This window comes from Tessaracoccus yangjingae (assembly GCF_055326235.1).
This window is the reverse complement of the sequence record NZ_JBUZNN010000002.1, coordinates 250193-361283: the sequence shown is the minus strand read 5'-3', so window position 1 is coordinate 361283 and position 111091 is coordinate 250193. Positions and strand designations below refer to the sequence as shown.

General features: G+C 71.0%; 112 protein-coding genes (2 of these 112 cut by a window edge). 37 read left to right on the top strand and 75 right to left on the bottom strand.

The annotated features are described in order from the left end of the window. The 3 genes from purH to ACZK5D_RS04545 form a co-directional block, all read right to left on the bottom strand. Nucleotides 1-1420, bottom strand: the 5' portion of a protein-coding gene (purH, locus tag ACZK5D_RS04555) for a bifunctional phosphoribosylaminoimidazolecarboxamide formyltransferase/IMP cyclohydrolase (protein WP_458996348.1). Its footprint begins 140 nt before the window's first position; the window shows 1420 of its 1560 coding nt (coding positions 1-1420); its start codon is at nt 1418-1420; its stop codon lies off the left edge, out of view. Further along, nucleotides 1417-1992 (bottom strand): phosphoribosylglycinamide formyltransferase, encoded by a 576-nt coding sequence (purN, locus tag ACZK5D_RS04550; RefSeq protein WP_463664425.1) that lies wholly within the window; start codon nt 1990-1992, stop codon nt 1417-1419. Before purN ends, purH begins: the two co-directional genes overlap by 4 nt. A gap of 163 nt (nt 1993-2155) precedes the next feature. Beyond that, complete coding sequence (locus tag ACZK5D_RS04545; RefSeq protein ID WP_463664424.1) at nt 2156-3418, bottom strand: cell division protein PerM; 1263 nt, start codon at nt 3416-3418, stop codon at nt 2156-2158. Between the two features lie 100 nt (nt 3419-3518). Between ACZK5D_RS04545 and ACZK5D_RS04540 the strand changes: the two genes are divergently transcribed. Further along, nucleotides 3519-5123 carry a hypothetical protein gene (locus ACZK5D_RS04540; RefSeq protein WP_463664423.1) on the top strand — a complete coding sequence of 535 codons (1605 nt, stop codon included), beginning with the start codon at nt 3519-3521 and terminating at the stop codon, nt 5121-5123. 174 nt (nt 5124-5297) lie between these two features. Here ACZK5D_RS04540 and sucD read toward each other — a convergent pair whose 3' ends face one another. Together sucD and sucC are read right to left on the bottom strand one after the other, a co-directional pair. Next, nucleotides 5298-6200 carry a succinate--CoA ligase subunit alpha gene (sucD, locus tag ACZK5D_RS04535; RefSeq protein ID WP_463664422.1) on the bottom strand — a complete coding sequence of 301 codons (903 nt, stop codon included), beginning with the start codon at nt 6198-6200 and terminating at the stop codon, nt 5298-5300. Between the two features lie 7 nt (nt 6201-6207). Beyond that, nucleotides 6208-7383 carry an ADP-forming succinate--CoA ligase subunit beta gene (gene sucC / locus ACZK5D_RS04530; protein WP_463664421.1) on the bottom strand — a complete coding sequence of 392 codons (1176 nt, stop codon included), beginning with the start codon at nt 7381-7383 and terminating at the stop codon, nt 6208-6210. A gap of 244 nt (nt 7384-7627) precedes the next feature. Between sucC and ACZK5D_RS04525 the strand changes: the two genes are divergently transcribed. Further along, entirely contained in the window at nt 7628-8632 is a 1005-nt protein-coding gene (locus tag ACZK5D_RS04525) for a M23 family metallopeptidase (protein ID WP_458996342.1), read from the top strand. Between the two features lie 16 nt (nt 8633-8648). On the opposite strand, the gene pcrA is transcribed toward ACZK5D_RS04525, so the two are convergent. Then, complete coding sequence (gene pcrA, locus ACZK5D_RS04520) at nt 8649-11069, bottom strand: DNA helicase PcrA (RefSeq protein ID WP_458996341.1); 2421 nt, start codon at nt 11067-11069, stop codon at nt 8649-8651. Nucleotides 11070-11127: 58 nt separating this feature from the next. On the opposite strand from pcrA, the gene ACZK5D_RS04515 reads away from it, so the two are divergent. Then, nucleotides 11128-12360: a phospholipase D-like domain-containing protein gene (locus ACZK5D_RS04515; protein ID WP_463664420.1), complete on the top strand. Its 1233-nt coding sequence runs from the start codon at nt 11128-11130 to the stop codon at nt 12358-12360. A 4-nt stretch (nt 12361-12364) separates the two neighbouring features. Here the strand turns inward: ACZK5D_RS04515 and ACZK5D_RS04510 are convergent, their stop codons facing one another. Beyond that, nucleotides 12365-12706 carry a hypothetical protein gene (locus tag ACZK5D_RS04510; protein WP_463664419.1) on the bottom strand — a complete coding sequence of 114 codons (342 nt, stop codon included), beginning with the start codon at nt 12704-12706 and terminating at the stop codon, nt 12365-12367. A 107-nt stretch (nt 12707-12813) separates the two neighbouring features. Here ACZK5D_RS04510 and ACZK5D_RS04505 point away from each other — a divergent pair, with 107 nt between their 5' ends. Continuing rightward, nucleotides 12814-13077, top strand: coding sequence for a GlsB/YeaQ/YmgE family stress response membrane protein (locus tag ACZK5D_RS04505; protein ID WP_463664418.1), 264 nt, complete (start codon nt 12814-12816; stop codon nt 13075-13077). Nucleotides 13078-13167: 90 nt separating this feature from the next. Here the strand turns inward: ACZK5D_RS04505 and ACZK5D_RS04500 are convergent, their stop codons facing one another. Beyond that, the gene (locus ACZK5D_RS04500) at nt 13168-13827 is read right to left on the bottom strand and encodes a LuxR C-terminal-related transcriptional regulator (protein WP_463664417.1); all 660 of its coding nucleotides are present in this window, start codon (nt 13825-13827) and stop codon (nt 13168-13170) included. Further along, nucleotides 13824-15074, bottom strand: a complete 1251-nt coding sequence (locus ACZK5D_RS04495) for an ATP-binding protein (protein ID WP_463664416.1) — start codon at nt 15072-15074, stop codon at nt 13824-13826. The genes ACZK5D_RS04500 and ACZK5D_RS04495 overlap by 4 nt, the downstream gene beginning before the upstream one ends. Before the next feature lie 136 nt (nt 15075-15210). On the opposite strand from ACZK5D_RS04495, the gene ACZK5D_RS04490 reads away from it, so the two are divergent. From ACZK5D_RS04490 to ACZK5D_RS04480, 3 genes are read left to right on the top strand one after another with little or no spacing between them, the layout of a single operon-like run. After that, nucleotides 15211-16335, top strand: coding sequence for a PspC domain-containing protein (locus ACZK5D_RS04490; RefSeq protein ID WP_463664415.1), 1125 nt, complete (start codon nt 15211-15213; stop codon nt 16333-16335). Beyond that, nucleotides 16332-16529 carry a hypothetical protein gene (locus ACZK5D_RS04485; RefSeq protein WP_458996334.1) on the top strand — a complete coding sequence of 66 codons (198 nt, stop codon included), beginning with the start codon at nt 16332-16334 and terminating at the stop codon, nt 16527-16529. Before ACZK5D_RS04490 ends, ACZK5D_RS04485 begins: the two co-directional genes overlap by 4 nt. Further along, nucleotides 16526-16798: a PspC domain-containing protein gene (locus tag ACZK5D_RS04480; protein WP_463664414.1), complete on the top strand. Its 273-nt coding sequence runs from the start codon at nt 16526-16528 to the stop codon at nt 16796-16798. The genes ACZK5D_RS04485 and ACZK5D_RS04480 overlap by 4 nt, the downstream gene beginning before the upstream one ends. Before the next feature lie 9 nt (nt 16799-16807). On the opposite strand, the gene guaA is transcribed toward ACZK5D_RS04480, so the two are convergent. Then, complete coding sequence (guaA, locus tag ACZK5D_RS04475; RefSeq protein WP_463664413.1) at nt 16808-18361, bottom strand: glutamine-hydrolyzing GMP synthase; 1554 nt, start codon at nt 18359-18361, stop codon at nt 16808-16810. An 86-nt stretch (nt 18362-18447) separates the two neighbouring features. Here guaA and cysK point away from each other — a divergent pair, with 86 nt between their 5' ends. Next, entirely contained in the window at nt 18448-19377 is a 930-nt protein-coding gene (gene cysK, locus ACZK5D_RS04470; protein WP_463664412.1) for a cysteine synthase A, read from the top strand. A 72-nt stretch (nt 19378-19449) separates the two neighbouring features. Next, the gene (locus tag ACZK5D_RS04465) at nt 19450-20283 is read left to right on the top strand and encodes an NAD-dependent epimerase/dehydratase family protein (RefSeq protein ID WP_463664411.1); all 834 of its coding nucleotides are present in this window, start codon (nt 19450-19452) and stop codon (nt 20281-20283) included. Here the strand turns inward: ACZK5D_RS04465 and ACZK5D_RS04460 are convergent. The 17 genes from ACZK5D_RS04460 to ACZK5D_RS04380 all read right to left on the bottom strand — a co-directional run bounded on the left by ACZK5D_RS04460 (nt 20276) and on the right by ACZK5D_RS04380 (nt 39843). After that, nucleotides 20276-21451 (bottom strand): FAD-dependent oxidoreductase, encoded by a 1176-nt coding sequence (locus ACZK5D_RS04460; RefSeq protein ID WP_463664410.1) that lies wholly within the window; start codon nt 21449-21451, stop codon nt 20276-20278. The genes ACZK5D_RS04465 and ACZK5D_RS04460 overlap by 8 nt on opposite strands. A gap of 4 nt (nt 21452-21455) precedes the next feature. Then, a complete protein-coding gene (locus ACZK5D_RS04455) occupies nt 21456-21749 on the bottom strand; it encodes a chorismate mutase (RefSeq protein ID WP_458996328.1) in 294 nt (97 codons plus the stop codon). 15 nt (nt 21750-21764) lie between these two features. Next, nucleotides 21765-22865 (bottom strand): GuaB3 family IMP dehydrogenase-related protein, encoded by a 1101-nt coding sequence (locus ACZK5D_RS04450; protein ID WP_463664409.1) that lies wholly within the window; start codon nt 22863-22865, stop codon nt 21765-21767. A gap of 19 nt (nt 22866-22884) precedes the next feature. Further along, entirely contained in the window at nt 22885-24390 is a 1506-nt protein-coding gene (guaB, locus tag ACZK5D_RS04445) for an IMP dehydrogenase (protein ID WP_463664538.1), read from the bottom strand. A gap of 137 nt (nt 24391-24527) precedes the next feature. Next, on the bottom strand, nt 24528-26111 hold the full coding sequence (gene groL / locus ACZK5D_RS04440; protein ID WP_463664408.1) for a chaperonin GroEL: 1584 nt from the start codon (nt 26109-26111) through the stop codon (nt 24528-24530). 10 nt (nt 26112-26121) lie between these two features. Beyond that, a complete protein-coding gene (gene groES / locus ACZK5D_RS04435) occupies nt 26122-26418 on the bottom strand; it encodes a co-chaperone GroES (protein ID WP_068750747.1) in 297 nt (98 codons plus the stop codon). A 170-nt stretch (nt 26419-26588) separates the two neighbouring features. Further along, nucleotides 26589-27716, bottom strand: coding sequence for a THUMP-like domain-containing protein (locus ACZK5D_RS04430; protein ID WP_463664407.1), 1128 nt, complete (start codon nt 27714-27716; stop codon nt 26589-26591). Further along, nucleotides 27713-28192 (bottom strand): NUDIX hydrolase, encoded by a 480-nt coding sequence (locus ACZK5D_RS04425; RefSeq protein WP_463664406.1) that lies wholly within the window; start codon nt 28190-28192, stop codon nt 27713-27715. The genes ACZK5D_RS04430 and ACZK5D_RS04425 overlap by 4 nt, the downstream gene beginning before the upstream one ends. 1 nt (nt 28193) lies before the next feature. After that, nucleotides 28194-29948 carry an ABC transporter ATP-binding protein gene (locus ACZK5D_RS04420; protein ID WP_463664405.1) on the bottom strand — a complete coding sequence of 585 codons (1755 nt, stop codon included), beginning with the start codon at nt 29946-29948 and terminating at the stop codon, nt 28194-28196. Nucleotides 29949-29959: 11 nt separating this feature from the next. Further along, entirely contained in the window at nt 29960-30952 is a 993-nt protein-coding gene (locus tag ACZK5D_RS04415; RefSeq protein WP_458996322.1) for an ABC transporter permease, read from the bottom strand. Between the two features lie 17 nt (nt 30953-30969). Beyond that, the gene (locus ACZK5D_RS04410) at nt 30970-32490 is read right to left on the bottom strand and encodes an ABC transporter permease (RefSeq protein WP_458996321.1); all 1521 of its coding nucleotides are present in this window, start codon (nt 32488-32490) and stop codon (nt 30970-30972) included. Nucleotides 32491-32659: 169 nt separating this feature from the next. Continuing rightward, entirely contained in the window at nt 32660-34519 is a 1860-nt protein-coding gene (locus ACZK5D_RS04405; RefSeq protein ID WP_458996320.1) for an ABC transporter substrate-binding protein, read from the bottom strand. A 145-nt stretch (nt 34520-34664) separates the two neighbouring features. Further along, nucleotides 34665-35708 (bottom strand): tRNA (adenosine(37)-N6)-threonylcarbamoyltransferase complex transferase subunit TsaD, encoded by a 1044-nt coding sequence (tsaD, locus tag ACZK5D_RS04400; protein ID WP_463664404.1) that lies wholly within the window; start codon nt 35706-35708, stop codon nt 34665-34667. Further along, complete coding sequence (locus ACZK5D_RS04395; protein WP_463664403.1) at nt 35701-36186, bottom strand: GNAT family N-acetyltransferase; 486 nt, start codon at nt 36184-36186, stop codon at nt 35701-35703. Before ACZK5D_RS04395 ends, tsaD begins: the two co-directional genes overlap by 8 nt. After that, the gene (gene tsaB / locus ACZK5D_RS04390; protein WP_463664402.1) at nt 36183-36830 is read right to left on the bottom strand and encodes a tRNA (adenosine(37)-N6)-threonylcarbamoyltransferase complex dimerization subunit type 1 TsaB; all 648 of its coding nucleotides are present in this window, start codon (nt 36828-36830) and stop codon (nt 36183-36185) included. Before tsaB ends, ACZK5D_RS04395 begins: the two co-directional genes overlap by 4 nt. Beyond that, nucleotides 36827-37747 carry a tRNA (adenosine(37)-N6)-threonylcarbamoyltransferase complex ATPase subunit type 1 TsaE gene (tsaE, locus tag ACZK5D_RS04385; protein WP_463664401.1) on the bottom strand — a complete coding sequence of 307 codons (921 nt, stop codon included), beginning with the start codon at nt 37745-37747 and terminating at the stop codon, nt 36827-36829. The genes tsaB and tsaE overlap by 4 nt, the downstream gene beginning before the upstream one ends. Nucleotides 37748-37767: 20 nt before the next feature. Continuing rightward, nucleotides 37768-39843 carry a DEAD/DEAH box helicase gene (locus ACZK5D_RS04380; RefSeq protein WP_463664400.1) on the bottom strand — a complete coding sequence of 692 codons (2076 nt, stop codon included), beginning with the start codon at nt 39841-39843 and terminating at the stop codon, nt 37768-37770. Between the two features lie 251 nt (nt 39844-40094). On the opposite strand from ACZK5D_RS04380, the gene ACZK5D_RS04375 reads away from it, so the two are divergent. Beyond that, the gene (locus ACZK5D_RS04375; protein WP_463664399.1) at nt 40095-41228 is read left to right on the top strand and encodes a glycosyltransferase family 4 protein; all 1134 of its coding nucleotides are present in this window, start codon (nt 40095-40097) and stop codon (nt 41226-41228) included. 6 nt (nt 41229-41234) lie between these two features. Here the strand turns inward: ACZK5D_RS04375 and ACZK5D_RS04370 are convergent, their stop codons facing one another. Then, the gene (locus ACZK5D_RS04370) at nt 41235-43658 is read right to left on the bottom strand and encodes a glycoside hydrolase family 31 protein (protein WP_463664398.1); all 2424 of its coding nucleotides are present in this window, start codon (nt 43656-43658) and stop codon (nt 41235-41237) included. A gap of 32 nt (nt 43659-43690) precedes the next feature. Next, on the bottom strand, nt 43691-44191 hold the full coding sequence (locus ACZK5D_RS04365; RefSeq protein ID WP_458996312.1) for a copper chaperone PCu(A)C: 501 nt from the start codon (nt 44189-44191) through the stop codon (nt 43691-43693). A 74-nt stretch (nt 44192-44265) separates the two neighbouring features. On the opposite strand from ACZK5D_RS04365, the gene ACZK5D_RS04360 reads away from it, so the two are divergent. Both ACZK5D_RS04360 and ACZK5D_RS04355 read left to right on the top strand, forming a co-directional pair. Beyond that, on the top strand, nt 44266-45465 hold the full coding sequence (locus ACZK5D_RS04360) for a Dyp-type peroxidase (RefSeq protein ID WP_463664397.1): 1200 nt from the start codon (nt 44266-44268) through the stop codon (nt 45463-45465). After that, nucleotides 45462-46037 carry a GNAT family N-acetyltransferase gene (locus tag ACZK5D_RS04355; protein WP_463664396.1) on the top strand — a complete coding sequence of 192 codons (576 nt, stop codon included), beginning with the start codon at nt 45462-45464 and terminating at the stop codon, nt 46035-46037. Before ACZK5D_RS04360 ends, ACZK5D_RS04355 begins: the two co-directional genes overlap by 4 nt. Here the strand turns inward: ACZK5D_RS04355 and ACZK5D_RS04350 are convergent. From ACZK5D_RS04350 to glmS, 3 genes are read right to left on the bottom strand one after another with little or no spacing between them, the layout of a single operon-like run. Next, the gene (locus tag ACZK5D_RS04350; protein WP_463664395.1) at nt 46034-47419 is read right to left on the bottom strand and encodes an NAD(P)H-hydrate epimerase; all 1386 of its coding nucleotides are present in this window, start codon (nt 47417-47419) and stop codon (nt 46034-46036) included. The two genes, ACZK5D_RS04355 and ACZK5D_RS04350, sit on opposite strands and share 4 nt — an antisense overlap. Further along, nucleotides 47416-47766 (bottom strand): holo-ACP synthase, encoded by a 351-nt coding sequence (locus ACZK5D_RS04345; RefSeq protein ID WP_458996308.1) that lies wholly within the window; start codon nt 47764-47766, stop codon nt 47416-47418. Before ACZK5D_RS04345 ends, ACZK5D_RS04350 begins: the two co-directional genes overlap by 4 nt. Before the next feature lie 24 nt (nt 47767-47790). After that, on the bottom strand, nt 47791-49623 hold the full coding sequence (gene glmS / locus ACZK5D_RS04340) for a glutamine--fructose-6-phosphate transaminase (isomerizing) (protein WP_463664394.1): 1833 nt from the start codon (nt 49621-49623) through the stop codon (nt 47791-47793). Nucleotides 49624-49707: 84 nt separating this feature from the next. On the opposite strand from glmS, the gene coaA reads away from it, so the two are divergent. Next, the gene (gene coaA / locus ACZK5D_RS04335; RefSeq protein ID WP_458996497.1) at nt 49708-50682 is read left to right on the top strand and encodes a type I pantothenate kinase; all 975 of its coding nucleotides are present in this window, start codon (nt 49708-49710) and stop codon (nt 50680-50682) included. A 23-nt stretch (nt 50683-50705) separates the two neighbouring features. Next, on the top strand, nt 50706-52145 hold the full coding sequence (locus tag ACZK5D_RS04330; protein ID WP_463664393.1) for an aminopeptidase P family protein: 1440 nt from the start codon (nt 50706-50708) through the stop codon (nt 52143-52145). Between the two features lie 3 nt (nt 52146-52148). Here ACZK5D_RS04330 and ACZK5D_RS04325 read toward each other — a convergent pair whose 3' ends face one another. From ACZK5D_RS04325 to ACZK5D_RS04310, 4 genes are read right to left on the bottom strand one after another with little or no spacing between them, the layout of a single operon-like run. Next, entirely contained in the window at nt 52149-52973 is an 825-nt protein-coding gene (locus ACZK5D_RS04325; protein ID WP_463664392.1) for an alpha/beta fold hydrolase, read from the bottom strand. A 47-nt stretch (nt 52974-53020) separates the two neighbouring features. Beyond that, the gene (locus ACZK5D_RS04320; RefSeq protein WP_463664391.1) at nt 53021-53641 is read right to left on the bottom strand and encodes an SAM-dependent methyltransferase; all 621 of its coding nucleotides are present in this window, start codon (nt 53639-53641) and stop codon (nt 53021-53023) included. Beyond that, nucleotides 53638-54132: a YflT domain-containing protein gene (locus ACZK5D_RS04315; RefSeq protein ID WP_458996303.1), complete on the bottom strand. Its 495-nt coding sequence runs from the start codon at nt 54130-54132 to the stop codon at nt 53638-53640. The genes ACZK5D_RS04320 and ACZK5D_RS04315 overlap by 4 nt, the downstream gene beginning before the upstream one ends. Beyond that, complete coding sequence (locus tag ACZK5D_RS04310) at nt 54129-55043, bottom strand: HpcH/HpaI aldolase/citrate lyase family protein (protein ID WP_463664390.1); 915 nt, start codon at nt 55041-55043, stop codon at nt 54129-54131. Before ACZK5D_RS04310 ends, ACZK5D_RS04315 begins: the two co-directional genes overlap by 4 nt. Before the next feature lie 30 nt (nt 55044-55073). Here ACZK5D_RS04310 and ACZK5D_RS04305 point away from each other — a divergent pair, with 30 nt between their 5' ends. Genes ACZK5D_RS04305 through ACZK5D_RS04290 form a run of 4 tightly spaced genes read left to right on the top strand, consistent with a single transcriptional unit; the run spans nt 55074 to nt 58432 of the window. Further along, nucleotides 55074-56360, top strand: a complete 1287-nt coding sequence (locus ACZK5D_RS04305; RefSeq protein WP_463664389.1) for a magnesium transporter MgtE N-terminal domain-containing protein — start codon at nt 55074-55076, stop codon at nt 56358-56360. Beyond that, nucleotides 56353-56871: a DUF1003 domain-containing protein gene (locus ACZK5D_RS04300; protein ID WP_463664388.1), complete on the top strand. Its 519-nt coding sequence runs from the start codon at nt 56353-56355 to the stop codon at nt 56869-56871. The genes ACZK5D_RS04305 and ACZK5D_RS04300 overlap by 8 nt, the downstream gene beginning before the upstream one ends. Then, nucleotides 56868-57221, top strand: a complete 354-nt coding sequence (locus ACZK5D_RS04295) for a hypothetical protein (RefSeq protein ID WP_463664387.1) — start codon at nt 56868-56870, stop codon at nt 57219-57221. The genes ACZK5D_RS04300 and ACZK5D_RS04295 overlap by 4 nt, the downstream gene beginning before the upstream one ends. 56 nt (nt 57222-57277) lie before the next feature. Then, nucleotides 57278-58432, top strand: a complete 1155-nt coding sequence (locus tag ACZK5D_RS04290) for an Mrp/NBP35 family ATP-binding protein (protein WP_463664537.1) — start codon at nt 57278-57280, stop codon at nt 58430-58432. 4 nt (nt 58433-58436) lie between these two features. Here ACZK5D_RS04290 and ACZK5D_RS04285 read toward each other — a convergent pair whose 3' ends face one another. From ACZK5D_RS04285 to ACZK5D_RS04265, 5 genes are all read right to left on the bottom strand, one after another. Continuing rightward, entirely contained in the window at nt 58437-58844 is a 408-nt protein-coding gene (locus ACZK5D_RS04285) for a sec-independent translocase (RefSeq protein WP_463664386.1), read from the bottom strand. A 30-nt stretch (nt 58845-58874) separates the two neighbouring features. Continuing rightward, nucleotides 58875-60293: a zf-HC2 domain-containing protein gene (locus tag ACZK5D_RS04280; protein ID WP_463664385.1), complete on the bottom strand. Its 1419-nt coding sequence runs from the start codon at nt 60291-60293 to the stop codon at nt 58875-58877. A gap of 5 nt (nt 60294-60298) precedes the next feature. Further along, nucleotides 60299-60880, bottom strand: a complete 582-nt coding sequence (gene sigE, locus ACZK5D_RS04275; RefSeq protein WP_463664384.1) for an RNA polymerase sigma factor SigE — start codon at nt 60878-60880, stop codon at nt 60299-60301. A gap of 124 nt (nt 60881-61004) precedes the next feature. Further along, nucleotides 61005-61907, bottom strand: coding sequence for a 4-hydroxy-tetrahydrodipicolinate synthase (dapA, locus tag ACZK5D_RS04270; protein ID WP_463664383.1), 903 nt, complete (start codon nt 61905-61907; stop codon nt 61005-61007). Further along, complete coding sequence (locus tag ACZK5D_RS04265; RefSeq protein WP_458996294.1) at nt 61907-62128, bottom strand: acyl-CoA carboxylase biotin carboxyl carrier protein subunit; 222 nt, start codon at nt 62126-62128, stop codon at nt 61907-61909. The genes dapA and ACZK5D_RS04265 overlap by 1 nt, the downstream gene beginning before the upstream one ends. 33 nt (nt 62129-62161) lie before the next feature. On the opposite strand from ACZK5D_RS04265, the gene ACZK5D_RS04260 reads away from it, so the two are divergent. Further along, entirely contained in the window at nt 62162-62815 is a 654-nt protein-coding gene (locus tag ACZK5D_RS04260) for an O-methyltransferase (RefSeq protein ID WP_458996293.1), read from the top strand. An 18-nt stretch (nt 62816-62833) separates the two neighbouring features. Here the strand turns inward: ACZK5D_RS04260 and glgC are convergent, their stop codons facing one another. Continuing rightward, nucleotides 62834-64060 (bottom strand): glucose-1-phosphate adenylyltransferase, encoded by a 1227-nt coding sequence (gene glgC, locus ACZK5D_RS04255; protein WP_458996292.1) that lies wholly within the window; start codon nt 64058-64060, stop codon nt 62834-62836. Between the two features lie 97 nt (nt 64061-64157). Between glgC and glgA the strand changes: the two genes are divergently transcribed. Next, nucleotides 64158-65339 carry a glycogen synthase gene (gene glgA, locus ACZK5D_RS04250; RefSeq protein WP_458996495.1) on the top strand — a complete coding sequence of 394 codons (1182 nt, stop codon included), beginning with the start codon at nt 64158-64160 and terminating at the stop codon, nt 65337-65339. A gap of 68 nt (nt 65340-65407) precedes the next feature. Here the strand turns inward: glgA and ACZK5D_RS04245 are convergent, their stop codons facing one another. From ACZK5D_RS04245 to ACZK5D_RS04215, 7 genes are all read right to left on the bottom strand, one after another. Then, nucleotides 65408-65575, bottom strand: a complete 168-nt coding sequence (locus ACZK5D_RS04245; RefSeq protein WP_077342854.1) for a DUF3117 domain-containing protein — start codon at nt 65573-65575, stop codon at nt 65408-65410. Between the two features lie 95 nt (nt 65576-65670). Then, nucleotides 65671-66048: a hypothetical protein gene (locus ACZK5D_RS04240; RefSeq protein WP_458996291.1), complete on the bottom strand. Its 378-nt coding sequence runs from the start codon at nt 66046-66048 to the stop codon at nt 65671-65673. A gap of 3 nt (nt 66049-66051) precedes the next feature. Next, nucleotides 66052-66786 (bottom strand): LOG family protein, encoded by a 735-nt coding sequence (locus tag ACZK5D_RS04235; RefSeq protein WP_463664382.1) that lies wholly within the window; start codon nt 66784-66786, stop codon nt 66052-66054. Beyond that, nucleotides 66783-67853, bottom strand: coding sequence for a succinyl-diaminopimelate desuccinylase (gene dapE / locus ACZK5D_RS04230; protein ID WP_463664381.1), 1071 nt, complete (start codon nt 67851-67853; stop codon nt 66783-66785). Before dapE ends, ACZK5D_RS04235 begins: the two co-directional genes overlap by 4 nt. 35 nt (nt 67854-67888) lie before the next feature. Beyond that, nucleotides 67889-68731: a transglutaminase family protein gene (locus tag ACZK5D_RS04225; RefSeq protein WP_458996288.1), complete on the bottom strand. Its 843-nt coding sequence runs from the start codon at nt 68729-68731 to the stop codon at nt 67889-67891. Between the two features lie 25 nt (nt 68732-68756). Beyond that, complete coding sequence (locus ACZK5D_RS04220; protein WP_463664380.1) at nt 68757-69677, bottom strand: alpha-E domain-containing protein; 921 nt, start codon at nt 69675-69677, stop codon at nt 68757-68759. Then, entirely contained in the window at nt 69671-71242 is a 1572-nt protein-coding gene (locus ACZK5D_RS04215) for a circularly permuted type 2 ATP-grasp protein (protein ID WP_463664379.1), read from the bottom strand. Before ACZK5D_RS04215 ends, ACZK5D_RS04220 begins: the two co-directional genes overlap by 7 nt. A 92-nt stretch (nt 71243-71334) precedes the next feature. Here ACZK5D_RS04215 and dapD point away from each other — a divergent pair, with 92 nt between their 5' ends. Continuing rightward, nucleotides 71335-72267 (top strand): 2,3,4,5-tetrahydropyridine-2,6-dicarboxylate N-succinyltransferase, encoded by a 933-nt coding sequence (gene dapD / locus ACZK5D_RS04210; protein ID WP_458996285.1) that lies wholly within the window; start codon nt 71335-71337, stop codon nt 72265-72267. Next, on the top strand, nt 72267-73091 hold the full coding sequence (locus ACZK5D_RS04205; RefSeq protein WP_463664378.1) for a hypothetical protein: 825 nt from the start codon (nt 72267-72269) through the stop codon (nt 73089-73091). Before dapD ends, ACZK5D_RS04205 begins: the two co-directional genes overlap by 1 nt. 18 nt (nt 73092-73109) lie before the next feature. Here the strand turns inward: ACZK5D_RS04205 and ACZK5D_RS04200 are convergent, their stop codons facing one another. The 9 genes from ACZK5D_RS04200 to ACZK5D_RS04160 all read right to left on the bottom strand — a co-directional run bounded on the left by ACZK5D_RS04200 (nt 73110) and on the right by ACZK5D_RS04160 (nt 85630). Then, nucleotides 73110-75041, bottom strand: coding sequence for an ABC transporter ATP-binding protein (locus tag ACZK5D_RS04200; protein WP_463664377.1), 1932 nt, complete (start codon nt 75039-75041; stop codon nt 73110-73112). Beyond that, nucleotides 75034-76890 (bottom strand): ABC transporter transmembrane domain-containing protein, encoded by a 1857-nt coding sequence (locus ACZK5D_RS04195; protein ID WP_463664376.1) that lies wholly within the window; start codon nt 76888-76890, stop codon nt 75034-75036. Before ACZK5D_RS04195 ends, ACZK5D_RS04200 begins: the two co-directional genes overlap by 8 nt. 456 nt (nt 76891-77346) lie before the next feature. Beyond that, on the bottom strand, nt 77347-78444 hold the full coding sequence (gene dapC / locus ACZK5D_RS04190) for a succinyldiaminopimelate transaminase (protein ID WP_463664375.1): 1098 nt from the start codon (nt 78442-78444) through the stop codon (nt 77347-77349). Then, nucleotides 78444-78764: a ferredoxin gene (gene fdxA, locus ACZK5D_RS04185; protein ID WP_458996280.1), complete on the bottom strand. Its 321-nt coding sequence runs from the start codon at nt 78762-78764 to the stop codon at nt 78444-78446. The genes dapC and fdxA overlap by 1 nt, the downstream gene beginning before the upstream one ends. A gap of 103 nt (nt 78765-78867) precedes the next feature. Then, entirely contained in the window at nt 78868-80574 is a 1707-nt protein-coding gene (locus ACZK5D_RS04180) for a VanW family protein (RefSeq protein ID WP_463664374.1), read from the bottom strand. A gap of 77 nt (nt 80575-80651) precedes the next feature. Beyond that, nucleotides 80652-82328, bottom strand: coding sequence for a S49 family peptidase (locus tag ACZK5D_RS04175; protein WP_463664373.1), 1677 nt, complete (start codon nt 82326-82328; stop codon nt 80652-80654). A gap of 75 nt (nt 82329-82403) precedes the next feature. After that, complete coding sequence (tkt, locus tag ACZK5D_RS04170) at nt 82404-84497, bottom strand: transketolase (protein ID WP_463664536.1); 2094 nt, start codon at nt 84495-84497, stop codon at nt 82404-82406. A gap of 103 nt (nt 84498-84600) precedes the next feature. Next, complete coding sequence (locus ACZK5D_RS04165; RefSeq protein ID WP_458996277.1) at nt 84601-85107, bottom strand: phosphoribosyltransferase; 507 nt, start codon at nt 85105-85107, stop codon at nt 84601-84603. A gap of 31 nt (nt 85108-85138) precedes the next feature. Continuing rightward, nucleotides 85139-85630, bottom strand: a complete 492-nt coding sequence (locus ACZK5D_RS04160; protein WP_458996276.1) for a GNAT family N-acetyltransferase — start codon at nt 85628-85630, stop codon at nt 85139-85141. A 52-nt stretch (nt 85631-85682) separates the two neighbouring features. Here ACZK5D_RS04160 and ACZK5D_RS04155 point away from each other — a divergent pair, with 52 nt between their 5' ends. Then, the gene (locus ACZK5D_RS04155; RefSeq protein WP_463664372.1) at nt 85683-86492 is read left to right on the top strand and encodes an aldose epimerase family protein; all 810 of its coding nucleotides are present in this window, start codon (nt 85683-85685) and stop codon (nt 86490-86492) included. Nucleotides 86493-86539: 47 nt separating this feature from the next. Here ACZK5D_RS04155 and ACZK5D_RS04150 read toward each other — a convergent pair whose 3' ends face one another. Continuing rightward, nucleotides 86540-86944, bottom strand: a complete 405-nt coding sequence (locus tag ACZK5D_RS04150) for an NUDIX hydrolase (RefSeq protein WP_463664371.1) — start codon at nt 86942-86944, stop codon at nt 86540-86542. A 52-nt stretch (nt 86945-86996) separates the two neighbouring features. On the opposite strand from ACZK5D_RS04150, the gene ACZK5D_RS04145 reads away from it, so the two are divergent. Next, complete coding sequence (locus tag ACZK5D_RS04145) at nt 86997-87575, top strand: isochorismatase family protein (RefSeq protein WP_463664370.1); 579 nt, start codon at nt 86997-86999, stop codon at nt 87573-87575. A 7-nt stretch (nt 87576-87582) separates the two neighbouring features. Here the strand turns inward: ACZK5D_RS04145 and ACZK5D_RS04140 are convergent, their stop codons facing one another. The 5 genes from ACZK5D_RS04140 to serC form a co-directional block, all read right to left on the bottom strand. After that, nucleotides 87583-88011 carry a CBS domain-containing protein gene (locus ACZK5D_RS04140; protein WP_463664369.1) on the bottom strand — a complete coding sequence of 143 codons (429 nt, stop codon included), beginning with the start codon at nt 88009-88011 and terminating at the stop codon, nt 87583-87585. A gap of 62 nt (nt 88012-88073) precedes the next feature. Beyond that, nucleotides 88074-88910 carry a serine O-acetyltransferase gene (cysE, locus tag ACZK5D_RS04135; protein WP_458996271.1) on the bottom strand — a complete coding sequence of 279 codons (837 nt, stop codon included), beginning with the start codon at nt 88908-88910 and terminating at the stop codon, nt 88074-88076. Nucleotides 88911-88974: 64 nt separating this feature from the next. Then, a complete protein-coding gene (locus ACZK5D_RS04130; protein WP_463664368.1) occupies nt 88975-89157 on the bottom strand; it encodes a DUF6191 domain-containing protein in 183 nt (60 codons plus the stop codon). 44 nt (nt 89158-89201) lie between these two features. After that, nucleotides 89202-90371, bottom strand: coding sequence for a phosphoglycerate dehydrogenase (locus ACZK5D_RS04125; RefSeq protein WP_463664367.1), 1170 nt, complete (start codon nt 90369-90371; stop codon nt 89202-89204). 1 nt (nt 90372) lies between these two features. After that, complete coding sequence (serC, locus tag ACZK5D_RS04120) at nt 90373-91455, bottom strand: 3-phosphoserine/phosphohydroxythreonine transaminase (RefSeq protein ID WP_463664366.1); 1083 nt, start codon at nt 91453-91455, stop codon at nt 90373-90375. A gap of 94 nt (nt 91456-91549) precedes the next feature. Here serC and trpB point away from each other — a divergent pair, with 94 nt between their 5' ends. Further along, on the top strand, nt 91550-92749 hold the full coding sequence (gene trpB / locus ACZK5D_RS04115; RefSeq protein WP_463664365.1) for a tryptophan synthase subunit beta: 1200 nt from the start codon (nt 91550-91552) through the stop codon (nt 92747-92749). Between the two features lie 39 nt (nt 92750-92788). On the opposite strand, the gene ACZK5D_RS04110 is transcribed toward trpB, so the two are convergent. Continuing rightward, the gene (locus tag ACZK5D_RS04110; RefSeq protein WP_463664364.1) at nt 92789-93313 is read right to left on the bottom strand and encodes a hypothetical protein; all 525 of its coding nucleotides are present in this window, start codon (nt 93311-93313) and stop codon (nt 92789-92791) included. A gap of 168 nt (nt 93314-93481) precedes the next feature. Between ACZK5D_RS04110 and ACZK5D_RS04105 the strand changes: the two genes are divergently transcribed. Beyond that, entirely contained in the window at nt 93482-93925 is a 444-nt protein-coding gene (locus ACZK5D_RS04105) for a YdeI/OmpD-associated family protein (protein ID WP_463664363.1), read from the top strand. A 33-nt stretch (nt 93926-93958) separates the two neighbouring features. Then, a complete protein-coding gene (locus tag ACZK5D_RS04100; RefSeq protein ID WP_463664535.1) occupies nt 93959-94573 on the top strand; it encodes an NAD(P)-dependent oxidoreductase in 615 nt (204 codons plus the stop codon). On the opposite strand, the gene ACZK5D_RS04095 is transcribed toward ACZK5D_RS04100, so the two are convergent. The 5 genes from ACZK5D_RS04095 to ACZK5D_RS04075 all read right to left on the bottom strand — a co-directional run bounded on the left by ACZK5D_RS04095 (nt 94548) and on the right by ACZK5D_RS04075 (nt 97846). Next, nucleotides 94548-94694 carry a hypothetical protein gene (locus tag ACZK5D_RS04095; protein ID WP_463664362.1) on the bottom strand — a complete coding sequence of 49 codons (147 nt, stop codon included), beginning with the start codon at nt 94692-94694 and terminating at the stop codon, nt 94548-94550. The two genes, ACZK5D_RS04100 and ACZK5D_RS04095, sit on opposite strands and share 26 nt — an antisense overlap. Before the next feature lie 120 nt (nt 94695-94814). Continuing rightward, the gene (locus ACZK5D_RS04090; protein WP_458996262.1) at nt 94815-95138 is read right to left on the bottom strand and encodes a HigA family addiction module antitoxin; all 324 of its coding nucleotides are present in this window, start codon (nt 95136-95138) and stop codon (nt 94815-94817) included. Next, the gene (locus tag ACZK5D_RS04085; RefSeq protein ID WP_463664361.1) at nt 95113-95394 is read right to left on the bottom strand and encodes a type II toxin-antitoxin system RelE/ParE family toxin; all 282 of its coding nucleotides are present in this window, start codon (nt 95392-95394) and stop codon (nt 95113-95115) included. The genes ACZK5D_RS04090 and ACZK5D_RS04085 overlap by 26 nt, the downstream gene beginning before the upstream one ends. Nucleotides 95395-95427: 33 nt before the next feature. Next, nucleotides 95428-96501 (bottom strand): redox-regulated ATPase YchF, encoded by a 1074-nt coding sequence (gene ychF, locus ACZK5D_RS04080; protein WP_458996260.1) that lies wholly within the window; start codon nt 96499-96501, stop codon nt 95428-95430. A 79-nt stretch (nt 96502-96580) separates the two neighbouring features. Then, nucleotides 96581-97846, bottom strand: coding sequence for a M18 family aminopeptidase (locus tag ACZK5D_RS04075; RefSeq protein WP_463664360.1), 1266 nt, complete (start codon nt 97844-97846; stop codon nt 96581-96583). A gap of 109 nt (nt 97847-97955) precedes the next feature. Between ACZK5D_RS04075 and ACZK5D_RS04070 the strand changes: the two genes are divergently transcribed. Continuing rightward, nucleotides 97956-99479, top strand: coding sequence for a DNA recombination protein RmuC (locus ACZK5D_RS04070; RefSeq protein ID WP_463664359.1), 1524 nt, complete (start codon nt 97956-97958; stop codon nt 99477-99479). A gap of 29 nt (nt 99480-99508) precedes the next feature. On the opposite strand, the gene ACZK5D_RS04065 is transcribed toward ACZK5D_RS04070, so the two are convergent. Next, entirely contained in the window at nt 99509-99916 is a 408-nt protein-coding gene (locus tag ACZK5D_RS04065; RefSeq protein WP_463664358.1) for a hypothetical protein, read from the bottom strand. Nucleotides 99917-100006: 90 nt separating this feature from the next. Here ACZK5D_RS04065 and ilvA point away from each other — a divergent pair, with 90 nt between their 5' ends. Continuing rightward, entirely contained in the window at nt 100007-101272 is a 1266-nt protein-coding gene (gene ilvA, locus ACZK5D_RS04060) for a threonine ammonia-lyase IlvA (protein WP_463664357.1), read from the top strand. A gap of 4 nt (nt 101273-101276) precedes the next feature. Here the strand turns inward: ilvA and ACZK5D_RS04055 are convergent, their stop codons facing one another. Next, on the bottom strand, nt 101277-102251 hold the full coding sequence (locus tag ACZK5D_RS04055; protein ID WP_463664356.1) for a 4-hydroxy-3-methylbut-2-enyl diphosphate reductase: 975 nt from the start codon (nt 102249-102251) through the stop codon (nt 101277-101279). Between the two features lie 41 nt (nt 102252-102292). On the opposite strand from ACZK5D_RS04055, the gene ACZK5D_RS04050 reads away from it, so the two are divergent. The 3 genes from ACZK5D_RS04050 to ACZK5D_RS04040 are packed head-to-tail and all read left to right on the top strand — an operon-like array spanning nt 102293 to nt 104476. After that, a complete protein-coding gene (locus tag ACZK5D_RS04050) occupies nt 102293-103045 on the top strand; it encodes a hypothetical protein (protein WP_463664355.1) in 753 nt (250 codons plus the stop codon). Between the two features lie 10 nt (nt 103046-103055). Continuing rightward, the gene (gene xseA, locus ACZK5D_RS04045; protein ID WP_463664354.1) at nt 103056-104282 is read left to right on the top strand and encodes an exodeoxyribonuclease VII large subunit; all 1227 of its coding nucleotides are present in this window, start codon (nt 103056-103058) and stop codon (nt 104280-104282) included. Beyond that, nucleotides 104279-104476, top strand: a complete 198-nt coding sequence (locus ACZK5D_RS04040; RefSeq protein WP_458996252.1) for an exodeoxyribonuclease VII small subunit — start codon at nt 104279-104281, stop codon at nt 104474-104476. Before xseA ends, ACZK5D_RS04040 begins: the two co-directional genes overlap by 4 nt. A gap of 19 nt (nt 104477-104495) precedes the next feature. On the opposite strand, the gene ACZK5D_RS04035 is transcribed toward ACZK5D_RS04040, so the two are convergent. Both ACZK5D_RS04035 and ACZK5D_RS04030 read right to left on the bottom strand, forming a co-directional pair. Further along, complete coding sequence (locus ACZK5D_RS04035; RefSeq protein WP_463664353.1) at nt 104496-105047, bottom strand: DUF4245 domain-containing protein; 552 nt, start codon at nt 105045-105047, stop codon at nt 104496-104498. A gap of 44 nt (nt 105048-105091) precedes the next feature. Then, on the bottom strand, nt 105092-105892 hold the full coding sequence (locus ACZK5D_RS04030; protein WP_463664352.1) for an isoprenyl transferase: 801 nt from the start codon (nt 105890-105892) through the stop codon (nt 105092-105094). Between the two features lie 85 nt (nt 105893-105977). On the opposite strand from ACZK5D_RS04030, the gene trhA reads away from it, so the two are divergent. From trhA to ACZK5D_RS04005, 5 genes are all read left to right on the top strand, one after another. After that, entirely contained in the window at nt 105978-106652 is a 675-nt protein-coding gene (gene trhA, locus ACZK5D_RS04025) for a PAQR family membrane homeostasis protein TrhA (RefSeq protein WP_458996249.1), read from the top strand. A gap of 179 nt (nt 106653-106831) precedes the next feature. Then, nucleotides 106832-108178 (top strand): RNA 5'-3' helicase PhoH2, encoded by a 1347-nt coding sequence (gene phoH2 / locus ACZK5D_RS04020; RefSeq protein WP_463664351.1) that lies wholly within the window; start codon nt 106832-106834, stop codon nt 108176-108178. Nucleotides 108179-108296: 118 nt separating this feature from the next. Beyond that, nucleotides 108297-109100, top strand: coding sequence for a DUF4397 domain-containing protein (locus ACZK5D_RS04015; protein ID WP_463664350.1), 804 nt, complete (start codon nt 108297-108299; stop codon nt 109098-109100). Between the two features lie 100 nt (nt 109101-109200). Then, nucleotides 109201-109770 carry an RNA polymerase sigma factor gene (locus ACZK5D_RS04010; RefSeq protein ID WP_458996246.1) on the top strand — a complete coding sequence of 190 codons (570 nt, stop codon included), beginning with the start codon at nt 109201-109203 and terminating at the stop codon, nt 109768-109770. Continuing rightward, on the top strand, nt 109767-110399 hold the full coding sequence (locus ACZK5D_RS04005) for a hypothetical protein (protein WP_463664349.1): 633 nt from the start codon (nt 109767-109769) through the stop codon (nt 110397-110399). The genes ACZK5D_RS04010 and ACZK5D_RS04005 overlap by 4 nt, the downstream gene beginning before the upstream one ends. A gap of 4 nt (nt 110400-110403) precedes the next feature. Here the strand turns inward: ACZK5D_RS04005 and ACZK5D_RS04000 are convergent, their stop codons facing one another. Beyond that, on the bottom strand, nt 110404-111091 hold the 3' portion of the coding sequence (locus tag ACZK5D_RS04000) for a thioredoxin domain-containing protein (RefSeq protein WP_458996244.1). It continues 1322 nt past the right edge of the window; the window shows 688 of its 2010 coding nt (coding positions 1323-2010); the start codon falls outside the window, past its right edge; the stop codon is at nt 110404-110406.

Below are 111091 nucleotides of genomic sequence, written 5' to 3'. Positions count from 1 at the left end.
CATCGGCGAACGGGAAGAACGCGTCCGAGGCGGCAACCGACCCTGCGGCCCGCTCCCCCGCGCGGTCCACCGCGAGGTGGCAGGAGTCCACCCGGTTGACCTGCCCCATCCCGACGCCGACGGAGGCGCCGCCGGAGGCCAGCAGGATGGCGTTGGACTTGACGGAGCGCACGGCCCGCCAGGCGAACGCCAGGTCCGCGAGCGTGGCCTCGTCCGCGGGCTCGCCGGCCGCCAGGGTCCAGGCCGACGGGTCGTCGCCGGGGGCGTCGATGGCGTCGGACTGCTGCAGCAGCAGCCCGCCGTCGATCTGGCGCAGCGAGATGCCGGAGTTGTCGGCGTCCTGGGCCAGGAGGATGCGCAGGTTCTTCTTGGCGGAGAGCACCTCGACGGCGCCCTCCTCGTACCCGGGGGCCACGATCACCTCGGTGAACACCTCCGAGACCTGGCGCGCCATGTCCACGCTCACCGGCCGGTTGGCCGCGATCACGCCACCGAACGCGGAGACCGGATCGCAGGCATGGGCCAGACGGTGGGCCTCGGCCACGTCCGCGCCCACCGCGATGCCGCAGGGGTTGGCGTGCTTGATGATGGCCACCGCCGGAGCGGAGAAGTCGTACGCGGCGCGGCGCGCGGCGTCGGCGTCGACGTAGTTGTTGTAGCTCATCTCCTTGCCGTGGAGCTGCGTGGCGTCCGCGAGGCCGTCGGTCCCGTCGCCGTTGCGGTACACCGCGGCCGACTGGTGCGAGTTCTCCCCGTAGCGCAGGCTCGCGACCTTGTGCCAGGTGGCACCCACCCAGGCGGGGAAGCCCGAGCCGCCCGAGGTGTCGGTGACCACGTTGCCCATCCAGGAGGCGACCGCCACGTCGTAGGTGGCGGTGTGCACGAAGGCGGCGGCGGCGAGCTGCTTGCGCTCGGCGAGGGTGAATCCCCCGGCGGCCAGGGCGGACCGCAGCATGGGGTACTGCTCGGCGGAGGTGATCACGGCGACGGAGGCGTGGTTCTTGGCCGCCGCGCGCACCATCGTGGGGCCGCCGATGTCGATCTGCTCGACGCACTCGTCCTCCGAGGCGCCGGAGGCGACGGTGGCCGCGAACGGGTAGAGGTTGGTGATCACCAGGTCGAAGGGGGCCACGCCGAGCTCCTCCAGCTGGGCGCGGTGCGAGTCGAGGCGCCGGTCGGCCAGGATGCCGGCGTGCACGCGGGGGTGCAGCGTCTTGACCCGGCCGTCGAGGCACTCGGGGAAGCCTGTGAGCTCCTCGACGGGGGTCACCGCCACACCCGCGTCGGCGAGGGTGCGGGCCGTCGACCCTGTGGACACGATCTCGACTCCGGCGCCCTGCAGCTCGCGCCCGAGGTCCACCAGCCCCGTCTTGTCGTAGACGGAGACCAACGCTCGGCGCAGCGGGATCTGATCGGTCACGGATTCTCCTTCGTCCAAGCGGCCACGGCCTCCACCAGGAGGCGCCGCTCAACCACCTTGATGCGTTCGTGCAGGGACTCGACGTCATCCCCGGGCAGCACGTCCACGGCGCCCTGCGACAGGATCCTACCGGTGTCCACACCGGCGTCGACCAGGAAGACGGTGGCCCCGGAGATCTTCACTCCGGCCCTCAGCGCGTCGCGCGGGCCGTGGATGCCCGGGAAGCTGGGCAGGAGGGCCGGATGGGTGTTGATGGTGCGCCCGCCGAATCGCTCGAGGAAAACGGGTCCCAGCAGCTTCATGAAGCCGGCGGAGGCCACCAGGTCCGGGTGGAAGGAGTCCACGATGTCGCGCAGCGCCGCGTCCCACACCGCGCGGTCCGAGCCCTTGGCCAGGGGGTGCGCCACCGCCGGGATGCCGCGCAGCCGCGCCCGCTCCAGCCCGTGGGCGTGCTCCTGATCGGAGACCACCGCCACCACGCGGGCGTCCACGCCGCCTGCGTCGATGGCATCGAACAGCGCCTGGCACAGGGTGCCGGAGCCGGACAGCAGGACGACGACGCGGGTGGTCACCCGCACATCCTAAGGGAGCACTGATCAATGCTGTTCTCGGCGAGGACGTACCGGGCGGGATGAGATGGCGCCACTACATCTGGTGCGTGTACTTGACGTACATATCCAGATGAAGGGGCGTCAGGTCGCCCGTTCCGGTGCGCCGCAGCGAGGACATGATTGATCAGGGTTCCCTAAGGGTGGGCGTCTCCGGGTCCGTCGGGGCCGGAGGGCGGCGGACGAGGCCCAGGATCAGGCCCGCCGCCATGCCCGCGAGCCCCAGCAGCGTCGGGGCGAACACGGCGAGCGCCCCGACCCGCGCCCCCACGTGGGCCAACCGGTCGGAGCCGAGCCCGCCCGAGCCCAGTGCGGCGGCCACCGTGACCGCAAGCCCGGCCGCCACCCCGGCCAGCCCACCCACCAGGGCCGTCTGGTCGAAGCGCGCCCTCGGCCGCGCCCAGGCGACCGCGAGGCCCGCCACCGCCCCGGCGGCTACGCCCACCAGCAGCCACCAGTAGGACGCCGGCGAGGTCTCCGCGCCGACGCTCACCAGGCCGAACGCGGGGATCGCGGGGAGGAGACCGACGTCGCTGGTGGACATGCTGACCAGCGACCCGTCGCCGAGGGTGACGCCCGCGCCCAGCATCCAGGACGCACAGGCCAGCAGCAGGTTGGGCAGGTAGATCAGGTGCAGGGCCACGAGCAGCACGAGCCCCACGACGCCGCCGTCGAGACCCTCCACGATCGCGGTGACGGTGTCGCGGCCGTTCACCAGGGCCACGACGAGTACCGCGGAGGACCCGGCGAGCACCGTCAGCAGCGCCGCACCGAGAGCCCGTGGTACCGCCCGGAGCCAGTCGGGCCAGTCCGTCGTCGGGTCGTGGGCCACCCCACGGGAGGCTCCCCAGAAGCCGGCCACCACGCCGACGGCGAGGCCGCCCATCGCCGCCCGGGGGGACGCGACCCCGATCGACGCGGACAGCAGGAACACGGCCGCCGCGTACACCCCGGCGAAGGTCCCGCCCACGCGAAGCACGATCGCCCCCGTGTCGGCCCAGATCCCGCCGGTCACGTCCGGGTCGCCCCATTGACGTGCCGCCCGCCTGGCCGCCTGGGCGGCGACGGGAAGTGCCAGGAAGACGAGCGCACCGGTCAGGCCCAGGGGCGCCATCGAGACCCGGATCCCGCCGATCTCCGAGGGCGCCCCGTGCGCGGCCAGCAGGACGCGGGTCGACGCCTGAAGCGCGCTGGAGAGCTGCGCATCGGGCGAGGCCAGCCATCCCACCGCGGCGAAGGCGCCGAGCACGATCCACCCGGCCAGGAGCACGGCGACGGGCCCACCCACCGCGACGAGATACCAGGGCCACGGCCACTCGCGGGGGGCTGAAGGGGCGGGCGAATCGATGTCGACCGCGACCGTGCGATGCCCCGGGGTGCCTGTCGCCATCACTGTCGTTTCCCCCTCTAGATCCACGCGTGCTTTGTCGGCGGCGGTAGGGTGGCCCCACGAAAGCCGCAGTGGCACACCGATGGGAGGTGACCCGGGAATGCCTGATGATCAGCCGCGTCGGCCCCGGAGGGCCTGGCAGCCCGACGAGGACACCTCCTCCCCGACGGTCATGGACGATACCTCAGGCGACGACATCTTCCGCCCGCGACGCGGCTCCGCCGCTGATCCGGCGGCCTTCGCACTCGGGGATGAGCCCGCCGCTCCGCTGGGCGAGACGCCCATCCCTGCCCCGGTCTTCCCCCACTCCGCCGGCGAGTACGCCGACAGCCCCAGCCCCGCTCCCCGGCGCTCCGCGCTGTCCTCGCTCACACCCGTCGGAGCCGAGGAGGACATCCCCGCGGCCCGGCCCCAGGCTCTACGCCCAGGGCTCGCGCGCTGGATCGTCGGAGGGGTCGTGGGCGCGCTCGTGGTGGGGCTCATCGCCTTCGCGGTCTCGCGCGGCGGGCAGCCCACGGACCCGGCCAGCCCGTCTCCGAACGTGACTGCCAGCGCCTCGGGCAGCGCCACGGCCGTCCCGGCCGCCACCGTCGACGATCTGCTCACAGGCGAGGACCTGGCTGGTGTCGCGCCGGCCGCCTCCTGGGCGGTCACCAGCACCACCACGGAGGCCTCGGAGCACGAGGGGCGGGTGGCCTGCCTGAGCACCGAGGACGCCGAGCAGAATCCCACCGCCTCCCTCCAGCGCACCCTGGCCACCTCGGACGAGGACCAGCTGGCGGCGCTGCACCGGATCGAGACCTACGCCTCCCCGGCCGCCGCCCAGCAGGTCGTCGCCAACCGGACCGCCGCGCTCTCGAGCTGCGACGAGATCCCGGCACGGATCGTGCGTTCCACCGCGGTCGAGGGTCTGGGGGACGAGTCGTTCCAGATCTCCGTGGTGTTCGAGGACATTCCCGCGCAGTTCCACACGCTGCTCCTGACCCGCGTGGGCAGCTCCGTCCAGATCCTCGATCTGACGCGTGCGAGCGGCCCGCTCGAGGCTGAGCTGGTGGCCGCGTCGCTGGCGCGGCCCCAGGCCGCTCTGTGCACCGTCGAAGGCGCCACGTGCGCAGAGACCGTCACCACCACACCCGCCGTCGTGCCCCCCGTCGAGCCCTACGGCTGGTTGATCCCCTCAGACCTGGCCAGGGTCCGGGGAGGCGCCGGGCGGTGGACCGCCTCGGAGCCCACGGACCTGACGAGCGGAGGCATGGGCTGCGAGAACATGACGCTGGCCAGCGAGCCGGGCCCCACCGAAAGGCAGCAGGCCACCTACCTGCTGACGCAGGATGATCAGGCCCCCAGCACGTTCGGCCTGGACTCGCTGCGGTTCGTCTTCGCCGACGCCGCGGCCGCCACCGCCTTCTCCACCAAGCTGGGCAACGCCATCGCCACCTGCAAGGACCGCGTCAACACCGCCACGGTCGCGGAGCTGCCTGCGGTCGCGGGCACCGGAGAGGGGGGCGTGGCCACCTCGACGCGCATCTTCAGCGTCACGCAGGCCACCGCCGACAACGCGGCGATCCCCTACCAGCTGCTGGTCAGCACCGCCGGCACCCGGGTGGCCTACACCATCGTGACCGTCACGGACGCGTTCAAGTACACGGACGCCCAGCTCGCCGAGCTCGCCGCCCGCATCCCGGTGCGCGCCAGCCAGGGCTGACGCGCACCGGCGGGGTCACACCAGGAGGGTGCTGAACAATGCTTCCTCCGGCGAGGACGCATCAGGCGGGATGAGATACGGCCCCCAGATCTTGTGAGCGTATTGGACATACTCGTCAAGATATGGGGGTGGTAGATCGCCCGATCTGGTGCGCCGCAGCCGAGGAATGATTGTTCAGCGGTCTCCCAGAGCGTGCCGGAGGTGCGCGATGGCGTCGCGGGCCAGGGCGGCGGTCAGTGAGGGGGTCTCCCCCACCAGTACGCCGGCGGCCTCGAGCGCCTCCTTCTTCGCCGCCGCCGTGCCGGAGGACCCGGTGATGATGGCGCCGGCGTGGCCCATCGTCTTTCCGGGCGGCGCGGTGAACCCGGCCACATAGCCGACGACGGGCTTGGTGATGTGATCTGCGATGTAGGCCGCGGCCCGCTCCTCGGCGTCGCCGCCGATCTCGCCGATCATGACGATGATGTCGGTGTCAGGGTCCTCCTCGAACTCCTGCAGCACGTCGATGTGGCGGGTGCCCACCACCGGGTCCCCACCGATCCCGACGGCCGTGGAGAATCCGTGGTCCCGCAGCTCATACATCATCTGATAGGTCAGGGTGCCGGACTTGGAGACCAGGCCGATGCGCCCCGGGCCGGAGATGTGGGCGGGGATGATGCCCACGTTGGACTTGCCGGGGGAGATCAGGCCCGGGCAGTTGGGCCCGATGATCCTGGTCGCCGAGCCGCGAGCGGCGTGGTGGAACTCCACCGAGTCGTGCACCGGGATCCCCTCGGTGATCACCACGCACAGCCCGATCTCGGCCTCGATCGCCTCGAGGACCGCCGCCTTGGCGAACTTCGGGGGCACGAACACCACCGACACGTCCGCGTGCGTCGCGGCAACGGCCTCGACCATGGATCCGAACACCGGCACGGGGTCCTCCTCGAACAGGACGGCCTCCCCCGCCTTGCCGGGGGTCACGCCGCCGACGATGCGGGTGCCGGACATGATCATGCGCTGGGTGTGCTTCCGGCCTTCCTTGCCGGTCATGCCCTGGACGAGGACGCGCGAAGACTGGTTGATGTAGATCGACATGCTTGCCTCAGATTCCTTCCGCGGCGAAGCGGGCCGCCGCGCGCGCCGCCTCGTCCATGGTGTTCTTGACCGTGATCATGGGGTGCCTCGCCTCGGCGAGGATTGCCTTGCCGACGTCGACGGAGTTGCCGTCGAGACGCACCACGATGGGGAGGCGGGCCTCCTCGCCGAGCATGTCGAGCGCGTTGACGATGCCGTTGGCCACGTCGCTGCACGCGGTGATCCCGCCGAAGATGTTGACGAACACGCTCTTGACCTGAGGGTCGCTCATGATGATGCGCAGGCCGTTGGCCATCACGCTGGCCGATGCGCCGCCCCCGATGTCGAGGAAGTTGGCCGGGCGCGGCGTGCCGGGAAGCTCGGCGCCGGCGGCGGCCACCACGTCGAGGCTGCTCATCACGAGCCCCGCGCCGTTGCCGATCACGCCGATGCTGCCGTCGAGCTTGACGTAGTTGAGGTCCAGCTCGCGGGCCTGGCGCTCAAGGTCGACGTCCCCAGTGCTGTCCTGGTACTGCGCCCACTCGGGATGCCGGAAGTCCGCGTTGGAGTCCAGCGTCACCTTGCCGTCCAGCGCGATGATGTCCCCCGAGCCCGTCCTGACCAGAGGGTTGACCTCCACGAGCGTGGCGTCGGACTCCTTGAAGACCCGCCACAGCTTCTTCAGCACCTCGATCACCCCTGCGTGGTCGGCGGGGAGGAAGCCCGCCTCCGCGACGATCCGCTGGGCCACCGCCCCGGAGATCCCCTCGACCGGGTCGAGCTCCATCTTGAGCAGCGCCTCTGGGCGTTCGACGGCGAGGGTCTCGATGTCCATGCCGCCCTCGATGCTGCACATGGCGAGGAACCCGCCGGCGGTGCGGTCGAGCAGGATGGAGAAGTAGAACTCCTCGGCGATGTCGGCGCCCGGGCTGATCATCACCGTCTCGACGATGTGGCCCTTGATGTCGAGGCCGAGGATCTCGCCGGCGGTCTTCAGAACGGCCTCCTCGCCCCGGGCCAGCTTCACGCCGCCGGCCTTCCCACGCCCGCCGGTGCGCACCTGCGCCTTGATCACCACGAGGTCTGCGCCCAGCTCGGCGTAGGCCGAGCGGGCCTCCTCAGGGGTGGTGGCGATGCGGCCGGGGAGGACCGGGACGTCGAACTTCTCGAACAGATCGCGCGCTTGATACTCCAGGAGATCCACGTTGGTCCTTACGTTGGTCGATCAAACTCCGCCAGACTACCCGGACGGCTTCGCCACCGGAAGGCCTCGACGCCGGAGTAGCCGGTCACCTCACGTGGTCTCGAGACGGCCCTCGCCTCGCGGCTCGGGCCTCCTCGACCTGGCTCATCATGTCCGCAGGCGGACATGATGAGCTCAATTTTGAGAGAATCCTGAGAACTGTTAAGGTTTCTCACGGAAGCCGCCAGACATCCAGAGGAGCCCGGTGAACGACGACACTTCAGTGCGCAACGCCCGTCGCGCAGCAGAGCTGTTCGACGACGTTGTCGAGATCGACGCTCACCCCGCCCGCCGCTCCACCGCTCCCCGCTTCGCCGTCAGCCGGCGCATCCTCGCGCTCGGCGTGGCCGGTGCGCTGTCGGTGAGCGCCCTGTTCGCCTTTGCCTTCACCTCGCGCGACAACGTCGACACCGCCGGTGAGTCCCTCGACGCGGCCGTCCCCGCCGCCGCTGCCTCCGCGGCCGCCGCCGGCTTCGCCGACCGCTCGCAGGAGGTCAGCCGGTCCGCCGTGCGGTCCAACCTGAGCGAGGCCGTCGCCGACGAGAACGCCAAGCAGCGCGAGGCCGCCCTCGGCGCCTCCGTCGAGTCCGCCGCCGAGGCCGAGTGGATGACCAGCTCCACCGAGCGCCAGCGCCTCATGGACGAGGACCTCGCCCTGGTCGCCGCCCAGAGCGCCAAGCTGAAGAAGGAGGCCGAGGAGGCCGCCAGGCGCCTGGAGGAGGCCAAGAAGGCCGCCGCCGCGGCAGCGGCCGGCAAGGCGAACCTCACCTCCGAGGACGTCACCAACCTCACCACCAAGGGCGGCTCGATGCCGGTCAAGTCCAACTACCGCATCGGCGCCGGCTTCGGCGCCACCGGCAGCTGGTCGCGCTACCACACGGGCCAGGACTTCCCCGCCCCCGTCGGCACCCCGATCTACGCGGCGGCCGCGGGCGTCGTGCTCAGCCCCACCGCCGGCGGCTGGGCGGGCATCAACGTGGTCATCCAGCACAGCAACGGCGGATCCACCCTGTACGCCCACATGAGCCGCAAGGTGGTCAGCTCCGGCCAGACCGTGAAGCCCGGCCAGCTGATCGGCTACGTCGGCACCACCGGACGCTCCTTCGGCGCCCACCTGCACTTCGAGTACTACAAGCCCGGCGTGACCCCCGGCGACGTGTACTCGGCCTCTAACCCGATGACCTTCCTCCGGTCGCTCGGCGTCAGCTGAGCGGGCCGGCGAGGCTCTAGAGCTTCTCCATCGGGGCGTGCTTGAGGCTGAGCCGCTTCGCACCGGCCGAGCCGAAGTCCACGTCCACCTTCGTGGCGTCGCCCACCCCGTGCACCGCCAGGACCGTGCCCATGCCGAAGCTGGCGTGCAGCACCCGGTCGTCCACCGCGACACTCATCACCGTCCGCACCGACCCGGTGCCTGAGCCGAAGCTCTGCACCGACGCGGACGTCTGCCGGTTGCGGGTGGCAGCCGAGCTGGCCCACGTCGTGGTCGCGGCCCCGGTCCGACGCCAGTCCAGCACGTGTGCCGGCACCTCCTCGAAGAACCGCGACGGCGGGTTGTACTGCGGCGCGCCGAACACCACCCGCACCTGCGATCGGCTGAGGTAGAGGCGCTTGCGTGCCCTGGTGATCCCCACGTAGGCGAGCCGTCGCTCCTCCTGCAGCTCGGCCGGGTCTGTCAGCGCGCGCATGTGGGGGAACATGCCCTCCTCCATGCCCGTGAGGAACACCGTGTCGAACTCCAGCCCCTTGGCCGTGTGCAGGGTCATCAGCGTCACGACGCCCTTGCCCTCCTCGTGGTCCGGGACCTGATCGGAGTCCGCGACCAGCGCGATGCGCTCCAGGAACGCCGCGAGCGAGTCGTCGGGCTCCGGCATTCCGGCCACCAGCCCTGACTCGACGCCGCCCTCGTCGAGGTCGACCGTGTTGGCCGCCGCCACGAACTCCGCCGCGACGGAGACCAGTTCGATGAGGTTCTCGATGCGGGTGAGGTCCTGCGGGTCGGTCGACGCCTCCAGCTCGGGGAGGTAGCCCGACTGCTTGAGGATCGAGGTCAGCACCTCGTCGGCCGGCCTGCCCTGAGCGACCATGGCCCGGTGCAGGTTCATCAGGTCGACGAAGCCCTGGATCTGCTTGGCGGACCTCGACGCCAGGCCCGGGGCCTCGGCGGCACGCTGCAGCGCGTCGAAGAAGCTGATCCGCTCGGCCGAGGCGAGGGTGGAGACCGCCGCGACCGCGCGGTCCCCGATGCCGCGCTTGGGCACGTTGAGGATCCGCCGCATGGAGACGTCGTCGGCGGGGTTGACGATGGCACGGAGGTAGCCGATGGCGTCGCGGATCTCGCGGCGCTCGTAGAACCGCACGCCGCCCACCACCTTGTAGGGCATGCCGACGCGGATGAACACCTCCTCGAAGGCACGCGACTGGGCGTTGGTGCGGTAGAACACCGCGGTGTCGCCGTACTGCGACTGGCCCGCGTCGCTCAGCCTGTCGATCTCGTCGGCCACGAACTGCGCCTCGTCGGTCTCCGTGTCGGCGACCCAGCCCACGATGAGCTCACCCTCTCCGAGGTCCGACCACAGCCGCTTGTCGCGGCGGCCCTCGTTGCGGGCGATCACCGAGTTCGCGGCCGTGAGCACGTTCTGCGTGGACCGGTAGTTCTGGTCGAGCACCACGGTGCGGGCGCCGGGGAAGTCCGCCTCGAAGTCCATGATGTTGCGGATGGTGGCCCCGCGGAAGGCGTAGATGGACTGGTCCGAGTCCCCCACCACCATCAGCTCGGCCGGCTCGACCAGCGGCGAGCCCTCCACCACGCCGGCCACGTCGCCCGCGCACAGCTCCCGCACCAGCGCGTACTGGGCGTGGTTGGTGTCCTGGTACTCGTCGACCAGCACGTGCCTGAACCGGCGGCGGTACTTCTCGCGCACGTCCGGGAAGGCCTGGAAGAGGTGCACGGCGGTCATGATGAGGTCGTCGAAGTCCAGCGCGTTGGCCGCGACCAGCCTCGACTGGTAGTCGGCGTAGGCCGCGGCGTACACCTTCTGAGGCGGGGAGGCCGCCTCCAGCGAGGCCCTCTCGTAGTCGATCAGCTCGTTCTTGAAGTTGCTGACGGCGTTCATCACCGCGCGCACCGGGTATCTCTTCGGGTCGAGCTCCTGGTCGCGGCACACCAGCGACATGAGGCGCTTCGAATCGGTGTCGTCGTAGATCGAGAAGGTCTTGCTGATGCCGAAGCGGTCGATGTCCTGCCGCAGGATGCGCACGCACGCCGAATGGAACGTCGAGACCCACATGAGCTTGGCCCGGTTGCCCACCAGCTCCACCACGCGTTCGCGCATCTCCGCGGCGGCCTTGTTGGTGAACGTGATGGCCAGGATGGATCCGGGATGCACGTCGCGTTGAGACACCAGGTGCGCAATCCTGCGGGTCAGCACCCGGGTCTTGCCCGATCCGGCCCCGGCCACCACCAGCACCGGGGAACCGGCGTGGAGCACGGCCTCACGCTGTGGCGGGTTGAGCCCCTCCAGCAGCTGTTCCTCGCTGACCTTCCTGGCCGAGGCATGCCTCTGGGGGCGCTCCTCGCCGGAGCGCTCGCGGGGCGGCTCGTCGGGTTGGAAGACGGCGAACAGATCGGGGAACAGTGAGTCACTCATGTCAGCGGCCAAGACTACCGTCCGCCCGGCGCCCGCCCCCGCCGATATGCTGGCGGGCATGCGTGACGCCTTTGCACGGGGGAGGGTCATCCTCGGCCGCCTCACCACTGCCGTGCTGCTGCTCCAGATCCTCTCCATGGTTGCCCTCACGCTCGTGGAGTCCCTGCGGAAGAAGAAGCGCAAGCTCCGCAAGTTCCCCATCACCAGGCCCGAGCCCATCGACGTCTCGGGCGACGAGGTGACGGTCTACACCTACGGCGAGCACGTCTTCGACGCCATGATCGAGGCCATCGACGGGGCCGAGGACCACGTGTTCTTCGAGACCTACATCTGGAAGGGCGACGCCGAAGGCGTCCGCTTCCGCAGCGCCCTGGCGAGGGCGGCCGAGCGCGGCGTGCGGGTGTACGTCGTGTGGGACGAGTTCGCCAACATGGTGGTGCCGCGCAGGTTCTACCGCGCCATCCCGGCCACCATCAACACCATGCCGCACCCGGCGTTCCCGCTGCCCTGGTCTCCCCGCAGCTGGGGCCGGGACCACCGCAAGCTCCTCACCGTCGACGGCCGGATCGGGTTCATCGGCGGGTACAACATCGGCTCGCTGTACGCCACGGGGTGGCGCGACACGCACGCAAGGGTCGTCGGGGAGGGCGTCGCCGAGCTGGAGAACGCGTTCGTCGACTTCTGGAACATGCACCCCAGCAAGGTCCGGGACCGGATCGAGCTGGAGACCCCGCGCGAGTGGGAGCCCACCGTCCGCGTGCACCGCAACACGCCCCGGATCCAGGTCTATCCCATCCGCAACATGTACCTCGAGGCCATCGACCGGGCCAGCCACCACATCTGGCTCACCCACGCCTATCTCATCCCGGACGACGACCTCGTGGGAGCCCTGCGCGACGCGGTGCGGCGCGGCGTGGACGTGCGCATCATCGTGCCGGCGCGCTCGAACCACGTGGTCGCCGACTGGTTGTCGCGCGGCTTCTACACCGAGCTCCTGCACTCGGGCATCAGGCTGTTCCTCTACCAGGGGGCCATGGTGCACTCGAAGACGGCCACCATCGACGGGAAGTGGTCGACGATCGGCACCGCCAACCTTGACCGGCTGAGCCTCCTCGGCAACTACGAGGTGAACCTCGAGATCACAGACGAGGACGTGGCCACCTACATGGAGGACGTCTTCCTCACCGACGAGTCGAACTGCATCGAGGTGAGCGAGGAGCGGTGGCGCGAGCGCTCGATAGTCGCGAAGGGCACGGAGATGTTCCTCAGCCCCTGGCGCCCCCTGTTCTGACCGCTCAGACGAGGACCGCGACGGCGGTGTTGGCAAGGGTCAGCCCGAGGATGGCCCAGAACTGGCCGTCCGGCAGCGCCTCCTTGCGGCGGTTGGCGAACACCAGCGCCGCGATCACGACGAGGACCGCCAGCTTGATGCCGACCTTGAGGTGGTTGACCGGCCCGTCGCCCATCTCCGCCAGGCCCACCAGCAGCAGACCCGTGACCAGCTGGGTCAGTGCGCCGTGCACCATGGCCGCGTTGACCAGGCGCGTCGGCCCCTTGAGCTGCACGAAAGCGCCGCCGAACAGCGCGGCGAAACCGACAAGATGTAGTAGAACAAGCAGGTCATGAATCAATTCCATGTCATGAGGCTATCTCACCTGGGGTAACACCCGAATTTGCCCCGAGTTCACCCGGAATAATGGGGCCCCGAGTTGTCCGACGGCTCATTCTGGTGCATCCTGGACATATGGGAACAATCATTGCTTACATCGTCATCGGCCTCCTCGGCGGGGCCATCGCCAAGGCCATCCTTCCCGGCCGCCAGGGGGGCGGCTGGTTGGTCACCATCCTGCTGGGCATCGCCGGCGCGCTGCTGGGCGGCTTCCTGGGCGGCCTGATCTTCAACGTCTCGTACTCGGACATCTTCTCCGTGTCGGGCCTGATCTTCTCCGTCCTCGGCGCCCTGCTCATCCTGGTCATCTACGGCTGGATGCAGAAGCGCAAGGCCTGAGGCCTCGCCACATCAACGAGAAAGGGGCGGTGCCGGATTGCATTCCGGCACCGCCCCTTTCATGTTGCTTTTTTCAGGTTCGGATCAGCTTCAGATCAGGTGCCGATCCGTGGCCCACTTGGTCAGTTGATGGCGATTTGACAATTGCAGTTTCCGCAGCACCGATGACACGTGGGTCTCCACCGTCTTGATCGAGATGAAGAGCTCGCGGGCGACCTCCTTGTACGAATAGCCCCGGGCGATCAGCTTCAACACCTCGCGCTCCCGGGTGCTCAGCCGGTCCAGTTCCTCGTCGATGCTCGACATGTCGACCGCGCCCGAGAAGGCGTCCAGGACAAAACCCGCCAAGCGCGGCGAGAACACGGCATCACCCGCCGCCACGCGGGTCATCCCTTCCAGGAGTTCGTCCGAGCTGATCGACTTGGTCACGTAACCTCGTGCCCCGGCCCGGATCACCCCGATCACATCCTGGGCGGCGTCAGAGACGGACAAGGCGAGAAACTTCACCTGGGGGTTGACCGGCAGCACCTGCTTGATCACCTCGGCCCCGCCACCCCCGGGCAGGTGCACGTCCAGGAGGACGACGTCCGGCGCGGTCCGCACAATGGCCGCCACGGCGCTCGCGACGTCCTTGCCTTCACCGACCACCTCGCAGTGCGGCCCGATCTCGTGGCGGACGCCAGCCCGGAACATGGCGTGGTCGTCGACGATCACCACCCGCAGCGGCTGCGTTCCGGCCGGTTCACTCATCCTCTGATCTCCACCTTCACCTCGGTGCCCTCGTCGGGCCCCGAGCGGATGGTGGCGCTGCCACCGTAGCGTTCCATCCGGGCCCTGATCGATTCTCGCACGCCCATCCTGCCCTCAGGAACGGAGTCGGGATCGAAGCCCGTGCCGCGGTCGCGGATGAACACCTCGATGTGCCCCTCGTCCACCTCGGCATAGACGTCCACCCGCGGAGCCCCCGAGTGTTTGGCCGCGTTCGTGACCGCCTCGCCGACGGCCAGCACCAACGCCTCGACACGGTCGTTGACCTCTGCGTCCCCGACGCACACTAATTCCACGTCAACGGGGAAGTCCGCCTCGACGTCCGCCACCACCTCCCGCAGCGCGGAGCGCAGCGACGAGGCGCGGGTGGACTCGCCGTACAGCCAGGTGCGCAGTTCGCGCTCCTGGCGTCTCGCGAGGGCGGCGACCGTGGGTGCGTCGGCGGCCTGCCTCTGGATGAGTGCCAAGGTCTGGAGAACGGAGTCGTGCAGGTGGGCGGCCATGTCGGCGCGGGCCTCGGCCCGTAGCCTCTCGGCGTCGGCCTGCCGTAGGCGGCCGCGCTGCTGGTAGAGCCAGGGTGCCGCGACCACCAGCAGCCCCGCGAGGAGGACGCCGGAGGCTCCCAGGACGCCCGGCAGCTGGGCGAGCCCCACCTGCGTGGCGAGGATCCAGCTGGTGCCCGCGCCCACCAGGAACAGTCCGCCGACGAGCCGCACCACGCTCATCACGCCCCCGCCCCGGGTGACGCGTGCCCACAGGCCGGCCCGTGCGCTCCGCGGGGTGACCCGCTCGTCGACCTGCAGCCAGATCACGATGACGCCGGTGCCGCCGATCACCATGGGCCAGAACAGTCCGGTGGGGATCACCCCGCCTGACACGAACAGCCACAGGAGCCCGACGACCGTCATACCCCCGGCGACGAGGAGCCCCGAGTCCGGCATCGCCGGCTGCTCCAGGCGCCTGGGGCGCATCCCGGTCCGGGAGGCCGATTCCAGCCCGACCGCCTCGTCGCCGGCGGCCACACGGGGCATCAACACCCAGAGGGCGCCATAGGCCAGCACCCCCGCCCCCGAGAACAGCGACAGGACCAGGAACGCGAGGCGGACATGGGCCACCCGGACGCCCAGATGCCCCGCCAGCCCGGCCGCGACACCGGCGATCACCCGGCCGTCAGGCTGACGGCGCAGCGGCGCGCGCGGGGGCGCGGGCGGAACCGGCAGCTGTGTCATGCCACCCAGCCTGACACGCCGGGACCGGGCGGGCCAGCCGTCGCGGCCCTTTCCAGGGTTGCCAGGGCGCCATCTCAGGTGCCCCTCAGGGGGTCACCCGATGGAAGGACGGCCCCCGGGACGGGAGACTGGTGGCATGTCCACTGAGCTTGATCTGGGGTGGCTCGATCCGGGCCTCGGCGCGTTGCAGCGTCAGGAGTCCGGCATGGGCTCGGGCCTGTGCCGCGCCATCGCGACGCGGATGGGCATCGACGTGGTGCTGGTCCGGGTGGCGTTCGCGCTGCTGGCCCTCAGCGGCGGCCTCGGTGTCGCCCTGTACGCCTGGGGCACGGCGCTGACCCCCGGCGCCTCGGGGGTCCGCCCCATCCACTCCCTGCTGCCCTCCTTCGACGGCTGGAGCCCCACCGCTCAGAAGGCAGCGGTCATCCTGACGTCGCTCGCCGGCGTCAGCCTGGTCAGCTCCGTCACCCCGCTGCCGTGGGGGCCGGGCGTCATCCTGGTGGCCCTGTTCGTCCTCGCTCGCAGGGGCCGCCTGGGGCGCACGTGGCCGCAGACGACCCCGGCGCCGCCGTCGCCGCAGTCACGTCACGTCGCCAGCGATGAGGACCTGGTCGCGCAGTGGCGTCTCCGCATGAGCTCTGCGGCAGGGTCCGCTCGTGGCCCGGAGCCCCTGCCGGTCGTCGATCTCTACTCGGCCGAGCCTGCCGTGTCACGCCCCGGCGCCCCCCGGCCCAAGGCCGCGTGGCTGATCGGCGTCGGCATCCTGGGCGTCGCGGCCGCGGCAGGCACCGTCGCGGCCCTCGTCCTGGGCAGCCCGATGCTGGGACTGGGCGCGGCGCTGATCGCCGGGGGTTCGCTGACGGCGCTCTACGCGGCCGTGACCCGCACCAGGCGGGTGCCCCGCCCCCTGCTGGTCGGGCTGGTCCTCGCGATGGTCGCCGCGGGGTGGCTGGCTCCGCGGGCCGCGTGGCCGTCCGAGGCGCCTTTGCCCGAGGCGGCCGTCATGACGGTCCGGACCGTCGGCGACGAGCGCGTCATCGACCTGCGCGCCGAGGATCTTGCGGGCATCGACGAGGTGCGCATCGAGGCCATCGCCTCCGACGTCACCGTCCTCCTTCCCGGCCCTCCGCTGTCCGTCACCTCCAACGAGCTGCTCAGCGATGTCACCGTCGATACGGGCACCTCCACCGCCGCGCCGCTCGATTTCGCCGTCACGGTTGACGCGACGCTCTCGGCGGTCACACTGGAGGAAAGATCATGAACCGCCCACCCCTCGATCTGGCCGCCCTGGCCGTCGGCCTCGCCGCCGTCGGCTTCGGGATCGTGCTGATCGTCGCCCCGAGCCTCTCCGCCCCCTTTGTCCAACCGATCCTCGCCGTCATCCTCGTGGCCGCAGGCACGATCGGTCTTCTCTCCTCCCGCGGCCGCACGAATTCCCGAAAGGAACTCCCATGAAGCTCACCCGTCCCAGCTCCGGTGCCATGATCGGCGGCGTCTGCGCAGGCATCGCGCGTTACCTCAACGTGGATGTGACGATCATCAGGATCGCCTTCGTCCTCATCGCCGTCTTCGGCGGCAGCGGCATCCTGGCCTACCTCATCCTCTGGGCCGTCATGCCCAAGGACGAGGGCGGCTCACTGGCCGAGGAAGGATTCGACAAGGCGCGCCAGTGGTACGACACCCGCAAGAACGACACCCCCAAGGAGCCCCCGTACAACATCTGAGCCGCGGGGCTACTCCCACTCGATGGTGCCCGGCGGCTTGCTCGTCACGTCGACGACCACCCGGTTGACCTCGGGGCACTCGTTGGTGATCCGCGAGGAGATCTTCTCGATCACCTCGTAGGGCAGCCTGGCCCAGTCCGCGGTCATGGCGTCGTCAGAGACCACCGGGCGCAGGACGATGGGATGGCCGTACGTGCGGCCGTCCCCCTGCACCCCGACGGACCTGACGTCCGCGAGGAGCACCACGGGGAACTGCCAGATCGCCCGCTCGAGCTTGGCCTCGGCCAGCTCGTGGCGGGCGATCGCGTCCGCCTGGCGCAGGATGTCCAACCGGTGCTCGGTGACCTCCCCGATGATCCGGATGGCCAGCCCGGGGCCGGGGAACGGGTGCCTCCAGACCATCTCCTCCGGCAGACCCAGCTGCTCCCCGACGGCGCGCACCTCGTCCTTGAACATCTGGCGCAGCGGCTCGATGAGGGTGAACTGGAGGTCGTCGGGCAGTCCGCCCACGTTGTGGTGGCTCTTGATGTTGGCGGTGCCCTCACCGCCACCGGACTCCACCACGTCCGGGTAGAGGGTGCCCTGCACGAGGAAGTCGACGCCCCGCTCGCCTGCCAGGTCCCGCGCCGCCGCCTCGAAGGTGCGGATGAACTCTCGGCCGATGATCTTGCGCTTCTCCTCCGGATCCGTGACGCCGGCCAGCGCCCCCAGGAACCTCTCCCGCTCGTCCGCGACGACCAGGTCCACACCCGTGGCCGCGACGAAGTCCTGCTTCACCTGCTCCGCCTCGCCTTCGCGCAGCAGTCCATGGTCGACGAAGACGCAGGTGAGCTGCGAGCCGACCGCCCGCTGAACGAGAGCGGCCGCGACGGCGGAATCAACCCCGCCCGACAGGCCACACAACACGTGGCGGTCCCCCACCTTGGCGCGCACCGCGTCGATGCTCTCGGTGACCATGTTCTCGGCGGTCCAGTCCGGGGAGAGCCCCGCGATGTTGAACAGGAAGTGCTCCAGCACCTGCTGGCCCCACTGCGAATGCATCACCTCGGGGTGCCACTGCACGCCGGCCAGCTTGCGCGTGAGGTCCTCGAAGGCCGCGACGGGGGCGCCCGCGGTGCGGGCAAGCACGCGGAAGCCCTTCGGCGCCCGGCTGACCGAGTCCCCGTGACTCATCCAGACGTTCAGCGTGTTGGGGAGGCTCCCCAACAGGCATCCGCCGTCGTGGATGGACAGAGAGGTGCGGCCGTACTCGCGCTGCCCCGTCTTGGCGACGGTGCCGCCCAGCGCCTGGGCCATCACCTGGAAGCCGTAGCAGATGCCCAGCACCGGGATGCCGGCATCAAGGATGCGAGTGTCCAGCCTGGGTGCGCCCTCCTCGTACACCGACGACGGCCCGCCGGAGAGGATGATGGCGGCCGGACGCAGCGCGAGGATGGCGTCCGCGTCGAGCGCGGAACTGACGATCTCGGAGTACACGGATGCCTCGCGGACGCGACGCGCGATGAGTTGCGCGTACTGCGCCCCGAAGTCGACGACGAGAACCTTCTCGTGCTGGGCAGTCATGCGGCTGAGTCTATTGCTTTTCCTCCGGGATGCATTTCCGCCCGCGCCGCGGGAATATCCGGGCAGGGGCAGAGGTTGGCCACGGCATGGACATTTACTCTGACGTGACACAGCTCATCGGCCGCACGCCGCTGGTGAAGCTCAACCGCATCGCCGGCGACAACGCGACCGTGCTGGCCAAGCTCGAGTTCTACAACCCGGCCAACTCCGTCAAGGACCGCATCGGTGTGTCGATCATCGACGCGGCTGAGGCCTCCGGCCAGCTGCAGCCCGGCGGGACCATCGTCGAGGGCACCTCCGGCAACACGGGCATCGCGCTGGCCATGGTGGGCGCTGCCCGCGGCTACAAGGTGGTGCTGACCATGCCGGAGACGATGTCGCTGGAGCGGCGCGCCCTGCTCAAGGCCTACGGGGCAGAGCTCGTGCTGACGCCCGGCCCGCAGGGCATGCGCGGCGCGGTGGAGAAGGCCGAGGAGATCGCGGCTGAGCGCGGCGGCGTGCTCGCCCGACAGTTCGCGAACCCGGCCAATGTCGAGATCCACCGCAAGACCACGGCGGAGGAGATCTGGAACGACACCGACGGCACCGTCGACATCGTCGTCGCAGGCGTCGGCACCGGCGGCACCATCACGGGCGTCGGCCAGGTGCTCAAGGAGCGCAAGCCCGAGGTCAAGATCGTGGCCGTGGAGCCGCAGGAGTCGCCCATCCTGTCGGGCGGCCAGCCCGGCCCGCACAAGATCCAGGGCATCGGCGCCAACTTCGTGCCGGAGATCCTTGACCGCTCGGTCATCGACGAGGTGCTTCCCCGCAACATCGATCAGGCTGTCGAGTTCGCGCGCCGCGCGGCCCAGGAGGAGGGCCTGCTGGTGGGCCTGTCCTCGGGTGCGGCCCTGTCGGCTGCCATCGAGGTGGCGGCCCGCCCCGAGAGCGCCGGGAAGACCATCGTGGTGATCATCCCGTCGTTCGGCGAGCGCTACCTCTCCACCGTCCTGTTCGAGGGCCTGCTCGAGAAGTGAGCCGACGGTGAGGGGGCGTCCCCGCGTGCGGGGCGCCCCCTCACCATGTCCCCGCGACCCTAGACTGGCGCCATGCGCATCGTCATCACCGGAGCCTCCGGCAAGGCCGGCCAGGCCACCCTCCGCCACTTCCTCGACACCGCCCACGAGATCGTCGCCACTGACGTCGCCGGCCGCCCGGACTGGTACGGCGGCAGGTTCTACCGCGCGGACCTCACGCAGTTCGGCGAGGCCATGGACGTGCTCGCCGGGGCGGACGCCGTCATCCACCTGGCCAACATCCCGGCCGACTGGATCCACACCGATTCGCACACGCTCAACGCCAACATGGCGATGAACAACAACGTGTTCATGGCCGCGTGGAAGCTGGGGCTCAAGCGTGTCGTCTACGCCTCGAGCGAGACCACGCTGGGGTTGCCGTTCGACGAGGTGCGCTACGTCCCGGTCGACGAGGACCACTACCCCCTCCCGAACTCGACGTACTCGTTGTCGAAGGTGATGACGGAGACCATGGCCGAGCAGGTGTCGCGGTGGGCGGGCATCCCATTCATCGGGCTGCGGCTCTCCAACATCTTCACAGTCGAGGACTACGCCCAGCAGCCGGCCTTCGCCAAGGATCCCGAGGCCCGACGGTGGAATTTGTTCGGCTACATCGACGCGCGCGACGTCGCCCAGTCCTGCGAGGACGCGCTCACCGCCAGCCTGTCCGGGTCCCACGCTTTCGTGATCGCCGCGGACGACATCATCCTCGACATGCCCAGCCGGGAGGCGCTGGCCGTGATCCACCCGGGCCTCGAGGTGCCCGACAGCGTCGGCGAGTTCGGCACCCTACTCAGCAACCGGGCCGCGAAGGAGCAGATGGGCTTCGCCCCGAAGCACTCCTGGCGCGACGAGGTGATCAGCTGATCGCCTGCGCGGCGCGTTCCCCGGAGGCCAGGGCGTCCTGGATGGAGGCTCCCGGCAGGTCGTCGGCCACCGCCACCCTCGCCCCGACGGGTGTCAGTGCGTGCGCCCCGGGCGGCATCGCGGGGAGCGCCTGCGCGATGTCGTGGCGCACCAGCAGGCGCCACTGTGTGTGGTCGCCGCCGAGCACACCGGCGGCCTCCCTGGCGGCGTGGGAGTCGTCGAGCCCGTGAGGGCCGACGGCGCTGGCCTGGATGAGGTGCTGCCCGGCCGGGGCGTAGGACGGCACCACGTTGGACTGGACGCAGGCGTTGGCCAGGCGTGCGCCGTCGCGCAGGTCGAGGTGCAGGAAGGGCGAGCGGGTGGGCGCCTCGTCCGCCGCGAACCACCAGGTGGTCACCCCGAGCATCGCCGGCCCCGGAAGGCCCAGCAGCGCGGCATTCCCAGGCGGCCCCGCCGCCAGCACCACGGCATCCGCCCGCTCCTCGGATCCGTCAGCCAGGTGTACGGAGATCCCAGCTGACCCGGGGATCACCGCGGTGACCCGGCCGCCGAGCCGGATCCGGCCCTTGAGCGCCTCGGCGAGCTGCAGCGGAACGGCCGCCATGCCCTGGGCGGGAACCCCAGGGGTGGAGAGGGCGAAGAACCCCGCCAGGCGCCTCACCTGGGCCGCCGATGTGATCCCGGAGGCATCAAGGGTGACGCCGGCGAAGAACCGCTCCACGGCGCGACGGATGGTGGGCGAGAACCCGGCGGCGTCAAGCGATCCGCTGAGGGTGGCGTCGCGCCCCCCGGAGGCCCGCAGCCAGCGGGCCACTGCGCCGAGGTCTGCACCGGTGAGAGGGCCGCGTACCAGGCTGGAGGCGTGCGCGGGGTGGCGGGTGGGGTCAGCCAGGACGGCGAGCCCGTCCTCGGTGCGCAATGCGGCCCCGCGGCCGAAGCGGTGGAGGTCCAGCCTGGCCATGTCCAGCGCGCGACGGGCGGCCGGGTAGAGCGGGTTGAGCAACTGGAAGCCGCGGTCGAGGCGGAAGCCGTCCACCACGTCCGTGGCGACGCGCCCGCCGACCGCGTGCGAGGCCTCGAGGACCACCGCGTCCTGGCCCGTGGCCACCAGGAGCCCCGCGGCCCTGAGGCCGGCCAGCCCCGCGCCGACGACGACGATTCGCGCCATGGGCTCAGCCCTCCCCTCGAGCGATCTTGTCGTGGTGCCGGACCACCTCGGCGACGATGAAGGTGAGGAACTTCTCCGCCAGTTCCGGGTCCAGGTCGGCGTCGACCGCGAGCGCCCGTAGCCGGGCGATCTGCTGCGCCTCCCGCACGGTGTCCGCGGCGGGCAGGCCCGCCCGGGCCTTGAGCTCCCCCACCCGTTGCGTGACCTTGAAGCGCTCGGCCAGGAGATGGATGAGGGCGGAGTCCATGTTGTCGATGCTTCCGCGCAGGCGCTTCAGCTCTGTCAGTGCGTCGTCCATCGGCGCTCCTCGGGCTCAGTGGAGGATCAGGTCGATCCTCTGGAAGGACTTGAGGTCTGTGTATCCGGTCAGCGCCATCGCCTTGCGCAGGCCACCGGCCAGGTTCATCGTGCCGTCCGGAACCCGCGACGGCCCCAGGACGACCTCCTCCAGCGTGCCGACCTGCTCGAAGAACGAGCGCTCGCCGCGCGGGAGGCGTGCATGCCAGGCCTCGCTGCCCCAGTGCCAGCCGCGGCCCGGGGCCTCGGTCGCCCGGGCGAGCGGAGAGCCCACCATGACGGCGTCCGCCCCGCAGGCGATGGCCTTGGCGATGTCGCCCGACCGCCCAACCGCGCCGTCGGCGAGGATGTGCACGTAACGGCCGCCGGACTCCTCCAGGTAGTCGCGGCGCGCCTCGGCGACGTCCGCCACGGCCGAGGCCATGGGCACCTCGATGCCGAGCACCGACGCGGTCGTGTGGGTCGCTCCGCCGCCGAAGCCGACAAGCACGCCGGCGGCGCCGGAGCGCATCAGGTGCAGCGCGGCGCGGTAGGTGGCGACACCCCCGACGAGCACCGGCACGTCGAAGCGGTAGATGAACTCCTTGAGGTTCAGCGTGTCCTGGCCGCCCACGTGCTCGGCCGAGACGGTGGTGCCTCGAATCACGAAGAAGTCCATGCCCGCCTTCTCCAGCACGGGCGCGAATTCCAGGGTGCGGGCCGGTGACAACGAACCCGCGACGGGGACGCCGGCGGCGCGGATCTCGGCCAGCCGGTCCCGGATCAGCTCGGCCTTGACCGGCTCGGAGTAGATCTCCTGCAGGCGTTTCGTGGCCGTCACCTGGTCCGACTGCTGGGTGATCCGCTCGTACTGCGCCTGAGGGTCCTCGTACCGGGTCCAGAGCCCCTCGAGATTGAGCACGCCGAGCCCACCGAGCTGGCCCATCCGGATGGCAGTGGACGGCGACATCACCGAGTCCATCGGCGCGCCGACGATGGGCACGCCGAAGGAGACCGCGTCGATCTTCCAGCTGAGGTCCACCTCGTCCTCGCCGCGGGTGCGGCGGGCCGGGGCGATGGCCACGTCGTCGAAGGAGTAGGCCTGGCTGGCGCGCTTGCTGCGTCCGAGCTCGTACATGGGGGATTCTCCTTCGGGCTTAGCGCGACCAGTAGTTGGGCGCCTCGGCAGTGAGCTGAATGTCGTGCGGGTGCGATTCTCGCAGACCCGCCGACGTGATGCGCACGAACCGTCCACGCTCCTGGAGCTCCTCGATGGAGCCCGCGCCCGAGTAGAACATCGATTGCCGCAACCCACCCACGAGTTGGTAGGCAACGGCGGCCAGTGGGCCGCGGTAGGCGACCTGGCCCTCGATGCCCTCCGGGATCAGCTTGTCATCTGAGGTGACGTCGCCCTGGAAGTAGCGGTCCTTCGAGTAGGAGGCCTTGCGCCCGCGTGCGGCCATGGCTCCCAGCGAGCCCATTCCGCGGTAGCTCTTGAACTGCTTGCCGTTGATGAACACCAGCTCCCCCGGGCTCTCCTCGCAGCCCGCGAGCAGCGAGCCGAGCATCACCGACGATGCGCCGGCAACGATGGCCTTGGCAATGTCTCCCGAGTACTGGAGGCCACCGTCGCCGATGACCGGTACGCCCGCCGGGCGGCAGGCCCGGGCGGCGTCGTAGATGGCCGTGACCTGGGGCACGCCGACGCCTGCCACGACGCGGGTGGTGCAGATGGACCCCGGCCCCACGCCCACCTTCACCCCGTCCGCGCCGGCCTCCACGAGCGCCTTCGCGCCCGCATAGGTGGCCACGTTGCCCCCGATGATGTCGACGTCGGCGGCCGCGGGCTCGGCCTTGAGCCGCTTGATCATGTCCACGACGCCCTTGGAGTGGCCGTGGGCGGTATCGACGATGAGGACGTCCACGCTCTGCTCCACCAGTGCCATGGCCCTGTCCCACGAGTCACCGAAGAAACCCACCGCCGCCCCCACGCGGAGCCTGCCCTGCGCATCCTTGGCGGCGTTGGGGTACTTGTCCGCCTTGACGAAGTCCTTGAGCGTGATCAGGCCCCGGAGCCTGCCGTCGGCGTCGACGATGGGCAGCTTCTCCACCTTGTGCCGCGCCAGGAGTCCCAGCGCCTCCTCGCCCGAGACCCCGACGGGGGCGGTGACCAGCGGCATGCGCGTCATGACCTCGCCGACGGGGCGGGAGGGATCGTCCTCGAAGCGCATGTCGCGGTTGGTGATGATGCCCACCAGGGTGCCGTCGTCCTCGACGACAGGGGTGCCCGAGATGCGGTAGGTGGCGCAGATCTCGTCCACCTCGCCGATCGTGGCCTGGGGGCTGACGGTGATCGGGTCGCTGACCATCCCGGCCTCGGAGCGCTTCACCTGGTCCACCATCTGCGCCTGGTCCTCGATGGACAGGTTGCGGTGCAGGATACCGATGCCGCCCTCGCGGGCCATGGCGATGGCCATCCGGGACTCGGTGACGGTGTCCATGGCCGCTGACGCCAGGGGTACGTTGAGCCGGACCCGCCGGGTGAGCTGCGTGCCGGTGCTGACCTGCGAGGGGATGATGTCGGACTGGTTGGGCTGCAGCAACACATCGTCGAACGTGAGCCCCAACGCCGCGAAGGGGCGGGGAACTCCTGCTCCGGTCAGTTCGTCTTGCACCGCGTCACCTCTCACTGGTCGGCCTGGCACCCAGAGTCTAGTCCCGCGTGGCAATGACGCCTCACGCACCGGGAACAACGAACGGCGCCCCGGTGACCCGGGGCGCCGTCGACTCGGATGAGCGATCAGTCGTCGGATTCGCGCTTGTCCACCACGAGGGTCTCGGTGGTGAGGAGGAGCGAGGCGATCGAGGCGGCGTTGGCGAGCGCCGAACGCGTCACCTTCACCGGATCGATGACGCCGTGCTCGACGAGGTTCTGGTACTCGTCGGTCCGCGCGTTGTAGCCGTGGCCGACTTCCATCTCCGCCACCTTGGTGGTGATGACGTAGCCGGAGACACCGCCGTTCTCGGCGATCCAGCGCAGCGGCTCCAGCAGAGCCTTGGCCACCACGTCGACGCCCGCCTTCTCGTCACCCTCGAGGCCCAAGTGGTCCTTGAGGACCGCACCGGCGTGGATGAGGGCCGAGCCGCCACCGGCGACGATGCCCTCCTCGATGGCTGCACGGGTCGCCGAGACGGCGTCCTCGATGCGGTGCTTCTTCTCCTTCAGCTCCACCTCGGTGGCAGCACCGACCTTGATGACACACACGCCGCCGGCCAGCTTCGCGATCCGCTCCTGGAGCTTCTCGCGATCCCAGTCCGAATCGGTGCGGGCCATCTCGGCCTGCAGCTGCGCAACCCGGCCGCTGACCTCGGCGTGCTCGCCGGCGCCGTCGACGATGGTTGTGTTGTCCTTGGTGACGACGATGCGACGGGCGCGGCCGAGCACCTCCAGACCCACCTGGTCCAGCTTGAGGCCCACCTCGGGGGCGACGACCTGGCCGCCGGTGAGGATCGCGATGTCCTCAAGCATGGCCTTGCGGCGGTCGCCGAAGGCCGGGGCCTTCACCGCGACCGACGTGAACGTGCCACGGATCTTGTTGACCACGAGGGTGGACAGCGCCTCCCCGTCGACGTCCTCGGCCACGATGAACAGCGTGCCCTTGGCGGCGATGACCTTCTCCAGGAGCGGGAGCAGGTCGTTCATGGACGAGACCTTGCCGCTGTGGATGAGGATGTAGGGATCCTCGAGGATGGCCTCCATCCGGTCCGCGTCGGTCACGAAGTACGGCGAGAGGTACCCCTTGTCGAACTGCATGCCCTCGGTGAACTCGAGCTCGGTCCCCATCGTGTTGGACTCGTCGACGGTGATGACGCCGTCCTTGCCCACCTTGTCGAAGGCCTCGGCGATCAGGTCGCCGATCTGCTCGTCGCGCGAGGAGATGGTGGCCACCGATGCCATGTCCGCGGTGGTGTCCACCGGGCGCGCGTTCTCACGCAGGCGCTCGACGACGGCCTCCACGGCCTTGTCCATGCCGCGCTTCAGGCCGATGGGGTTGGCCCCGGCGGTCACCGAGCGGAGGCCGGCGTGCACCATGGCCTGCGCCAGCACCGTGGCGGTGGTGGTGCCGTCACCGGCGACGTCGTTGGTCTTGGTGGCGACCTCCTTGGCGAGCTGCGCGCCCAGGTCCTCGTAGGGATCGTCGAGCTCGACCTCCTTGGCGACGGTCACGCCGTCGTTGGTGATGGTCGGAGCGCCCCACTTCTTGTCGAGCACCACGTAGCGGCCCTTGGGGCCGAGGGTCACCTTGACGGTGTTGGCGAGGATGTCCACACCGCGCTCGAGCGCGCGACGGGCCTCCTCGTCGAAAGCGAGAATCTTCGGCATGTGCTGGTCCTTACTTGCTGACGACGGCGAGGATGTCGCGGGCGTTCAGCAGGAGGTACTCCTGGCCGTCGTACTTGACCTCGGTGCCGCCGTACTTGGAGAAGATCACGACGTCGCCCTCGGCGACATCGAGGGGGACGCGGTTGCCCTTGTCGTCGATGCGGCCGGGGCCGGTGGCGATGACCTTGCCCTCCTGGGGCTTCTCCTTGGCGGTGTCGGGGATGACAAGGCCGGAAGCGGTGGTCTGGACGGCCTCAAGGGGCTGGATGAGGATACGGTCCTCAAGCGGCTTGATCGTGGTTGCCACGTCAAACACCTTTCTGTCATATCCGACCCGGGGGCCGGCTTGTAGGTCAGTGTGAAGTGGCCGGGCGTCGTCGCGGGTGCCGTCCGACCATTAGCACCCGACGTCGTCGAGTGCCAGCACTTACGTTATCCCGGGTTTAGCACTCAATCAAGCCGAGTGCCAGAGTCGGGTCATCCCCGACGCGCGACGATCGCCTTCGTGCCACCGGGAGTACGCGCGAGGATGATCGTCGCGGTCGCGCTCCCCTTCGGCCTGAGCTCGCGACGGAGGGCCGCGGGGTCGACGTCGATCGCCCGCTTCTTGATCTCCAGGGTGCCGATGCCCCGCTCCCGGACGTAGCCGCGGAGCGCCTTGACCGAGTAGTCGAGCACGTCGAGGACATGGAACCGGGTGGCCCACTGCGTCTCGACCGGATTGTCGGAGGTCAGGTAGGCCACGTGCGGGTCGAGAAGCCCCGCCCCGGGCACGGACTCCCCCACCAGCCCCGCGCGGATGGCGGCGCCGTCGGGCTCGTACACGTAGGCCCCCAGCGGGGCGACGGGGGGCGGCTGCGCGCCGTCGGCGGCCGTGAGCTCCAGCACGTCACCGCCGCTGAGCAGCACGGCCGAGCGACCCTCGGGCAGCCGGTTCCACAGCGACACCTCCACCACGTCACCGCCGTCGCTGACCCACGTGGCGCGCACGCCCCCGGGGATGAGCTCCTTGGGCAGGCCGGGCCCGAGCTTCACGCAGACGAACCGGGGTGAGGCCAGGTGGTCGAGCACCAGCTGCCAGGGCGGGGTGAAGTCGGCCACGTGCCACGTGCGGCCGCGGGCCGTGCGCCGGGCGGGATCCAGGAACACGCCGTCCGCACGGGGTACCGCCGACTCCTCGGCCCGGGCCACCTGAGCCGGCCCCGCCCCCACGAGCGCCAGGTTCCACGACGCCGCCTCGACCGTCGCCGGGTCGGCGTCCACCGCGTGCACCTCCAGCCCCACCTCGGCGAACGCCATGGCGTCGGCGCCGATGCCGCAGCCGAGATCCCACACCGTCGCCACCCCCGCGGCGGCGAAGCGCGCGGCCCGCCATCGGCGGACCGTGTCCCGGGTGGCCTGCTCGAGCCCGTCGTGGGTGAAGAGCATCTCGTCGGCGCGGGCGAACTTGGCGCGGGCACGACGGCGCAGCGCCGCCTGCGTGAGCGCCCACGCCGCGTCCTCGGGTCCGAAGGCGGCCCGCAGCCGGCCGGCCGCGCCCAGCGACGACGGGTCCGGCTCCAGCGCGGCGGCCGCAAGGGCGTCGAGCCGCGCGGGCGGGATCACGAGGAGTACCGCCAGCCCACGCTGTGGCCGCCGTCGTAGGGCAGGACGCCGTGGAACTGCGGCACCGACTCGTCGAAGACCAGGGGCAGGAAGTGCCGGTCCCCGTCCCACATCGGCAGCTCCATGACGGTGGCCACGTCGTGCCAGGCCAGGGTGCCCTCAGGGTTGGAGGCGAAGGGCTCGCCGTCGATGCCCGTGATGAGGAACACGAACCCGAACACGTCGCGGCCGTTGAAGCCCGGCCAGGACACGGTGCCGCGCAGCTGCATCGACGTCACCTCGACGCCCGCCTCCTCGCGGATCTCGCGCCGCATCGCCGAGGCGATGTCCTCGTCGCGTTCCACCTTGCCGCCCAGCCCGTTGTACTTGCCGAGCTGCTCGTCGTGCGCACGGGAGACCCGGTGGACGAGCAGCACTCGACGGCGGTCCGGGCTCACGATGTAGCCCAGCGTCGTCAGCTCCGGCGAGTACGGCATGTCAGGACGTGGCGCGCGTGCCCCGGACGTCGTCGAAGTCCAGCTCGCGGGTGTCCAGTTCCACCACCTCGTCGCCCAGCGACTTCAGCAGCTCGTAGCGCGCCTCGCGGCGCTGCCGCTGCTCGATCGGGTCCGGCACCGGCGCCGCTGCCAGCAGCCGCTTGGTGTATTCCTCCTGAGGGTCGAGCAGCACCGTCTCGCGGGCGCCCTTCTCCACGATCTTGCCGTACTGCATGACGACGACACGGTGGGCCAGCGAGTCGATGACGGCGAGGTCGTGGGAGATGAACAGGCAGGCGAACCCGAAGTCGCGCTGCAGCTCGGTGAACATCGCCAGCACCGAGGCCTGCACCGACACGTCGAGCGCGGAGGTGGGCTCGTCCGCCACCAGCAGGTCCGGGCTGAGCGACAGCGCGCGCGCGATCGAGACGCGCTGGCGCTGGCCGCCGGAGAGCTCGTGCGGGTAGCGGTTGTACACCGTGCGCGGGAGCTGGACGGCGTCCAGGAGCTCGTGCACGCGGGCCTCACGCTCCTTGGCGTTGCCCACCTTGTGGACGCTCATCGGCTCAGCGATGACGTCGCCGATCGGGAACCGGGGGTTGAGCGAGGCCGCCGGGTCCTGGAAGATCACGCCGATCCGCTTGCGCAGGGACTTGAGCTCGGCTCCGCGGAGCGCCAGCAGGTCCTGGTCGAGCACGCGGACCTCCCCGGACTTCGACGGGATGAGGCCCAGCAGCGCGCGCCCGATGGTGGACTTGCCGGATCCGGACTCCCCGACGAGGCCGACGATCTCGCCGCGGCGCACGTCGAAGCTCACGCCGTCGACGGCGCGGAACGGCTTCTTGCCCGCGCGGTGGTACTCGACGACGAGATCGCGCACGTCGAGGGCCGCCTCGGAGGCGGGGTCCACCGGGTGCGGCGCCACGCCGAACTGACCGTGGCCCTCCCCCAGCCGGGGGACGGCCGCCAGCAGCCTCTTCGTATACGGGTGCTGCGGCTGCAGCAGGACCTGCTCGACGGGGCCGCGCTCCACGATGGTGCCCTTGAACATCACGGCCACGTTGTCGGCCATGTCCGCCACCACGCCCATGTTGTGCGTGATGAGCAGGATGCCGGTGTTGAGCTTGTCCTTGAGCGAGCGCAGCAGGTCGAGGATCTCCGCCTGCACCGTGACGTCGAGGGCTGTGGTGGGCTCGTCGGCGATGATCACCTCGGGGTCGCAGGCCAGGGCCATGGCGATGACCACGCGCTGACGCATGCCGCCCGAGAGCTCGTGCGGGAACTGGTTCGCGCGGCGCTCCGCGTTGGGGATGCCGACGGCGTTGAGCAGGTCGACCGCGCGCCCCCAGGCATCGCGGCCGAAGGCCACGCCGTGCACCTCCATGGACTCGGTCAGCTGCTCGCCGATCTTGATCACCGGGTTCAGCGCCGTCATCGGCTCCTGGAACACCATGGCGACGCGGTTGCCGCGCAGCGAGCGCAGCTGCCGCCCGGCCAGCTTCCCGACGCTCTGATCGGTGACGAGGGTGTCGCCCTGGATCCGCGCCGTCTTCGGCAGCAGGCCCAGCGCGGTGGTGGCGGTGACGGACTTGCCCGAGCCGGACTCGCCGACGAGGGCCATCACCTCGCCGGGCTCCACACTCAGCGTGATGCCCTTGACGGCGTGGACCGAGCCGAACTCGGTGCGGAACGTGACGTCGAGCTGGTCGAACTTCAGCACCGGGTTCTCACCGGTGAAGCGGGGGGTGGTGGTCATGGCGGTGCTCCTCAGTCCATCTGCTGACGGGGATCGAACGCGTCGCGTAGGCCGTCGCCGATGAAGTTGACGCACAGCGCCACCGCGACGATGAACACGCCGGGCCACCAAAACAGCCAGGGCCGGGTGCTCAACGCGTTCTGGTTCTCCGAGATCAGCAGGCCGAGCGACGTGTTCGGGGGCCGCACGCCGAATCCCAGGTAGGACAGGGCCGTCTCGACCAGGATCGCCGCGGAGATGAGCAGGGTGGCGTTGACGATGATGGTGCCCAGCGCGTTGGGCAGGATGTGGCGCACGATGATCCGCCACGGGGACGTGCCGACGGCACGGGCCGCGGCCACGAACTCACGCTCGCGCAGCGACAGCACCTCACCGCGGACCAGGCGGGCGAGACCCGTCCACGACACCAGCGCCAGCATGCCCGCCAGCGCGAAGATGCCGCCGACGTTGCCGGCCATGCGGCCGAGGACGGCCGCCAGCACCAGCGTCGGGATGATGATGAACAGGTCGGTGACGCGCATGAGGAACGCCTCCGCCAGGCCCCGGAAGTACCCGGCGGCCGCACCGACGAGCGTGCCGATGACGGTGGCGGCGATGCCCACGGTGAAGGCGATGGTCAGCGAGTTCTGCGTGCCGAGCATCACCAGCGCGAAGTAGTCCTTGCCGATGGTGCTCTGCCCGAACGGGTGCTCCCCGATGGAGAACGGCCAGAGCGTCAGCGTCGGCGCCCCACCGACCTCCTGGATCGGGTAGAGGTCGACGTGGTTCTTGCTCCACCAGCCGGGGATGGGACCGAAACCGATCGAGGTGATGGCCAGCAGCGCGATGAGGATGAGGATCGTGAGCGAGACCATCGCGCCCCGGTGCCGGAGGAACCGGCGCAGCACCAGGCGGCCCTGGGAGTAGGACTTGTCCGTCGTGCTCGTCTCGTCCGGCATGCTCTCGAGCTCGTAATCGGTCTCGTGGACCTCGTCGAGCTGGGCGGGGTTGTTCGTGTCAGTCATGGTGTGACCCTCACTTCCTAGCGGGCGATCCGCGGGTCGAGGATGGCGTAGGCGATGTCGGCCAGCATGTTCATGGTGACCGCGGCCGTGCCGGTGACCAGGTAGAAGGCCATGACCGGGGCGGGGTCGACGGCGGCGAGGCCGGTCCGGAACAGGTTGCCCATGCCCTGCCAGCCGAAGACGGTCTCGGTGATGACGGCGCCGCCGATGAGGCCGGCGAAGTCGAAGGCCACGATCGTGGCCAGCGGGATCAGCGAGTTGCGCAGCGCGTGGCGCGTGATCACCTTGCGCTCAGAGATGCCCTTGGAGCGCGCCGTGCGGATGTAGTCCTGGTTGAGCACGTCCAGCATCGAGGCGCGCGTGTAGCGCGTGTAGGAGGCGATCGAGATCAGCATGAGCGTGATGGTCGGCAGCACCAGGTGCGTGAGGGCGTCGATGGAGTGCATCCAGAAGGTTGACTCGTAGTTCGGCGTCATCGAGCCGATGGTGGGGATCGGCCTCGGCTGCTCCGTGAGGTACTGGGCCCAGTTGCTCAGCAGGAGGTCACTGATCGCCAGCAGCGAGGCCAGCAGCGCCGTGATGACGGACGCGAAGGTGGCCTGCCGGCGTGAGAAGCCACCGAGTAGCTGCCCCGCCGCGACACCGGCGGCGATGGCCGCGACGAAGCACAGCAGCAGCACCGGGATCGAGCCGTTGGTCATCAGGTAGCCGCGCACCGCGATGTAGCCCACCAGCGCGACGCCCGCGGTGGCGCCGACGGCGTTGCGCACCCGGTGGTTCTGGAACCCGGAGGTCAGCACGATCACCAGCGCGGCCGCGCCGAGGACGGCGAGCACGTAGACCGGGATGCCGATGGCGGGGCGCCGGAACCAGGTCACGGCGTCGAAGTAGATGAGGATGGCCGCGATGCCCGCCGCGACCGCGCCGAAGGTGATCAGCCGGCGCTTGAGGTCGCCGCCCATGGCGGCCTGGATGATGAACGCCAGCACCACCGCCACGCCGATGATCACCGGCCAGCTCAGGTCGGCGTCGACGATCCAGTTGTTGAACTCGATGGCCGCGTAGTGCTTGAGCAGAACGCCGAGCCAGAACACCGGCAGCGAGAACGCGATGAAGGCGAACAGGGTGACGCCGTAGTCGAATCCGCTGTACTGGCGGATGGCGGTCACGATGCCGAGGATGACGCCCGCCGCGATGGCCAGCAGCGATGCCAGGACCACCAGCCGCAGCGTCGAGCCGGCCGCGGTGGCGACCAGCGCGTTGACCGACTGCCCGTTGATCGCGGTGCCGAGATCGCACTGCCCGATCAGGCACTTCGATGCGCCCGTGACCCAGTCCCAGTACCGCTCGTACCAGGGCATGTTGAGGCCCATGTTCTCGATCCGCTGCTTGATCCGGTTCTCCCGGTTGGGGTCGTTCGACTCGCGCAGGTCCTGGAGGGGATCACCGGAGTTGATGACGAGCACGTACAGCAGCAGTGACCCCAACAGGAGGATCGCGAGCGAGATCCCCAGGCGTTTCGCAATGAACTTGAGCAAGATCGGTCCTCTGACATGGTTCGGGCGCCGGCGGCGGCGCCCATCCGCCGCATACTACGGCAGAGATAGAAGTGGATGAAAGTGTGTATGCACGTGAATCGGGGCAGGTGACCTTGGCCCCCTGCCCCGATTCCGTCAGCGACTATCGTGCGGTGGTGTCAGCCGCAGGTCACTTGGCGACCCACTGCGGAGCGTTCCACGACACCTGGTCCTGCGTGGCGGTGCCGCGCACGTTGCTCAGGGTGGAGTCGTAGGCGACGACCAGCGGGTGGGCGTACAGCGGGATGCCGAACAGCTGATCCCACAGTTCCTTCTCGATGATCTTGGTCTGCTCGAGGTGGACGCTCTCGTCGAGGGTGGCGACGAGCTCGGCCCAGGCGGCGTCGACGACGGCGCTGGAGAACTCGCCGTAGTTCTGCCCCTTGTTGGTGGCGTAGATGTTCTCACCGGAGGTGATCTGGCCGGAGCCGGCCCACGCGAACAGGGCCACCTCGTAGTCGCCGTTGACGAGCGCGTTGTCGAAGAAGTCCTCGGCGCTGGCGTCGATCACGTTGAACCCGGCGTCCTTGCAGGAGGCCTGGATCGCGGCGACGGTCTCGGCGCGACGCTGGTTGCCGGCGCGGTAGCCGATGCGGACGTCGACGGGCGTGGTGACGCCGGCCTCCGCCAGGGCGGCCTTGGCCGCGTCGATGTCGACCACGTCGAAGCGACCGTCGTAGGCGGCGCCGACGATCTCGTCATAGGTGTCCTGGAACGGGAACACCTCGCGGGCGTTCATCAGGACGGTGTCGGGCGAGATCGGGGCGATCAGCGTGTCGACGATCTGCTGCCTGGGCACGCAGTGGGCGAACGCGGTGCGCATCTGCAGGCCGGTGTCCGGGTTGCCGAAGACGTTGTTCTCGCGGAAGTTGAAGTCGAGGTGCTCCCACGTCAGCGACGAGCCGCTCTCGATGGTCACGGCGGAGCCGAGGGCCTCGAGCTGGCCGACGGTGTCGACCGTGGCCTGCGGCTGGATGACCTGGACGTCCTTGTTGCCAAGCGCCTGGACCTGCTGTGCGTCGTCGATGAACCGGAAGACGAGGTCACGCGTACCGGCCGGGGTGCCCCAGTAGGACTCGTTGGCGGTCAGGGTCAGCGAGTTGCCGGCCTGCCAGCTGCCCTCCTTGAGGACGTACGGGCCGGAGGAGGGGGTGATCGCCGCATCGGGCAGCTCACCGGGGTTGAAGATCCAGCCCTCGTTCCAGAAGGTGGCGGCGGACTTCACGGTCTCGGCGTCGCGGTCGAGGACGGCCTGCGCCAGGGCGCCGGGCTCGAGTCCGCTCTGGGCCGCGATGACGTGCTCGGGCAGGGCCGAGGTCACGATGATGCGGTAGTCCGGGTTGGGGTTGGTGTAGGTGATGGAGAACTCCTTGGAGTCCACCTCACCCTCGGGGCCCTCGAGGACGTACTGCGCGAACGACGTCGACACGTGGTCGAAGACGGCGGACGCGTCCGGGTTCTCGCCGCTGGCGAAGCCGGGGGCGATGAACTCGGGGTTCTGGGCCGCCCACTCCATCAGGTAGTCGTTGATGGTGACCGGCGTGCCGTCGGACCAGGCCGCGTCCTCGTTGATCGTGTACTTGACGGTCAGCGGGTCCTCGGAGGTCACCTCGTAGGTGCCGAAGTCCGTGTTGTCGCAGATCGTGCCGTCGGTACCGAAGTACACGAAGCTCGAGAACATGTGGGCGGCGATCACCGAGTTGTACGTGGAGTACGTGGCGTTGGTGATGGTGTTGTAGCCGCTCCAGTCGCCGGGGCCGGCGGTGTAGCGGACCTCGCCGTCGGCGGTCTCGGTGATGCCGACGTCCTGCAGGCAGCCGGACGCGGCGTCGCCGCCCGCACCCTCGCTGCTGCTGGCGGACGCGGTGGCCGAGGCGGCACCGGACGCGGTGTCTTCAGGTTCGGTGGGTTCTGGGCTGGTGCAGGCGCCGAGCAGGAGTGCTCCGCTCAAGACCAGGCCGAGGGACACCTTGGTTCCCTGGAACTTCATTCCTTCTCCTAAGTCGTCGAACGACGGAAGAGGCCCGAACGGGCCGAGTGATTCCAGGAACCTACCGAAGGCACGTTCAAATCGGCTAGGGCCACACCGGCTTTGACACCCAATCGTTACCAAATTGTGTGATTGCGCACCGAAATCAGACGACGATCGTGCTCACCGGGAGCCCCGAGTGGGCGGAGATGCCCATCCCCGAGGGTCGCACCCCGGCCATGATCACCTCGCTGCCGACGGCCGCGATCATGGCGCCGTTGTCCGTGCAGAGCGCCGGCCTGGGCCTGCGCAGCTCGATTCCGGCCTCCGCGGCGCGCTCCTCCAGGAGCGTCCGCAGCCGCGAGTTGGCCGCGACACCCCCGCCGATGAGGATGGAGTTGACGCCGAGGTGCCGGGCCGCGTCGACAGTCTTGGCGGTCAGCACGTCGCAGACGGCCTCCTGGAAGCTCGCCGCGACATCGTTGACCGGCACCTCTCCCCCGTCGAGACGGCGCTGCTCCACCCACCGCGCGACGGCGGTCTTGAGCCCGGAGAACGAGAAGTCGAAGCGGTGCTGCTCCATGTCGTGGCGCGCGGCGAGGCCGCGCGGGAACCGGATGGCGGTGGGGTCGCCGTCCTGCGCCGCCTTGTCGATCACCGGGCCGCCCGGGTAGGGCAGGCCCAGGACGCGCGCCACCTTGTCGTAGGCCTCGCCGGCCGCGTCGTCGATCGTGGAGCCCACCTCAGTGATGCGGGTGGCGATGTCCTCGACGTGGAGCAGCTGGGTGTGCCCGCCGGAGACCAGCAGCGCCAGCGACGGCATCGGCAGGGGCCCGTGATCGAGCAGGTCCACCGCGACGTGGCCCACCAGGTGGTTCACGCCGTACAGAGGCTTGTTCAGGTAGGCCGCGAGCGCCTTGGCGGAGGCCAGCCCCACGACGAGGGCGCCCATCAGCCCGGGGCCGGCGGTCACCGCCACGGCGTCCAGGTCGGCGAGGTCGACGTCGGCCTTGGCGGCCGCCCTCTCCAGCGTGGGGATGAGGGCCGACAGGTGGGCGCGGCTGGCCACCTCGGGCACCACTCCGCCGAAGCGCACGTGCAGGTCCACCGAGCTGGCCACCTCGTTGGCGAGCAGGGTGCGGCCGCGGACGATCCCCACCCCCGTCTCGTCGCACGACGACTCCAGGCCGAGCACCAGGGGCTCACTCATCGCTGTCCTCCATGTCCCACATGCCGACGGAATCCGCGTCGACGCCCTCCAGCCGGCGTTCCAGGATCAGCGCATCGGCCCCGGGCCCGTAGTAGTCCGGGCGCGTGGCCACCGCCACGAACCCGTAGCCCTGATAGAGCTGGATGGCCGGGGCGTTGCCGGCGTCCACCTCCAACAACATCCGGCGGGCGCCGTGCCCGATGGCCCACTGCAGGCCGGCCATGAGCATCACCCGGGCGAAACCCAGCCGGCGCTGTTGGGGCGCCACCACGATCCGGTGCAGGTCCGCCACGTCGTCGACGAGTTGGAAGGCGGCCACCCCCACCGTCTCGCCGCCCTGGCGCCTGGCGATGAGGACGAGCCTGCCGTCCCCCGTCACCTCCTGGTGCCAGGAGTGCTCGGACCACGGGGTATCGAAGTGCGCCTCGAGCGCGAGGATGTCGGGCAGGTCCTCCACCTCGGCCGTCTCGACGATCATCGCGCGGCCCGCAGCCGGGGCAGCGCCGACTTCGGCTTGCCCGGCACCGTCGCGTCGGCCGGGCGCAGGTAGAAGGGCTCCGCGCCGGCCGGCCGCAGCGTGCGCCAGCGGGCGGCGAGCAGCGCCGGATCGAGCGCGTCAGGGCCTCGCACGTCGAGCAGGTCGCGGTAGGGCCCGGGGACCGCCCCGGCCACCGGCAGCGCCGGCACCTGCTGCGGCGCGGTCACCTGCGGGTCCGAGGTCCGGAGGCCGTCGGCGGCGTAGGTGGCCCAGTACAGCTCCTTGCGGCGGGCGTCCGCCGCGACCACGAACTCTGCAGGGGCGCCGGCCTCGGCCCATTGCCGGGCGACCACGTCGAGCGAGCAGACCCCATGGGGCTCAAGGCCGGCGGCGTGCGCGAGGGTCCACGCGGTGGCGACGCCGACCCGCAGCCCGGTGAACGGGCCCGGACCCATCCCGACGACGATCTCGTCGAGGTCCCGCAGCGCGATGCCGGCCGTCGAACAGGCCTCCAGCACCGAGGGCATCAGGGCCTCCGCATGCGCGCGGGTGTCGTCGACCACGACCCGGGTGTGCGGCTCCCCGTCGAGGGCGAGGCCCACCGCGACGACGTGGCTTGTGTCGATGGCGAGGGTCCAGGTCATGGGTTCTCCCTGAGGACGTCGAGGGCGCCGGCCCAGCGGGGGCCGAATCCGGTGAGGTAGACGGTGCGCTCGTCGGACTGCACGCCGCGCACGATGTCGATCTCCAGACGGTCGTCGGCCAGCCACTCGGCCAGGCCGTGGCCCCATTCGACGAGGGTGACCGACTCGGGCAGGGAAGCGTCGAGATCGATGTCGGCCAGCTCGGACGGATCGCCCAGGCGGTAGGCGTCGACGTGGACCAGCCCGGGGCCATCGCCGCGGGGCGGGTGGACGCGGGAGATGACGAACGTGGGCGAGATGATGGGCCCTTCCACGTCGAGGCCCGCGCCGATGCCCTGCGTGAGCGTGGTCTTGCCGGCGCCGAGGTCGCCCGTGGCGACGATGACGTCGCCCTTGCGGAGGACGCCCGCGAGCCGACGGCCCAGGCGGGTCATGTCCTCGGCGGTGGGCACGTCCACCACCACGGGCAGGTCGCGGCCCATCCGGAAACCGTGCGGCTCGGGCGCGATGACGTCGAACCCGTGGTCCCGCCACCAGTCCACCAGCTGCGGGAACTCCTCACGGGCGAACAGGGACGCGCGCCTCGCGCCCAGGTCCGCCGCCACCGTCAGGGCCCCCTCCACCAGCGACCGGGCCACGCCCTGGCCGCTGGCGGACGGCAGCACCGACACGCGGCGCAGCGTGGCCGTGCCGTCGACGATGTCGACCAGCAGGCCCGCGATGATGTGACCCTCGCGCTCCACCACCACGCCGAAGCCGTCGGTGAGGGCGCGCTCGATGTCTGCCACCTCGTCGGTCAGCGCCTCAGCCGGTGGATCCACCGCCGGACGCGCCGCGAACGCCTGATGGATGACGTGCAGCAGGCCGGCGGCGTCTGCCGGGTCCGCGATGCGGATGGTCAGGGCGGAGGTGTCCATAGGCGCGAAATCCTACGCCCTCACCAACGATCCCTGCGGCCCCCGCGCTGCCCGCGGCCGCCGTCGTAGCGACGGCCGCGGCCGCCGCCCTCGGGACGACGACGCGCCTGCTGCTTGGGGGCGATGAGCGCCTGGTAGTCCGCCTCGGAGATCTCGACCCCGGAGGTGGGCCGGGCGCCGGTGGCCTCGCGCAGCTCGTCCGAGCCGGGGTAGACCTCGAGCGGGCTGGCCTTGACGCCCGCCTGGCCGAGGAGGCGCTGGGCCATCTTCTGCTGATGCGGAAGCACCACGGTGGCCACGACGCCCTCCTGCCCGGCGCGCGCGGTGCGGCCGGCGCGGTGGAGGTAGTCCTTGGAGTCACGCGGCGGGTCCACCTGCAGCACCAGGGTCACGTCGTCGACGTGGATGCCGCGGGCGGCGACGTCGGTGGCGACGAGCACGGGGACGGTGCCCTCACGGAACGCCGCGAGGATCCGCGCCCGGGCGCCCTGGGTGAGGCCGCCGTGCAGCGACCCCGCCATCACGCCCGCCTCGCGGAGCTGGCCCGCGATGCGGTCCGTGCCCATCTGAGTGCGCGCGAACAGCACGGTGCGGCCCTCGCGGTTGGCGATCTCGGCGGTGATCTGGTTCTTGTGGTGGGGGCGCACGATCAGCGGACGGTGCACCATCGTCGTGACCGACGCCTGGCCCGAGTCCACCTCATGGGTGACGGCGTCGTGCAGGTAGGTCCGCACGATGGAGTCGACGGCCTCGTCCAGGGTGGCGGAGAACAGCAGCCGCTGCCCGCCCTCCGGGGTGGCGTCGAGCAGGGTGCGGACGTCCTTGGTGAAGCCGAGGTCCGCCATGTGGTCGGCCTCGTCCAGGACGGAGATCTGCACCTGGCTCAGGTCTGCGGCGCCCTGCTCCAGCAGGTCGATGAGCCGGCCGGGGGTGGCCACCACGACGTCGACGCCGCGCTCGAAGGCGCGGATCTGCGGGCCGTAGGCCATGCCGCCCGCGATGAGCGTGAGGTCCAGCTTCAGGGCCGCCGCGAGTGGGGCGAGCACATCGGCGATCTGCAGCGCCAACTCGCGGGTGGGGGTCAGGATCATAGCGCGCGGCGAGCCGACGGGGGTGCCCTCGGCGAGGCGGGTGAGCATCGCCAGGCCGAACGCCAGCGTCTTGCCGGAGCCGGTGCGGCCGCGGCCCAGCACGTCACGACCCGCGATGGCGTCGGCGATGGTGGCCGCCTGGATCGGGAACGGGGCGGTGATGCCCTGGCCCGCGAGCACGCGGACCATGGGCTCGGCGACGCCGAGCTCGAAGAAGCCCGAGGCGACCTCGCCCTCCACGCCCTCGGCGGTGGTGGCGGTCCAGCTCATCTGGTCCGCCTCGGGCGCGTCGAAGTTATCCTCGCGCGGGGCGCGGGTGTCGCGGCGGTCGTGTCCCCGGCGGTCCTCGTGGCCGCGGGGCTCGTGGTTGCGGCGGACGTCGATGTGGGGCGGCATGGAGCTGCGACGGTGGCCGCCGGAGCGCTCGCCACCGCGGTCGCCGCGCCGGTCGTCGCGGTCCCCCCAGGCGGGGCGGTCGCCCTGCCGGCGGTCGTCGCGGGCGGGGCGGCTGTCGCGGTCGCCCCAGGCGGGGCGGTCGTCGCGGTAACGGTCGTTGCCGCGGGGGCGGTCGTCGCGGGATCGGTCGCCGTAGCGGTCGTTGCCGCGCGGGCGGTCGTCGCGGGACCGGTCGCCGTAACGGTCGTTGCCGCGCGGGCGGTCGTCGCGGGACCGGTCACCGTAACGGTCGTTGCTGCGAGGGCGATCGCCGTAGCGGTCGTTTCCGCGCGGGCGGTCGTCGCGGGCGGGACGGTCGTCGCGGTAGGAGCGCTCGTCGCGCGCCGGTCGGTCGTCGCGGGCGGGACGCTCGTCGCGACGCTCGGCGCCCTCCTGCTCGGGCTTGGGCACGTACGGGCGGTCACCGAACTCGAGGGCGCGGCGCTGCTTGCGGTTGAGGGGGGCGCCGGCGGCGGGGGCGTCGTTCTTGCCTGCCCGGCGCTGGGCCTTGAGGCCCTTCGCGGTGCGCTGCTCGGCGGTCCAGCGTTGTTTCTGGCGTGGTGCATTCATGATGGAGGAATCCTCTGCGGGGGTATGGGCCCTGAAAGTCGGGCCGCTTGGGCCCACGGACGGGGCCCCTCGATTTGCCCGCTCATCTGTCACACGCTGGCGTTGATCGCCTTACCGGGCCCATTGAGTCTACGCTCTCCGCCCCGGATCACCGAATCGGCGGTATCGCCGTCCCCGAAGCGTCATCCCGCGTTCACCGGGGGTTCTCCTCGCCGAGGGGCCCCGGACACGTGCCTCCGTAGAATTGTGGTGTGCGGGTAGCCATCGTCGCGGAGTCCTTCCTCCCGAGCGTGAACGGGGTCACGAACTCCGTGCTGCGGGTCCTCGAACACCTGCGCGCCACTGGCCATGAGGCCATGGTCATCGCCCCACACGCGGGCGAGGGCACGCCGTCGCAGTACCTGGGCTTCCCCGTCGAGACGGTGGCCAGCGTCGGCCTTCCCGGCTACGACGTGGTGCGCGTGGTGACCACGCCGTCCTTCACCATCGGCCGCATCCTCACCGGTTTCGCCCCTGACGTCGTCCACCTGGCGGCACCCTTCGTGGTGGGCTACAAGGCGGCCACCGTCGCGGCGAGGCTGGGCATCCCCATGGTGGGCGTCTACCAGACCGAGGTGCCCACCTACGCCGCCCGGTACGGGTTCCCGCAGTTCGAGCCGCTGCTGTGGCACCACGTGCGCCAGGTCCACTCGCTGGCCTCGCTCAACCTGGCGCCGTCGACGTTCGCCCGCGACCAGCTGATCGGGCAGGGCGTGCCGCGGGTCGCGGTGTGGGGCCGCGGCGTGGACTCGGAGCGGTTCAGCCCCGGCAGGCGCAGCGCCGCGTTCCGGTCCGTCCACGCGCCGAACGGTGAGCGGCTGATCGGCTACATGGGCAGGCTCGCCACCGAGAAGCGGGTGGAGGACCTGGCGGCCGTGGCTGACCTGCCACACACCCGCCTGGTGATCATCGGCGACGGGCCGCTGCGCGGGCAGCTCCAGGCCGCGCTGCCCCGGGCCGTGTTCCTCGGCGAACTGACCGGCGATGCCCTCCCCACCGCGCTGGCCAGCCTGGACCTCTTCGTGCACCCTGGAGAGCTGGAGACCTTCTGCCAGTCCATCCAGGAGGCCAAGGCCTCGGGGCTGCCGGTGATCGCGCCCCGTCGCGGCGGTCCCATCGACCTCATCGACCAGTCGCGCACCGGATGGCTCTACCGCCCGGGGGACCTGGCCGGGATGCGGGGTCACGTGGTGGACCTCATCGGCGACGACGCCAAGCGCGCCGCGTTCGGCCGGGCGGCCCGTCTCTCCACCCTCGACCGGAGCTGGGAGCGGGTCTGCACCGAGCTGGTGGGCCATTACCGCAAGGCCATCGCCAAGTCGGTGCGCAGCCACCAGCTCATCTGAGGACGCTCACCACACCTCGCGCGCGGCGGCCACCTCCACCAGCGCGTCCCTCAGGGCCGTGGGGATGTCTATGCCTGCCAGCTCCTGCACCAGCCCCAGCCCGCCCAGGCCCGTCACCGCCCGCCAGGCGGCCTCCTTGACCGAGAACCCGATCTCCGCCGCGTCGATGAGGGCGAAGGCCTCACCCTGCAGGTCGCGGGGCGTGGTCCGGGCGCCCACGAGACGCACCACGATCTCCGCGCCCAGGTCCACCTCCCCCAGCGCCACGCGGAGCGCCGGTGCGAGCAGCTCGTCGGTCATCGGCACCGGCGCCCCGAGGTGCCACGGCCGGCCGGCCACCCACGCCTCCGCGCCGTCGGCCGAGGCGACACCGACGAGGTCCAGGTTGACGGTCCTGAGGTCGACGACGCCGCGCTCCGGCCGCAGCGTGACGGTCAGCGTGGCGGTGTCGTCCGGATGCACGTCCAACGACTGCTCGATGCGCACCGCCCGCCGCTGCTGCGGCCCGGGGTCGGCGCTGCCGTCGTCCTCGACGAGGTGCGACACCGCGGACCCCGGGAGCACCCGCAGGTCCAGCGACGCCGGCGCAGCCGAGACGTCCCCCATCACATCGGACGCCAGAGGGACCACCGCCCCGGCGCGGGCCAGCACCGGATAGCCGCCGAGCCCCCGGTGCAGTGTCACGGCCCGTCCGCCGTCGTGGCGGTGGCCGGTGAACATGTCGATCCAGGAGCCCTCGGGGAGCCAGGCGCGGACCGACGAGAGGTGCGCGGCGGAGTCCTCGGCCGTGGTGATCGGGGCCACCAGCAGGTGCTCGCCGAGCATCGCCTGGTTCGGGACGTGATAGGCGGCGACCTCGGCGGGATGGTCGTGGTACATCGGCCTCACCAGGGCCACCTGGTCGGTGTGCGCGGCCCACGCGGCCGTGTACAGGTAGGGCACGAGCCGGTGCCGGAGCCTCAGGAAGGCCGCCATGATCCGCTCGGCGGCCGGGCCGTAGCCCCAGGGCTCCTTGGACGCGAAGGGGCTCGACGACGAGTGCAGCCGGTTCACCGGGGAGAAGACGCCCAGCTGGAACCAGCGCACGGCCATCTCGACGTCGCGGCTGCCGAACATGTGCCCGCCGATGTCGTGGCTCCACCAGGGGTAGCCGATGTTGGCGGCCGTCGCGGTGAAGTACGGCTGGAAGTCCAGCGACTCCCACGTGGTGATGGTGTCGCCCGAGAAGCCCACCGGGTAGCGGTGGCTGCCGGGGCCGGAGTAGCGGGAGAAGGTCAGCGGACGCCGGCCGGCACGCGCCGAGTCGTGGTAGTGGATGTGGTTGAGCATCCACAGCGGGTCGAGGCCCGCCACGGCCGTGGCCCCGCCCGACTGCCAGTCGATCCACCAGAAGTCCACCCCCTGGTCCTCCAGCGGGTGGTGCAGATGGGTGAGGTAGGCGTCCACGAACTCCCGCGACGTGACGTCGAACTCGACGGCGGCGCCGGAGTCCGGGTCGATCCCCATGGCTCGCGCGACGGCCGGGTAGGCCTCCTCGTGCCTGCGGACCCCGTCGGCCGGGTGCACGTTGAGGGTGACCGCGAGCCCACGGTCGTGCAGGGCGGCCAGGAAGGCGGACGGGTCCGGGAAGAGGTCGCGGTTCCACGTGTAGCCCGTCCACCCGGTGCCGAGTTCCGGGTCGACGTCCGTGACGTGCCAGTCCATGTCGATCACGGCCACCGACAGCGGGATCCGCTCGGCGCGGAAGCGGTCCATGACCCCCAGGTACTCCTCTGCCCGGTAGGGCCAGTAGCGGCTCCACCAGTTGCCCAGGACGAAGCGCGGCACCAGCGGGACGGGACCGGTGAGCCGGTGGTAGTCGGCCAGGGCGGCCCGGTAGTCCAGGCCGTGCGCGAAGAGGTAGAGGTCGCGGCCGCCGGGGCGGCGAGGGGCCACCCACCCGTCGTCGGAGAGCAGCACCGTCGAGGAGTCGTCGAGCACGGCGAAGCCGTAGGTGGCGAGGATCCCGGGTTCCAGCGGGCAGGCGCCGTCCACCTCGTCGAGCGTGCGGGCGGTGCCCAGCAGATTGCCGCGGCCGGGGAGGCTCTGGGGATAGGTCTCGCCGAAGCGCCAGGTGGCGTAGTGGGGGTCCGATGCCCCGCGGGTCAGGGTGACGCTGAGCCCCGAGGCGCTGAACGGGCCCCGGTCGTAGCGGAGCCGGAGGTGGTCCGTGCGCACCTCCAGCGAGCCGCCCACGTCGTCGACGGTGAAGCCGGGCACGTCGAAGGAGCGGTCGGCCACGGTCTGCGTCCGCTGGTCGACGAAGACTCCCTCAGGGTGCCACTCGAGCCGCAACAGCCGGCTGCTGAGGACCGTGATCCGGTACGTCGCGCCGGCGACGACCGCATCAGGGTGCGCCGGTGCTGGCCGGCCGTCCGACATGGCGAACATGGGTGCGTCCTCTCCGCGGCGCACCCGACGGGTCAGCCGTCGGTGCTCGGCGCGTGGGTGTGGTAGGTGTCCTGCTCCTCGGTGAACTCCTTCACCGGGGCGACCAGTTCGATGGACTGTCCGTCGTCGAACTCTAGCGTGCAGGCGATCTCCTCGGCGCCGGCGGCCAACTCCCTTGTCAGCCCCATGAGCATGACGTGGGGCCCGCCGGGCGCGAGGTGGGCGTGCTCGCCGGCGGGCACCGGAAGGCCGCCCTCCGCCTCCTGCATCACCATCTGGCCGTCGGCCTCCACCATCTCGTGCAGCTCGACCTTCCCCGCAACGTCGCCGCAGTCCGCGGCCACCAGCATCCGGTCCTCCTCCGACGGGTTGGTGAGGTTGACGAAGAGGGCGGTCATCTCCGGCATCTCGGTGCCGACGGTGGCGCGGACCCACGGGTCGGCGGCGATGACTCCGGGTGTGGCGCTCTGCGCGGGCGAGCAGGCGGCCAGGGCGGCGACGGCGATGACGGGGGCGGCTAGCTTCGACTTCACCCTTGCAGCATAGCCGAATCGAGATACCCCTGGGGGTACCCTCCGGGGGTCTCCGTCGTGGGTAGAATCCCAGCATGTCCAGCCCCCAGGTGAGCCGCCGCGGCGTCTTCGGCTACGCCGGCGCCGCGACCCTCGGCGGGGCGGCGGGCGTGATCGCGGGCCGCGCCTGGGGCGGGGCGGGACCGCAGCCCACCACCGCGGCGGTGTCGGGGCAGACCTATCCGGCCCACGGGGACGTGCAGGCCGGCATCCTCACCCCCAAGCCGGCGGTCGGCGAGCTCGTCGCCTTCGACCTGCTGCCCGGCACGGACCGCGCGGCCCTGGCGCGGCTCATGCGCGTGTGGAGCTCGGACATCGCGGCGCTCATGGCCGGCAGGCCGGCCGCGGGCGACTCCGCGCCGGACCTGGCCCAGGCCGGGGTCTCGCTCACCATCCTGGTGGGCCTCGGGCCCCGGGTCTTCGACCTCGACGGCCTGGCGGCGAGGCGCCCGGCCGGGTTCCAGGAGATCCCGCCCATGGACCACGACAAGCTGGCCACCCGCTGGTCAGGGGGCGACCTCCTCGCCTGGGTCTCCGCGGACGACGCCACCACCGTCGCGCACGCCCTGCGTCGCCTCACCACCGACGCGGCGCCCTTCGCCTCGCGGCGCTGGGCGCAGCCGGGCTCCTGGCGTCCGGTCGACGCCTCCGGAGCCGCCGTGACGGGGCGGAACCTCTTCGGACAGGTGGACGGCACCGGAAACCCCACGGCCGAGGCCGTGGAGGCCGCCGTCTTCTCAGCCGACGGATGGCTCGCCGGGGGCACCCAGCTCGTGGTCAGGCGCATCGAGATGAACCTCGACACGTGGGACGAGGCCACCCGGGACCGCCAGGAGAAGTCGGTGGGCCGTCGCCTCGACACGGGCGCCCCCCTGACCGGCGAGGCCGAGCACGACCCCCCGGACTTCGAGGCCGTCGCCGACGGCGCCCCGGTCATCGCGCAGGAGGCCCACGTCCGCGTGTCCCACCCGGCGCAGAACTCCGGCCGCACCATGCTGCGCCGCGGGCTCAACTACACCCACGACGAGTGGATCGACGGCCAACCCCGCCCCACCTCGGGGCTGATCTTCACGGCCTTCCAGGCCAACATCGCCGAGCAGTTCATCCCCGTGCAGCGCAGGCTTGATCAGGGCGACGCCCTCAACGAGTGGACCACCGCGATCGGGTCGGCCGTCTTCGTCGTGCCGCCCGGCTTCGGCCCGGATTCCTACCTGGCGAAGGGGCTCCTCGAGTGACCGGCATCCTGGTGCGCGCCGCCGCGCCCTCGGAGCTCCCGGCGGCGGCCTCGGCGCTCGCCGACGCCTTCGCCGACGACCCGTCCTTCGCCTTCATCCCGGCCGACCAGCGCGCCAGGCGTGTGCGGGCGTACATGGGCGAGGCTGTCACCCATGGCTGGCTGGTCGAGGTGGCCCTGGACGGAGAGCGCGTGCTCGGCGCCGGCCTGTGGGAGCCGCCAGGCCGCCCCACGCCGTCGGTTGCGGAGACTGCGCGACATGCCCTTGGGATGATCCGTGCGCTGGGCCCCCACTGGCCCGCCGCAGCGCGGATCGACCGGGCGCTCGCGCGCCACCGGCCCCCGGTCCCCCACTGGTTCCTCGGCTACCTCGGCGTGTCCGCGGCGGCGCAGGGCAGGGGCGTGGGGCGGGCACTCCTCGAGCACCGGCTGGCCGCCATCGACGCACCGGTGTACCTCGAGGCCGCGACCGACCGGGCCGCCGCGCTCTACCGGCGCCTAGGCTTCGTCGACCTGGGCCGCTTCTCCGGCAGGCACATGCCCGCCGTGGGGATGTGGCGGCCCGCGCCCTAGCAGACAAGAAGGTCCGCCACGAGGTCCGGCAGCCGCGCGGCCAGCTCGTCCGGGGTGCGTGGGCCCGGCCAGCGGGCCGCGGCCATCGCCTGGATGCTCGCCCCGACGACGCCAGAGCGCCACGCGGGCAGCCCCGCGGCCAGGAGCGCACCGCAGATGCCCGCGAGCACGTCGCCCGAGCCTGCCTGCGCCGTCCACGACGGCCCGGGGACGGCGATCGTCACGCGCCCCGACGGCTCGGCCACGTACTGCGTGGCGCCCTTGAGCAGCACGGCGGCTCCCGTCTGCCGCGACACCTCCCGCACGCACACCAGCGGCTCCGCCTCCACGTGCGACCTGGTGCACCCGAGGATCCGCGCCAGCTCGCCGGCGTGCGGGGTGAGCAGCCAGTTCTCCAGCCGGCCCGCGGGAAGCGAGTAGAGCGCGTCGGCGTCCACGACTGTGGGCACGGCGTGCAGGCCCGCGTTCGCCACGCGGCCCTCCGTGCCCTCGCCGTCGCCCCACCCCGAGCCCACGACCATGGCCTGGGCCCGGCCCTCGCCGATCACGACGCTGGGGAACCGCGAGAGGATCAGTCCGGACGCGACGCGCCCGGTATAGCGCACCATGCCGGCGCCGGCGTGCAGGGCGCCCGAGACCCCGAGGATCGCCGCCCCCTGGTACTGCTCCGAACCGGTGTCGATCATCACCACGCCGCGCGCGTACTTGTCGGAGGCTGCGGTGGGCGCAGGCCACCAGCGCGCGATGTCCGCCTCCTCGGCCTGCCTCAGCTGGCCGGTGGGCACCTCCACGCCGATGTCGACGACGTGGACCCTCCCGCAGCGCGACGCCGCCGGCTCCATCACGTGGCACGGCTTCACGGTGGCGAACGTCACGGTGTGGGCGGCCCTGAAGCTGGGGTGGAGGGCGCCGGAGTCCGCGTCGAGGCCGCTGGGGAGGTCCACCGACAGCACCGGCACCGCCAGGTCCTCGCAGGCGGCGGCGAGCGTGGCCACGGACTCCGGCAGGCCCGGCCTCGAGCCCAGGCCGGTGACGGCGTCGATCACGAGGACGCTCTCGGCGAGGGCGTCCACGGCCTCGACCGCGCCCACCTGGCGGCAGCCGGCGGCCAGCGCGGCCTCGAGGCCGCCCTCGTGCGCGGCGCCCAGCGCCACCCACACGGCGACCTGGCGGTGTTCGGCCAGGAGCGCGGCGGCGTGGAGGCCGTCGCCGCCGTTGTTGCCCGGCCCCGCGACCACCAGCACGGGGCCCTCCTCCGCGACGGCACCGGCCACGCGCGCCACCTCCGCGGCCGCGCGGCCCATCAGGTCGACGCCGGGCTCAGCGTCAAAGACCAGCCGCTCGGCCCCGCGCATCTCGGCCGCGGTGATGACGGTCCTCATGCCTCGCACACCACCATCGCGGTGGCGAAGCCGCCGTCGTGGCTGATCGACAGGTGGATGTGGCGGATCCCGAGGGCCTCCACGCGGGCCGCCACCGAGCCGGTGTTGCGGAACGCCGGGTCACCGTCGTCGTTCTTCACCACCTCGCAGTCCAGCCACCGCATCCCGCCGGGCGACCCGAGGGCCTTCGCGAACGCTTCCTTGGCGGCGAAGCGGGCCGCCTGGGACTCGATGGAGAGCCGCCGCTCCCCCTCGGTGAGCAGCCGCTCGTCGAGGCCGGGGCGGCGCGCCAGCATCTCCCGGAACCGCTCGATGACGCAGAGGTCCGTGCCGATGCCCACGATCATGGCGCCACTCTAGAAGCAGAACGCCTATTCGACGGTGACCGACTTGGCGAGATTTCGCGGCTGGTCCACGTCGTGGCCCTGCACGGTGGCCAGTTCGCACGCGAACAGCTGCAGCGGGATGATCGCGGCCACGGGCTGGAGCAGCGTGGAGAGCTTCGGCAGCTCGATGAACACGGCCGCGGCCGCGCGGGCCTCCTCGTCGTCGGCCTCCGCCAGGACGATGGTCTTCGCGCCCCGCGCGCGCACCTCGGCGATGTTGGACACCACCTTGTCGCGCAGCTGGTCCCGCCCTCGGGGCGGCACCACGACGAACACCGGCAGGCCCTCGCGGATGAGCGCGATGGGGCCGTGCTTGAGCTCGCCCGCGGCGAAGCCCTCAGCGTGGATGTAGGCCAGCTCCTTGAGCTTCAGCGCACCCTCCAGAGCCACCGGGTAGCCCACGTGGCGGCCGAGGAAGAGCACCGACGGCTCGTTGACGAACTCCCGGGCCAGGTCCAGGACCTGCTGCTGGTTGTCCAGCATCCCCTGGATGGCGTCGGGCATCCGTTCCAGCTCCGCGAGCAGCGCGGCGATCTCGTCGCCGTACTTCATGCCGCGCACCTGCGCGAGATACAGCCCGAGCAGGTAGCAGGCCACCAGCTGGGTGGTGAAGCCCTTGGTGGAGGCGACGCCGATCTCCGGGCCGGCGTGGGTGTAGATCACCGCGTCGGACTCCCGCGGGATCGTAGCGCCGTTGGTGTTGCAGATGGCGATGACCTTGGCGCCCTGCTCGCGGGCGTGCCGGATGGCCATCAGCGTGTCCGCGGTCTCACCGGACTGCGAGATGGTCACCACCAGGGTCATCGGATCGATGATCGGGTCGCGGTAGCGGAACTCGGAGGCCACCTCCACCTCGCACGGGATGCGGGTCCAGTGCTCGATGGCGTACTTGGCAACCAAGCCGGCGTAGAAGGCGGTGCCGCAGGCCACGATGACGATCTTGTTGATCCGGCGCAGGATCTCCGGGGAGATGCGGATCTCGTCGAGCACCAGCTCGCCGCGCTCGTTGAGGCGGCCGAGCAGCGTGTCCGCGACGGCGCGGGGCTGCTCGAAGATCTCCTTGCGCATGTACCAGTCGTAGCCCTGCTTCTGGGCGGCCTCGAGGTCCCAGTCGACGTGGAACTCCTTCGTCTCCGCCGGGCCGCCGTCGAAGGTGGTCACGCTCACGCCGTCGCGGGTGAGCTCCACGATCTGGTCCTGCCCCAGCTCGACGGCGTCGCGGGTGTAGGCGATGAAGGCGGCCACGTCCGAGGCCAGGAAGTACTCGCCCTCCCCCACGCCGACCACCAGCGGGGAGTTGCGGCGGGCGGCGACGATCCGCTCGGGGTCCAGCGCGTCGACCGCGACGAGCGTGAACGCACCCTCGAGGCGCCCGACGACGGCGCGCATCGCGTCGAGGATGTCGCGGCCGGCCTCCAGCTCGCGCCGGAGGAGGTGGGCGGCCACCTCGGAGTCGGTCTCCGAGGAGAACTCGACGCCCGGGAGCTCCTCGCGCAGCTGGCGATGGTTCTCGATGATGCCGTTGTGCACGATGGCCACCCGGTCCGCCACGTGGGGGTGCGAGTTCTGGTCCGTGGGCGCGCCATGCGTGGCCCAGCGGGTGTGGCCGATGGCCACCGTGCCGCCCGGGAGCGGACGCTCCCCGATGGCGGCCTCGAGGTTGACGATCTTGCCCGCCTTCTTCCGCCACTCGATTCGACCCGCATCGGGGAGGGCCACGCCCGCCGAGTCATATCCGCGGTACTCGAGCCGGCGCAGGCCGCTCAGCACCACATCGATTCCGTCACGTTCTCCGACATATCCAACGATTCCACACACGCCGGAAACCGTACATGATGAATGAGCACTTCTTGACATCGGCACTCCGGCCACTCCGGTCTGCGCCGGGCGACCCCCCTGCCGCTGTTACGATTGCCGCCGACCAACCCCCACGAAGGAGTGACGGTGACCGGACCGTACGTCGCGCTGGAGCGCCACGCCTGGGCAGCCCTGGCGGACGCCACGCAGATCGACCTCGACGAGGCCACCCTCACCCGGCTGCGCGGCATCGGGGACCCCACCTCCTCGCACGACATCACCGAGGTCTACCGGCCGCTCACCCAGCTCCTCCACCTGTACATGGAGAACACCGGCCGCCTCTACGCCCAGAGCAACGGGTTCCTGGGCCTCGACGTGGCCCGCACCCCCTTCGTCATCGCCGTCGCTGGCTCCGTCGCCGTCGGGAAGTCGACGGTGTCGCGGCTGCTGCAGGAGCTCCTGCGGCGCGCCCCCGGCAGCCCCCGGGTGGACCTCATCACCACCGACGGCTTCCTGTACCCCAACGCGGAGCTCGAGCGTCGCGGCCTGCTGACCCGCAAGGGCTTCCCGGAGTCCTACAACCGCCGCGCCCTGCTGGACTTCGTCGTCGACGTGAAGTCGGGCGCGCCCCGCGTCCTGGCCCCGGTGTACAGCCACCTCAGCTACGACATCCACGCCGACGAGCACATCGTCGTCGAGAGCCCGGACATCCTGATCATCGAGGGCCTCAACGTGCTGCAGCCCGCGCGGGTGGAGGCAGACGGCCATCCCGGCCTGGCGGTCAGCGACTTCTTCGACTTCTCGGTGTTCGTCGACGCGGACGAGGACCATATCCGCCAATGGTTCATCGAGCGGTTCCTGACGCTGCGCCGGACCGCCTTCACCGACGAGCGCAGCTACTTCCGCCGCTACTCGCAGCTCTCCGAGGCCGACGCCACCCGCTTCGGCGAGCAGGTCTGGGAGGAGATCAACGGCCCCAACCTCCGCCAGAACATCGCGCCCACGCGGGACCGGGCCACCGCGATCCTCGTCAAGGGCGAGTCCCACTCGGTGGACTCGATCCTGATCCGGAAGGTCTGAGGCTCCCACGTAGAGTGGGCCGCATGACCAAGGGACGAGACAGCAACGAGAGCCGCCGGGACCCCTACTCCGAGGAGTTCAAGGCCTTCATCGTGAGCGGCTGGGCCCCCTACCCCGATGCGCTCCCCGATCGGCTGCCCGCCGCCGGGCCCGCCGCGAACCGACGGGCCCGGCTGGCCCAGGAGTTCCCGGACGCCATCCTGGTCATCCCGGCGGGCCCGCTCAAGGCCCGCGCCAACGACACCGACTACCGGTTCCGCCCGCACAGCGCCTTCGCGTACTACACGGGCCTGGGCGAGGACCGTGAGCCCGACGCGGCCCTCGTGCTCGACGGGGAGGACGCCACCCTGTTCTTCCGCCCCCGCGCCCCGCGCACGGACCGCGAGTTCTACGCCGACGCCCGCTACGGGGAGATGTGGGTGGGCCGGCGCGACTCGCTCGACGAGATGTCGGCGGCCACCGGCCTGCCCTGCCGCGACATCCGCGAGCTGGAGGATGTCGTCAACCATGCCCCCCGGCCGCTGGCCGTGATCCGCGAGGCAGACCCGTCGGTCACGGAGCTGGTGGACGGTGCCCGAGCCGACGAGGATCCCGCCCGGGACGCGGAGCTGGCCCGGGCCACTTCCGAGGCCCGATTCGTGAAGGACGACTTCGAGGTGGGCGAGCTCCGCCGCGCGTGCGCCGCGACCGCAGTGGGCTTCGAGGCCGTGGCCCGCGAGCTCCCCCGCGCCGTCGAGAACGGCCGCGGCGAGCGCTGGGTGGAGGGCGTCTTCGAGCTGCACGCACGGCACCTGGGCAACGCCGTCGGCTACGACACCATCTCCGCCGGCGGCGATCACGCCAACACCCTGCACTGGATCCGCAACGACGGGGACCTGCGCGACGGGGACCTGCTCCTGCTGGACGCCGGCGTGGAGGTGGACACCCTCTACACCGCGGACGTGACGCGCACGCTGCCGGTCAACGGCCGCTTCACGGGCCCGCAGCGCCGGGTCTACGACGCCGTCCTCGCCGCCCAGACCGCGGGCATCGAGGCCTGCCGCGCTGGGGCCCTCTTCGCCGACGTCCACCGCGCGGCCATCACGGTGCTCGCCGGCTTCTTCGAGGAGCTGGGCATCCTCCCGGTCAGCGCGGCGGAGTCGATCGAGGTCTCCGGCGGGCAGCACCGGCGCTGGATGGTGCACGGCACCAGCCACCACCTGGGCCTGGACGTCCACGACTGCGCCCACGCCCGCGCCGAGACCTACCGGCAGGGCACGCTGCGCGCCGGCATGGTGATCACCGTCGAGCCGGGCGTCTACTTCAAGTCCACGGACCTGCTGGTCCCCGAGGAGTACCGCGGCATCGGGGTGCGCATCGAGGACGACATCCTCATCACCGACGGGGACCCGGTCAACCTGTCCGCGGCCCTGCCCCGCGCGGCCGACGACGTGGAGGCGTGGCTGGCGCAGGCCAGGGCCTGAGCGTCAGTCCGCAGACTCGGAGACCACCTTCGAGGTCTGCCCGCGGGTCAGCAGCCCACGGATGATGTCGGCCACGTCCGCCGGGCGCGCCACCGTCACCTGATGGGCCGCCTCCGGCACCACGTGCAGCTCGCCCCGCTGGACGGTCTCGGCCACCAGCTCCACGTTGGCGATCGGGGTGGAGGTGTCGCGCTCGCCGGCGATCATGACCACGGGCGTGGTGATGTAGGGCAGGTCGTCGCGCACGTCGTGCGCGGCCAGCGCCCGGCACAGCTGGGCGTAGGAGTGGTCGTCGGCCACGGACAGGCCCTCCATGACGACGTCCACGACGGCGGGCTGCTGCGCCCGGAACATCGGGGTGAACCAGCGCTTGGTGGTCTCCTCCACGAGCTGCTGCGTGCCGGTGGCCTCCACCTGTTCCGCGCGCTCCAGCCAACGGGCGGGCTCGCCGACGGTGGCCGCCGAGGCCACCACCACGACGCCGGAGAACGTCTTGTCGTAGTCCCGGGCGAGATGCAGGGCCGTGGCGCCGGAGATGGAGAGCCCCGCGAAGTACACGGGCATCTCAGCGCCCTCCTCCTCGCGGACCTCCGCCGCGACCTTCGCGATGCCCGCCGCCACGGCGTCGAGCGTGGGCTCGTCCGCGTCGTCCCAGACCGCCCCCAGGCCGGTGCCGGGCAGGTCCACGAAGACGACGCGCGCGTCGTCGATCAGGTGCGCGGCCACGCCGGTCCACTGGTGCGCGGCGTTGCCGCCGAGGCTGGGCCCGACGAGCAGCACGCGCTCCGCGGGGGTGCCGGGGTTGTAGGCGGTCCAGTTCAGATCCATCGGAGTTCTCCTTGACGGCGGTGGTGCGGGTAAACCTACCGGAGGCCTCAGGCCCGCAGGCCGAGGACCTGGACAACGGAGGCGAGGCCCTGGTGCGCCATGCCCTCGAAGAGCCGCCGCTCGATCAGGCGGACGTCGGGGCGCCATCCTGCCCACTCATGGGCGGCGTCGGCGCGGGTGAGGAGCAGGTCCGGGTCAGTCGGCCCGCCGCTGCCCAGCCCGGGCTGGGCGGGGGTGAACGCCTCCAGGATGAGGACGGCGCCGGGAGCCGCCTGCCGGGTCACCGTGGCGGCCACGGCGCGGCGCAGTGCCGAGGGCAGATGGGCGAAGATCACCACCACGGCGTCCCAGGGACGCTCCGGATCGGGGTGGTGCACCCAGTCGGCCAGGTCCACCTGCCAGGTCTCGACGGCCACGCCCCGCTCGGCCGCCAGCCGGCGCCCCTTCTCGAGCGCCACGGCCGAGAAGTCGAGGCTGACCACGTCGTGGCCCTGCTCTGCCAGCCATACGCCGTTGCGGCCCTCACCGTCGCACAGGCAGAGGATCCGCGACGCGGGGCGCAGCAGGCGGGACTGACTCTTGAGGAACTCGTTGGGGCGGTAGCCGTAGACGTGGTTGGGGTGCGAGAACAGCTGGTCCCAGTCCTCCGCGGTGACCGGAGCGCTCACTCGAACAGGGCCGCGCGGGCGCCCGGGCGGGCCGCCAGCATGTCGCGGGCCTGCTGCGCCACCTTGTGCTCGGAGAGCACCTCGTAGCTGGTGGCGACGGTGATCCGGGCCGAGTTGAAGTCCCGCTTACCGCCGGTCAGGGTGTGCGCCAGCGCGCGCGCCAGCACCCCGAACACCACGCCCATGGCCAGGCCCACATAGAGCATGGCGAAGTTGCCGTTGCCGACGAACAGCATGAGCATGACGCCCACGAACAGGCCGGTGGTGAGCCCCGACAGGGCCCCCTCCCCGAGCACCGTGGCCCACGTCCGCCGTCCGGTGACGCGCTCCAGCAGCTTGAGGTTGGTCCCCACGATGAGCAGGTTCTGCACGGGGAACTTCTCGTCGGCCAGGAAGTCGACGGCGGCCTGCGCCTCCTCGTACGTGCCGAACTGCGCGATGTGCTGGGGATAGTTCAACTGCATCAGCTTGTTGCTCATCGGCTCCGTCATGTGGTCCTCCGTACGCGGGCCAAGGTGGCCCGTGCCAAGTTTACGCCCGCCTCGTCGACCATCTCCGCGCCGAGCATGACGGCCCCCACCCGGCGCTCGGCCCCCTCGGCGGCGGCCGCGACCATGGCCTCGGCGCGCGCGACGGCCTCCGCCGACGGCGTGAACACCTCCGTCCCCGCCTCGATCTGGTCCGGGTGCAGGACCCACTTCCCGTCGTAGCCGAGGGCGGCCGCCCGACGCGCCGACTCCCGGAACCCCGCCTCGTCGCGCACCGCCGTGTACGGGCCGTCGACCGCCTGCAGCCCCCTGGCCCGGGCGGCGACGAGGATCCGCGCGTAGGCGTGGTGGAGCGGGTCCCCCGGGTAGCCGTCGCCCAGCGCGCCCACCCGCAGGCTCGGCAGGCCGAGCGAGGCCATCAGGTCCCCCGGGCCCACGTGCAGCGCCTCGAGCCTCCGGCTGGCGGCGGCGATGTCCTCGACGCGGGTGAGCGCCGCGGCGTCCTCGATGAGCGCCTCGATGGCGATCCGGCCCACGGGCAGGCCGTGGAGGCGCTCGAGCTGGGTCAGCAGCAGGTCCAGGGCCTCCACCTGGCCGGCCGAGGCTACCTTGGGCAGGACCAGGCTGTGGAGCCGGGCCCCGGCCCCCGCCACCACGTCGATCACGTCGCGGTGGGTCCAGGGGGTCGCCCAGCCGTTGACGCGCACAGACACCGTCGGCGCCCGCCACCGCCGGGCGCGCAGGGCCTCGACGACGGCGGCCCTCGCCCCGTCCTTCGCCGTCACCGCCACGCCGTCCTCAAGGTCGAGGAGCACCTGGTCCACGTCAAGGTCGACGGAGCGGGTGAGGAACCGGTCGCTCGATCCCGGGACGGACAGGACGGTGCGGCGGGCGCGGGCGGGGCGTTGGGTCATCGTCGGGTCCCTTGCGGATAGATTGGCCCTATGGTCGCAAAAGATTCGGCTGTCTTCATCTCGCGCGTCATCGGCCTCCCCCTCGTCGACTCGGCCGGTGACCAGGTGGGGCGCGTCAAGGACGTGGTGTGCTACCTGCGCACGGATGGCCGGGCCCCCAGGGTGAAGGGCTTCGTGGCCGAGTTGTTCGCCCGGGCGAGGATCTTCGTGCCCATGGTCCGCGTCCACGACATCACCCCGAATCAGGTGGCCATCACCGGGCAGGTCGACGCCCGCCGGTTCCAGCGTCGCGAGGCGGAGGTGCTCGTGGCCGGGGACCTGTTCGACCGCAGCATCGAGCGGTCCCGGCCCACCCGGATCCTCGACGTGTCGATGCACATGGTCCGCAACCGGGAGTGGGAGCTGGAGTCGGTCGCCCTGCGCGCCGGCGGCGGCGCCGGCAGGTTCGGCTTCGGCAGCCGCAGCGCACCCCAGCTGGTGTCGTGGCGCGAGATCCCGGACCTGATCCTCACCAGCGGCCGCACGGCCGCCCACCTCATCGCGGAGTTCTCCGAGATGAAGCCCGCGGACGTGGCGCGGGAGCTGCACGACCTGGAGCCGGAGTCGCTGGCCGCCGTGGTCGACGCGCTCGACGACGAGACGCTGGCCGAGGCCATCGAGGAGCTGCCCGAGGACGAGCAGATCGACATCATCTCCGCCCTGGACGCGGAGCGCGCGGCGGACGTGCTGGGCGAGATGGACCCCGACGACGCCGCGGACCTCATCCGCGACCTTCCCACGGACGTGGCGGAGGAGCTCCTGCAGCGGATGGAGCCCGAGGAGTCCGCCGACGTGCGCCGCCTGCTGGTCTACGAGGAGTTCACCGCCGGCGGCATGATGACGCCCGAGCCCATCGTCCTGGACACCGACGCCACGGTGGCGCAGGCGCTGGCGCACGCCCGCGAGGGGTCGCTGACTCCGGCCCTGGCGTCGATGGTGTTCGTCGCCCGCCCGCCCTTGGAGACACCCACCGGACGCTACGTGGGCGCCGCCCACCTGCAGCGCCTTCTGCGCGAGCCCCCCACCACGCTGGTGGCCACCCTGCTGGACCAGGACCTGGAGCCGCTGTCCCCCGCGGACCCTCTGGCCCAGGTCAGCCGCTTCTTCGCCACCTACAACCTCGTCGTGGCGCCGGTGGTCGACGCCCTGGGCCACCTGGTGGGGGCGGTGACCGTTGACGACGTGCTGGACCACATGCTGCCCGACGACTGGCGCGGCGAGCAGATGGACGAGGTCGAGGTCACGGATCTGGCGGGGGCCGAGGTGAGCCATGGCTGAGCGCAACCCGCTGTCCCAGCCGGGGACGCGGAGTTGGTTGCCGAAGGTCTCGGTGGACTCGGAGACCTTCGGCACGTTCGCGGAGAGCTTCGCCCGGTTCATGGGCACCGCCAAGTTCCTCGTCTACATGACGGTGTTCGTCATCGTGTGGGTGACGATCAACCTGGTGGGCCTCTTCGGCCTGAAGTGGGATCCGTACCCGTTCATCCTGCTCAACCTGTTCTTCTCCACCCAGGCCTCCTACTCCGCCCCCCTGATCCTGCTGGCGCAGAACCGGCAGGAGGTCCGCGACAAGCTGAGCCTCGACGAGGACCGCCGCATCGCCGGGCAGTCGCGGGCGGACATGGACTTCCTGGCCCGGGAGATCGCGGCCATCCGCATGCACCTGGGCGAGCTGGCCACGCGCGACTTCGTCCGCGGCGAGCTGCGCTCTGAGCTGCGGGAACTCACAGACCGGCTCGACAGGGCCGCTGCAGACCGCGCCGCCACGGATCAGGAGTCACCGCTGTGAGCGGCGCCGCGCAGCCGCGCGCGGAGGTGCGCTGGTTCGGTGTGGTGCTCTTCGTGGGGCATGTGGCGCTCACCGTGCTGGGCGCGGTCTCCCTGTGGCGCATCGCCGGCGGATGGTGGCTCGGCGCTGTCGCCGCGGGCCTGTTCGCTCTGGGCTATGTGGCCCTGTGGCGCTTCCTCCTGGCCCCCGGGTCCCCCAGCCGCCTCGGCTACCGCGAGCGGTTCACCCTGGCGCTGGTGTCGGGCCCCGTCGTCGTCGTGCTGGGCAGCCTGGCGGGCCTGTGGCTCCCGGCCCTCATGGCCACCAGCGTCGTGATCCTCGGCGACGCCCTCGACGAGCGCTCGGGATAGACCCTCCACCGGTATCCGTAGACTAGGGGCGCCAGAGCCCATCGAAAGTCAAGGACATCGTGACCGAACACCCCCTGCTCCCCCACGTCCGCGCCGCCCTGCACACCGTGGAGGACCCGGAGATCCGACGGCCGATCACCGACCTCGGCATGGTGGACGAGATCCTCGTCTCCGACGACGGCGCCGTGCAGGTCCGCGTGCTGCTGACGGTGTCCGGCTGCCCCATGCGCTCCGAGATCACCACCCGCGTGACGGCGGCCGTGGCCGCGGTCGAGGGCGTGAGCGCGGTGGGCGTGGAGTTGGGCGTCATGAGCGACGAGCAGCGCGAGGCGATGCGCACCATGCTGCGCGGCGGCCAGCAGCAACGCGTGATCCCGTTCTCGCAGCCCGGCAACCTCACGCGCGTGCTGGCCATCGCCTCAGGGAAGGGCGGCGTGGGCAAGTCGTCGGTGACCGTCAACCTTGCGCTGGCCCTGGCCGCGCAGGGACGCTCCGTCGGCATCCTGGACGCCGACATCTACGGCCACTCCATCCCGGACCTGCTCGGCCTGGGGGATGCGCGCCCCACCGTCGTCGACGACATGATCCTGCCGGTCCCCGCCATCGGCGGCCTCAAGGTGATCTCGATCGGCATGCTCAAGCCCTCCCGGGACCAGGTGGTGGCCTGGCGTGGACCCATCCTGGACCGCGCCCTCACCCAGCTCCTGGCAGACGTGTACTGGGGCGACCTCGACTACCTGCTGCTCGACCTGCCTCCCGGCACGGGCGACGTGGCGATGTCGCTGGGCCAGAAGATCCCCACCTCCGAGGTGATCGTGGTCACCACCCCGCAGTCGGCCGCGTCCGAGGTGGCCGAGCGCGCAGGCACCATGGCGCACATCATGGAGCAGCGGGTGCTGGGCGTGGTGGAGAACATGAGCTGGATGGAGACGGTGTGCCCGCACTGCGCCGGGTCCCACAGGCTGGAGCTGTTCGGCTCCGGCGGCGGGGTCCTGGTCGCTGAGGCGCTCACTGACCGCCTGGTCTACGAGGTGCCGCTGCTGGCGCAGATCCCGTTCGACGCGACGCTCCTGGCCGGCGGCGACACGGGCCGCCCGCTGGTGGAGACCCACCCGGAGCATCCGGCCGCACAGGCCATGGTGCGGCTCGCCGACGAGGTGGCCGCGCGGAAGCGGGGCCTGGTCGGCACCCGCCTGCCGCTCTCCACCTGAGCTTTCAGGTGGCCTCGGCGTCGAACGGGGAGCTCTCGATCGGCGCCGGGAGCGCGGTCTTGGCGTTGGCCGCGTCGATGGCCTCGCCGGCCTGCTCCTCCACCTCGCGCGTGGACTGCTTGAGCGACGCCTGGGCGTCCTGAAGCTCGCGCTTGGCCTCGTCGATGAGCGCGACCTCCTCGCGCAGCTGCTTGGCGATGAACGCCTTCGGGTGCAGGTCCCGCAGCTCCAGGTCCGAGTACTCGGGCCCCAGCTCGGTGCGCAGCGTCCCCTTGGCGCTGTTGGCGATGTCGCGCAGGTACACGAAGACCCGTGCGGCCTTCCGCGAATACTCGGGCAGCCTCTCGGGCCCGAACATGACGACGGCCAGCACGAGGATGATGACGAGGTCTATCGCGTCGATGCCGAACACAGGGCTAGGGTACCGTCTCTGGTTCCGGGGTCAGTTCACGCCGGCGAGCCTGGCGAAACCGGCCTTGGCGCGGTCCAGCAGCGACGGGGCCCAGGCCTCCTCGCCTGGCAGCTCGCGGGCGATGGCGGCGAGAAGCTCGGGAGTGCCGTTCGTGGCCACCGACACCACCGCAGGGCCGGACTGCCACACGCTCACGGTGGGGAGCCCCGCGGCGCTGTCGGTGCGCGAGGTGACGTCGTCGCCGAGGACGCCCTGGGCCCAGCCCACCACGGCCGTCTCGATCCCGTCCGAGTAGACCAGGTTCATCGACGTGGCGCCGTCGCGCTCGGACGAGGAGTAGGCCACCAGCGGCAGGCCGCCCATCTCCTGCGGACAGGCCGGCAGGCCCACGCACCACCCCGAGGTCCCGCTCGAGGTGGCCGGCTGCAGTGCGATCAGCTGGGTGAACGCGTCCTCGCGGAACTGGGCGGTGCCCAGGGTGAGCTGCGTGTAGCCGACGGCGATCACCACCTCGCCCGCGGTGTCGTAGCGTTCGGCCCACAGCAGCAGGCCGTCGGCCGCGTCGATCCACCAGCTGGCCACGGGGCCGTTGTCGTCGGAGGCCACGAGGCGGACCGCTGCCCGGCCCGCGACCTGCTCGGGGAGGTGACCCTGCGTGAAGCTCCACCTGCTCGGCGCGGCGACGGGGCGGGCCGCGAACTCGGGGAGGAAGCTCGAGCTGAACCGGTCCCCGCGGGCGTCCATCACCTCGAGCTGCGCGCCCTGCCCCTCCACCTTGGTGGTCCGCACATCCGCCGTGTGGAAGGCTCCCTCACCGTCGGAGACCCATACCCGCTGGATCCCGGTGAGCGTCCGGTCCGACTCGGTGGAGGCGCGGAGCAGGTCCGCCGCCGCCTCGGTGCTGATCACGGTTCCACCGTGCGGGGAGGCGCGCCGTTCGTAGCCCACGGACTCGCCGAAGTCCGCGCCCCGCTCGTACGCCAGGAGCACCGCCCCCACCGCCTCGGTGGCGTTGATGGCCGAGCTGGACATGGAGTACTGCATGCGCGAGGACTTGACCGGGTCGGTGAGCCGCGCCGGCTCGGGGGCGATGAGCACCGCGAGCACGACGGCGGAGACCATCACGGCCAGCAGCGCCGCCCCGGACCGGGCCGCCACGCGCGCCCGACGGCGGCGCGCGGAGGGGAGGTCCCCCGGACCCGAGGCCATGTAGAGCGGGGCCTCGGCGTGCTCGCCCGCGATCGACTCCAGCTTGGCGGTCAGCGACTCCGGGGCCGAGGACCTGCTGCAGCTGCTGAGCGTGGTGCACACCTTGGAGATGGCCGCCACGTCGTCGCGGCAGCTCTGGCAGCCCGCGAGGTGGTAGCTGACCTGCTCCCAGCGCCGGGGCGGGAGCGTTCCGTCGGCGAAGGCCGACAGGTCCGGGCGGAAGCGTTCACAGTGGCGCACGGGGCTCAGGAGACTCCGAGGTACCTGCTGCGGCCTTCGCTGGGGGCGCGGTGGGCGAGGGAGTCACGCAGCGCCGCACGCCCCCGGGCGATGCGGCTGCGGACGGTGCCGAGCTTGATGTCGAGCACCTTGGCGATCTCCTCGTAGCTCATGCCCTCGATGTCACAGAGCACGACGGCCACGCGCTGCTCCGGGCTGAGCGAGCGCAGCGCCTCGGACACGTCGGCGTCCAGCTCGGAATCGTCGCGCAACTCGGCCGGGCCCGTGGCCGCGCCCCACACATGCTCGGGCGCCACGCTGAGGGCGTCCATCTTGATGCGCTGGCGGCGGCGCGCCTGGTCAAGGAACAGGTTGGTGGTGATGCGGTGCAGCCACCCCTCGAGGGTGCCCGGCTGGAACGTGTGGATGGACTTGAACACCCGGACGAAGACGTCCTGCGTCAGGTCCTCTGCGTCGTACTGGTTTCCCGTGAGCCGGTAGGCCAGGCGGTACACCTGCGCCGAATGGTCCCGCACGAGCTCCTGCCAGGTGGGCGCGATCCACTGGGGCTCCTGGCCGGCCTTGGCCGCCTTGGTGCCTCTGAACATCGAACGCCTTTCCATGGGACAAGCATCGCAGGTCAACCTGTGGGCAACCTGTGAGTCGGTCGTGCGGCCGACTCTTTCAGAGTCAACGTGCGGGAGAGCCGGTTTGTTCCCCAGGTGTGTTGGCCTACGCCTCGAAGCCGAGATCCGTCAGGAGAGTGAGGTAGCGCTGCAGCACGTCGTCCGCGACGCGCCCCATCGGAGCGCGGCAGGGGCCCGCGTCGAAGCCCCGCGCCTCCAGTGCGGCCTTGACCATCATGCAGCCCTGCGTGGCGAAGACGCCCTGGAACGCGGGGAGCGCGTTCCGGTTGGCCTGGATGGCCTCGTCGACCCGCCCCGCCAGGAAGTGCTCGATGATCTCGCGCATGGCCGGTGCGGTGAAGTGCGACGACGTGCCCACCACGCCCGCGCCGCCCACGGAGAGCAGCGGCAGCAGGAACGCGTCGTCGCCGGCGTAGTAGGCGAGGTTGGTGCGCGACAGCACCGTCGACGACGACACCACGTTGCCCTTGGCGTCCTTCACGGCGCGGATGCGCGGGTGGGCGTCCAGCCGGATCAGCATGTCCTCCGGGATGGGGATGCCGGCGCGGTGCGGGATGTCGTAGAGCATGACGGGCAGGTCCGTCGAGTCCGCCACCGCGACGAAGTGCGCCTCGAGCGCGTCCGCCGGGGGCCGGGAGTAGTACGGCGTGACCACGAGCAGGCCGTCGACGCCGACGGACGCGGCCTGTTCGGCCAGCTCGATGGAGTGGGCGGTGGAGAAGGTCCCCACGCCCGCGATGACGCTGGCGCGGTCCCCCACTGCGGTGACGACGGCGTCCAGCACCGCGCGCTTCTCCTTGTCCGTGGTGGTGGGCGACTCCCCGGTCGTCCCGTTCACCACGAGGCCGTCGTTGCCGAGGTCGTCGACGAGGTGCGCGGCCAGGCGCGCGACCTGCGCGTAGTCCACCTCCGAGCCGTCCGCCGTGAAGGGGGTCACCATCGCGGTCAGGACGCGCCCGAAGACGGGCTGCATGTCGTCGTCTGTCATCAGTCCTCCGCGATGATCACGAGCGGGTCGTCCTCGTGGACGGCGTCTCCCACCGCGACGACGACCTCTGTGACGGTCCCGGACACCCCGGCAAGCACCGGGATCTCCATCTTCAGGGTTTCGAGCATGACGACCGCGTCCTCGGCCTGCACCTTCTGCCCTGCCTCGACCGAGACCGAGAGGACAGTGGCGGCGACCTCCGCGTTGACGACGTGACTCATGCGCGTCATCCTACTGGCCACTAGGCTGAGCGTGTGAACACGCCTGCCAGCCACCCCGAACCGCCCACCGCCGCCAGCTGGGAGTACGCGGAGGACCACGTGCCGCCCACCGCGGAGATCTCCGAGGCCAGGGACGAGGCCACCATCGCCGGGCTGGTGCCGGTGTCGCAGGGCGTCCTCGCCACGCTGCGGGTGCTCACCCGGGCCATCGACGCGCGCGCCGTCGTCGAGATCGGCACCGTGATGGGGGGCTCGGGGCTCGCCTTCCTCAGCGCCATGGGCCCCGACGGGGTGCTGACGTCCATCGACGTGGAGGCCGACAACCAGCTTCCCGCGCGCAAGTTCTTCAACGCCGCGGGCTTCTCGTCGTCGCGGTTCCGGCTCATCGCCGGCTCGCCCATCGAGATCATGCCGAAGCTGCGCGACGGCGCCTACGACGTGGTGTTCATCAACGGGGACAAGCTGGAGTACGTGGAGTACGTGGCCGGGGCGCTGCGGCTGCTGCGCCACGGCGGGATGCTCATCGTCAACGACGCGCTGTGGCACAACGAGGTGGCAGACGAGGACAACGAGTCCGACGAGTCGATCATCATCCGTGAGGCCCTGGACGCGGTGACGGCCAGCGAGTCCTACACGCAGACCCTGCTGGCCGTCGGCAACGGCCTCCTGGTGGCGGTCAAGGACTGACCAGGAGGCCCCCCGCTCTCAGTCCCGGGGGACCACCACGTCCTTGCCGACCACGGTGATCCCGGTGTCGGAGACCGCCAGCCCGCGGGCGCGGTCGTGGTCCTGGTCGACGCCGATCTGAACACCGTCGGGCACCACGGCGTGCTTGTCCAGGATGGCCCGGCGCACCACGGCGTTCTTGCCGATCTGCACCGAGTCCATCAACACGGACTCCGAGACCTGGGCCCACTTGTCCACCTTGACGTTGGGGCTCAGCACCGTGCGGTCCACCTCGCCGCCGGAGATGATGCAGCCGGCGTTGACGATCGAGTCCTCGGCGCGGCCCCGGATCACGAACTTGGCACCCGGCGCCTGGACCTGATCCGTCCAGATGGGCCAGTCGTAGTTGTACAGGTTGAACTCGGGCTCCACGCTCACGAGGTCCATGTGGGCCTCGTGGAACGCGTCGATGGTCCCCACGTCCCGCCAGTAGTTGATGTCCTTCTCGGTGGCGCCCGGCACCACGTTGTCCTTGAAGTCGTAGACCTGGGACTGGCCCTGGGCCGTGAACCAGGGGATGATGTCGCCGCCCATGTCGTGGCGCGCCGTCGGGTCCTCAGCGTCGGCGCGCAGCGCCTCGACTAGGGCCGAGCGGGTGAACACGTAGTTGCCCATGGACGCGAACGACTCGTCCGGCGAGTCTGGAAGCCCGGGAGGATCGGCGGGCTTCTCGAGGAAGCTCTTGATCTTCTTGTCCGCCGCCGCGTCGATGATGCCGAAGGCCGACGCCTCGCTGCGCGGCACCCGGATGCCCGCGACGGTGGCGGAGAGCCCCGAGTCGATGTGGGCGTCGATCATCTGCCCGATGTCCATGCGGTAGATGTTGTCCGCGCCGAACACCACGACGTAGTCAGGATCGTCGTCCCTGATCAGGTTGAGCGACTGGTAGATGGCGTCCGCGCTGCCCTGGTACCACCGGGGTCCGAGCCGCTGCTGCGCCGGCACCGGGGCCACGTAGTTGCCGAGCATCGTCGAGAACCGCCAGGTCTTCGAGATGTGGCGGTCCAGCGAGTGCGACTTGTACTGCGTCAGCACCGCGATCTGCCGAAGGTTGGAGTTGGCGAGGTTCGAGAGGACGAAGTCGATGAGCCGGTAGGTGCCCCCGAAGGGCACGGCCGGCTTGGCCCGGTCCGCAGTGAGCGGCATCAGCCGCTTACCCTCGCCGCCGGCAAGGACTATGGACAGGACTTTGGGACGAGCAGCCATGGCTTGAACCTATTGCCAAACCGAGGTCGCCGACAAGGAAATCCACCAAATGACCACCACGTGTCGCAACCTGGTGTGACACGATGCGGTCATGACCATGAAGCTGTCCCTCCTGACCCGCGAATATCCCCCGACGATCTACGGCGGAGCCGGCGTCCACGTGGCCCAACTGGTGCCCCAGCTGCGCAAGCTGATCGACGTCGAGGTGCACTGCATGGGCGAGCCGCGCGACGGCGCGACGGCGCACGCCGAGGACTTCCCGCCCGGCGCCAACGCGGCGCTGCGCGTGCTGGGTGCCGACCTGTCGATGGCGGCCGCCATCGGCGAGGTGGACATCATCCACTCCCACACGTGGTACGCCAACATGGCCGGCCACCTCGGCGGCCTGATGCGTGACATCCCGCACGTGGTGACGTCGCACTCGCTCGAGCCGCACCGCCCCTGGAAGGCCGAGCAGCTCGGCGGCGGGTACCGCGTCTCGTCCTGGGCGGAGAAGACCGCCTACGAGGCGGCCGACGCCGTGATCTCGGTCAGCGAGGGCATGCGCCGCGACGTGCTCGAGAGCTACCCCGCCCTGGACCCGGCCAAGGTGCACGTGGTGAAGAACGGCATCGACCCCGAGGAGTTCAAGCCTGACCGCGCCACCGACGTGGTGACCGGCCTGGGCGTGGATCCGGCCCGGCCCTCGGTGGTGTTCGTCGGCAGGATCACCCGCCAGAAGGGCCTCGTACATCTCGTCCGCGCGGCGGCCGAGTTCGACCCGGACACACAGGTCGTGCTGCTGGCCGGCGCCCCGGACACCCCCGAGATCGCGGCGGAGTTCGAGGGCGCGTTCGCGGCCCTGCAGGCTCAGCGCAGCGCCCCCGTCATCTGGGTGCAGGAGATGCTCCCCCGCGCGTCGGTGCGGCAGGTGCTCACCCACGCCACCGTGTTCGCCTGCCCGTCGGTCTACGAGCCGCTGGGCATCGTCAACCTGGAGGCGATGGCCTGCGAGACCCCCGTGGTGGCCAGCGCCGTCGGCGGGATCCCCGAGGTGGTCAACGACGGCGAGACCGGCCTGCTGGTGGCCTACGACCCCGCGCAGGCCGGCGATCCCGCGTTCGTCAGGGCGTTCGAGTCGGACTTCGCCGAGAAGGTCAACAGGCTGACCCGGGACCCCCAGCTCGCCGAACGCTTCGGCCTCGCCGGGCGGCAGCGCTGCATCGACGAGTTCTCCTGGGCCAAGATCGCGCAGGAGACCGTGGCGGTCTACGAGAGGGCCATCGGCGCCCGCGGGTGATCACGGACGAAAGAGGAGGGCCGCCCCGGTGGGGCGGCCCTCCTCTTTCACGTGGTGCGCTGGTGGATTCAGCCGACGACGCCCTTGAGGGCGTTCAGCAGGTCTGTGGCCTCGGTTGCATTCATCTCGACGACGAGGCGTCCGCCCCCGTCGACGGGGACGCGCATCACGATGCCGCGTCCCTCCTTCGTGACCTCCATCGGGCCGTCGCCCGTGCGGGGCTTCATCGCTGCCATCTGCCACCCTCATTCTCTGTGCTCGAACTGTGGACTGGCCCTATTATTCCGCATCGCACCAAGCAGTTGCCCGCATGGGTGCGAATCGGCGCCGATCAGAGCGGGCTTGACAACTCCTCGGGCGGGGCCTCCGCGGCCTTGGGGCGCTCGTACCCGGGCCGGAGCAGCAGCTCGTCGACCACCTGCATGTCATACCCGCGCCGCACCACGTCGAACAGCGTCTCCGACGGCGGCGCGGCCTCCCCGTCCGCCACCGCCGCCAGATACCGGTCAACCTGGTCTCGGGCATAGCCACTCCACGCCGTCGGAAGCACGGCCCGGGCGAGGAACTCGCGGGTGACGGGGCCCTCGGGCACCCGCCCGCGAGGGCGGTCGATCACCGGATCCGCGGGCATCTCCCCCAGCCTGCCCATCCCGGCGAAGGCGGCCAGGCCCAACACCACGATGGCGACGGCGACGATGGCGATCCACATGGCTCAGCTCTCGAACTGGCCTGGGAGGCCCATGGCGTCCAGCGCCTCGTCGACGTCGTCGGTGACCGTGACCAGGCTCAGGTCCGCCTTGGAGATGAAGTTGTGCTCGGCCATGGTGTCGCGCACCCAGTCCATGAGCGGGCCCCAGTGGTGGGCGCCGAACAGCACCATCGGGAAGTTCTTCACCTTGCCCGTCTGGATCAGCGTGAGCGCCTCGAAGAGTTCGTCGAGCGTCCCGAACCCGCCCGGCATGGTGATGAAGCCCTGGCTGTACTTGAGGAACATCGTCTTGCGGGCGAAGAAGTAGCGGAAGTTGACGCCCAGCGAGATGTGCTCGTTCATGCCCTGCTCGTGCGGCAGCTCGATGCCGAGGCCCACCGACAGGCCGCCCGCCTCGGTGGCCCCCTTGTTCGCGGCCTCCATGATGCCTGGGCCGCCGCCGGTGATCACCGCGAACCCGCGGTGCACCAATCCCCGCCCCAGCTCGACGGCCGCCTCGTACATCGGGTGGTCCGACGGCGTCCGGGCGGAGCCGAAGACGCTCACGGCCGGCGGGAGTTCCTTGAGCGCGTCGAACCCCTCGACGAACTCCGACTGGATCCTCAGGACGCGCCAGGGATCCAGATGGCTCCACGGCCGGCGGGTGTGCTGCAGTAGCGCCTCGTCGGCCATCGGCTGGCGGGTGCGTTCCGCGCCGCCGAGCTCGACGGCGCCGGCGCGCCGCTTGGGTTGGGTCACGAGGTGGCTCCTTCGGGGGTCAGCCAGCGACGGAGGCCGGCGGCGCACTTGTCGAGGTCCGAGACGCGACAGTACTCGTCGTCGCGGTGGGCCACGGAGGGGTCTCCGGGGCCGTAGTTGACGGCGGGGATCCCCAGCTCGCTGAAGCGGGCCACGTCGGTCCAGCCGTACTTCGGCCTGGCGGGCTCGCCGATGGCGGCCACGAACTGCTCCGCCGCGGGGCGGTCGAGGCCGGGACGGGCCGCCGGCGACGCGTCCGCCACCACGAGGTCGTGGCCGGGGAACCATCCGCGCAGCCTGTCGAGCGCCTGGTCGACGGACTTGTCCGGGGCGAAGCGGTAGTTGATCTGCATCGTCGCCGACGGGGGGATGACGTTGCCCGCCATGCCCCCGCTGATCGCGACGGCGTTGAGCCCCTCGCGGTAGACCAGCCCCTCCACCTCGATCTCCTCGGACCGGTAGTCCGCGAGCGTGGCGAGCACGGGAGCGAGGTCGTGGACGGCGTTGTGACCCATCCAGGCGCGCGCGCTGTGGGCGGCGGTGCCGGTGGTGGTGAGGTCGATGCGGATGGTCCCCTGGCAGCCGCCCTCGATCTGCGCGTTGGTGGGCTCCATGAGCACGGCGAAGTCCGCCACGACCAGGTCCGGCCTGTTCCGGGAGAGCCTGCCCAGCCCGTTGGCGGCGGCCTCCACCTCCTCGTGGTCGTAGAAGATCCACGTGATGTCGCGGGTGGGCGCGGACATCTCGGCGGCGAGGGTGAGCATCACCGCGACACCGCCCTTCATGTCGCTGGCCCCGCGCCCCCAGACGACGTCGCCGTCCGGGCGGCCGATCAGGCGTGAGGGCAGGTTGCCCGCCACGGGGACGGTGTCGAGATGGCCGGCGATGACCACCCGCTCGGCGCGACCCAGGGTGGTGCGGGCGACCACGCAGTCCCCGTCGCGGTGGAGCTCGAGGTGCGGCCGCCCCGCGAGCATGGACTCCACCAGGTCCGCCAGCGCGCGCTCATTGCCCGAGACCGACTCGATGTCCATGATCTCCTGCATCAACCGCGCCAACCCGCTCATGCCCCGAGCCTAGTGCGCCCTCACGGCTGCTCCGGTCAGGTGAGGCGGGTCATCTCGACGGAGACGAACATCTCGGAGCCGCCTGAGCCGGTGTAGATGCCCATGAGGGGGGCCACGTCGGAGTAGTCGCGGCCGAAGCCCACCTCCACGTGCGAGCCGCGCGGCTCCGTCTGGTTGGTGGGGTCGAAGCCCAGCCATTCGCCGTCGTAGTACTGGATCCAGGCGTGGGACTCCCCCACCATCGGCACGCCGATCTCGGGGTCCGGCAGCTGGATCACGTAGCCGGAGACGTAGCGGGCGGGGATCCCGATGCAGCGCAGGGCGCCGAGCGTCAGGTGCGCGATGTCCTGGCAGACGCCGGCGCCGTGCTCCCAGACCTCGCTGGCCAGCGTGTGCACCTGGGTGACCCCGGGCACGTACGAGACGTGCTCGCGCAGCCTGCGGGTGAGCTCCACCACCGCCTCCCCCGGCGTGGCCGAGGTCCGCCGCACCTGCTCCGCGATCCGCACCACGTCGCGGTGGGGCCGCACGTAACTGGTCTGGGTGAGCAGCTCCACGTAGCGGTCCCGCAGGTCCGGATCCTCGAGCCCGGCCCACCCCAGCGGTTCCGCGTCGCGGGAGACGTCGTGGATCTCGACGGTGGAGGTCGCCACCACCTTGAGGTCCGAGTGCCGCTCGTGGATCTCGAACGCGACGACGGAGGTGCGCCAGTAGTCGCGGTAGGCGTGCGTCCATGCCACCGGCGTGATGTCGAGCCGCGACGACAGCACCAGCTGACGTCGGCTGGTGAGCGGGGTCATGCGCGCCTCGTTGAACGAGTCCGACGCGCCGCCGCCGTAGTTGTAGCCCGTGGTGTGCACGATGCGGTACTGGCTCATCGGAGGCCACCTCTCTGCTGGGTCGTCACCATGCTCCACCCACCCACTCGGCTGCCGCCGAGCCCTCGAAGTAGCGCGCCGAGATGGCCTGGGTGGCCTCGGAGCACACCACCTGGAGGCGGGCCATTTGATCCGTGAGGTCGAGGAGGATCTCCTCCGCGGGCAGGTACTCGAGGGTGGCGCGCGCCGCCCCCAGCAGCCTCGTCGCCGGGTCGTCGGGCCGGATGCGCTGGTTGCCCGGGCCGAGCAGGGTGAGCGAGTCCACCGCCGTGTTGAGGGTGTAGATGAGGGAGCGGGGGAAGAGCCGGTCCAGGATGAGGAACTCGGCCGCGTCGCGATCGGAGGCCAGCGCCCCGTAGCGCTGCACGAACGCGTGGTGCGCGCCGCAGCCGCTCAGCACGTGGTCCCAAGCGCGCGGGGAGTTGCCCACCAGCGACGGCGTGGCGAGCAGCCGCGACGTCATGTCGATGCGCTCGATGCTGCGGCCGAGCGTGAGGAACAGCCAGCCCTCGTCGTGGCTCATCGTGCCGTCGGCCAGGCCGGCGATGACGGCGCAGCGCTCGCGCACGAACTTGAACATCGACGCGGGCCGCATCCGCTGCAGGCGCCCCCCTCGCATGGCCAGCCAAGTGGTGTTGATCGACTCCCAGACCTCCGTCGACACCGTCTCACGCGCCCGACGGGCGGACTCGCGGGCGCTGCCGAGGGCGGCGAGGAAGCTGACTGGGGACTTCTCGTCGTAGCAGAGCTCCTGCAACACGTCCGGGTCGTCGCTCGCGGGCTCCTGCCCCATCAGCAGGATCAGGTCCCTGGCCGCCTGCGCCGGGTAGGCCCCGGGATCGTCGAGCCGCTGGTGGAGGTGGACCTCGACGATGCGGCAGGTGTCCTCGGCGCGCTCCAGGTAGCGGCCGATCCAGAACAGCGAATCCGCGATGCGGCTCAGCATGATGCCCCCTCCCCGCCCTGCTGTTGCTGCTGCTCGTGCTGATGCCGGATGACCCGGTTGAGGACCGGCTCCGACATCGGCACCGAGGTGGGCCGGGGTGGGGGCGCCGGGGGCATGGCCGGCGCGACGGGCCTACCCGAGGTGAGCACCCAGGTGTCCTTCGACCCGCCGCCCTGGGACGAGTTGACGATGAGCTCGCCCTCGGGGAGCGCGACGCGGGTGAGCCCTCCGGGGAGCACGAAGATGTTGTCGTTGCCGGAGTTGACCACGAAGGGGCGCAGGTCGACGTGACGGGGCTTGAGCGCGCCGTCGATCATGGTGGGCACCGTCGACAGCTGCACCACCGGCTGCGCGATCCAGCCGCGCGCGTCCTTGAGGATGAGGCGGCGCAGCTTGTCGAGCTCCTCCTGCGAGGCGCGGGGGCCGATCACGATTCCCTTGCCGCCCGAGCCGTCGACCGGCTTGACGACGAGCTCGGCGAGCCGGTCCAGCACCTCCTCGCGGGCCTCCGGCTCCTCCAACCGCCAGGTGTCCACGCTGGCGAGGATGGGCTCCTCCCCGAGGTAGAAGCGGATCAGGTCCGGGATGTAGGTGTAGACCAGCTTGTCGTCCGCCACCCCGTTGCCCACGGAGTTGGCGATGGTCACGTTGCCGGCCCTGGCCGCGTTGAGGAGCCCGGCGCAGCCGATGAGGGAGTCCGCCCGGAACACCGCCGGGTCGAGGAACTCGTCGTCGATCCGGCGGTAGATCACGTGCACGGGGCGCAGCCCGCGGGTGGTGCGCAGCGACACGTGGCCGCCGTGCGCCACGAGGTCGCGGCCCTCGACCAGCTCCACGCCCATCATCCGGGCCAGCATGGCGTGCTCGAAGTAGGCCGAGTTGTACACCCCGGGGGTGAGGACCACCACCGTGGGATCGGCGATGCTCGACGGCGCCGCCGCCCGCAGCGCCTTGAGCAGCTGCGAGGGATAGTCCTCGACGGGCCGGATGCGGTGCTTGCCCGCGATCTCGGGCAGCGCGGCGTTGAGCGCGCGACGGTTGGTCATCACGTACGACACGCCCGAGGGGCTGCGCACGTTGTCCTCCAGCACCCTGAACGCGCCGTCGTTGCCGCGCACCAGGTCGATGCCGGCGATGTGCACGCGCACCCCGTTGGGGGTGGTGAAGCCCGCCATGGCGCGGTGGAAGTGCGGCGACGACGCCACGACGTGCCTCGGGATCACGCCCTCGGCGAAGCAGCGGCCCTCGGTGTATACGTCGTCGAGGAACGCGTCCATGGCGCGCACCCGCTGCTTGCTGCCCGCCTCCACGTGGGCGAACTCGTCGGCCTGCATGATCCGCGGCACGATGTCCAGCGGAAAGGGCCGCTCCTCACCGCCGATGTCGAACGTGACGCCCTGGTCGATGTAGATGGTGCGCAGATACTCCGCCCGCGCCCGAACCTCGTCGATCCCCAACCGCTCCAGGCCCTCGGCGACGCTCCGCGCCGAGGCCCGGATCCCCTCGGGCCCGACCATCTCGTCGAAAGCCTCCCCCGGCGGGTAATCGTCGAACAGCGCACTCATGCGCACAGGCTATTGGGTCTCGGGGGCGGGAAGCGCACCTGGCACCGATCTGTAACGCGACCCTTACCTGGGCCGCCACTAGACTGGCCGCCATGACCAACGAGACCCGCACCGCCTGGGCCTGGGGCCTGGCCACCGTCCACACCACGGGCGCCGTGCTCGACACCTGGTATCCCGAGCCGCGGCTCGGCTCGGACGTGACCGACGAGCCGCCGTCGCTGCTGGTGGAGGCCCAGCAGGTCGACGAGATCCGGCAGGTGGAGTCCAAGGTGGTGCGCGTCGAGATCGATCTCGACGAGGCGCCTGAGTCGGTCGAGGACGCCTTCCTGCGCCTGCACCTGCTCAGCGCGCGGCTGGTCGCCCCGCACGGGCTGAACCTGACCGGCATCTTCGGGGTGCTGCCCAACAACGCGTGGACCACGCGCGGGCCCGTCCGGGTGGCAGACGTCAACCGGGTGCGGATGCTGCTGCACGCCCGCGGCGAGCAGCTCACCGTCTACGGGGTGGACAAGTTCCCCCGCATGGTGGACTACGTCACCCCCACCGGCGTGCGGATCGCGGACGCGGACCGGGTCCGGCTCGGCGCCCACCTCGCCGAGGGCACCACCGTCATGCACGAGGGTTTCGTCAACTTCAACGCCGGCACGCTCGGCACGTCGATGGTCGAGGGGCGCATCTCCTCCGGCGTCGTGGTCGCCGACGGCACCGACGTGGGCGGCGGCGCCTCGATCATGGGCACTCTCTCCGGCGGCGGCCAGGAGGTGATCAGCCTCGGTGAGCGGTGCCTGCTCGGCGCCAACTCCGGAGTGGGCATCTCGCTGGGTCACGACTGCGTGGTGGAGGCCGGCCTGTACATCACGGCCGGCACCAAGGTCACCCTGTCCGACGGCTCGGTGGTCAAGGCGCGGGAGCTGTCCGGCCAGGACGACCTGCTGTTCATGCGGGACTCGGTGAGCGGGGCGGTCCTCGCGCGCCACCGTCGGGGCTCGAAGGTCTCGCTCAACTCAGCGCTGCACGCCAACTGATGCGCCGAGGCCTCATCGCGGCCCTCCTCACGCTGGCGCTGCTCGCCGGCCTCGCGTTCGCCGGGTGGAAGGCGTACGAGTACGTGTACCAGCGCCTCACGCCCGAGCAGTGCACCGTCGTGATCGAGGGCGGCGCCACCGCGCTCTCGCCCGAGCAGGCTCGCAACGCCTCCATCATCGTGGCGGCCTCCGTCGAGCTCGGCCTCCCCGAGCGGGCGGCCGTGATCGCGCTCGCCACGGCCTACCAGGAGTCGGACCTGCGCAACCTCGACTACGGGGACCGGGACTCGCTGGGCCTCTTCCAACAGCGACCCTCATACGGCTGGGGCACCGAGGAGGAGATCATGGACCCGTGGTACTCCTCGGCCAGGTTCTACGAGGAACTGGTCAAGTTCAGCGGCTGGGAGACCGGCGACATCAACGACGTGGCCCAGCAGGTGCAGCGCAGCGGATTCCCGGAGGCGTACCGGCAGCACGTGGAGAAGGCGACGGGGGTGGCGGGCGCGCTGCGCGGGTCGCGGCCCGAGGGCATCGCCTGCCTGAGCTTCGAGGACTCCCCCACGCCGGATCCGACGGCGTTCGAGCGGGTCCTGGGGGCCCTGGGCGAAGCGGTGACCGTCTCGGGTGAGGGCGCCTCGTGGTCGGTCGCGGCCGCCGACGAGACCCAGCTGTGGTCCGCCGCTCAGCTGGCGATCGCCAACAGCTACGCCGCCGGCCTCACCTCCGTGGTCGTCGGGGACCGGGAGTGGACCGCCGCCGCCGGCGCCTGGCGCGATGCCGCGGAACCGGCCGCAGCCGGCTCCGCGGTCCTCACGCTCGGCTGAGCCGCGCCGTCGGCGGAGTCAGTTCCGCCAGGTGCGCCACAGGTCGGCGTACTGCCCGTCGAGCTCGAGGAGCTCGTGGTGGGACCCGATCTCGACGATGCGCCCGCCCTCGACCACCGCGATCCGGTCCGCGTCGTGGGCGGTGTGCAGGCGATGGGCGATCGCGATGACCGCCCTCCCGTCGAGCAGCGCCGCCATCGACCCCTCCAGGTGCCTGGCCGAGGACGGGTCGATCAGGGAGGTGGCCTCGTCGAGGACGAGGGTGTGCGGGTCGGCCACGATGAGCCGGGCCAGCGCCACCTGCTGCGCCTGGGCGGGCGTGAGCGGCGTCTTGCCGTGACCGAGCTCCGCGTGCAGCCCGCCCGGAAGCCGCGACACCCACCCCCACGCGTCGACCGCGCGCAGGGCCTGCTCCACCTCGTCGTCGGAGGCGGTGGTCTCGCGCGCGAGCACCACGTTGTCGCGGACCGAGCCGACGAACACGTGATGCTCCTGCGTGACCAGGGCCACCTCGGTGCGGAGCCGGTCCAGCGGGAGGTCCATGACGTCGACGCCACCGACGGTGACCTCGCCCACCCGGGGCCGGTTGATGCCGGCGACGAGCCGCCCGAGGGTCGACTTGCCGGACCCCGAGGGGCCGACGATGGCCAGGCGCTCCCCGGGCACGAGGTCCACGTCCACCCCGTGGAGCACGTCGACGCCCTCCCGGTAGCCGAACCGCAGGCCGCTGCCCGTGAGCTTGGCGCCCTCCGGCTGTCCGTCGCCCGGGGTGCGATCGTCCTCCACCTGGGCCACGCCGATGAGGCGCGCGGTCGAGACGATGCCGAGCTGCAGGTGATCCAGCACCGCGATGACGCGGTCCAGCGGCCCCTGCAGCTGCGAGACGTAGAGCGCCGCCGTCGTGATCTGGCCGATGGTGACCAACCCCTCCGCATGGCCCCAGGTGCCGAGCAGCACCACCCCCACGAGAGGCAGCTGGAACGACGAGTCGACCATGGCGAAGAGCATGTTGCGCAGCGTCATGGTGTAGCGCTCGGCCTGGGCGGACACCTCGGTGTCCTCGTCCAGTTGCGCCACCCGGAGGTCGCCGAGCGCGAGCGCCTCGACGGTGCGGGCGCCCTCCACGGTCTCCGTGGTGGTGGCGTTGATGACGGAGTAGGAGCGCGACTCGGTGATGTAACCCGCCGTCGCCCGCGACAGGTAGTAGCGCCCGCCCAGCCACATGACCACCGCAGTCAGGAGCATGGGCAGCGTCAGGAGCCACGAGTTGAGGACCATGGCCACCAGGGTGGCGCCGATGAGGACGATGGAGACGATGAGCGTCGGGAACGCCCAGCGCGCCGCCGTGGCCATCTTCGACACGTCCGAGGTGATCCGGGTGAGCAGGTCACCCGACCCGGAGGACTCCACGTGCCCGAGCGGCAGCCGGAGCACGATCCGCACCACCTCCTCGCGGGCGGCGGCGAGCAGGTCGTAGCCGAGGACGGCCGAGGCGCGCCGCGCGGCGAACGTGAGCAGGGCCTGCGCGAGGATCACGCCGGCGATGATCGCCACCAGAGCGGTGACACCGGAGAGGTCCAACTGCCCGCCGGTGACCCGGTCGATCAGCCGGCCCAGCATGAACGGCGCGACGAGCCCGGCGCCGGCCGCGCCGACGTTGAGCACCACGGCCCACGCCAGCAGGGCGCGGCGATGCCCCTCGAGCATCCGGCCCAGGAACCCGACCGCCTGGCCCGAGGTGGCCACGGGGAACCCGTGCTCGGGCGAGCGCGCGTCGGCGATCACGGCCCGGGCGGTCGCGGTGCGGATGTGGTGCCGCCTGGCCAGCGCGGCCAACCGGGCGCGCGGTCCCGCTCCGCGGGGCACGTCCAGGCCCTCCTGGAGCCGGGGCTCGGGGGGCTCGGTGCGCCAGGTTTCGGCGGAGGACTCCGCCAGCAGGTGTTCACTCATCGTCATCCTCCATGCCGCGCGCGATGACGCGGTGGTAGTCGGGGTGGGTGCGCAGCTCGTCGTGGCTGCCCCGGGCGACCTCCCGGCCCCCGGCCAGCACCGCGATCTCGTCGCAGTGGCGCAGCATCAGCGGCGACGCCGTCACCACGACGGTGGTCCGGCCGCGCCGGTGGGCGGCCAGACGCTCGGCGATCCGGGCCTCGGTGTGCGCGTCGACCGCGGACGTGGGCTCGACCAGGATCAGGGTCTCGGGATCGAGCACCAGAGTGCGGGCCAGGACGAGGCGCTGCCGCTGCCCTCCGGACAGGCCCCGACCCTTCTCGTCGATCCTGCCCTGCCATCCGCCGGGCATGGCGTCGTAGATGTCCTCGCCGGAGGCGACCACCAGCGCCCGCTCGGCCTGGTCGCGGGTATGGGTCCCCCACGGGTCGACGGCGGTCTGCAGCGTGCCGGAGAACAGCCCCGAGCCCGTGTGGGACACCACCACGCGGCGGCGCAGCTCGGCCATGTCGAGCTCGGAGTAGTCCACCCCGTCGGCGGTGACGCCCCACGGCCGGGACGCCAACTCGGCGTCGGCCGCGGCCTTGCGCGCCCGCTCGGCGATCCGTTCCCGCCGCGCGGCCTTCCGCGCCCGGCCGGTGAGCTCCTCGTCGTCGTCCGTCTCGACGGCGGACTCCGGCAGGTAGCGCCCCAGCCGGTCGGCCAGCGCCGCGGAGGCGTCCGGATCCGGCGACACGATGCCGAGCATCCGCCCGGGCCGCACCACCACCCCCGATGCCTCGTCGCGCAGGACCGGCCCGTCCCCGAGGGGCGCCCCGGTGGGCCTCCAGGGCACGTCCGCGCCCAGGAAGGAGAGCGTCTTCTGCGCCGCCACAAGGCCCTGCACCCACTTCTGTGCGAAGTCGAAGAAGGTCTGCATGGGCGTGGTGAGGAACACCGCGTAGCCGAAGAAGCTGATCAGCTGGCCCACGCTGAGGGTGCCCTCGTACATCTGGCGCGAGCCCAGGTACACGAGCGCGACCAGCAGCAGGCCCGAGAGCAGGATGCTGGTGGCCTCGACGACCGCCTGCCAGGTGCCGAGCCGCACGCCGAGGGCGCGCACCTTCTGGGACTGCCGCTCGTAGTTGCGGGCGAACGTCCGCTCCCCGCCGATCCCTCGCAGGATCCGCAGGCCGGTGGCGATGTCGGTGGCCATGGTGGTCAGCGACGAGCTCTCCGTGCGCTCGGCCGACTGCGCCCGGGTGAGCGGGCCCAGCACCGGCGTCGAGGCCAGTAGCAGCACCGGAGTGGCGACGAGCACCACGAGCCCCAGCGACGGGGAGGTGGTCATCATGAGGACCGACGCCAGCAGGAAGCTGACGGCAGACGCGATGACGTGCCCGAAGGAGTCGACGGTGGCGCCGAACTGGTCGCTGTCCGAGGACGCGACGCTCAGCACCTCGCCGGTGGGGACGCGCCGGTTGAGCACGTGCCCGAGGTGGACCGCCTGCCGCGACACCCGGCGCTGGACGCCGTAGATACCGAGCAGCCACATCCGCACCGCGAAGGTGTGGAACATGATTCCGCCGACCACGCCGACGACGATGACCAGCAGGAGCAGCGCGACCCACCCGAGGGTGGCCGCGGGGTCTCCGCTGACCACGCCGGCGTCGATCGCCCGGCCAAGGAGCCAGGGGGTCAGCGCGGCGGGGATCATCCACGACGAGGCGGCGAGCGTCATCGCGGGCACGACCCAGCCGTACGACCGCATCAGCCAGAAGAGGAACCGGCTGGGCGAACGCACGTCGGGGCGCGAGTCGGCGGGGATTGCGGGCGGGAAGTCGTACCGGCCGCGGGGCGATGCATGCATGGGGAGGTCCTGGAGGACGGCGTCGGGACGTCGACGCGGAAGATCAGAGGAAGGGGACGCTCAGGCGTCACGGGTGGGGCGGGGCCCCGGCGCGGCTCCGGTCAGGCGACGGCGAGAGCGCGCAGCCGACCGGTGGCAGCAGTGGTGATCAACATCTGCATGCACCTCCTCACGGTCGACGACAACCCGCCCACCTTAGGCACGCGGTATGCGCGGTGTCAACCCGGCCCCGTCGCCCTCCCTGCGGGAGGGAGTTGAGCCTGACACGCATCTCATTGCCCACACTTGAGCCTGACACGCATGTCATGACCCCCACTTGAGCCGGAAATCGACCTCAACCACCGAAAACAGCGTTGGAACGTTGAATTCCGCGACGAGGTCGATATCAGGCTCAACGCACCACACCGAGAGCCGTGTCAGGCTCAACGCACGGCGGCGGAGCCGCGCGACGGGGGGCTAGGCGGGGTGCGACAGGCGGGCGGCGGCCGCGGCGACGCGTTCGTCGGTGGCGGTGAGCGCGATGCGCACGTGGCGCGCGGCGGCCGCGCCGTAGAAGTCACCCGGAGCGGCGAGGATGCCGCGCTCAGCCAGCCAGTCGACGGTGTCGCGGCAGTCCTCGCCGCGCGTGGCCCACAGGTACAGCGAGCCCTCCGAGTGCTCGATCCGGAAGCCGGCCGCCTCGAGGGCGGGCTTGAGGAGGGCGCGGCGGGCGAGGTAGCGCTGCCGCTGCTCCTCGACGTGGGCCTGGTCCCCCAGCATGGCCACCATCGCGGCCTGGATGGGCGCCGGCACGATCATGCCGAGATGCTTGCGGGCCGCCACCAGGCGCTGGACGACGGCGGGATCCCCGGCGACGAACCCTCCACGGTAGCCGGCGGCGTTGGAGCGCTTGGACAGCGAGCCCACGACCAGCAGGCCCGTGGCGTCGCCGTCGTTGACCCTGGGGTCCAGCACGGAGAAGGGCTCGGCGTCCCAGGCGAACTCGCCGTAGCACTCGTCGCTGGCCAGCACCGCGCCCCACGTCCGCGCGGCGGCCACGAAGGCGCGCATCTCCTCCAGCCCGAGTATCCGGCCGGTGGGATTGGCCGGGGAGTTGATCCAGATCAACCGGGCGTCGGCCGGGATCCGGGAGGGGTCGTCGAGGGGCACGGCCCGCGCCTTCGCCGTCAGGGCACCCACCTCATAGGTGGGGTATGCGCATTCCGGGAACACGACGGCGTCCGAGGGCCCGAGGTCGAGCAGGGTGGGCAGCCACGCCACCAGTTCCTTCGTGCCGATCACCGGCATGACGCCCTCGTCCGGCAGGGCGACGGCGGCCCAGCGGCGCTCCAGATAACCCAGGATGGCGCGCCTGGTGGCGGGTGCGCCCCACACCGTGGGATAGCCGTGGGCGTCCGCCGCGGCGGCCAGCGCGTCGCGCGCCAACTGAGGCGTGGGGTCGACGGGCGTGCCGACAGAGAGATCGACGATGCCGTCGGGGTGGGCGGTGGCGACGCGCTTGGCGTCGCTCAGCGTGTCCCAGGGAAAGTCAGGCAGGCGGGCCCCGAGGCCCATCACTCGCCCTGGGGCGGGAGCGCCTCGACGATGGGGTGGTCCTTGTCGATCACGCCGAGCTTCGCCGCGCCACCGGGGGAGCCGATCTCGTCGAAGAACTGGACGTTGACGTCGTAGAACTTGGCCTGCTCCTCGGGCACGTCGTCCTCGTAGTAGATGGCCTCGACGGGGCACACGGGCTCACAGGCGCCGCAGTCCACGCACTCCTCGGGGTGGATGTAGAGCATGCGATTGCCCTCGTAGATGCAGTCCACCGGGCACTCCTCGACGCAGGCGCGGTCCTTCACATCGACACAGGGCAAACCGATGATGTACGTCACTTTTCACTCCTTCAAGGGCGGACGATGACAGCTTAGCGTGCCACGGCCCGCCGGGGCCCCGCCCGCGCGACCGGCTGGGCAGGGGGGATTCAGCCCGTGGCGATCAGCCGCCCGCGGCCGCGCACGTGATGGCATCCCCCGCGCTGTACTTCCAGCTGTAGTTCTCGCGCTTGACCACCTCGGAGCCCTGGTAGAAGAGCCGCTGCCAGGTGACAGTGAAGCCCTGGATGGGGGCCTGCGGCTCGCACGGGGTGTCCGTGACAACCCGCTCCGCGCCGCTGTAGAAGCCGGACTTCACCGGCTCCGTCGAGGTCACCTTGGTGTAGGTGCGCTGGGACCAGATCTTGAACGTGAGGCTTCCACGGCTGCCAGGCGTGGACTTCGTGATGATGCCCTGGATGATGGCCGGGTACTGCGTGTCGTTCCTGAACCGCATGTCCAGCGAGCCGTAGTAGATGGTGGACTCGCGGCCCGCCGGGTACCGGTCGAAGTAGAGGCTGTGGGGCTTGTGCTCGATGTCCTCGTAGCCGGCGAAGAACCCGGCGTTGTACAGCGTCGTGGCGGCCTGCGAGATGCCGCCGCCCGCCTCCTTGACGAGCCGGCCGCCGTTGATGACGTAGCCGTCGACGTACCCGTTGGCGGCGGTGCGCGGGCCGAGCGTGTCGTTGAGGGAGAAGATCTCGCCGGGGAGGAGCACGGTGCCGTTGACCGACGACGCGGCCCGGCCGAGGTTCGTGTTGCGGTAGGCGGCGTGCGGGAAGCGGGTGGTGAACTCCCCGATCACCTCCTTCGGCGCGGCCGCCTGGGCCTCGGCGGTGGTGAACTCGGGCTCCTGGGTGGTCACGGTCACGGGGACGGTGCGGGCCGCGCCCGTCGCGGTGGCCGCGGTCTTCACGGTCTCGACGAAGGCCTCCGGATCCAGCACCTCGCCGGTCACCGAGGGAACCACGACCGGGACCCCGGTGGCGAAGCTGTAGCCGGCGTCCTTCGGGGGGTTGAGGCCGAGGGCCTCCTGCGCGCCTTCCGCGACGGCGGACAGCGCGTCGGCGTCGATGACCGGCGCGAGCTTCCCGTCGGTCACCGAGAAGGTGGTGACCCCCGCGATGGTGGCTGGCGCGATGTCCATGCTGGCGGCCTTGTAGGTGAGCGTGACCGGCCCGCTGAGGATGGGGGTGGCGTACGCGGTGACGGCCTCGTCCACCATGGCGTCGGTCACCGCGGGCGGCTCGTTCCGGGTGGCGGCCTGGGCAGAGTCCTCCCCCGCCAGGAAGGCCGTCTCGACCGCGTCCACCGTGGCGTCCACGTTCAGTTGCTGGGCGTCCACCGCCGCGGTGCGAGCGATCTGGCCGTCCGTGAACGCGAGCGTGGCGTCCACGCCCTCCACGGCGAAGTTGTCCGCCACCGCCTCGACGGCGTCCGTCAGGGCGGCCTCGTCGACCGTGCGCACCAGCGCCACGTCCTCACCCCCGACGAGGTTGCGGGCGATGTCCGCGGGGTTCCAGCTGTAGCCGCCGCCCGCCGCGCGGACGGTGGCCTCGAAGTCCGTGCTGAGGCCGCTCTCGGCGGCCGGCAGCGGGACGGCGACCGACCCGGAGCTCAGCATGAGGGGTGCGGCGGCCTCGTCCGCGAACTGGGTGCGGAGCGTCTCGACGGCCTCATCCGGGGACAGGCCGCCGATCGCGAACCCCTCCACCGAGGCCTGAGCCGGCAGTTGGCTGCCCGCGACGAAGTAGGAGGCGACGTAGCCGCCCCCCACCAGCACCACGGCCCCGACTCCGACGCCGATCGCGATCTTCGCAGACTTCTTCACATTCACCCCTCAGCGGCCAACGCCGCACAGCGACCTCAATGGTACGAAACGCCGACGACGCCCCCAAATGCCGGCGCTCAGCGCACCCGCAGCGACCAGGGCAGGCTGAGCACGCCGTGGCCGCGCAGGCCCACCCGTGCCGCGAGCCCCGCCAGGACGGACTCGCCGTCCGGCAGACCGACGCCGCCGGCGGAGGTCTCGCTGGACGTGGCGGGCCTGATCAGCGCAAGCACCCCCGAATCCCCCTGGTGGGCCAGCTTGACGTCATTGGGATCCAGCCCCGCGAGCGCGCACGCGCGCTCCACCGCGACCCGCCGGCCCCCGATGTGGTCCACGAGCCCGCGGTCCTTGGCATCGGCACCCGTCCAGACCCGCCCTCGGGCGAGGGCCTCCAGCTGCGCGTACTCCATGCCCCGGTCCTGCGCGGCGAAGGTGGTGAAGTCCAGGTAGACCCGGTCCAGCCAGGCGTCGAGGCGCGCCCAGTCCTCGTCGGAGAACCGCGAGGCGTCCGACAGGAAGGATGCTCTCTCCCCGATGGGGATGGCCTCGCGGATGAGTCCGAGCTTGTCGTAGAGCCCCTGGGTGACCATCTTGCCGCCCAGGACGCCGATGGAGCCGGTGAGCGTGGCGGCGTGGGCGACGATCTCATCGGCCGGCATGGCCACGTAGTAGCCGCCCGAGGCCGCGACATGGCCCATCTGCGCCACCACCGGCTTGCCTGACTCGCGCAGCCGCAGGACGGAGCGCCTGATGAAGTCCGAGGCGACGGCCGACCCGCCCGGCGACTCGACGTCGAGGATCACGGCCCTCACGTCGTCGTCGCGCAGCGCGGCGCGGAGGTGCTCGTCGACGACGTCCGCCCCGGCCTGCTCGCCGCCCATGGGGCTGCGCTGACCGCGACCGGTCACGATGGCGCCGCGGACGGAGACCACCGCGACCTTCGCCTGCCCCCGCTGCAGCTTCCGCTTCAGCGCGGCCTTCGAGGTGTAGCGCTGCGCGAACAGCAGATGCTCGGGCCGCGCGTCCCATGCCTCCAGGGTCTCGGCGTAGGCCTCGTCGCGGTAGCCGATCCTGTCGATCAGTCCGAGCTCGAGCGCGCGCTCGGGCGTGACCGGCGCCCCGTTGACGCCCTCCCACACCTGCTCGGCCGACAGCCCTCGACGGCGCGCGACGGCCTCGACGATCCCGTCCACCAGCGACTGGCCCAGGCGCGTCATCATCTCGCGGTTGGCCTCGGTGACGTGATCTGCCGCATAGCTGTCCGCGGCGGTCTTGTACTCGTGGCGCTGCCCGAACTGCGGCTCCACGCCCACCTTCTCCAGCAGCCCACGCAGCAGCGTGATGTTGAGCTCGACTCCCCCGATGCTCAACATGCCCGTGGGCTGCACCCAGATCTGGTCCGCCGCGACGGCGAGGCGGTAGGCCGCGAGGCCGCCGGACAGCTCCCCGAAGGACTCGGCCCAGGCCATGGTCTGCTTCTTCTGCCCGAACGTCTCGACCAGGCCGGCGATCTCCTCGATGTGGGCCAGGAGGGTCTGCGACGGTACGGAGTGCACGATGAGGCCGACGACGCGGGGGTCATCGGCCGCGTCCGCGAGATGCTGGCGGAGCGCCCCGAGGGTGGCGCTGTTGATCAGCTGGATCGCCTGGACGGGGTTGGTGGGCCTGGCCACGAGCACCCCGCGGGCCATGTCGAGTTCCAGCACGATCGGCTTGTCACCGACGAGATTGCCCACCACATCCTTGATGCCCATGCCGCCCAGCATAGACGCCGCCGGCGGCGCCCCCTCGGATGAGGAAACGCCGCCGGCAAGCGGTGGAGGTGCGGCTCAGAGGACCGACTTCGCGGTGGCCACGACGTTGGCCACGGTGAAGCCGAACTCCTCGAAGCACTTGTTGCCCGACGCCGACGCGCCGAAGTGCTCGATGCTGACCGAGGCACCCTTGGCGCCGAGGTACTTGGACCACCCCATGGCGATGCCGGCCTCGATGCTCACGCGGGCCGTGACGGCCGCGGGCAGGACGGACTCCTTGTACTCGGCCGTCTGCTCGTCGAACCACTCCTGGCAGGGCACGGAGACCACGCGGGTGGCGATGCCCTCGGCCTGCAGCGCCTCCTGCGAGGCCAGCGCCAGCTCCACCTCGGAGCCGGAGGCCAGCAGGATCACGGCCACCTCACCGTCGGCCTCGCTCACCACGTACGCGCCGTTGGCGACGCCCTCCGCGGAGGCGAACTTCTCGCCGCGCGGGATGGTGCGCAGGTCCTGGCGGGACAGGATGATGCCGGCCGGGCGGTCCGAGCGGCGCAGGATCTCGCCCCACGCGACGGAGGTCTCGTTGGCGTCCGACGGGCGGACGACGTCGAGGCCGGGGATGGCGCGCAGCGAGGCGAGGTGCTCGATGGGCTGGTGGGTGGGGCCGTCCTCGCCGACGCCGACCGAGTCGTGGCTCCACACGAACACCGTGGGGACGCCCATGATGGAGGCGAGGCGCACGGCCGGGCGCATGTAGTCGGCGAAGACCAGGAAGGTGCCGCCGTAGGCGCGGGTGAGGCCGGAGAGGTTGATGCCGTTGAGGATGCCGCCCATGGCGTGCTCGCGGATGCCGAAGTGCAGCGTGCGGCCGTAGGGGTTGCCGGGCCAGTCGTGCGTGACGCGCTCCTCGGGGAGGAAGCTGGGCTCGCCCTTCATCGTCGTGTTGTTGGAGCCGGCCAGGTCCGCGGAGCCGCCCCACAGCTCGGGGAGCTGGGACGCGAGCGCGGAGAGCACCTCACCGGAGGCGGCGCGGGTGGACTTCTTGCCCTCCTCGAACACCGGCAGGCTCAGGTCCTCGGGAAGCTTGCGGGCCGCGGCGCGCTCCAGCAGCGCCACGCGCTCCGGGTTGGCGGCCGCCCAGGCGGCGTACTTCTCGTCCCAGGCGGCGCGGGCCGCGCGGCCGCGCTCGGCAGCGTTGGCACGGGCGCGGTCCACGACGGCCTGGTCCACCGCGAAGGGCTCCTGCGGGAACTTCAGTGCGTCCTTGAGGGCGGCGATCTCGTCGGCGCCGATCTTGGAGCCGTGCACGGCGTGCATGCCCTGCTTGTTGGGCAGCGGCCAGCCGATGACGGTGGTGAGCTTGATGAAGCTGGGCTTGTCCGTGACGGCCTTCGCGGCCTCGATGGCCGCGTACAGGGCGTCCATGTCCTCGCGGTACTCGGTGCCGCCGTTGGTCCAGTCCACGCTCTGCACGTGCCAGCCGTAGGCCTCGTAGCGGGCGTTGACGTCCTCGGTGAACGAGATGTCGGTCTCACCCTCGATGGTGATGCGGTTGTCGTCGTAGATGAGGGTCAGGTTGCCCAGGTTCTGCGTGGCGGCCAGGGAGGAGGCCTCGGACGAGACGCCCTCCTGCAGGCAGCCGTCGCCCGCGATCACGTAGATCTGGCGGTCGAACACCGACTCGCCGACGGGGGCCTCCGGGTCGAAGAGGCCGCGCTCGCGGCGGGCGGCCATGGCCATGCCGACGGCGTTCGAGATGCCGGCGCCGAGGGGGCCGGTGGTGCACTCCACGAACTTGGTGTGGTGGTACTCGGGGTGGCCGGGCGTCTTGGAGCCCCACGTGCGCAGCGCCTTCAGGTCCTCGAGTTCAAGCCCGAGGCCGCCCAGGTAGAGCTGCGTGTACTGCGTCAGCGACGCGTGACCCGCCGACAGCACGAACCTGTCGCGGCCGAGCCAGAGGTCGTCGGTGGGATCGGTGTTCATCACCTTCTGGTACAGAAGGTAGGCCACCGGCGCGAGCGAGATGGGCGTACCGGGGTGTCCGTTGCCAACCTTCTCGACTGCGTCGGCGGCGAGGATGCGGGCGGTGTCGACGGCTCGGGAGTCCTGTTCGGTCCACTCAAGGGTCACGTTTTCAGTTCCTAACTGTGATCTGCGACGAGCGGGCATGGCCGCGGCGCCGATGTGCAGGATCACAATATCCTGTGCCCTTCCCCGGATCGCGGCGGTTCCCACCTGTTGCCGTGGGTCCACGCCGAGGTTGGGCAGATGCTCAGCGCTGGGCGGCCGTGAGGGGCGGATCGGCGGACCAGGGGAAGACGATCCACTCGTCGGTGCGCTTCCAGACGAAGTCGGGATCGACGAGGGTGCGCGACTTCGCGAAGAGCACGGCGCTGCGCACGTCCGCCCCGAAGCCGCGCAGCAGCTTGATCACCAGCCCCAGGGTGCGGCCGGAGTCCGCCACGTCGTCGACGACGAGGATCCGCTTGCCGGCGATGGACTCGGTGTCCATCATCGGCGCCAGCAGGATGGGGTCCGGCAGTGTCTGCTCCACGTCGGTGTAGAACTCCACGTTGATGACGTCGGTCAGCTTGACGCCCAGGGCGTAGGTGAGGCCGCCCGCAACGGGCATGCCGCCCCGCGCGACCGCCACGATGATCGACGGTTCGAACCCGGACTCCGCGACGAGGCCGGCCAGCTCGCGCTGCGCCGCCCCGAACCCCTCCCACGTCAGTATCTCCTTGTGGGTCAGATCGCTCGCGTCAGCGTGGAAAGCCATGACGACATGCTAGTGGCCGCGCGGTGCGCGGTCACAGCAGCTGGGTCATGAACACCACGTCGAGCCACCGGTCGAACTTCCGACCCACCTCCGGCAGGCGCCCCGACTCGACGAAGCCCAGCTTGCGGTGGAACGCCAGCGAGTCCTCGTTGGCGCCGTCGACGACGCCCACCATCACGTGCACGCCCCTTCCCCTCGCGTAGTCCAGGAGGGCCAGCATGAGCATCCGCCCGCCGCCCGCGGCGCGGCGGCCCGATCGGATGTAGACGCTGTGTTCGACCGTGTGCGCGTAGCCGGCCAGGGGGCGGAACGGGCCGTAGCTGGCGTAGCCGATGACCTCGCCGTCGTCCTCGAGCACGAGGACCGGAAAGTCCGCGCCGGTGAGCCGCTCGAACCACGCCCGTCGGTCGGCCACGGTCACGGGTTCCAGCGCGTAGGAGGCCGTGGTGCCCACGCCTGCCTCGTTGAAGATGTCGGTGATGGCCGGCAGGTCTCGGCTCTGGGCGGGACGGATGGTCGGCATGGTGCCATCGTATGGGCTGCTGGGCGGGTGTCGCGGGGGTAGCGTGACGGGCATGACCATTCACGAGCTGCACGGCACCTGGGGGCGGGGGCGCGTCGCGGAGCTGGGCGCCTGCGTGCTGTCCTGGGAGCCGGCCGGCCACGGCGAGGTGCTGTGGATGTCCGGAGAGGCCCGGTTGAGTGTCGGGCACATGTGGCAGGGCGGGATCCCGGTGTGCGCGCCGTGGTTCGGGACGGGCCGCGCGGGGGCCGACGTGCCGTTCAGCCACGGCCTGGTGGCACGCGTGCCCTGGGCTCTGGACCTGCTGGAGCAGAGCGACGACGGGGCCCGGGTGGTGCTCACGCTGGACTCCCCCGGCGTCGCGCACCTGCCCGGGGCCGAGCTCTACCCGCCGGATCTCGCGTACCGCCTGGACGTGCGGATGAGCCGGGAGCGGCTCACCGTCGAGCTCACCGTGGCCAGCCCGACGCGCGACGTCGTCGTGGACTGCGCGCTGCACCCGTACTTCGCGGTCGACGCCCGAGGCGCGTCGGTAACGGGCCTGGAGGGAGTGCCGTTCCGCGACTTCGCCGTCGACGCGGCCGTGGCGGTGGAGGACGTGCCCGTCCCGGTCGGGCGGCACCTGGACCGCGTCTACTCGGGCGCTCCTGACCTGACCCTGCGGGACCCGGTGCGCAGCATCGCGCTCTCCGCCGACGGCGCGGCCAGCGTGATCGTGTGGAACCCGGGCCCCGGTGGCCGCGAGGTCGCCAGCGGGGAGTGGACCGCGTTCGCCTGCGTGGAGTACGGCTGCGTGCAGGACAACGCGGTGAACATCCCCGCGGGCGGTACCCACACGGTCGCGATGCACGTCGAGGTGTGAGCAGAGCCAGGCAGGTTCGGGGTCCTCGGCGTTCAGTTCCACGTCAGCTACAGCAGCGGCGCGATCTCCCCCGTGTAGAGCGGGGCGAGCGTCGGATCCGTCCCCCCGAGTGCCTCGGCGGCCGATGACCAGCGCACAGCGTCGATCTCGGCCGCGGGATGCACGGGGCCGACGACGGCCTCGGGCCAGGCGAAGACGTGCGCCACCACGGTGTGGTCCGGCTCGTTGGCCGCGGCCGCCTCGAACAGCCCCAACGGCACCAGACGCCGGTGATCCAGGTCGAGGCCCAGCTCCTCGCGGACCTCGCGGGCGCCGCACTGCTCAGGCGTCTCCCCCTCCTCGGGCTTGCCCCCGGGGTTCATCCACATCGTCGTGCCGCGCTTGCGCACGAGCAGCACGTTGCCGGAGGGGTCGCGGAGCACCACCGCCGTCACGTGGATGCGTCGCTCCATGCGCGTGAGGCTACCGCGTTAGGCTGGCTGGACCGAAGCGGGAGGGATCGACGTGACCAGGGCTCTGATCGTTGTGGACGTGCAGGTGGACTTCTGTGAGGGGGGCGCGCTCGGAGTGGAGGGCGGCAACGCGGTGGCCGAGGCGGTGGCGGCGCTGCTGGCCGGGGATCACGGGTACCGCCGGGTGGTGGCCACGCGCGACCACCACATCGATCCTGGGGCACACTTCTCCGACACCCCCGACTTCGTGGACAGCTGGCCGCCCCACTGCGTGGTGGGCACCCCCGGGCAGGAGCTCCACCCGGCGCTGCGGGAGTTCGGCTTCGACGCCGTGTTCGACAAGGGCTCCTTCGCCGCCGCGTACTCAGGGTTCGAGGGCACCGTGGGGGGTGGGGACGACGGGACCGGTCTGGCGCAGTGGCTGGGCGAGCACGGCATCACGCACGTGGACGTGTGCGGCATCGCAACCGACTACTGCGTGCGGGCCACCGCGATCGACGCGGCGCGCGAGGGCTTCGAGACCCGCGTGCTCGGCGGCCTCGTGGCCGCCGTTCACCCGGCGGGCACCTCTCGGGTCGTCGAGGAGCTCGCCGGGGAACGCGTCGCCTGGGTGGACGGCGGTCAGAGCTGAGCGGGGATCAGCCCTGGACGTACTTGATCAGGTGCTCCTGCTCCGTCTGCAGCTGGTCGATGCGGCTCTTGACGATGTCGCCGATGCTGACGATGGCCACGAAGTGACCCTCCTGCACCACCGGCATGTGGCGGGTCCGGTACTCGGTCATGGCCGCCGCGACACTGGCGATGTCGTCGTCGGGGACGCACACGTGCACGTCGCGGTCCAGGATCTCGCCGATGCTGGCCTCCAGCGCCGCGGCCCCGCGCTCGCCGAGGGCGCGCACCACGTCGCGCTCCCCCGCGATGCCGGTGACCGTGTCACCGTCGTCGGTGATGACGACGGCGCCGATGCGATGGTGGGTCATGAGTTTCACGAGGTCCGCGACGCTCTGGTCAGAGCGGGCGGTGATGACAGTGGAGCCCTTGCTGGCGATGACGTCGTTGATGCGCATGGCTCACGGTATCGCCGCAGGTGGGGGGCGCGGTAGAGATCCCGCCGAATGTGGCGGGTCGTCTACCAGTCCTGCGCCACCTTGGCCCGTCGTGCCTCGTCCTCGTCGTCGATGCTCTGGTCCATGTCGAAGGCGGGCAGCGCCGACGCCGGCACGTTGACGATCTTCGCCGGCACGCCCGCGACGGTGGTGTGGGGCGGCACCTCGTGCAGGACCACCGAACCGGCGCCGATCTTGGCGCCCTCGCCGACGCGGATGTTGCCCAGCACCTTGGCGCCGGCGCCGATCATCACGCCGCGGCCGATCTTGGGATGCCGGTCTCCCCCCTCCTTGCCGGAGCCGCCGAGGGTGACCTCGTGGAGCATGGAGAAGTCGTCCTCGACCACCGCCGTCTCGCCGATCACCACGCTGGTGGCGTGGTCGAACATGATCCCCTTCCCGATCCGGGCGCCGGGGTGGATGTCGACGGCGAACACCTCCGAGATCCGGCTCTGCAGGTAGAGCGCCAGGGGCTTGCGGTCGTGCATCCAGTAGAAGTGCGCCACCCGGTAGGCCTGGATGGACTGGAAGCCCTTGAAGTAGAGCAGCGGGTTCGCGTAGCCGGGGCACGCGGGATCCCTGGAGACCACGGCCTGCAGGTCCGCGCGGATGGCGCGCTGGATGCACTCGTCGTCGAGGATCACATCGTGGATGATGTCGCGGAGGCTGAGCGCGGGCAGTGTGGTGTTGTCGAGCTTCGCTGCCAGGATCAGGCTGAGTGCGTCCTCCAGGTCCGGCTGGCTGAGGACGACGGTGTGCAGGAACCCGGCGAGCAGCGGCTCGTGGGCCGCGGCCTCCGCGCATTCGCGCTTGATCGCGTCCCAGATCTGGTCGTCGGGGACGATGCGGCTCGGATCCATGCGGAACTCCTTGAATTGCTGTCTGACGCCTGCAACGGTACCCACCGTCGGTTCCGACGACGCGTCAGTCCGCTGACGGCGAACCCTCCGCCGGCGGCAACGTGATCACGACCGAGCCGGACTCGAGGTCGAGCGGCTTGGGGCCCGGAGCTCCCTGGTCCTCCTCGACGACGAGGATCTTGTCGAGGTCGCGCTGCCGCCGGACGTACTCCAGCCCCGGCTGGAAGATCGACATGAAGTCCGTCACCCGCACACCTCCCTGTGGTTCATCCCACTGTAGGCGTCACAGGCTCAGATCACGCGCACCGACAGGACGCCCTCGATGGCGCGGATCTCGGTGGCGAGGGACTCGGGGACGGCGCCCTCGACGTCGATGACGGTGTAGGCCAGCTCGCCGCGCGACTTGTTGAGGAGGTCCGCGATGTTGAGCCCGGCGTCGGCCAGCAGCGTGGAGATGCGGCCCACCATGTTGGGCACGTTCGCGTTGGCGATCGCCAGGCGCATCGTCGACTCTGAGCGGGCGAGCACGGCTTCCGGGAAGTTCACCGAGTTGGTGATGTCGCCGTTGGCGAGGTAGGCGTGCAGCTGCGCGGCGGCCATGACGGCGCAGTTGTCCTCGGCCTCGCCGGTGGACGCCCCGAGGTGGGGCGTGGCGACCACGGCCGGGTGGTGGTTGAGCAGCGGGGAGGGGAAGTCGCAGATGTAGCCGCGCAGCCGGTGCCGGTCCAGCGCCTCCACCACGGCCTCCTCGTCGACGATCGCCGCGCGGGAGAAGTTGAGCAGCAGCGCCTTGGCCTTCATGAGCGCCAGGCGGTCGGCGTTGATGAGCCCGCGCGTGCCCGCCACCAGGGGGACGTGCAGCGACACGGCGTCGGAGCGCCTGAGGACCTCCTCGATGGAGGTGGCCTGCTCGACGGTGGCCGACAGCTTCCAGGCGTGGCCCACCGTGATCTGCGGGTCGTAGCCCAGCACGCGCATGCCCAGGGCTGCGGCCGCGTTGGCCACCTGGACGCCGATGGCGCCGAGTCCGATCACGCCGAAGACGCGGCCGGGGAGCTCGAACCCCACGAACGCCTTCTTGCCCTTCTCCACGAGCTCCTCGACCTCGTCGGGGGTCCCGTCGAGCGACCGGCTGAACTCGACCGCCTGCACGATGTTGCGGGCGCCGACCAGCAGGCCCGCCAGCACCAGCTCCTTGACGGCGTTGGCGTTCGCGCCGGGGGTGTTGAAGACCGGGACTCCCCGGGCGCTCAGCTCCGCCACCGGCACGTTGTTGGTGCCCGCCCCGGCGCGGGCGACCGCCAGAACGGACGCGGGGATCTCCCGGTTGTTGAGGTTGGCAGACCGGACCAGCAGCGCGTCCGGGTCCGCGATGTCGGAGGCGACCACGTAGAACTCAGCCGGGAGCTGCGCCAGCCCGTGGGCGCTGATGGCGTTGAGGGTCTGGACCCGGTAGGTCACGTCAGGCGTTCCGGCGCTCGTAGTCGGCCATGAAGTCGATCAGCGCGTCGACGCCCTCCATGGGCATGGCGTTGTAGATGGAGGCGCGCATGCCGCCGACGCTGCGGTGGCCGGCGAGGTTCGTCAGCCCGGCGGCTGCGGCCTCCGCCACGAACGCCTTGTCCCCCTCGGGCTTGGCGGTGACGAACGGCACGTTCATCCAGGAGCGCGAATCGGCGGCGACAGGGTTGGAGTAGAACTCCGAGGCGTCGATGAAGGAGTAGAGCTTCTCCGCCTTCGCCGAGTTCCGGGCGGCCATGGCCTCGAGCCCGCCGAGGGACTGGACCCATTCGAGGATCAGCCCGAGCAGGTAGACGCTGAAGGTGGGCGGCGTGTTGAGCATCGAGTCGCTCGCGGCCATCTGGGCGTAGTCGAAGATCGACGGCGTGGTGGCGCGGGCGTGGCCCACGAGGTCGTCGCGCACGATGACCACGCACAGCCCGGCCGGGCCCATGTTCTTCTGGGCGCCGGCGAAGATCAGGCCGAAACGCTCGACGTCGACCGGCCGCGACAGGATGGTGGAGCTCATGTCCGCCACCAGGGGCACCGCGCCGCCGTCGGGGACGTAGGAGTACTCGACGCCGCCGATGGTCTCGTTGGGCGTGTAGTAGAAGTACCTGGCCCGCGGATCCACCTCGTAGCTGCCGGCGGCGGGCGTGGTGGTGTAGTTCGACGCGGCCTCGTCGGCGATGACGTCGACGGTGAGCCCCTGCCGCTTCGCCTCCGAGATCGCCTTCTTGGTCCACTGCCCGGTGTGGAGCACGTTGATGAGGTCACCAGGCGCGGTGAGGTTCATGGGGATGCCGGCGAACTGCCCCATGGCGCCGCCCTGGAGGAAGAGGACGCGGTAGTTCGCGGGAACGCCCATGACCTCCCGCAGGCGCTCCTCGGCGGCGGCCGCGCAGGCCACGAAGTCCTTGCCGCGGTGGCTGACCTCCAGCACGGACATCCCCGACCCGAGCCAGTCGGTGAGCTCGGACTGGGCACGCTCGAGGACGTCGAGCGGAAGCATGGCAGGACCTGCGGAGAAGTTGTAGACGCGCACGGGCCCAGTGTGTCAGTGCGCCCGACGGAGATCGCACCGGGTCCAGCGGATGGATCGACGGCGGCAACGCGCCGGATCAAGTATGTTCTGCCGCGTGACGAACTTTTCTCAGGCGGACGAGGCAGGCTACTTCGGGCGGTTCGGCGGCGCCTACCTCCCGCCCCACCTCGTCGAGCCCATCGCCGAGGTGAAGGCCGCCTACGCCGAGGCCCGCAACGACCCCGCCTTCATGGAGGAGTACGCCCACCTCCTCAAGGCCTACGTGGGGCGCCCGTCGCTGCTGCACTTCGCCGAGAACCTGACGGAGCACCTGGGCGGCGCCAAGGTCTACCTCAAGCGCGAGGACCTCAACCACACCGGGTCGCACAAGATCAACCACTGCCTCGGCGAGGGCCTGCTGGCCCGCCGCATGGGCAAGAAGAAGCTGATCGCCGAGACCGGCGCCGGCCAGCACGGCGTGGCGCTGGCCACCGCGGCCGCGCTGCTCGGCCTAGAGTGCGAGATCCACATGGGCGCCATCGACGTGGCCAAGCAGCACCCGAACGTGGTGCGCATGCAGCTGCTCGGTGCCAAGGTGGTGGAGGTCACCGAGGGCGGCGCGTCGCTGAAGGAGGCCGTCGACTCCGCGTTCTCCACCTACGCGCGCGACTTCGAGGACACGTTCTTCGGCATCGGCTCGGTGGTGGGTCCTGACCCCTACCCGTCGATGGTGCGCGACTTCCAGGCCATCGTCGGACGGGAGGCCCGCGCCCAGATGCTGGAGGCGGAGGGGCGCCTGCCTGATGCTGTCGCGGCCTGCGTGGGCGGCGGCTCCAACGCGATGGGCCTGTTCACGGCGTTCCTCGACGACGAGGACGTGGCCCTGTACGGCGTCGAGCCGGCGGGGCGCGGCGTGGAGGTGCTCGGCGAGCACGCGGCCACCATGACCACCGGCACCGACGGCGTCCTGCACGGCATGGCCACCAAGGTGATCCAGACGGCCGGGGGCGAGCCCGCCCCGGTGCACTCCATCGCCTCGGGCCTGGACTACCCCGGCGTGGGCCCGCAGCACGCGTTCCTGCAGGAGTCGGGACGCGTCACCTACGTGTCGGCCACCGACGCCGAGTGCCTCGACGCGTTCCAGCTGCTGTGCCGCACCGAGGGCATCATCCCCGCCCTGGAGAGCTCCCACGCGGTGGCCCACGCCATGCGCCTGGCGCCGTCGATGCCGAAGGACGCGATCGTGCTGATCAACCTGTCGGGTCGCGGCGACAAGGACGTGGACTACGTCGCCGAGGTGCTCGCCGCCCGCTAGCCGCCCAGTCTCGACGGCACGAGGGACTCCCCCCGGCGATCACGACCTGCTCTTCATAGAAGGCGACCGCAGGTCCACTCGATGTTGAATCTCAGCAAGCCGCTCCGTCGGCGTGAAGACGTGCCACAGCGTCCAGCCATCGTTGCCGAACGCGGGCTGCAGAACCGCCAGGATCTGCTCCATGCCCATCGACTCCTGCCACGCAGTCACCATGACTCGGGAGCTGCCCTCGGTGTGGATCGCGTATCCGTCACGGACCCAGCCGTCGTAGACCTGCTGTGCCGCGTGAGTGGTCACTGGACTGTCGAAGGTGGTCCACGTGGCATGGAACTCCGCGACGCGCACCACCTCGACCATCCGCCAGCCACCCTCGGGGTCTCGGGCAACGCGCAACGTGTCGGTGACCACCAACGGAACCTCGATCGCGTTGTTCTGGGCGACGACGAGCCCGGTCTTTCGATCCAGCCACCGTCCCCACAGCCACTCACCCGCCATCGCAGCGTCTTCCAAGGGGCGGTACTTCAGTCGGAACTTGAGGAGGTCAGGATGCTGCTCATTTCTCATTCACCCAGCATGGTTGGCGCCACTGACAATTCCAGCCGCGCCGACCGCGTGCACGCAGGGCTGCCGTCGGCGACTACTAGGTGGCGGTTCTGGTGTCGTAGTCGGCACCAGATCCGCCAGCCAGCCAAGCCGGTCGCGCAGACCGTCCACCGCGGCACACTGGTGGCCATGATCGAACTGCGCACCACCATCGTCGCCTTCGGGCCTGCCGGGGCCATCGAGTTGACGGACGAGGAGTCCGCGGCGGTGTCGCCGTCGAAGACGCCGCCGGTCGTCGTGACGATCGGCGACGCGTCCGCCCGGCTCCGGATCACCCGCATGGGCGGGACGGCGTGCATCGGGCTGAGCAGGGCGGCGAGGGCCGCACTCGGGGTGGAGATCGGCGACGAGGTGGACGTGACGATCGCCGCGGACGAGGCGGAGCGGACCGTCGACGTGCCCCACCCGTTGGCCGATGCGCTGGCCGCCGACGCTGCGCTCCAACGGGCCTGGGACGCACTCAGCTACACGCGGCGCAAGGAGCTGGCCCGCGGGATCGCGGAGGCGAAGCAGGAGGCCACGAGGGAGCGGCGCCTGGCCAAGGCTCTGGAGGAGCTCGGGAACCTCTCCTGACGCGGAACCCGATGGGTCTGGCGCAGCCCCACGATCATCGGCGGATCTCAGGGAACCGGAGCCCTTCTCGCGAGGCTCGCGCTGGCGGCAGGACACAGCGTCACGGTCGTCTCCCGCGGCGGAAACGGGCCCGACGGCGCGCGGATCATCGCCGGCAACGCGACGGAGCCCGAGGTGTGCGCCGAGGCGGTGACCGGCGCGGACGCTGTCGTGATCACCGTCGGCGCCGCGAAGGGCATCCGCCACCAGCGCGCGGCCGTGACGCGAACCGTCATCGACGCCATGCGGCGGGCCGGGGTCCGCAGGCTGGCCGTCCAGTCCTCCGTGGGCGCCGGAGGATCCGCGTCACAGCTGCCGGGCGTATTGCGCTACATCACCCCGGTCGTGCTGGGCGGCCCGCTGGCCGACCACAACGAGCAGGAGGCGGCTGTCACCGGCTCCGGCCTGGACTGGACGGTGGTGCGCCCGACCGGACTCACGGACAAGGCGCCGCAGGGCTCGTGGCTCGCGCTGGAAACCACCAGCGGCCAGAAGCTGCTCGGCACCGTCCCCCGGGCGGATCTGGCGGCCTTCATGCTCGAGGTCCTCGGCGACGACGCCACGATCGGGAAGGCCATCGGCATCAGCAGCCCCCCACCGGCGGGGTGACGGCCCCGCTCGAGGTGGGAGCGATCACCTCGAGTCCCGCCGCCCTCGCCGCGTCGCTGAGCCGTTGGTCGTAGGTGAGGACAGCCTGGCCGACGTACATCAGCCCTCCTGGGTCTCCCATGTCGAGCACTCCCGATGTCGACTCAAGAGAACCCGGTTCCCGTCGAGCGTGAGCACCAATGCATAGACACAGTGGGGAGCCGCCCCCACCGGGTGAACGGCGGTCTCGACGCCACCCACGTCAGGATGCCTGGGCGAGCGGCTGGATCGCCGCGACCTTGTCGCGTAGCGCCCGGCGCTCGATCCGCAACTCGTAGTGCGACTGCAGATTCATCCAGAACTCCTCCGAGGTGCCGAAGTAGCGGGCCAGACGGATCGCAGTGTCAGCGGTGATGCCCCGCTTGCCGTGCACGATCTCGTTGATCCGTCGCGGCGGGACGCCGATGGCGACAGCCAGCTTGTTCTGCGTGATCCCGAAGCCCTCGATGAAGTCCTCCATCAGGATCTCTCCCGGGTGGATCGGTTCGATCAGGTCAGCCTCAGTGGTAGTCGACGAGTTCGACATCTTCTGCACCTCCTTCTCTCCAGACGAAACAGAGACGCCACTGCGCGTTCACGCGGACGCTGTGTTGCCCACGACGATCGCCGACCAGTCGCTCCAGCCTGTTTCCTGGCGGGATCCTGAGATCCTCGACGTCGCGCGCCGCATGGATCAGCTCGAGCTTCCGGAGAGTCGACCGCTGCACGGCCCGGTCGACGCCCTTGACGTACTGCTCATGCCAGATGCGCTCGGTGTCCTTGCTGCCGAACGACCTGATCACTCGACCAGAATATAACGACGTTCGTCAATAACGCTAGACGTTAAACCTGAACTCGACCACGTCGCCGTCAGCCATCACGTAGTCCTTGCCCTCGAGGCGCATCTTGCCGGCCGCCTTCGCGGCGGCCTCGGAGCCCGCGGCCATCAGGTCGTCGAAGCCGATCACCTGGGCCTTGATGAAGCCCTTCTGGAAGTCTGTGTGGATGACGCCGGCAGCCTCCGGGGCGGTCGCGCCCTTCGGGATGGTCCACCCGCGCGACTCCTTCGGGCCGGCGGTGAGGTAGGTCTGCAGGCCGAGGGTGTCGAAGCCGACGCGGGCCAGCACGTCGAGCCCGGGCTCCTCGACGCCCATCTCGGCGAGGAACTCGCGCGCCTCGTCCTCCTCCATCTCGACGAGCTCCGACTCGAACTTGGCGTCGAGGAAGATGGCCTCCGAGGGCGCCACCAGCTCCCGCATCCGGGCCTTGAGGTCCTCGTCGCCCAGCTCGTCCTGGTCGCAGTTGAAGACGTAGAGATAGGGCTTGGCGGTGAGCAGGAAAAGGTCGCGCAGTTCCTCGACGTCGAGGCCGGCCGCGCGGACGCCCTTGCCGGACTCCAGCGCGTCCTTGGCGGCCTGGTAGGCGGCGAGCTTCGGCTGCGACTCCTTCTTGATGCGCGCCTCCTTCTCGACGCGCGGCAGCGCCTTCTCGACGGTGGCGAGATCGGCGAGGATCAGCTCCGTGGCGATGGTGTCGATGTCGTTGGCGGGATCCACCTTGCCGTCGACGTGCGTGACGTCCTCGTCGTCGAAGACCCGGGTGACCTGGCAGATGGCGTCAGCCTCGCGGATGTTGGCCAGGAAGGCGTTGCCCATCCCCTCGCCCTGCGAGGCTCCCTTCACGATGCCGGCGATGTCGACGAAGCTCACGGTGGCCGGGATGATCCGCTCGGAGCCGTAGAGCTTGGCCAGCTGCGCAAGGCGCGGGTCCGGCACGCCGACGACGCCGACGTTGGGCTCGATCGTCGCGAACGGGTAGTTCGCCGCGAGCACGTTGTTGCGGGTGAGCGCGTTGAACAGGGTCGACTTGCCGGCGTTGGGGAGACCGACGATCCCGATGGTGAGTGCCACGAGGGACGAGCTTACCGGCCCCGGCGTCGCGGTCCGAACGGGTGGGCCGCCGTCGCCGGCGCCGGCCCGACGAGAAGGGTCAGGCGCCCGCCCAGTAGGCGCGCATCGCCCGGGCCAGGTGCCACGGGTCCTCGACGCCGCACATCTCCCGCGCCGAGTGCATGCTGAGCAGGCCGGCACCGACGTCGACGGTGGTGATCCCGAGCCGGGTGGCCGTGATCGGGCCGATGGTAGAGCCACACGGCACGGCGTTGTTGGACACGAACGGCTGGGTGGGCACCCCCGCCTCGGCACAGGCCCGCAGCCAGATCGCGGCGCCGACGGCGTCGGTGGCGTAGCGCTGGTTCGCGTTGATCTTCAGCAGGGGCCCGCGGTTGGGCAGCGGGCGGTTGACGGGGTCGTGCTGGCCGGGGTAGTTCGGGTGGATCAGGTGGCCGCAGTCGGCGGAGACGCAGCTGGAGCGGGCGAGCATGGCGCGGGTGGCGTCGAGGCCGAGCCCGTACCCGGCTGCGATGCGCTCAAGGACGTCCTGCAGCGGGGGCCCACCCGCGCCCGTCGCGGTGTCGGAGCCGACCTCCTCGTGATCGAAGGCGGCGAACACGGCGATGTCGCGGCCGGGCGCCAGGCCGTCGACGGCGGTCAGCGCGGCATGGGTGGACAACAGGTTGTCGAGGCGGGCCGAGGCGAGGAACTCGCGCTCGAGGCCGATGACGGCGGGCGGCTGGGTGTCGAAGGCGAACAGGTCGTGGAACGCCACCTGGCCCGGCTCGACGCCGGCGAGCCCGCACAGATGGTCCAGCAGCGACCCGCGCAGCTCGACGGCGAGCACCGGCTGGGTGTGCGCCTGACGGTCGAGCTTCAGCCCGTCGTTCGCGCTGCGGTCGAGGTGGATCGCGAGCTGCGGGATCCGCGCGATCGGGCCGGTCTGGACCAGGTGCACCGAGCCGTCGAGCGTGACGAGCCTCCCGGCGATGCCGAGGTCGCGGTCCAGCCACGAGTTGAGCAGCGGCCCCCCGTAGACCTCGACGCCGAGCTGCGTCCAACCGACGCTCTGGATCAGGGCCCCCGGCTTGACCTTGAACCCGGGGGAATCCGTGTGGGTGCCGACGATCCGGAACCCGACGTCGGCGGCCAGTCCGTCAGGCGCCACCCACGCCACGACGGCGCCGTCGCGCACCATGAACCGCCTGCCGGTCACGCTGCCCCAGGCACGCCGTCCGTCCACCTGCTCGAAACCGGCGGCCCTCAGCCCGGCGGCGACCCGCTCCGCAGCGTGGAACGAGGTGGGTGACGCGGTGACGAAGCCGGAGAGGTGGTCGATGTGGTCCTGGGCGGTGGCGAGCATGGCCTCTACGGTAGCCCGACCGCTCCGGGCGCCCGCTCCGGGCGCCCGCTCCGGGCCGGTGCCGGAGTGGCGGCGGGAAATTGTCGGTGGCCCCTGATTGAGTGGACGCATGGACGTTCTCGCCATCGTGCTCAGCCTTCTCGCCCTTCTGGCCGGCGCCGTCGGCGGCTACCTGCTCGGGCGCCGCCAGTCCTCCGCGGACGCCGGCCGGCACGCCCGGACGGAGGAGCTGCTGGCCGTGTCGTCGGCCCGGCAGGAGACGTCCCGAGCACTTGAGGAGGCCAGCCGCGCGCGCGCCGAGGCGGCAGCGGTGAAGGCCGAGGTGGCGCAGCACCTTGCGGAGAAGGCCGAGCTGCGCACCGTGGCGGTGGACGCGCAGCGTCTGGTGGCCGAGGCCCGGAGCGAGACCGCGGGTGTCGCGGCCCAGGTGGCCGGGCTCACCGCACAGCGGGACGCGGCGGTGCAGAAGGCTGCCGAGCAGGCGGCGGACAGGGAGGTCCTCCTGGCCCAGTTCAAGGCCTTCTCGGCGGATACCCTGGAGCGCCAGGGGAAGCAGGCCGACGAGGTGGCCGCGCACCGGCTCAAGGCCACCGAGCAGCTCGTCGGGCCGTTGACGGACGGTCTCCGCCAGCTGCAGGACAGGCTGCAGGCCGTCGAGAAGGACCGGGTGCGGATGGCCGCCGAGCTTGGCGAGCAGGTGCAGGCGGTGCGCCTCTCCGGAGACGCCATCCGCCGCGAGACGCTCAGCCTGAGCAACGCGCTGCGCACGCCGCAGGTGCGCGGCGCCTGGGGCGAGCGGAGCCTCAAGCGGATCGTCGAGATCTCCGGCCTCACGGAGCGGTGCGACTTCGACGCGCAGGCCACCTACACCTCCGACGACGGCCGGTTCAGGCCGGACATGCGGATCAACCTGCCGGCAGGCAAGGTCATCTTCGTGGACTCCAAGGTGCCGCTCAGCGCGGTCCTCGAGGCCTACAACACGGAGGACGAAGACGCGCAGAAGGCGCACTTCAAGACGTTCGCGGCCCACGTGCGCAAGCACATCGACGACCTCTCCGGCAAGCACTACTGGCAGCTGGACCTCGGCTCACCCGAGTTCGTGGTGCTCTACCTGCCCTCGGACGAGTTCTACCGGCTGGCGCTCGAGCAGGAGCCCGAGCTGCACGACTACGCCACCAGGCGCCAGATCGTCCTCGCCTCCCCCGGCCTGCTCATCCCGCAGCTGCAGATCGTCGCCAACGGGTGGCAGCAGGTCGCGCTGGCCGAGACGGCCGGGCAGGTGTCGAAGCTGGGTCGCGAGCTGTACGAGCGCCTCGCCACGCTGGGCCAGCACTTCGACAAGCTCGGCCGCTCGCTCGGCAGCGCGGTGTCGCACTACAACAAGGCAGTCGGCGCGGTGGAGACGCGGGTCATGGTGTCGGCCCGCCGCTTCAAGGACCTCGGCGTCACCGGAGGAGAGCTCCCCGGGCTGGCGCCGGTGACGGAGACCGCACGGGAGATCGCCGTGCCGGAGATGCTGGAGTTCGAGGACCTGCGCAGCCTGGAGCTGGCCGCGGTCACCGAGGAGAAGGACCTGCTGGACCAGCCCCCGGTCCGTCAGCTCCGCCGTCGCACCGGCACGGCCGACGGCTGACCCGCTGCCTCAGCCGGATGGGCCACGCGTCATCGACGTGTGGGCTCAGGGGAGCCGGCCGGGGCGCCCACGCTGGTCTCGGCGGGCGTCGGAGGCGCGTCTTCCCTGGGGGACCACGGTCTGGACAGCAGGATCCCGGCGCACACACCGGCGGCCACCAGCGCCAACGACCGGGTCAGGATGCGGGCCCAGTCCGGCCCGTCGCCGCCCACGCTGTCCGGGACGATCGGCTCGGGGTTCGGGTCCCAGGAGGCGCGGACCACGTGCTGCTCTCGAGGGGCCGACACGGCCGCCGGCCGGGTCGCCGTCATCGGGGTGGGGGTCCCCTCGTCGGGTCCCAGCCCCCAGGTCCACGGCTCGGCCCGTGTCTCCTGGGGGGAGGCAGCGCTGCCGGGGCGCCTGAAGGCGGCGTCGTCGTGGGGCGCGTGGGGACCCATCCAGCCATGGTGCCACCCGCGCGTCCCACGATCCAGGGGCCGGCGGGGCGCGGTTGACGCGTCCGGCCGCAGACCGGCGACAATGGGCGGGTGACCGCATTGTCAGACCTGGCCGCCCAGATTCCCCCTGCCGTCGACCGACTCGGAGGGATCGCGGACCGCACGCCCGTCCAGCTGAACGCCCGGCTCTCGAAGGCGACGGGGTCCCAGATCTGGCTCAAGCGCGAAGACCTTCAGCCCGTCCGCTCGTACAAGCTGCGCGGCGCCTACAACCTCATGGCCCAGCTCACCGACGAGGAGAAGCGTGCGGGCGTGGTGTGCGCGTCGGCCGGCAACCACGGGCAGGGCGTGGCGTTCTCCGCCGCGGCGCTGGGCATCCAGGCCACCGTCGTAGTGCCCCACACCACCCCCCGGCAGAAGCGGCAGCGGATCCTCGAGATCGGCCACGGCTTCGTGGACCTGGTGCTCCACGGGGCCAGCTACGACGACGCCTCCGAGGAGGCCGCCCGCCTGGCCGCGCACGGCAAGATCCTGGTGCCGGCGTTCAACGACCCACGGACCGCCGCGGGTCAGGCCACCGTCGTGGTGGAGGCCTTCGACCAGCTGGGCTTCGTGCCCGACGTGGTGGTGCTCCCCGTCGGCGGAGGCGGGCTGCTCGCGGGGGCCGCCGCGTGGCTGCGCACCACCCATCCCGAGGTGCGGATCATCGGGGTGGAGCCCGAGGGCGCGCCCTGTGTCGCGGCCGCCATCTCGGCCGGCCGTCCCGTGGTGCTGCACGACATCGACACCTTCGTCGACGGCGCGGCCGTCAAGCGGGTGGGAGACTTCACCTTCGAGGTCATCCGCGAGGCTCGCGTGGAGCTGACCAGGGTGCCCGAGGGCCAGGTGTGCTCGGAGATGCTGGACTTCTACCAGACCGACGGCATCATCGCCGAGCCCGCCGGCGCACTCGCCGCCGCCGCGCTGCCCACCGGCGGCGTCGGCCCGCGGGTGCAGATCCCGACCGGGTCACGCGTGCTGGTCCTGGTCTCCGGCGGCAACAACGACGTGTCCCGCTACGCCGAGGTGGTGGAGCGCTCGCTCATCCACGAGGGCCGGAAGCGCTACTTCCTCGTCGACTTCCCGCAGCAACCCGGCGCCCTGCGCATGTTCCTGGACTCGGTGCTGGGCCCGGAGGACGACATCACGTACTTCGAGTACGTCAAGCGCAACAACCGCGACACCGGGCCCGCCCTTGTGGGCGTGGAGCTCGGCAATCCCGGGGACTACCCGTTCCTGCTCCAACGCATCGACGAGTGCGGCATGACCGCAGAAGAGGTGGCCTACGACAGCCCCTTCTTCCGCTTCCTCACCTGAGGCGTCAGTGCTTGACGGCGCGGCGCAGGTCCTTGCGGAGCTCCGGCGGCAGCGCGAACTGCAGCGTCTCCTCGGTCAGCCGCTCCTCCACCGCGGGCGGGAAGCCGCGACCCTGAAGGTAGTCCAGGACCCCCTGCACCAGCACGTCCGGCACGGACGCGCCCGAGGTGACGCCCACGCTGTTGACGCCCTCCAGCCAGGCCGGGTCGATCTCGTCGGCGTTGTCCACGCGGTAGGAGGCCTTGGCGCCGGCCTCCAGCGCCACCTCCACCAGGCGCACGGAGTTCGACGAGTTCTGTGACCCCACCACGATCATCAGGTCACACCCGGGGGAGATCTGCTTGACGGCCAGCTGGCGGTTCTGCGTGGCGTAGCAGATGTCGTCCGACGGGGGGTCCATGAGCAGCGGGAACTTCTCCCGCAGCCGGCCGACGGTCTCCATGGTCTCGTCCACCGAGAGCGTGGTCTGGCTGAGCCACGCCAGGCTGCCGTGCTCCGGCAGCTCGAGGGAGTCCACGTCCGACGGCGACTGCACCAGGATGGTCTGCTCCGGGGCCTCGCCCATGGTGCCCTCGACCTCCTCGTGGCCGGCGTGGCCGATGAGCAGGATCTGGGTGCCCTCCGAGGCGAACCGCCTGGCCTCGTGGTGCACCTTCGTGACGAGCGGGCAGGTGGCGTCGATGGTCTTGAGGCCACGATCGGCGGCCTCGGTGTGCACGGCGGGAGAGACGCCGTGCGCGGAGAACACGACGGTTGCGCCGGTGGGCACCTCGTCGAGCTCCTCCACGAAGATCGCCCCGCGGGCCTCCAACGTCTCGACGACGTGCTTGTTGTGCACGATCTGCTTGCGGACGTAGACCGGCGGACCGTACAGGTCCAGGGCCTTCTCCACCGTGACGACGGCGCGGTCCACGCCGGCGCAGTATCCGCGGGGGGCTGCGACGACGACGCGCTTGATGGCCGGGGCTTCAGTGGTCATGGCGCCCAGTCTAGGTGGTGCCTCGCCGGTACCCTAGCCGCATGCATTCCCCCCAGCTCCACGCCGTCGGCTTCGACGTCGACTCCATGGACACCCTCGTCAAGTCAGCGTTCGACGCCGGCGTCCGCGGAATAGACACCGCCCCGGGCTTCGACCTGGTGGGCACCTACACCGATCCCAGCGGTGCCCGACTCAGCTTCGTCAAGCGGGAGGGGCAGGGCGTCAGCACCACCGGCGCCCTCGTGGCCGACACGACCTACCGCGCCCAGGTGGTGCGCTTCACGGACCTGCTGGCCCGCGTCGCCCTCTACGGACCGGATGCGCCGGGGCCGCTGCTCGCGCAGTTCGTGGCCCTCGTCGACGACCCGGTGGCCTACCCGCAGCACGAGCTGCGCGCCGGCGGCCAGTACAGCGTTGTGGACGCGCTGCGGGTGGGGGCGCTGGCCATCGAGGTCACCGTCTACGAGGACGCGGCCGCGTTCGACGCCTCACCCGAGGCCACGCCCGGAGGCGACCTGCGCATCCCCGCGCACGCGCTGATCTCCCCGAGCCTCATCGCGCTGCAGGCCGCGGCCATCCCGGCCTCCGAGGCCTCCCCCGCCCTCCTCATGGGCGTGGAGGTGCTGGGAGTGGAGACCAGGCGCAACGTCCTCACGGGCGTCGACTTCCAGTACGTCACCGGGAGGAGCGCCATGCCGATCTCCTGCGCGGTGCCCGCCGAGCTGGGCGTGGCCGTCGGCAACGTGATCCACGGCACCTGGTACGCCACCTGCTCGTCCGGCATCTGGGACTGAGCGGCCCCGCATGGCGCTGGAGAGTTCCTCGGAGAAGCCGCAGCCGCTCGGCCGGGTGATCATGGCCACCAAGGACTGGGTGGGCCGCCTCGGCGAGGTGTGGGTGGACGCCCAGGTGGTGGAGATCAAGCGCCGCAACGCCCCGACGCAGTTCCTCACGTTCCGCGACCGCGTGGCCGACATGTCGGCACAGGTCACGGTCTCCACCGTGGTGCTCGACGCGGCCGGACCCCTCCCGGAGGGGTCCAGGGTCACCGCCCGGGTCAAGCCCAGGGTCTGGGAGCGCAACGCGTCGCTGAGCCTGGAGTGCCTGGAGATCCAGGTGGCGGGCGAGGGACGGCTCCTGGCTCAACTGGAGCAGCTCAAGCGCAAGCTGCAGGCCGAGGGGCTCTTCGACCCTGCCCGGAAGCGCCGCCTGCCGCTCCTGCCGAGGATGATCGGCCTGGTCACGGGCAAGGACTCGGACGCCGAGCGGGACGTGGTCACCACCGTCGGCAGGCGCTGGCCCGCCGCCCGCATCCGGACGCGGCACGCCCTCGTCCAGGGCCCCAACTCCTCCGAGTCCATCATGCTGGCCCTCGCCGCGCTCGACGCCGATCCCGAGGTGGACGTCATCATCCTCGCCCGCGGCGGCGGGTCACTGGAGGACCTGCTGTCCTTCTCCGACGAGGGCGTGGTGCGCGCCGTGGCGGCCGCCCGGACCCCGGTCGTCACGGCCATCGGGCACGAGCGCGACGCCCCCATCGTGGACCTCGTGGCCGACGTCCGCGCCTCCACCCCCACCGACGCGGCGAAGCGGGTGGTGCCGGACCACGCCGCCGAGACCGACGCCCTGGCGGAGGCCCGCGCCCGCCTGGGTCGCGCCGTCGCCACCCGCATCCTCGAGGCGCAACGGCAGCTCGACCAGCTCAGGTCGCGGCCCGTCATGGTCGACCCCACCAGCGCCTTCGCCGCCCACTACGACCGGCTGAGCCTGCACCGGCACAAGCTGACCGCGGCGATCGAACGGCGGCTGCGCGACGAGGAGTCGCACCTCCGCTCGGCGGTGAGCTCCATCCGGGCCCTCTCGCCCAAGCGCACCCTGGAGCGCGGGTACGCCGTCCTGGTCGACGACGCGCACCGGTCGGTGTCGGCCGTCACGGACACCGCGCCCGGCGCTCGCATCCACGCCTACCTGGCCGACGGGTCACTCGCCCTGGACGTCGTCGCCACCACCCCCGAGGGAGAACGACCGTGACAGACCAGCAGCTCACCTACGAGGCCGCCCGCGACGAACTGGTCGAGGTGGTGCGCCGGCTCGAGTCCGGTGGCGCCTCGCTCGCCGAGTCCATGGAGCTGTGGCAGCGCGGCGAGAAGCTCGCCGAGATCTGCCAGGGCTTCCTCGACGGCGCAAAGGACCAGGTGGCGAAGGCGCGGCCCGCCGCCCAGTGACCTACGCCTCGACGAGGACCTACGCCTCCACGAGGGTGGCCGCGAAGGCCTCGAGCTGGGTGAAGTCCGTATCCGCCGTGACGATAGAGGTCACCTCGTCGGTGGCGTGCACCAGGCTGCGGGTGCGCCCGTCGCTGCTCTCGTAGCGTTCCCACGTCCGCCCCGCGAGCTCGACGGTGCCGCCGACGGCCCGCCCGTCTCGGGTGGTGGTGGAGACGAATGAGCCGATGGCGCCGTCGCGCTGCTGCACGCCGAAGTAGATCTCGTCCGGGGAGAGGTAGCCCACCTGCCACCAGTTGCCGGCCGCGGGCTCGCTGGTGATCCAGGGGTCGCCCTCCTTGGCCCAGGCCACCCGGGCCGCGATCCAACCATCGCCCGGCTCCTCGGCCCTGAGGAGGGGGTAGGGGGACTCGGCCAGGGCCCTGGTGAGGGTCCCGGTGACGTCGACCGGCTCGGGCCTGGGCTCCGGGGTGCTGGTGAACCACCACACGATGAGCGCGATCGGCACCAGCAGCACGGACATCGAGATCACCATGTCGCGCGAGCGGGTGTTGCGGTTGCGGCCTGCCATGCGCGCCATCGTCCCACGGCCCCGCCGCGGGGACAAAGCGGCCGTCAGCGGCCGAAGCGGCGCTCGCGCTGCGAGTAGGCGCGAAGCGCGCGCACGAAGTCCACGCGCCGGAAGTCCGGCCAGAGGGCCTCGCAGAAGTAGAACTCGCTGTGCGCGGACTGCCACAGCAGGAAGCCGGAGAGGCGCTGCTCGCCCGAGGTGCGGATGATGAGATCCGGGTCCGGCTGGCCCTTCGTGTAGAGGTGCGCCGAGATCTCGTCGATCTCGAGGGTCTCCGCCACCTCGGCGAGCGTCGCCCCCTCTGCCGCCCGTTCGGCCAGGAGGGAGCGCACCGCGTCGCGCAGCTCGTGCCGGCCACCGTAGGCCACCGCGACGTTGACGTGCATGCCCCTGACCCACGCCGTCGAGTCCGACGCCGCCTGCAGGCTCGCCGCGACATCCTCGGGCAGCAGGTCCAGGGCGCCGACGGCCTGGACCCGCCAGCGCTTCGTGGCGGCCAGGTCCTTCACCAGCTGGCTGATCACCTCCAGCAGCGGCGTGAGCTCGTCCTCCTCGGCGCGCTCGAGGTTGTCGGTGCTCAGCACCCACAACGTGATGACGGGGATCCGCGTCTCGTCGCACCACTCCACGAACTCCAGCAGCTTCGCCGCGCCGGCCCGGTACCCGGCGACGAGGGGCTGGCCGGGGGCGTTCATCCGCGCCCAGCGCCGGTTGCCGTCCGCCAGGACCGCCACGTGCCGGGGCAGGGTCTCCTTGTCCAGGTACCGGAGGACCTGGCGCTCGTAGCTGGCGTACAGCCAGCGGGGCGGCCACCAGCGTTCGACGAGGGGGCGTACCGCTGACATGCGAAATACAGTAGTGCCAAGTTGGCTTCACGACGCCGTAGGAGTAACCTACGGAACCGTAAGTTACTCAACCGTAGGTAAGTGCATGAGCGACATCGCAGAGCCCCCGTTCACCCCCAGCCCCTCCCCCGCGAAGCCGAAGCTGCGCGGGTGGCTCCACCTCGGCATGGCGCCGGTGGCCTTCATCATCGGGTTGGTGTTCACGGTGTTCGCGCCCACGCTCACCGCCCGGATCGGCTGCGGCATCTACACCCTGGCCGCCGTCCAGCTGTTCGGCACGAGCGCCGCCTACCACCGTGGCACCTGGTCCCCGCGGGCCAACGCCCTGTTCAGGCGGATCGACCACTCCAACATCTTCGTCTTCATCGCCGGCAGCTACACACCGCTCGCCCTCACCCTGCTGGAGGGGTCCTCGCGCGTGACGCTGCTGGTGCTCATCTGGAGCATCGCGATCCTGGGCGTGCTCTTCCGGATCCTGTGGCTGGGCGCGCCACGCTGGTTGTACACGTTCCTGTACCTGGCCATGGGGTGGGCGGCGGTCGGCTGGCTGGACCAGTTCTGGGCGGCCGGCGGCCCGGCCGTGGTGCTGCTGATCGGGGCGGGCGGCCTGGTCTACTCGCTCGGCGCCATCGCGTACGCCACCAAGCGGCCGCAGCTCTCGCCCACCTGGTTCGGCTTTCACGAGGTGTTCCACGCCTGCACCATCGTCGCGGCCCTGCTCCACGCGATCGCAATCGGGCTGGCCGTCTTCGCCGTCTGACCCGCGCCGGGTGAACAGTAAGTTACAACCGTGTGATTTTCTCGGGCCTGGGCCTTCTGCTGGGCCGCCAGGGCGGTTATTGTCGGGCCATGGAGATCCACTCCATCCAAGCCACAACGGTCCTCTAGCGAGCTTCGGGGACCGACGCGGTGAGCGCGGCCCCGGCGAAGGGAGCAATCGTGCTCAACGCGTCACACCAGCAGGCTTCCCCCACCGCTGCACAGCCAGACACGGCGATCAAGACCTACGTCGTCGATACCTCCGTCCTCCTCTCCGACCCCAAGGCGATGCTGCGGTTCGCCGAGCACAACGTGATCCTCCCCATCGTGGTGATCACCGAGCTGGAGTCGAAGCGCCATCACCCGGAGCTCGGGTACTTCGCCCGCTCCGCGCTGCGGCTCCTCGACGACCTGCGCATCGAACACGGCAGGCTGGACACCCCGATGGTGACCAACGACCAGGGCGGCAACCTGCGCGTGGAGCTCAACCACAGCGACCAGGACTCGCTTCCGGTGGGGTTCCGCCTGGGGGACAACGACACCCGGATCCTCGCCGTCGCCCTCAACTACGCCAACGAGGGCCACGACGTCGTGCTGGTCTCGAAGGACGTGCCGCTCAGGGTCAAGGCCGCCGCCGTCGGGCTGGCCGCGGAGGAGTACCGCAATGAGCTTCCGCTGCAGGCCGGGTTCACCGGGATGGCCAGCGTGGACGTGACCACCGACGAGGTGTCCGCGCTCTACGAGGACGGCCACACCGTCATCGGGCAGGCGGCCGCGCTGCCCACCCACACCGGCGTGGTGCTGCACGCCCCCGGGTCGAGCGCGCTGGGGCGCCGGATGCCCGACGGCTCGGTCAAGCTGATCAAGCACGACCGCGAGGTGTTCGGCATCCACGGCCGCTCGGCCGAGCAGCGGGTGGCACTCGATCTGCTCATGGACGAGTCGATCGGCATCGTGTCCATGGGCGGCCGCGCGGGCACCGGCAAGTCCGCGCTCGCGCTGTGCGCGGGACTCGACGCGGTGCTGGAGCAGCGCCGGTACAGCAAGGTGATGGTGTTCCGGCCGCTCTACCCCGTCGGCGGCCAGGACCTCGGCTTCCTCCCCGGCACCGCCGGCGAGAAGATGGCGCCGTGGGGCCAGGCGGTGTTCGACACGCTCTCGTCGGTCACCAACAAGTACGTCATCGACGAGCTGCTCGAGCAGGAGATGATCGAGGTGCTGCCGCTCACCCACATCCGCGGGCGGTCGCTGCACGACGCCTTCATCATCGTCGACGAGGCCCAGTCGCTGGAGCGCAACGTCCTGCTCACCGTGCTGTCACGGGTGGGACAGAACTCCCGGGTGGTGCTCACCCACGACGTGGCTCAGCGGGACAACCTCCGCGTCGGCAGGCACGACGGCATCGTCGCGGTGATCGAGAAGCTGAAGGGCAACCCGCTGTTCGCCCACGTGACGCTGACCCGCTCGGAACGCTCGCCCATCGCCGCCCTGGTGACCGACATGCTGGAGGTCGACGAGCTCGCCTGAGCGCCAGAAAAGAAAAGAAAAAAGATCGGATCCGGTGCATCCGTGGGCGGGGGTCCGTTCGAAGTACTCAGTGTCAAGGCGATGGTCGCCTGAACAGCACTTCGAAAGGACCACTCCCATGAAGCTCTCCCGCCTCTTCGTCGCCGGCTCCCTCGCACTGGCCGCCACCGTCGGCTCCGCCGCCCTCGCCCACGCTGACGACCACACCTCCACCATCTCCATCCTGCACGGCGTCCCCGACGCCACCGTCGACGTCTACGCCAACGGCGCCGCGCTGCTGACCAACTTCGCCCCGGGCACCCTGACCGATCCGCAGGAGCTGCCGGAGGGCACCTACGACCTGAAGGTCGTCGCGGCCGGCGCAGGCGCCGACGGCGCCGCGGTGATCGAGGCCAACGACGTGGCGGTCCCCGCCGGCGCGAACATCACCATCGTGGCCCACCTCAAGGCCGACGGAACCCCCACCCTCACCCCCTTCGTCAACGACACCTCCGCCTCGGACAAGGGCGCCCGCCTGACGGTGCGTCACGTGGCCGCGGCCCCCGCCGTCGACGTCCGCGCGGGTGGCGCTGTCGCGGTCCCGGGCCTGGAGAACCCGAAGGAGGCCAAGCTCAACATCGCCGCCGGCACGATCGCCGCCGACGTGGTGGCCGCCGGCACCGGCACCGTCGTCCTCGGCCCCGCCGACCTCGACATCAAGGCCGGCATGAACACCATCGTCTACGCCTGGGGCTCGCTCGAGGGCGAGAACCTCGCCCTCGCCACGCAGACGGTCAAGCTGACCACCGGCATGCCGAGCACCGGCGCGGAGGGTCCCGCGGACACCTCGTTCCTGGCCCTCACCGCGGCGTCGCTCATGATCGCCGGCGTGGCCACCACCGTCGTGGCGGCTCAGCGCTCGCGGGCCCGCAGCAACTCCTGACCCCCCCATCAGCGGCTCCCGTCCCTCCACATGGTTCCCAGGGGCGGGAGCCGCGCCCCGTGTGACCCGTCCAGGGCGGGCGGTGTGCAAGACTGGGCCCGTGATCGTCGAAGCTCCCACCACCCCCATCGGGGTCCTGGCCACACGCTTCGCGGCCGGTGACGAGTCGGCGCTTCAAGAGGCGTACGCGCGGTGGTCGCGGCTCATCCACACCATCGCACGCAGCTCCCTCGGCTCCGCAGATGACGCCGACGACGTGACTCAGCAGGTCTTCATCGCAGCCTGGAGCTCCAGGGCCAGCCTCAGGGCGAGCGACGAGTCCCTCCCGGCATGGCTCATCGGCATCTGCCGGCTCAAGGTCATCGACGCCCTCCGTGCCAGGACCCGCGCGTTCCGCAAGGACGAGGCGATGACGCAGGAGGCGCTGGCCGGGGATCCGCCCATCGAGGCGGCACGGGTGGACGAGGTGATCGACTCGGTCATCATCCACGACGCCCTCGCCGCGCTGGGAGACCCACGGGCAACCATCCTCCGCCTGGTCTACCTCGAGGACCGCACCCACGACGAGGTCGCCAGGCGGCTGGACCTCCCGCTGGGAACCGTCAAGAGCCACGTCCGCCGTGGTCTGGAAAGATTGAGAGCAGTGTTCGAGGAGGTGGATGCAGCATGACCGGGCGCGACGAGTACCCACTGGCCGATGTCGCGGACCGCTTCCGCCGCGCCGCCAGGTCCGAACCCGTGTGGTCAGATCCCGCCCCCGGCACCTGGGACGCCATTGCGGCGGCCACCGGGGTCGCGCCGGCGCCCGCCGCTGCTTCCCCTGCACCCGAACCCGCCACCACCACCCCGCCCACCGGCGGCATCGGCCGCCGAGCCTGGCTGTTCGGGGTCGGAGGCCTGCTCGTCGGCGCCGGCGCCGGTCTGGCCACCGGCTGGCTGACCGGTGGCGACGACGTCGGCGAGGCGGTCCGGCGCGCCGTGCTCACCCCGCTCGACGCGCCGGACGAGGAGCTCGGCCGCGCCGAACTGCTCCGCCGCAGCGTCGGCTACAGCCTGGCCGTCGAGGTGCCCGGCGGCGTGGCCAACCCGGACGGCTACGTCGAGGTCTGGCTGATCAACACGGACCTTGCGCGCATGGTGTCGGTGGGCGTGTTCGCTGCCGACGAGGTGGGCCGGTTCGCCATCGACGAGTCGCTCATCGAGGCCGGGTACCTCATCGTCGACCTCTCCAACGAGCTGTTCGACGACGAGCCCCGGCACTCGGGTGACACCATCATGCGCGGCGAGCTGCTCACCTGACCGCTCAGACGCGGGTCCAGAGGGGCGTCTTCAGCTCGTTGTAGTCGGTCACAGGGTCGAAGCACACGGTGCCGCGGCACACGTAGACCGCGCCGTCGGCCCGGTTCTCCAAGTGGGTTCCCCACCCGTCCGCCCCCTCGGGGGCGGTGAGCACGGCCGATCCGGGTGGTGCCAGGCGCCACGCGGCGCGGGCGAGCTCGGCGAACGGGTCCGCGCTCACCACCACCGCGACACCGGGCTTCAGGCCCCGGCGCGCCTCGTCCGAGACCAGCAGGTCCGCCAGGGCCGCGCCCGCGAAGCGCGGCGTCTCGGCCACGGCCGCCCAGGTGGTGCGGGCCGCGCGGTCCGCCCGCTCCACGAGCTCCGGGCGCTCGGCCAGCAGGCCCACCAGGCGCAGCGCCGCGATCAGCGAGGACGTCCCGCTCGGGGTGACGTTGTCCGTCAGCGACCGCGGCCGGTCGAACAGGCCGGAGTCCGCGGCGTCGTAGAAGCCTCCGTCCTCGTGCCCGAACAGTTCCACGGCCCGGCTCACCAGTGCCTCGGCGCGGCGCAGCCACACCGGGTCACCGGTGGCACCGGCCAGCAGGGCGAACGCCTCCGCCACCGCGCCGAAGTCCTCCGCGACCCCGAGGCCAGGGCCGGCGACCCCGTCGCGCGAGGACCTCCGCAGGTCCCCGTCGGCGTGGTGCACG

Coding starts and splice junctions, on each gene's coding strand:
- ACZK5D_RS04545 (WP_463664424.1), bottom strand. CDS start 3,418: ATGGCGACAGGCACCCCGGGGCATCGCACGGTCGCGGTCGACATCGAT.
- ACZK5D_RS04540 (WP_463664423.1), top strand. CDS start 3,519: ATGCCTGATGATCAGCCGCGTCGGCCCCGGAGGGCCTGGCAGCCCGAC.
- sucD (WP_463664422.1), bottom strand. CDS start 6,200: ATGTCGATCTACATCAACCAGTCTTCGCGCGTCCTCGTCCAGGGCATG.
- pcrA (WP_458996341.1), bottom strand. CDS start 11,069: ATGAGTGACTCACTGTTCCCCGATCTGTTCGCCGTCTTCCAACCCGAC.
- ACZK5D_RS04515 (WP_463664420.1), top strand. CDS start 11,128: ATGCGTGACGCCTTTGCACGGGGGAGGGTCATCCTCGGCCGCCTCACC.
- ACZK5D_RS04510 (WP_463664419.1), bottom strand. CDS start 12,706: ATGGAATTGATTCATGACCTGCTTGTTCTACTACATCTTGTCGGTTTC.
- ACZK5D_RS04505 (WP_463664418.1), top strand. CDS start 12,814: ATGGGAACAATCATTGCTTACATCGTCATCGGCCTCCTCGGCGGGGCC.
- ACZK5D_RS04500 (WP_463664417.1), bottom strand. CDS start 13,827: ATGAGTGAACCGGCCGGAACGCAGCCGCTGCGGGTGGTGATCGTCGAC.
- ACZK5D_RS04495 (WP_463664416.1), bottom strand. CDS start 15,074: ATGACACAGCTGCCGGTTCCGCCCGCGCCCCCGCGCGCGCCGCTGCGC.
- ACZK5D_RS04490 (WP_463664415.1), top strand. CDS start 15,211: ATGTCCACTGAGCTTGATCTGGGGTGGCTCGATCCGGGCCTCGGCGCG.
- ACZK5D_RS04485 (WP_458996334.1), top strand. CDS start 16,332: ATGAACCGCCCACCCCTCGATCTGGCCGCCCTGGCCGTCGGCCTCGCC.
- ACZK5D_RS04480 (WP_463664414.1), top strand. CDS start 16,526: ATGAAGCTCACCCGTCCCAGCTCCGGTGCCATGATCGGCGGCGTCTGC.
- guaA (WP_463664413.1), bottom strand. CDS start 18,361: ATGACTGCCCAGCACGAGAAGGTTCTCGTCGTCGACTTCGGGGCGCAG.
- cysK (WP_463664412.1), top strand. CDS start 18,448: ATGGACATTTACTCTGACGTGACACAGCTCATCGGCCGCACGCCGCTG.
- ACZK5D_RS04465 (WP_463664411.1), top strand. CDS start 19,450: ATGCGCATCGTCATCACCGGAGCCTCCGGCAAGGCCGGCCAGGCCACC.
- ACZK5D_RS04460 (WP_463664410.1), bottom strand. CDS start 21,451: ATGGCGCGAATCGTCGTCGTCGGCGCGGGGCTGGCCGGCCTCAGGGCC.
- ACZK5D_RS04455 (WP_458996328.1), bottom strand. CDS start 21,749: ATGGACGACGCACTGACAGAGCTGAAGCGCCTGCGCGGAAGCATCGAC.
- ACZK5D_RS04450 (WP_463664409.1), bottom strand. CDS start 22,865: ATGTACGAGCTCGGACGCAGCAAGCGCGCCAGCCAGGCCTACTCCTTC.
- groL (WP_463664408.1), bottom strand. CDS start 26,111: ATGCCGAAGATTCTCGCTTTCGACGAGGAGGCCCGTCGCGCGCTCGAG.
- ACZK5D_RS04425 (WP_463664406.1), bottom strand. CDS start 28,192: ATGCCGTACTCGCCGGAGCTGACGACGCTGGGCTACATCGTGAGCCCG.
- ACZK5D_RS04420 (WP_463664405.1), bottom strand. CDS start 29,948: ATGACCACCACCCCCCGCTTCACCGGTGAGAACCCGGTGCTGAAGTTC.
- ACZK5D_RS04415 (WP_458996322.1), bottom strand. CDS start 30,952: ATGACTGACACGAACAACCCCGCCCAGCTCGACGAGGTCCACGAGACC.
- ACZK5D_RS04405 (WP_458996320.1), bottom strand. CDS start 34,519: ATGAAGTTCCAGGGAACCAAGGTGTCCCTCGGCCTGGTCTTGAGCGGA.
- tsaD (WP_463664404.1), bottom strand. CDS start 35,708: ATGAGTGAGCCCCTGGTGCTCGGCCTGGAGTCGTCGTGCGACGAGACG.
- ACZK5D_RS04395 (WP_463664403.1), bottom strand. CDS start 36,186: ATGATCGTCGAGACGGCCGAGGTGGAGGACCTGCCCGACATCCTCGCG.
- tsaB (WP_463664402.1), bottom strand. CDS start 36,830: ATGACCTGGACCCTCGCCATCGACACAAGCCACGTCGTCGCGGTGGGC.
- tsaE (WP_463664401.1), bottom strand. CDS start 37,747: ATGGACACCTCCGCCCTGACCATCCGCATCGCGGACCCGGCAGACGCC.
- ACZK5D_RS04380 (WP_463664400.1), bottom strand. CDS start 39,843: ATGAATGCACCACGCCAGAAACAACGCTGGACCGCCGAGCAGCGCACC.
- ACZK5D_RS04370 (WP_463664398.1), bottom strand. CDS start 43,658: ATGTTCGCCATGTCGGACGGCCGGCCAGCACCGGCGCACCCTGATGCG.
- ACZK5D_RS04360 (WP_463664397.1), top strand. CDS start 44,266: ATGTCCAGCCCCCAGGTGAGCCGCCGCGGCGTCTTCGGCTACGCCGGC.
- ACZK5D_RS04350 (WP_463664395.1), bottom strand. CDS start 47,419: ATGAGGACCGTCATCACCGCGGCCGAGATGCGCGGGGCCGAGCGGCTG.
- ACZK5D_RS04345 (WP_458996308.1), bottom strand. CDS start 47,766: ATGATCGTGGGCATCGGCACGGACCTCTGCGTCATCGAGCGGTTCCGG.
- ACZK5D_RS04330 (WP_463664393.1), top strand. CDS start 50,706: ATGACCAAGGGACGAGACAGCAACGAGAGCCGCCGGGACCCCTACTCC.
- ACZK5D_RS04325 (WP_463664392.1), bottom strand. CDS start 52,973: ATGGATCTGAACTGGACCGCCTACAACCCCGGCACCCCCGCGGAGCGC.
- ACZK5D_RS04315 (WP_458996303.1), bottom strand. CDS start 54,132: ATGACGGAGCCGATGAGCAACAAGCTGATGCAGTTGAACTATCCCCAG.
- ACZK5D_RS04310 (WP_463664390.1), bottom strand. CDS start 55,043: ATGACCCAACGCCCCGCCCGCGCCCGCCGCACCGTCCTGTCCGTCCCG.
- ACZK5D_RS04305 (WP_463664389.1), top strand. CDS start 55,074: ATGGTCGCAAAAGATTCGGCTGTCTTCATCTCGCGCGTCATCGGCCTC.
- ACZK5D_RS04300 (WP_463664388.1), top strand. CDS start 56,353: ATGGCTGAGCGCAACCCGCTGTCCCAGCCGGGGACGCGGAGTTGGTTG.
- sigE (WP_463664384.1), bottom strand. CDS start 60,880: ATGTTCAGAGGCACCAAGGCGGCCAAGGCCGGCCAGGAGCCCCAGTGG.
- dapA (WP_463664383.1), bottom strand. CDS start 61,907: ATGACAGACGACGACATGCAGCCCGTCTTCGGGCGCGTCCTGACCGCG.
- ACZK5D_RS04265 (WP_458996294.1), bottom strand. CDS start 62,128: ATGAGTCACGTCGTCAACGCGGAGGTCGCCGCCACTGTCCTCTCGGTC.
- glgC (WP_458996292.1), bottom strand. CDS start 64,060: ATGGCTGCTCGTCCCAAAGTCCTGTCCATAGTCCTTGCCGGCGGCGAG.
- glgA (WP_458996495.1), top strand. CDS start 64,158: ATGAAGCTGTCCCTCCTGACCCGCGAATATCCCCCGACGATCTACGGC.
- ACZK5D_RS04245 (WP_077342854.1), bottom strand. CDS start 65,575: ATGGCAGCGATGAAGCCCCGCACGGGCGACGGCCCGATGGAGGTCACG.
- ACZK5D_RS04240 (WP_458996291.1), bottom strand. CDS start 66,048: ATGTGGATCGCCATCGTCGCCGTCGCCATCGTGGTGTTGGGCCTGGCC.
- dapE (WP_463664381.1), bottom strand. CDS start 67,853: ATGAGCGGGTTGGCGCGGTTGATGCAGGAGATCATGGACATCGAGTCG.
- ACZK5D_RS04225 (WP_458996288.1), bottom strand. CDS start 68,731: ATGAGCCAGTACCGCATCGTGCACACCACGGGCTACAACTACGGCGGC.
- ACZK5D_RS04220 (WP_463664380.1), bottom strand. CDS start 69,677: ATGCTGAGCCGCATCGCGGATTCGCTGTTCTGGATCGGCCGCTACCTG.
- ACZK5D_RS04215 (WP_463664379.1), bottom strand. CDS start 71,242: ATGAGTGCGCTGTTCGACGATTACCCGCCGGGGGAGGCTTTCGACGAG.
- dapD (WP_458996285.1), top strand. CDS start 71,335: ATGACCAACGAGACCCGCACCGCCTGGGCCTGGGGCCTGGCCACCGTC.
- ACZK5D_RS04205 (WP_463664378.1), top strand. CDS start 72,267: ATGCGCCGAGGCCTCATCGCGGCCCTCCTCACGCTGGCGCTGCTCGCC.
- ACZK5D_RS04200 (WP_463664377.1), bottom strand. CDS start 75,041: ATGAGTGAACACCTGCTGGCGGAGTCCTCCGCCGAAACCTGGCGCACC.
- ACZK5D_RS04195 (WP_463664376.1), bottom strand. CDS start 76,890: ATGCATGCATCGCCCCGCGGCCGGTACGACTTCCCGCCCGCAATCCCC.
- dapC (WP_463664375.1), bottom strand. CDS start 78,444: ATGGGCCTCGGGGCCCGCCTGCCTGACTTTCCCTGGGACACGCTGAGC.
- ACZK5D_RS04175 (WP_463664373.1), bottom strand. CDS start 82,328: ATGGGCATCAAGGATGTGGTGGGCAATCTCGTCGGTGACAAGCCGATC.
- tkt (WP_463664536.1), bottom strand. CDS start 84,497: ATGCCCGCTCGTCGCAGATCACAGTTAGGAACTGAAAACGTGACCCTT.
- ACZK5D_RS04165 (WP_458996277.1), bottom strand. CDS start 85,107: ATGGCTTTCCACGCTGACGCGAGCGATCTGACCCACAAGGAGATACTG.
- ACZK5D_RS04160 (WP_458996276.1), bottom strand. CDS start 85,630: ATGCCGACCATCCGTCCCGCCCAGAGCCGAGACCTGCCGGCCATCACC.
- ACZK5D_RS04155 (WP_463664372.1), top strand. CDS start 85,683: ATGACCATTCACGAGCTGCACGGCACCTGGGGGCGGGGGCGCGTCGCG.
- ACZK5D_RS04150 (WP_463664371.1), bottom strand. CDS start 86,944: ATGGAGCGACGCATCCACGTGACGGCGGTGGTGCTCCGCGACCCCTCC.
- ACZK5D_RS04140 (WP_463664369.1), bottom strand. CDS start 88,011: ATGCGCATCAACGACGTCATCGCCAGCAAGGGCTCCACTGTCATCACC.
- cysE (WP_458996271.1), bottom strand. CDS start 88,910: ATGGATCCGAGCCGCATCGTCCCCGACGACCAGATCTGGGACGCGATC.
- ACZK5D_RS04110 (WP_463664364.1), bottom strand. CDS start 93,313: ATGAGAAATGAGCAGCATCCTGACCTCCTCAAGTTCCGACTGAAGTAC.
- ACZK5D_RS04105 (WP_463664363.1), top strand. CDS start 93,482: ATGATCGAACTGCGCACCACCATCGTCGCCTTCGGGCCTGCCGGGGCC.
- ACZK5D_RS04095 (WP_463664362.1), bottom strand. CDS start 94,694: ATGGGAGACCCAGGAGGGCTGATGTACGTCGGCCAGGCTGTCCTCACC.
- ACZK5D_RS04090 (WP_458996262.1), bottom strand. CDS start 95,138: ATGTCGAACTCGTCGACTACCACTGAGGCTGACCTGATCGAACCGATC.
- ACZK5D_RS04075 (WP_463664360.1), bottom strand. CDS start 97,846: ATGCTCGCCACCGCCCAGGACCACATCGACCACCTCTCCGGCTTCGTC.
- ACZK5D_RS04070 (WP_463664359.1), top strand. CDS start 97,956: ATGGACGTTCTCGCCATCGTGCTCAGCCTTCTCGCCCTTCTGGCCGGC.
- ACZK5D_RS04065 (WP_463664358.1), bottom strand. CDS start 99,916: ATGGGTCCCCACGCGCCCCACGACGACGCCGCCTTCAGGCGCCCCGGC.
- ACZK5D_RS04055 (WP_463664356.1), bottom strand. CDS start 102,251: ATGACCACTGAAGCCCCGGCCATCAAGCGCGTCGTCGTCGCAGCCCCC.
- ACZK5D_RS04050 (WP_463664355.1), top strand. CDS start 102,293: ATGCATTCCCCCCAGCTCCACGCCGTCGGCTTCGACGTCGACTCCATG.
- xseA (WP_463664354.1), top strand. CDS start 103,056: ATGGCGCTGGAGAGTTCCTCGGAGAAGCCGCAGCCGCTCGGCCGGGTG.
- ACZK5D_RS04035 (WP_463664353.1), bottom strand. CDS start 105,047: ATGGCAGGCCGCAACCGCAACACCCGCTCGCGCGACATGGTGATCTCG.
- ACZK5D_RS04030 (WP_463664352.1), bottom strand. CDS start 105,892: ATGTCAGCGGTACGCCCCCTCGTCGAACGCTGGTGGCCGCCCCGCTGG.
- trhA (WP_458996249.1), top strand. CDS start 105,978: ATGAGCGACATCGCAGAGCCCCCGTTCACCCCCAGCCCCTCCCCCGCG.
- ACZK5D_RS04015 (WP_463664350.1), top strand. CDS start 108,297: ATGAAGCTCTCCCGCCTCTTCGTCGCCGGCTCCCTCGCACTGGCCGCC.
- ACZK5D_RS04005 (WP_463664349.1), top strand. CDS start 109,767: ATGACCGGGCGCGACGAGTACCCACTGGCCGATGTCGCGGACCGCTTC.